Annotated in this window: 100 protein-coding genes and 1 pseudogene (2 of these 101 only partly in view); 34 read left to right on the top strand and 67 right to left on the bottom strand. The window is 62.3% G+C overall.

Annotated features, from left to right (window positions below; all coding sequences use genetic code 11):
• Window positions 1–3,470 carry the 5' portion of a protein kinase domain-containing protein gene (locus ACW2Q0_RS04720; RefSeq protein ID WP_457186519.1) on the bottom strand. The gene continues 1 nt to the left of window position 1, outside the view, so 3,470 of the gene's 3,471 nt are visible here — the first part of the coding sequence; its start codon is at window positions 3,468–3,470; only part of the stop codon is in view: it crosses the left edge, with 2 bases visible at window positions 1–2.
• Window positions 3,471–3,917: 447 nt separating this feature from the next.
• Between ACW2Q0_RS04720 and ACW2Q0_RS04715 the strand changes: the two genes are divergently transcribed.
• The 3 genes from ACW2Q0_RS04715 to ACW2Q0_RS04705 all read left to right on the top strand — a co-directional run bounded on the left by ACW2Q0_RS04715 (window position 3,918) and on the right by ACW2Q0_RS04705 (window position 7,363).
• Window positions 3,918–5,207, top strand: a complete 1,290-nt coding sequence (locus ACW2Q0_RS04715) for a transcriptional regulator (protein WP_457186517.1) — start codon at window positions 3,918–3,920, stop codon at window positions 5,205–5,207.
• 93 nt (window positions 5,208–5,300) lie between these two features.
• Complete coding sequence (adh, locus tag ACW2Q0_RS04710) at window positions 5,301–6,824, top strand: aldehyde dehydrogenase (protein ID WP_457186515.1); 1,524 nt, start codon at window positions 5,301–5,303, stop codon at window positions 6,822–6,824.
• Window positions 6,824–7,363: a DUF779 domain-containing protein gene (locus tag ACW2Q0_RS04705; RefSeq protein ID WP_457186513.1), complete on the top strand. Its 540-nt coding sequence runs from the start codon at window positions 6,824–6,826 to the stop codon at window positions 7,361–7,363. Before adh ends, ACW2Q0_RS04705 begins: the two co-directional genes overlap by 1 nt.
• A gap of 103 nt (window positions 7,364–7,466) precedes the next feature.
• On the opposite strand, the gene ACW2Q0_RS04700 is transcribed toward ACW2Q0_RS04705, so the two are convergent.
• Window positions 7,467–7,916 (bottom strand): VOC family protein, encoded by a 450-nt coding sequence (locus ACW2Q0_RS04700; RefSeq protein WP_457186511.1) that lies wholly within the window; start codon window positions 7,914–7,916, stop codon window positions 7,467–7,469.
• A 160-nt stretch (window positions 7,917–8,076) separates the two neighbouring features.
• Here ACW2Q0_RS04700 and ACW2Q0_RS04695 point away from each other — a divergent pair, with 160 nt between their 5' ends.
• Window positions 8,077–8,964: an aromatic prenyltransferase gene (locus tag ACW2Q0_RS04695; RefSeq protein WP_457186509.1), complete on the top strand. Its 888-nt coding sequence runs from the start codon at window positions 8,077–8,079 to the stop codon at window positions 8,962–8,964.
• A gap of 57 nt (window positions 8,965–9,021) precedes the next feature.
• Here ACW2Q0_RS04695 and ACW2Q0_RS04690 read toward each other — a convergent pair whose 3' ends face one another.
• Genes ACW2Q0_RS04690 through sfnG form a run of 4 tightly spaced genes read right to left on the bottom strand, consistent with a single transcriptional unit; the run spans window position 9,022 to window position 12,047 of the window.
• On the bottom strand, window positions 9,022–9,537 hold the full coding sequence (locus ACW2Q0_RS04690; RefSeq protein ID WP_457186507.1) for a flavin reductase family protein: 516 nt from the start codon (window positions 9,535–9,537) through the stop codon (window positions 9,022–9,024).
• A complete protein-coding gene (locus tag ACW2Q0_RS04685; RefSeq protein WP_457186505.1) occupies window positions 9,530–9,700 on the bottom strand; it encodes a hypothetical protein in 171 nt (56 codons plus the stop codon). Before ACW2Q0_RS04685 ends, ACW2Q0_RS04690 begins: the two co-directional genes overlap by 8 nt.
• Window positions 9,701–9,723: 23 nt before the next feature.
• Entirely contained in the window at window positions 9,724–10,932 is a 1,209-nt protein-coding gene (locus tag ACW2Q0_RS04680) for an SfnB family sulfur acquisition oxidoreductase (protein ID WP_457186503.1), read from the bottom strand.
• Window positions 10,932–12,047 carry a dimethylsulfone monooxygenase SfnG gene (gene sfnG / locus ACW2Q0_RS04675; protein WP_457186501.1) on the bottom strand — a complete coding sequence of 372 codons (1,116 nt, stop codon included), beginning with the start codon at window positions 12,045–12,047 and terminating at the stop codon, window positions 10,932–10,934. The genes ACW2Q0_RS04680 and sfnG overlap by 1 nt, the downstream gene beginning before the upstream one ends.
• A 459-nt stretch (window positions 12,048–12,506) precedes the next feature.
• Between sfnG and ACW2Q0_RS04670 the strand changes: the two genes are divergently transcribed.
• Complete coding sequence (locus ACW2Q0_RS04670; RefSeq protein WP_457186934.1) at window positions 12,507–13,649, top strand: LLM class flavin-dependent oxidoreductase; 1,143 nt, start codon at window positions 12,507–12,509, stop codon at window positions 13,647–13,649.
• Between the two features lie 174 nt (window positions 13,650–13,823).
• On the opposite strand, the gene ACW2Q0_RS04665 is transcribed toward ACW2Q0_RS04670, so the two are convergent.
• On the bottom strand, window positions 13,824–15,209 hold the full coding sequence (locus tag ACW2Q0_RS04665) for a lipase family protein (RefSeq protein WP_457186499.1): 1,386 nt from the start codon (window positions 15,207–15,209) through the stop codon (window positions 13,824–13,826).
• A 277-nt stretch (window positions 15,210–15,486) separates the two neighbouring features.
• On the opposite strand from ACW2Q0_RS04665, the gene ACW2Q0_RS04660 reads away from it, so the two are divergent.
• Window positions 15,487–15,963: an N-acetyltransferase family protein gene (locus ACW2Q0_RS04660; protein ID WP_457186497.1), complete on the top strand. Its 477-nt coding sequence runs from the start codon at window positions 15,487–15,489 to the stop codon at window positions 15,961–15,963.
• A gap of 286 nt (window positions 15,964–16,249) precedes the next feature.
• Here the strand turns inward: ACW2Q0_RS04660 and ACW2Q0_RS04655 are convergent, their stop codons facing one another.
• The 6 genes and pseudogenes from ACW2Q0_RS04655 to ACW2Q0_RS04630 form a co-directional block, all read right to left on the bottom strand.
• On the bottom strand, window positions 16,250–16,567 hold the full coding sequence (locus tag ACW2Q0_RS04655; protein WP_457186495.1) for a DUF3349 domain-containing protein: 318 nt from the start codon (window positions 16,565–16,567) through the stop codon (window positions 16,250–16,252).
• 8 nt (window positions 16,568–16,575) lie between these two features.
• Window positions 16,576–16,884 carry a DUF3349 domain-containing protein gene (locus ACW2Q0_RS04650; protein ID WP_457186493.1) on the bottom strand — a complete coding sequence of 103 codons (309 nt, stop codon included), beginning with the start codon at window positions 16,882–16,884 and terminating at the stop codon, window positions 16,576–16,578.
• Between the two features lie 4 nt (window positions 16,885–16,888).
• Window positions 16,889–17,179, bottom strand: a complete 291-nt coding sequence (locus tag ACW2Q0_RS04645) for a hypothetical protein (protein WP_457186491.1) — start codon at window positions 17,177–17,179, stop codon at window positions 16,889–16,891.
• A gap of 13 nt (window positions 17,180–17,192) precedes the next feature.
• Window positions 17,193–18,383: an anion permease gene (locus tag ACW2Q0_RS04640; protein WP_457186489.1), complete on the bottom strand. Its 1,191-nt coding sequence runs from the start codon at window positions 18,381–18,383 to the stop codon at window positions 17,193–17,195.
• A gap of 398 nt (window positions 18,384–18,781) precedes the next feature.
• Window positions 18,782–20,410, bottom strand: coding sequence for an FAD-dependent oxidoreductase (locus tag ACW2Q0_RS04635; RefSeq protein WP_457186487.1), 1,629 nt, complete (start codon window positions 20,408–20,410; stop codon window positions 18,782–18,784).
• A gap of 377 nt (window positions 20,411–20,787) precedes the next feature.
• A pseudogene (locus ACW2Q0_RS04630) lies at window positions 20,788–20,886 on the bottom strand (class I SAM-dependent methyltransferase); the annotation flags it as partial.
• A gap of 129 nt (window positions 20,887–21,015) precedes the next feature.
• On the opposite strand from ACW2Q0_RS04630, the gene ACW2Q0_RS04625 reads away from it, so the two are divergent.
• Window positions 21,016–22,296, top strand: coding sequence for an ATP-binding protein (locus ACW2Q0_RS04625; RefSeq protein ID WP_457186485.1), 1,281 nt, complete (start codon window positions 21,016–21,018; stop codon window positions 22,294–22,296).
• Window positions 22,297–22,326: 30 nt separating this feature from the next.
• On the opposite strand, the gene ACW2Q0_RS04620 is transcribed toward ACW2Q0_RS04625, so the two are convergent.
• On the bottom strand, window positions 22,327–23,118 hold the full coding sequence (locus ACW2Q0_RS04620) for an IclR family transcriptional regulator (protein WP_457186483.1): 792 nt from the start codon (window positions 23,116–23,118) through the stop codon (window positions 22,327–22,329).
• 175 nt (window positions 23,119–23,293) lie between these two features.
• Between ACW2Q0_RS04620 and ACW2Q0_RS04615 the strand changes: the two genes are divergently transcribed.
• The 3 genes from ACW2Q0_RS04615 (at window position 23,294) to ACW2Q0_RS04605 (ending at window position 27,110) form a co-directional block, all read left to right on the top strand.
• Complete coding sequence (locus ACW2Q0_RS04615; protein WP_457186481.1) at window positions 23,294–24,583, top strand: lyase family protein; 1,290 nt, start codon at window positions 23,294–23,296, stop codon at window positions 24,581–24,583.
• On the top strand, window positions 24,576–25,976 hold the full coding sequence (locus tag ACW2Q0_RS04610; protein WP_457186479.1) for an MFS transporter: 1,401 nt from the start codon (window positions 24,576–24,578) through the stop codon (window positions 25,974–25,976). The genes ACW2Q0_RS04615 and ACW2Q0_RS04610 overlap by 8 nt, the downstream gene beginning before the upstream one ends.
• Window positions 25,977–26,117: 141 nt before the next feature.
• The gene (locus ACW2Q0_RS04605; RefSeq protein ID WP_457186477.1) at window positions 26,118–27,110 is read left to right on the top strand and encodes an asparaginase; all 993 of its coding nucleotides are present in this window, start codon (window positions 26,118–26,120) and stop codon (window positions 27,108–27,110) included.
• A 366-nt stretch (window positions 27,111–27,476) separates the two neighbouring features.
• Here ACW2Q0_RS04605 and ACW2Q0_RS04600 read toward each other — a convergent pair whose 3' ends face one another.
• Complete coding sequence (locus ACW2Q0_RS04600; protein ID WP_457186475.1) at window positions 27,477–28,556, bottom strand: aminoglycoside phosphotransferase family protein; 1,080 nt, start codon at window positions 28,554–28,556, stop codon at window positions 27,477–27,479.
• Between the two features lie 6 nt (window positions 28,557–28,562).
• Window positions 28,563–29,624, bottom strand: coding sequence for a TIGR03857 family LLM class F420-dependent oxidoreductase (locus tag ACW2Q0_RS04595; protein WP_457186473.1), 1,062 nt, complete (start codon window positions 29,622–29,624; stop codon window positions 28,563–28,565).
• Window positions 29,625–29,923: 299 nt separating this feature from the next.
• On the opposite strand from ACW2Q0_RS04595, the gene ACW2Q0_RS04590 reads away from it, so the two are divergent.
• Window positions 29,924–30,790, top strand: coding sequence for a PaaX family transcriptional regulator (locus ACW2Q0_RS04590; protein WP_457186471.1), 867 nt, complete (start codon window positions 29,924–29,926; stop codon window positions 30,788–30,790).
• A gap of 12 nt (window positions 30,791–30,802) precedes the next feature.
• Here ACW2Q0_RS04590 and ACW2Q0_RS04585 read toward each other — a convergent pair whose 3' ends face one another.
• Window positions 30,803–34,240 (bottom strand): protein kinase domain-containing protein, encoded by a 3,438-nt coding sequence (locus ACW2Q0_RS04585; RefSeq protein ID WP_457186469.1) that lies wholly within the window; start codon window positions 34,238–34,240, stop codon window positions 30,803–30,805.
• Window positions 34,241–34,685: 445 nt separating this feature from the next.
• On the opposite strand from ACW2Q0_RS04585, the gene ACW2Q0_RS04580 reads away from it, so the two are divergent.
• Complete coding sequence (locus ACW2Q0_RS04580; RefSeq protein WP_457186467.1) at window positions 34,686–35,150, top strand: MarR family winged helix-turn-helix transcriptional regulator; 465 nt, start codon at window positions 34,686–34,688, stop codon at window positions 35,148–35,150.
• Window positions 35,151–35,290: 140 nt separating this feature from the next.
• Here the strand turns inward: ACW2Q0_RS04580 and ACW2Q0_RS04575 are convergent, their stop codons facing one another.
• From ACW2Q0_RS04575 to ACW2Q0_RS04515, 13 genes are all read right to left on the bottom strand, one after another.
• Complete coding sequence (locus ACW2Q0_RS04575; protein WP_457186465.1) at window positions 35,291–36,697, bottom strand: hypothetical protein; 1,407 nt, start codon at window positions 36,695–36,697, stop codon at window positions 35,291–35,293.
• Between the two features lie 197 nt (window positions 36,698–36,894).
• Entirely contained in the window at window positions 36,895–37,950 is a 1,056-nt protein-coding gene (locus ACW2Q0_RS04570; protein WP_457186463.1) for a hypothetical protein, read from the bottom strand.
• A gap of 155 nt (window positions 37,951–38,105) precedes the next feature.
• Window positions 38,106–38,978, bottom strand: a complete 873-nt coding sequence (purU, locus tag ACW2Q0_RS04565) for a formyltetrahydrofolate deformylase (protein WP_457186461.1) — start codon at window positions 38,976–38,978, stop codon at window positions 38,106–38,108.
• A gap of 36 nt (window positions 38,979–39,014) precedes the next feature.
• Entirely contained in the window at window positions 39,015–39,836 is an 822-nt protein-coding gene (locus ACW2Q0_RS04560) for a methylenetetrahydrofolate reductase (RefSeq protein WP_457186459.1), read from the bottom strand.
• Window positions 39,837–40,120: 284 nt separating this feature from the next.
• Window positions 40,121–40,498, bottom strand: a complete 378-nt coding sequence (locus ACW2Q0_RS04555) for a GYD domain-containing protein (RefSeq protein ID WP_457186457.1) — start codon at window positions 40,496–40,498, stop codon at window positions 40,121–40,123.
• Between the two features lie 189 nt (window positions 40,499–40,687).
• Window positions 40,688–41,437: an SDR family NAD(P)-dependent oxidoreductase gene (locus ACW2Q0_RS04550; protein ID WP_457186455.1), complete on the bottom strand. Its 750-nt coding sequence runs from the start codon at window positions 41,435–41,437 to the stop codon at window positions 40,688–40,690.
• Window positions 41,430–42,281, bottom strand: coding sequence for a fumarylacetoacetate hydrolase family protein (locus ACW2Q0_RS04545; protein ID WP_457186453.1), 852 nt, complete (start codon window positions 42,279–42,281; stop codon window positions 41,430–41,432). Before ACW2Q0_RS04545 ends, ACW2Q0_RS04550 begins: the two co-directional genes overlap by 8 nt.
• A gap of 29 nt (window positions 42,282–42,310) precedes the next feature.
• Entirely contained in the window at window positions 42,311–43,066 is a 756-nt protein-coding gene (locus tag ACW2Q0_RS04540) for an SDR family NAD(P)-dependent oxidoreductase (protein WP_457186451.1), read from the bottom strand.
• A gap of 72 nt (window positions 43,067–43,138) precedes the next feature.
• On the bottom strand, window positions 43,139–43,453 hold the full coding sequence (locus ACW2Q0_RS04535; RefSeq protein ID WP_457186449.1) for a hypothetical protein: 315 nt from the start codon (window positions 43,451–43,453) through the stop codon (window positions 43,139–43,141).
• 72 nt (window positions 43,454–43,525) lie between these two features.
• On the bottom strand, window positions 43,526–44,068 hold the full coding sequence (locus ACW2Q0_RS04530; protein WP_457186447.1) for a flavin reductase family protein: 543 nt from the start codon (window positions 44,066–44,068) through the stop codon (window positions 43,526–43,528).
• Window positions 44,069–44,170: 102 nt separating this feature from the next.
• The gene (locus ACW2Q0_RS04525; protein WP_457186445.1) at window positions 44,171–45,385 is read right to left on the bottom strand and encodes an LLM class flavin-dependent oxidoreductase; all 1,215 of its coding nucleotides are present in this window, start codon (window positions 45,383–45,385) and stop codon (window positions 44,171–44,173) included.
• A 52-nt stretch (window positions 45,386–45,437) separates the two neighbouring features.
• The gene (locus ACW2Q0_RS04520; protein ID WP_457186443.1) at window positions 45,438–47,834 is read right to left on the bottom strand and encodes an FAD-binding protein; all 2,397 of its coding nucleotides are present in this window, start codon (window positions 47,832–47,834) and stop codon (window positions 45,438–45,440) included.
• Window positions 47,835–48,044: 210 nt separating this feature from the next.
• Window positions 48,045–49,220 carry an FAD-dependent monooxygenase gene (locus tag ACW2Q0_RS04515; protein WP_457186441.1) on the bottom strand — a complete coding sequence of 392 codons (1,176 nt, stop codon included), beginning with the start codon at window positions 49,218–49,220 and terminating at the stop codon, window positions 48,045–48,047.
• Window positions 49,221–50,089: 869 nt separating this feature from the next.
• Here ACW2Q0_RS04515 and ACW2Q0_RS04510 point away from each other — a divergent pair.
• The 5 genes from ACW2Q0_RS04510 to ACW2Q0_RS04490 all read left to right on the top strand — a co-directional run bounded on the left by ACW2Q0_RS04510 (window position 50,090) and on the right by ACW2Q0_RS04490 (window position 55,919).
• Entirely contained in the window at window positions 50,090–50,512 is a 423-nt protein-coding gene (locus ACW2Q0_RS04510) for a cobalamin B12-binding domain-containing protein (RefSeq protein ID WP_457186439.1), read from the top strand.
• On the top strand, window positions 50,512–51,915 hold the full coding sequence (locus tag ACW2Q0_RS04505) for a phenylacetate--CoA ligase family protein (protein ID WP_457186437.1): 1,404 nt from the start codon (window positions 50,512–50,514) through the stop codon (window positions 51,913–51,915). Before ACW2Q0_RS04510 ends, ACW2Q0_RS04505 begins: the two co-directional genes overlap by 1 nt.
• Window positions 51,912–52,850 (top strand): methylmalonyl Co-A mutase-associated GTPase MeaB, encoded by a 939-nt coding sequence (gene meaB / locus ACW2Q0_RS04500; protein WP_457186435.1) that lies wholly within the window; start codon window positions 51,912–51,914, stop codon window positions 52,848–52,850. The genes ACW2Q0_RS04505 and meaB overlap by 4 nt, the downstream gene beginning before the upstream one ends.
• Window positions 52,851–52,871: 21 nt before the next feature.
• Window positions 52,872–54,572, top strand: coding sequence for a methylmalonyl-CoA mutase family protein (locus ACW2Q0_RS04495; RefSeq protein ID WP_457186433.1), 1,701 nt, complete (start codon window positions 52,872–52,874; stop codon window positions 54,570–54,572).
• Window positions 54,573–55,187: 615 nt separating this feature from the next.
• Window positions 55,188–55,919 (top strand): FadR/GntR family transcriptional regulator, encoded by a 732-nt coding sequence (locus tag ACW2Q0_RS04490; protein WP_457186431.1) that lies wholly within the window; start codon window positions 55,188–55,190, stop codon window positions 55,917–55,919.
• A 16-nt stretch (window positions 55,920–55,935) separates the two neighbouring features.
• Here ACW2Q0_RS04490 and ACW2Q0_RS04485 read toward each other — a convergent pair whose 3' ends face one another.
• Together ACW2Q0_RS04485 and ACW2Q0_RS04480 are read right to left on the bottom strand one after the other, a co-directional pair.
• Window positions 55,936–56,886, bottom strand: coding sequence for a LysR substrate-binding domain-containing protein (locus ACW2Q0_RS04485; protein ID WP_457186429.1), 951 nt, complete (start codon window positions 56,884–56,886; stop codon window positions 55,936–55,938).
• Between the two features lie 612 nt (window positions 56,887–57,498).
• The gene (locus tag ACW2Q0_RS04480) at window positions 57,499–58,968 is read right to left on the bottom strand and encodes an APC family permease (RefSeq protein ID WP_457186427.1); all 1,470 of its coding nucleotides are present in this window, start codon (window positions 58,966–58,968) and stop codon (window positions 57,499–57,501) included.
• A gap of 434 nt (window positions 58,969–59,402) precedes the next feature.
• Between ACW2Q0_RS04480 and ACW2Q0_RS04475 the strand changes: the two genes are divergently transcribed.
• Window positions 59,403–60,110, top strand: coding sequence for a hypothetical protein (locus ACW2Q0_RS04475; RefSeq protein WP_457186425.1), 708 nt, complete (start codon window positions 59,403–59,405; stop codon window positions 60,108–60,110).
• Window positions 60,111–60,175: 65 nt separating this feature from the next.
• Here the strand turns inward: ACW2Q0_RS04475 and ACW2Q0_RS04470 are convergent, their stop codons facing one another.
• The 9 genes from ACW2Q0_RS04470 to pcaF form a co-directional block, all read right to left on the bottom strand.
• On the bottom strand, window positions 60,176–61,537 hold the full coding sequence (locus ACW2Q0_RS04470) for an MFS transporter (RefSeq protein ID WP_457186423.1): 1,362 nt from the start codon (window positions 61,535–61,537) through the stop codon (window positions 60,176–60,178).
• On the bottom strand, window positions 61,449–62,336 hold the full coding sequence (gene purU, locus ACW2Q0_RS04465) for a formyltetrahydrofolate deformylase (RefSeq protein ID WP_457186421.1): 888 nt from the start codon (window positions 62,334–62,336) through the stop codon (window positions 61,449–61,451). Before purU (ACW2Q0_RS04465) ends, ACW2Q0_RS04470 begins: the two co-directional genes overlap by 89 nt.
• A 203-nt stretch (window positions 62,337–62,539) precedes the next feature.
• Window positions 62,540–63,265 carry a GntR family transcriptional regulator gene (locus ACW2Q0_RS04460; protein WP_457186419.1) on the bottom strand — a complete coding sequence of 242 codons (726 nt, stop codon included), beginning with the start codon at window positions 63,263–63,265 and terminating at the stop codon, window positions 62,540–62,542.
• Window positions 63,266–63,355: 90 nt separating this feature from the next.
• On the bottom strand, window positions 63,356–64,003 hold the full coding sequence (locus ACW2Q0_RS04455; RefSeq protein ID WP_457186417.1) for a 3,4-dihydroxy-2-butanone-4-phosphate synthase: 648 nt from the start codon (window positions 64,001–64,003) through the stop codon (window positions 63,356–63,358).
• A gap of 31 nt (window positions 64,004–64,034) precedes the next feature.
• A complete protein-coding gene (locus ACW2Q0_RS04450) occupies window positions 64,035–65,408 on the bottom strand; it encodes a hypothetical protein (protein ID WP_457186415.1) in 1,374 nt (457 codons plus the stop codon).
• Between the two features lie 641 nt (window positions 65,409–66,049).
• On the bottom strand, window positions 66,050–66,331 hold the full coding sequence (locus ACW2Q0_RS04445) for a hypothetical protein (RefSeq protein WP_457186413.1): 282 nt from the start codon (window positions 66,329–66,331) through the stop codon (window positions 66,050–66,052).
• A 266-nt stretch (window positions 66,332–66,597) separates the two neighbouring features.
• Entirely contained in the window at window positions 66,598–67,542 is a 945-nt protein-coding gene (locus ACW2Q0_RS04440; protein WP_457186411.1) for a 3-hydroxyacyl-CoA dehydrogenase family protein, read from the bottom strand.
• A gap of 7 nt (window positions 67,543–67,549) precedes the next feature.
• Window positions 67,550–68,332: an enoyl-CoA hydratase/isomerase family protein gene (locus ACW2Q0_RS04435; protein WP_457186409.1), complete on the bottom strand. Its 783-nt coding sequence runs from the start codon at window positions 68,330–68,332 to the stop codon at window positions 67,550–67,552.
• 7 nt (window positions 68,333–68,339) lie between these two features.
• The gene (pcaF, locus tag ACW2Q0_RS04430; protein WP_457186407.1) at window positions 68,340–69,527 is read right to left on the bottom strand and encodes a 3-oxoadipyl-CoA thiolase; all 1,188 of its coding nucleotides are present in this window, start codon (window positions 69,525–69,527) and stop codon (window positions 68,340–68,342) included.
• Window positions 69,528–69,599: 72 nt separating this feature from the next.
• Here pcaF and ACW2Q0_RS04425 point away from each other — a divergent pair, with 72 nt between their 5' ends.
• The 8 genes from ACW2Q0_RS04425 to ACW2Q0_RS04390 all read left to right on the top strand — a co-directional run bounded on the left by ACW2Q0_RS04425 (window position 69,600) and on the right by ACW2Q0_RS04390 (window position 78,582).
• Window positions 69,600–70,361, top strand: a complete 762-nt coding sequence (locus ACW2Q0_RS04425; protein WP_457186405.1) for an SDR family NAD(P)-dependent oxidoreductase — start codon at window positions 69,600–69,602, stop codon at window positions 70,359–70,361.
• Complete coding sequence (locus ACW2Q0_RS04420; RefSeq protein ID WP_457186403.1) at window positions 70,358–70,777, top strand: RidA family protein; 420 nt, start codon at window positions 70,358–70,360, stop codon at window positions 70,775–70,777. Before ACW2Q0_RS04425 ends, ACW2Q0_RS04420 begins: the two co-directional genes overlap by 4 nt.
• A gap of 127 nt (window positions 70,778–70,904) precedes the next feature.
• Complete coding sequence (locus tag ACW2Q0_RS04415; RefSeq protein WP_457186401.1) at window positions 70,905–72,533, top strand: AMP-binding protein; 1,629 nt, start codon at window positions 70,905–70,907, stop codon at window positions 72,531–72,533.
• Window positions 72,533–72,949 (top strand): acyl-CoA thioesterase, encoded by a 417-nt coding sequence (locus ACW2Q0_RS04410; RefSeq protein WP_457186399.1) that lies wholly within the window; start codon window positions 72,533–72,535, stop codon window positions 72,947–72,949. Before ACW2Q0_RS04415 ends, ACW2Q0_RS04410 begins: the two co-directional genes overlap by 1 nt.
• Window positions 72,950–73,086: 137 nt before the next feature.
• Window positions 73,087–75,453 (top strand): bifunctional salicylyl-CoA 5-hydroxylase/oxidoreductase, encoded by a 2,367-nt coding sequence (locus ACW2Q0_RS04405; RefSeq protein WP_457186397.1) that lies wholly within the window; start codon window positions 73,087–73,089, stop codon window positions 75,451–75,453.
• Window positions 75,450–76,601 (top strand): acyl-CoA dehydrogenase family protein, encoded by a 1,152-nt coding sequence (locus tag ACW2Q0_RS04400; protein ID WP_457186395.1) that lies wholly within the window; start codon window positions 75,450–75,452, stop codon window positions 76,599–76,601. Before ACW2Q0_RS04405 ends, ACW2Q0_RS04400 begins: the two co-directional genes overlap by 4 nt.
• Window positions 76,598–77,425 (top strand): enoyl-CoA hydratase family protein, encoded by an 828-nt coding sequence (locus ACW2Q0_RS04395; RefSeq protein ID WP_457186393.1) that lies wholly within the window; start codon window positions 76,598–76,600, stop codon window positions 77,423–77,425. Before ACW2Q0_RS04400 ends, ACW2Q0_RS04395 begins: the two co-directional genes overlap by 4 nt.
• Entirely contained in the window at window positions 77,425–78,582 is a 1,158-nt protein-coding gene (locus ACW2Q0_RS04390; protein ID WP_457186391.1) for an acyl-CoA dehydrogenase family protein, read from the top strand. Before ACW2Q0_RS04395 ends, ACW2Q0_RS04390 begins: the two co-directional genes overlap by 1 nt.
• A gap of 213 nt (window positions 78,583–78,795) precedes the next feature.
• Here ACW2Q0_RS04390 and ACW2Q0_RS04385 read toward each other — a convergent pair whose 3' ends face one another.
• From ACW2Q0_RS04385 to ACW2Q0_RS04365, 5 genes are read right to left on the bottom strand one after another with little or no spacing between them, the layout of a single operon-like run.
• Window positions 78,796–79,947 carry an acyl-CoA dehydrogenase family protein gene (locus ACW2Q0_RS04385; RefSeq protein WP_457186389.1) on the bottom strand — a complete coding sequence of 384 codons (1,152 nt, stop codon included), beginning with the start codon at window positions 79,945–79,947 and terminating at the stop codon, window positions 78,796–78,798.
• The gene (locus ACW2Q0_RS04380; RefSeq protein ID WP_457186387.1) at window positions 79,944–81,059 is read right to left on the bottom strand and encodes an acyl-CoA dehydrogenase family protein; all 1,116 of its coding nucleotides are present in this window, start codon (window positions 81,057–81,059) and stop codon (window positions 79,944–79,946) included. Before ACW2Q0_RS04380 ends, ACW2Q0_RS04385 begins: the two co-directional genes overlap by 4 nt.
• Before the next feature lie 19 nt (window positions 81,060–81,078).
• Complete coding sequence (locus ACW2Q0_RS04375) at window positions 81,079–81,834, bottom strand: alpha/beta hydrolase family protein (protein WP_457186385.1); 756 nt, start codon at window positions 81,832–81,834, stop codon at window positions 81,079–81,081.
• 5 nt (window positions 81,835–81,839) lie between these two features.
• Entirely contained in the window at window positions 81,840–82,862 is a 1,023-nt protein-coding gene (locus ACW2Q0_RS04370) for a zinc-dependent alcohol dehydrogenase (protein WP_457186383.1), read from the bottom strand.
• Window positions 82,863–82,864: 2 nt separating this feature from the next.
• On the bottom strand, window positions 82,865–84,361 hold the full coding sequence (locus ACW2Q0_RS04365; RefSeq protein WP_457186381.1) for an FAD-binding oxidoreductase: 1,497 nt from the start codon (window positions 84,359–84,361) through the stop codon (window positions 82,865–82,867).
• Between the two features lie 54 nt (window positions 84,362–84,415).
• On the opposite strand from ACW2Q0_RS04365, the gene ACW2Q0_RS04360 reads away from it, so the two are divergent.
• Window positions 84,416–85,102: a MarR family winged helix-turn-helix transcriptional regulator gene (locus tag ACW2Q0_RS04360; protein WP_457186379.1), complete on the top strand. Its 687-nt coding sequence runs from the start codon at window positions 84,416–84,418 to the stop codon at window positions 85,100–85,102.
• A 29-nt stretch (window positions 85,103–85,131) separates the two neighbouring features.
• On the opposite strand, the gene ACW2Q0_RS04355 is transcribed toward ACW2Q0_RS04360, so the two are convergent.
• The 10 genes from ACW2Q0_RS04355 to ACW2Q0_RS04310 all read right to left on the bottom strand — a co-directional run bounded on the left by ACW2Q0_RS04355 (window position 85,132) and on the right by ACW2Q0_RS04310 (window position 95,703).
• On the bottom strand, window positions 85,132–85,320 hold the full coding sequence (locus ACW2Q0_RS04355) for a hypothetical protein (protein WP_457186377.1): 189 nt from the start codon (window positions 85,318–85,320) through the stop codon (window positions 85,132–85,134).
• Between the two features lie 253 nt (window positions 85,321–85,573).
• Complete coding sequence (locus ACW2Q0_RS04350; protein WP_457186375.1) at window positions 85,574–86,455, bottom strand: alpha/beta hydrolase; 882 nt, start codon at window positions 86,453–86,455, stop codon at window positions 85,574–85,576.
• 16 nt (window positions 86,456–86,471) lie between these two features.
• Window positions 86,472–87,722, bottom strand: coding sequence for an MFS transporter (locus ACW2Q0_RS04345; RefSeq protein WP_457186373.1), 1,251 nt, complete (start codon window positions 87,720–87,722; stop codon window positions 86,472–86,474).
• A gap of 380 nt (window positions 87,723–88,102) precedes the next feature.
• The gene (locus ACW2Q0_RS04340; RefSeq protein ID WP_457186371.1) at window positions 88,103–89,095 is read right to left on the bottom strand and encodes an NAD(P)/FAD-dependent oxidoreductase; all 993 of its coding nucleotides are present in this window, start codon (window positions 89,093–89,095) and stop codon (window positions 88,103–88,105) included.
• A gap of 14 nt (window positions 89,096–89,109) precedes the next feature.
• On the bottom strand, window positions 89,110–90,216 hold the full coding sequence (locus tag ACW2Q0_RS04335; protein WP_457186369.1) for an NAD(P)-dependent alcohol dehydrogenase: 1,107 nt from the start codon (window positions 90,214–90,216) through the stop codon (window positions 89,110–89,112).
• Window positions 90,217–90,326: 110 nt separating this feature from the next.
• Window positions 90,327–91,823 (bottom strand): class I adenylate-forming enzyme family protein, encoded by a 1,497-nt coding sequence (locus tag ACW2Q0_RS04330; RefSeq protein WP_457186367.1) that lies wholly within the window; start codon window positions 91,821–91,823, stop codon window positions 90,327–90,329.
• A 118-nt stretch (window positions 91,824–91,941) separates the two neighbouring features.
• Window positions 91,942–92,844 (bottom strand): SDR family NAD(P)-dependent oxidoreductase, encoded by a 903-nt coding sequence (locus ACW2Q0_RS04325; protein ID WP_457186365.1) that lies wholly within the window; start codon window positions 92,842–92,844, stop codon window positions 91,942–91,944.
• 590 nt (window positions 92,845–93,434) lie between these two features.
• Complete coding sequence (locus tag ACW2Q0_RS04320) at window positions 93,435–94,076, bottom strand: TetR/AcrR family transcriptional regulator (RefSeq protein ID WP_457186363.1); 642 nt, start codon at window positions 94,074–94,076, stop codon at window positions 93,435–93,437.
• Window positions 94,077–94,159: 83 nt separating this feature from the next.
• Window positions 94,160–95,302, bottom strand: a complete 1,143-nt coding sequence (locus ACW2Q0_RS04315; RefSeq protein WP_457186361.1) for a thiolase C-terminal domain-containing protein — start codon at window positions 95,300–95,302, stop codon at window positions 94,160–94,162.
• Window positions 95,299–95,703 (bottom strand): Zn-ribbon domain-containing OB-fold protein, encoded by a 405-nt coding sequence (locus ACW2Q0_RS04310; protein WP_457186359.1) that lies wholly within the window; start codon window positions 95,701–95,703, stop codon window positions 95,299–95,301. Before ACW2Q0_RS04310 ends, ACW2Q0_RS04315 begins: the two co-directional genes overlap by 4 nt.
• A gap of 122 nt (window positions 95,704–95,825) precedes the next feature.
• On the opposite strand from ACW2Q0_RS04310, the gene ACW2Q0_RS04305 reads away from it, so the two are divergent.
• Complete coding sequence (locus ACW2Q0_RS04305) at window positions 95,826–96,692, top strand: MaoC/PaaZ C-terminal domain-containing protein (RefSeq protein WP_457186357.1); 867 nt, start codon at window positions 95,826–95,828, stop codon at window positions 96,690–96,692.
• 123 nt (window positions 96,693–96,815) lie between these two features.
• Here ACW2Q0_RS04305 and ACW2Q0_RS04300 read toward each other — a convergent pair whose 3' ends face one another.
• The 4 genes from ACW2Q0_RS04300 to ACW2Q0_RS04285 form a co-directional block, all read right to left on the bottom strand.
• Window positions 96,816–97,037, bottom strand: coding sequence for a ferredoxin (locus ACW2Q0_RS04300; RefSeq protein WP_457186355.1), 222 nt, complete (start codon window positions 97,035–97,037; stop codon window positions 96,816–96,818).
• Window positions 97,034–98,275, bottom strand: coding sequence for a cytochrome P450 (locus tag ACW2Q0_RS04295; RefSeq protein ID WP_457186353.1), 1,242 nt, complete (start codon window positions 98,273–98,275; stop codon window positions 97,034–97,036). The genes ACW2Q0_RS04300 and ACW2Q0_RS04295 overlap by 4 nt, the downstream gene beginning before the upstream one ends.
• Before the next feature lie 228 nt (window positions 98,276–98,503).
• A complete protein-coding gene (locus ACW2Q0_RS04290) occupies window positions 98,504–99,754 on the bottom strand; it encodes an NAD(P)/FAD-dependent oxidoreductase (protein ID WP_457186351.1) in 1,251 nt (416 codons plus the stop codon).
• Window positions 99,751–101,175 carry an aldehyde dehydrogenase family protein gene (locus tag ACW2Q0_RS04285; protein WP_457186349.1) on the bottom strand — a complete coding sequence of 475 codons (1,425 nt, stop codon included), beginning with the start codon at window positions 101,173–101,175 and terminating at the stop codon, window positions 99,751–99,753. Before ACW2Q0_RS04285 ends, ACW2Q0_RS04290 begins: the two co-directional genes overlap by 4 nt.
• A gap of 189 nt (window positions 101,176–101,364) precedes the next feature.
• On the opposite strand from ACW2Q0_RS04285, the gene fdxA reads away from it, so the two are divergent.
• Both fdxA and ACW2Q0_RS04275 read left to right on the top strand, forming a co-directional pair.
• Window positions 101,365–101,706: a ferredoxin gene (gene fdxA, locus ACW2Q0_RS04280; protein WP_457186347.1), complete on the top strand. Its 342-nt coding sequence runs from the start codon at window positions 101,365–101,367 to the stop codon at window positions 101,704–101,706.
• A gap of 170 nt (window positions 101,707–101,876) precedes the next feature.
• Window positions 101,877–102,209: a hypothetical protein gene (locus ACW2Q0_RS04275; protein ID WP_457186345.1), complete on the top strand. Its 333-nt coding sequence runs from the start codon at window positions 101,877–101,879 to the stop codon at window positions 102,207–102,209.
• 253 nt (window positions 102,210–102,462) lie between these two features.
• Here ACW2Q0_RS04275 and ACW2Q0_RS04270 read toward each other — a convergent pair whose 3' ends face one another.
• Complete coding sequence (locus ACW2Q0_RS04270; RefSeq protein WP_457186343.1) at window positions 102,463–103,044, bottom strand: TIGR03086 family metal-binding protein; 582 nt, start codon at window positions 103,042–103,044, stop codon at window positions 102,463–102,465.
• Window positions 103,045–103,158: 114 nt separating this feature from the next.
• Between ACW2Q0_RS04270 and ACW2Q0_RS04265 the strand changes: the two genes are divergently transcribed.
• From ACW2Q0_RS04265 to ACW2Q0_RS04255, 3 genes are all read left to right on the top strand, one after another.
• A complete protein-coding gene (locus ACW2Q0_RS04265; RefSeq protein ID WP_457186341.1) occupies window positions 103,159–104,121 on the top strand; it encodes a helix-turn-helix transcriptional regulator in 963 nt (320 codons plus the stop codon).
• Between the two features lie 585 nt (window positions 104,122–104,706).
• On the top strand, window positions 104,707–105,102 hold the full coding sequence (locus ACW2Q0_RS04260) for an antibiotic biosynthesis monooxygenase family protein (RefSeq protein ID WP_457186339.1): 396 nt from the start codon (window positions 104,707–104,709) through the stop codon (window positions 105,100–105,102).
• Between the two features lie 714 nt (window positions 105,103–105,816).
• A complete protein-coding gene (locus ACW2Q0_RS04255; RefSeq protein WP_457186337.1) occupies window positions 105,817–107,580 on the top strand; it encodes a sigma-54-dependent Fis family transcriptional regulator in 1,764 nt (587 codons plus the stop codon).
• 169 nt (window positions 107,581–107,749) lie between these two features.
• Here ACW2Q0_RS04255 and fahA read toward each other — a convergent pair whose 3' ends face one another.
• From fahA to ACW2Q0_RS04230, 5 genes are read right to left on the bottom strand one after another with little or no spacing between them, the layout of a single operon-like run.
• Window positions 107,750–108,952, bottom strand: coding sequence for a fumarylacetoacetase (gene fahA, locus ACW2Q0_RS04250; RefSeq protein ID WP_457186335.1), 1,203 nt, complete (start codon window positions 108,950–108,952; stop codon window positions 107,750–107,752).
• The gene (locus ACW2Q0_RS04245) at window positions 108,949–109,815 is read right to left on the bottom strand and encodes a hypothetical protein (protein ID WP_457186333.1); all 867 of its coding nucleotides are present in this window, start codon (window positions 109,813–109,815) and stop codon (window positions 108,949–108,951) included. Before ACW2Q0_RS04245 ends, fahA begins: the two co-directional genes overlap by 4 nt.
• Window positions 109,812–111,008, bottom strand: a complete 1,197-nt coding sequence (locus ACW2Q0_RS04240; protein WP_457186331.1) for a homogentisate 1,2-dioxygenase domain-containing protein — start codon at window positions 111,006–111,008, stop codon at window positions 109,812–109,814. The genes ACW2Q0_RS04245 and ACW2Q0_RS04240 overlap by 4 nt, the downstream gene beginning before the upstream one ends.
• A gap of 45 nt (window positions 111,009–111,053) precedes the next feature.
• Window positions 111,054–112,685, bottom strand: a complete 1,632-nt coding sequence (locus ACW2Q0_RS04235) for an FAD-dependent monooxygenase (RefSeq protein ID WP_457186330.1) — start codon at window positions 112,683–112,685, stop codon at window positions 111,054–111,056.
• A gap of 7 nt (window positions 112,686–112,692) precedes the next feature.
• Window positions 112,693–113,655: an MBL fold metallo-hydrolase gene (locus ACW2Q0_RS04230; RefSeq protein WP_457186328.1), complete on the bottom strand. Its 963-nt coding sequence runs from the start codon at window positions 113,653–113,655 to the stop codon at window positions 112,693–112,695.
• Window positions 113,656–113,811: 156 nt separating this feature from the next.
• On the opposite strand from ACW2Q0_RS04230, the gene ACW2Q0_RS04225 reads away from it, so the two are divergent.
• On the top strand, window positions 113,812–114,348 hold the full coding sequence (locus tag ACW2Q0_RS04225; RefSeq protein WP_457186326.1) for a MarR family winged helix-turn-helix transcriptional regulator: 537 nt from the start codon (window positions 113,812–113,814) through the stop codon (window positions 114,346–114,348).
• Between the two features lie 449 nt (window positions 114,349–114,797).
• Here the strand turns inward: ACW2Q0_RS04225 and ACW2Q0_RS04220 are convergent, their stop codons facing one another.
• Window positions 114,798–115,343, bottom strand: partial view of an MBL fold metallo-hydrolase gene (locus ACW2Q0_RS04220; protein ID WP_457186324.1) — the 3' portion only. 87 nt of this gene lie beyond the right edge of the window; 546 of the gene's 633 nt are visible here — the last part of the coding sequence; its start codon lies beyond the right edge, outside the window — the gene reads right to left on this strand; its stop codon occupies window positions 114,798–114,800.

Genomic DNA, 115,343 nt, shown 5'->3' with positions numbered 1-115,343 from the left:
CAGATTCGTTGCGCCGCATGGGCATTGACCAATGCGAGCAGGAATTCCGGTGGCACGTGCGGCCATTCGGTGCGCCAACGTCCGGTGCGCTGATCTTCGTGCACGGCCGCGAGGGTGGCGACGACGTATGGTCCCCCGTCCAGTAGATAGCGGACCGAGCCGAGTTCGGCGCATTGGGCGGTTACCGTTGCCAGCAAAGTCTTGGCCTCATCGGTGCGGCCCACGGCGGCGAGGCAGGCGATCAACAACCGGCGGGCCTTCAGCAATTCCCTCGGCCGCTTGACGGATTCGAGCAGATCCACCCATTCCTGCGCCCATATGCAGGCGAGTTCGGCCTTATCCGGTGTTTGCGCCGCGAGCAGCAGCCGGATCGCGGTGAATTCCTCGTACAGGACGGTGAATTCGTCGATCGCGTCGACCGGCTCGCGGCGATTCCCGTATTCGACGACGGGCAGCGGTCCGAACTCCGGATGCGGCGGCAATCCCAGTCGCAGCCGTTCGTTCTCCACCTCGGCACGCAGTCGCGGCAATGACATCGAACGCGCGACGCGCGCACCCTCGTTCAGTCTGCGAATCGCCGCCGCGCGGTCGCCGCGCAATGCCTTGATGCGGGCGCCGACGACATAGCGCGCCAATTTGAAATCGACGACACCCGCCTCGGGCCCCAGCTTGTAGCCCTCGTCGAGCAGCCGCTCGGCTTCGGCGACTTCCCCACGCTCATACAGCAATTCGCCGAGCAGGGATCCGGCCAACCGCGCGCCGTAAGAATGGCTGCCACCGGATTGCTTGGCCACTTTCATGGCCTTGCGGAAGTATTGCTCGGCCCTGGCGATATCGAGTTGCAAGCTCGCGGCCAGCCCGAGAAAGCACAAACCGTGAATGTTGTTGTAGAAGCCCTTGTTCTGGCGCGTATACGGTGCGGTCCACTCCTGGATGCGCAGCGCCTCGTCGAAGTCGTAGCGGTAGCCCGCGGTGAAGGTCGCGACATTCGCGCCCATAGCCACCACATACGGTGACAGTTCCTCGGCCCGGAAAAAGCACGGCGCCAGCAAATCGTCGATTCCGGCCAGCGCATCCGCGCGCACCGCGACCACCGCATGCACCACACCGGCCTCGGCCCGTAGTCGCGCGGCACTGTCGTGGTCGAGTGCGCCGAGGTCCACTGTGGATTCGGCAAGGCGCAGTGCGCGTTCGGCCGGTCCGGCCCGGTGCAGCAGGATATTCGCCCAGGCCAGATTCAGTTGCAGCCGCGGATGGGATTCGATGATAGTGGCGGGCAGCTTATTGACCAGACCGATGAGACTGGCGAACTGTCCGTATTCGAGCAATGACATCCCGTCCCGCTCGACGATCTCGATGGCCCGCTGCTCGTCCCCTGCCAGCAGGGCGTGATCGACCGCCTCGCTGACATGTCGATGCTCGGCCAGCCACCGCGAGGCCACCCGGTGCAATTCGGTGATCCGTTCCGGCACGTCGCGTTCCAGCCGCTGCTGCAGGAAGTCCTGGAACAGACGGTGATAGCGGAACCAATTGCCGTCATCGAGCTTGCGCAGGAACAGATCCTGGAGTTCGATCTGCTGCAGCATCGCCTGTCCCTCCGGTACGCCGGTGAGCGCCGAGGCGAGTTCACCGCAGATCCGCGGCGTGATCGAGGTCACCACCATGAAGTCGAGAATTCCGGGTTCGAGGGAGTCCAGGACGTTCTCGAGCAGGAACTCGCTGATGGCATGGTGGCGGCCGGTCAGATGGCTGATCAGCTCGCCGGGATCGTCGCTGCCGCGCAACGACAGTGCCGCCAATTGCAGTGCCGCGACCCAGCCTTCGGTGGATTCGGTGAGATCCTCGACATCGGCGCGATCCAGGTCCAGTCGGCCCAACTCGACCAGGAAGGTGGACGCCTCCTCGATATCGAAACGCAGTGCGGTAGGACCGATTTCGACCAGTTCGTCACGGGCTCGCATCGAACTCATCGGCAGTCCGGTCCGACTGCGGCTGGTGATCACCAGATGCAATGTGGGACTAGAGCCTTCGAGCAGGAAACGCAACGCCCGGGTGGTGGCGGGATCGGTGGCGCAGTGCCAGTCGTCGATGACGACCACGAGATCCTCACCACGCCGGTCGATATCGTTGATCAGCGAAGTAAGCACATAGCGTTCGGATTCGTCGCCGTGTTCCTCGAGCAGTTCGCCGAGTTCGCGGGCCAGCGAGGGCCGCGCGGCGCGAATGGCTTCGATGAGATGTGAGAGAAACCAGACGACATTGTTATCGTCGTGATCGACGGTCAGCCAGGCCACCGCGACGCCCTCGACGGTCAGCGCCTCGCACCATTGGGCGGCGAGGGTGGTTTTACCGAATCCGGTGGGGCCGTGGATGACCGCGAGTCTGCGGTGGCGACCGTCGCGCAGCAACGTGATCAGGCGCTGACGATCGACAAGTGGGCGGTTGGCCACCGGCGGGCGCAACCGAGTGGCGGGTACGGGTGGGGTGCTGGTCACTGATGTCGCCGAGGTGCGGCGGCGGCCGAAGGTAGGTGTCGGGGATGGCCGCTGTCCGACGGGTTCGGCGGCGGGCAGCGGGACCGGCATATCGTCGACCGGCAGTCCGTGCCGCTCCTGGATCTCGCGCAGTTGTGCACCGAATTCGGCTGCGCTGGGGGGCCGTTCGGTGCGCTCGCGCGACATCGCGCCTTCGATCGCGGCGGTCACGTCCGGGGGTAGACCCGCCTCGCCGAGATCCGGTATCGGCTGTTTGGTGATGCGCAGGAACTGGGCGACCAGCTGCTCGCCACTGCGTCGCTCGAAGACCGCGTGGCCGGTGCTGGCGCAGAACAGAGTCGAGGCCAAGCTGTAGATATCGGAGGTCACATCCGGGACATGGCCCTGCAGCACCTCGGGTGCGGTGAAGGCGGGTGAGCCGGTGATCGTACCCGCGGTCGTTTCGAAGCCACCCACCAACCGCGCGATACCGAAATCGGCAAGCTGCGGTTCACCGTATTCGGTGAGCAGGATATTGCCGGGTTTCACATCGCGGTGCAGCAGGCCGCGCCGATGCGCGGTCTCCAGTGCGCCCGCGATTTTCACCCCGATATGCAGTGCGTCCTGCCAGCCGATCGGTCCGTGTTCCTGGATGCGGGTATCCAGTGAGCCGTGCGAGTGGTACGGCATCACGATGTAGGGGCGTCCGGTCGCGGTGGAGCCCACCTCGAAGACGCTGACGATATTGGGATGACCCGACAGCTTGCCCATGGCGAGTTGTTCACGGACGAAGCGTTCGAGATTCTCCGATTCCAGATCGGCGGTGAGCACCTTGATCGCCACCATGCGTTCGAGCGCGGGTTGGGCACACCGATAGACAATGCCGAATCCGCCACGTCCGATCTCGGCGGCGTCGGTGAATCCGGCCGCGGCCAGCTCTGCCGCGAGCCCCGAGGTCAGGTCGCGTTGGGTGGAATGTGGATCGATTTGCGACACGACGACCCCGATTACAACTACCAGCCAGCTACTTCGAGCATATTCCCGTCGCGACGTTTCCGCGCGCGCTCGGTGAGTTGCCGCCGCAATTGCCTGCGGTGCAGGCGATCCTGGTCACCGAATATCCGGCCGCCGGAACTATTCGCGCCCCGCACAACGAATGGCTACCGGCCGGCGAACTGTGGCACGCCCGCCGGACAAGGGATTCGAGCATATCGGATACGGCTACCGGAAACCCCCGCTCACGCTGGAGGTTCCACCTCACCGAAGCGACTGACGCAGGGCCGATCTCGGTGCTGAACGAGGCATACCGAGCGGCAGGCTCCACCACGTTTCCCACCGAGCGGACCCCCACCCGTGCGATGACTGAGCGCGATGCCGCGCACCTTGCCCATCGGACATGTGACCGGCATTACAGTGGACGGGAGCCGACACGAAGGACACCGATTGAGCACAGCAGCGCACTGCAACCCCTGGGTGGCCGTTCGACCGGACGACGACCTCGCGCAATTGGCGCGACAGGTGTCCTGTGCGCATCGCTGCTTTGTCGAAGGCGAGCGGCTGCCGACCGATCCGGTGCGCCCGGTGGTGCTGGACTCCTGGCGGCGCAGCCGTGGCAGTGGCGTCGACCCGGACCGCTTCGGTGCCCGCATCGACCTCGATGGCTCTGAACTGCAACGGTATCGGGAAACACATCCGACCGCGCTGATCCGACCGGTTGTGCGCAAACTACTGGTCGAGGATGCCGCCGAGGCCGGACTGCTGGTCGCGATCAGCGATGCCGAGGGCCGATTGCTGTGGGTCGAGGGCGATTCGAAGGTCAAGGACCGGGCGCTGGCGATGAATTTCGTCGAGGGCGCCGACTGGAGTGAGGACCGGGTCGGCACCAATGCCCCCGGCACCGCACTCGCCCTCGATCATCATGTGCAGATCTTCGGGGCCGAACACTTCAGTCGCGTGGTGCACGAATGGAGTTGTTCCGCTGCACCGGTACATGATCCGCGCAGTGGCCGGATCATCGGCGCCATCGATATCACCGGAGGTCCCCGTGTCGCGGCGCCAGAGGTGTTGTCACTGATCCGCGCGACGGTATCGGCCGCGGAATCCGAACTACGACTGCTCATGCTCGACGCTGCGAGGCCGCTGGCCTCGACGACGGCACGCCTCGAGGTACTCGGCCCGGCGCGGCCGACGCTGATCCGTGATCGTGAGCGCATCCGACTGTCGCAGCGCCATGCCGAAATCCTGTTGCTGCTGGCCAATTACCCGGAGGGACTGAGCGGCGACCATCTCGCCATGCTGCTCGACGAAGCCGAACTGGATCCGGTGACGGTGCGCGCGGAGCTGTCGCGGGTGCGAAAGATGTTGGGCGCCAATGGTCTCGGCTCCCGTCCATATCGACTCCTGATGGATCTCGATACCGACGTCGACGAGGTTCGACGCGCACTCGCCCGCGGCGATACGTCGGCCGCGTTGCGCGCCTATCCCGGTCCGATCCTGCCCCGATCGCTCGCGCCGGGCATCGGTGAGTTGCGCGTCGAGTTGCGCGCACGCCTACGGGCCGCCCTATTGAGAGCCGGTGATCGCCGTCTGCTAGCACGCTGGACCGGTTCGGTGGACGGCCGCGAGGACGTTGCGGCGTGGACCGCCTACCTCTCGGTCCTAGATCGGCAATCCTCGCTGTACGCCCAGGTCAAGACGAAATTGCAACTACTCGATCAGAAACTGGGCATTTGACCAGTTTATTGCAACTGTCATGCAACATGGACAATCCTAGTGTTACGGATCACACCTGACGAAGAGGAAAGTCAGCAGATCGAGGAGCATTCGATGACAGTCTTCGCCCGCCCGGGCACGCCCGGCGCCGCCATGTCGTTCCAGACCCGATACGACAACTGGATCGGCGGCGAATGGGTCGCGCCCGTCAAGGGCCAGTACTTCGAAAATCCGACTCCCGTAACGGGTCAGCCGTTCTGCGAGGTCGCGCGCGGTACCGCGCAGGACATCGAACTCGCCCTCGATGCCGCGCACGCGGCAGCCCCCGCCTGGGGCAAGACCTCGGCCGCCGAACGCGCCATCATCCTCAACAAGATCGCCGACCGCATCGAGGAGAACCTGGATGCGATAGCCCTGGCGGAGGCCTGGGACAACGGCAAGCCGATCCGGGAAACCCTGGCCGCCGATATCCCGCTGGCCATCGACCACTTCCGCTATTTCGCCGGCGCCATTCGGGCACAAGAGGGTTCGCTGTCCCAGATCGACGCGGATACCGTCGCCTACCACTTCCACGAGCCGCTCGGTGTGGTCGGCCAGATCATTCCGTGGAACTTCCCGATTCTCATGGCCACCTGGAAACTCGCGCCCGCACTGGCCGCCGGCAATGCGGTCGTGCTCAAGCCCGCCGAGCAGACCCCGGCCTCGATCATGTTCTTGATCGGTCTGATCGGCGATCTGCTGCCGCCCGGTGTGGTCAATATTGTCAACGGTTTCGGCGTCGAGGCGGGTAAGCCGCTGGCCTCCAGCCCGCGAATCAAGAAGATCGCCTTCACCGGCGAGACCACCACCGGTCGCCTGATCATGCAGTACGCCTCACAGAATCTGATTCCGGTCACGCTCGAACTCGGTGGCAAGAGCCCGAATATCTTCTTCAGCGATGTCCTCGCCGCCAATGACGACTTCCAGGACAAGGCACTCGAAGGCTTCACCATGTTCGCGCTGAACCAGGGTGAGGTCTGCACCTGCCCGTCGCGCGCGCTCATCCAGGCCGATATCTACGACGAATTCCTGGCCGCGGCCGTGGTGCGCACCAAGGCGGTGCGGCAGGGCGATCCGCTCGATACCGACACCATGATCGGCGCGCAGGCCAGCAACGATCAACTCGAAAAGATCCTGTCCTACCTCGAAATCGGCAAGGGCGAGGGTGCGACGCTGCTCACCGGCGGCGAGCGCGCCGACCTCGGCGGCGACCTGTCCGGCGGCTACTACGTGCAGCCAACGGTTTTCGCGGGCAACAATTCGATGCGGATTTTCCAGGAGGAGATCTTCGGGCCCGTTGTCTCGGTGACCTCGTTCGCGGATTACGACGAAGCCATCAAGATCGCCAACGACACTCTGTACGGACTCGGCGCGGGCGTATGGTCACGCGACGGTTCGGTGGCCTACCGGGCCGGACGCGATATCCAGGCCGGTCGAGTGTGGACCAACACCTACCACCAGTACCCGGCGCATGCGGCATTCGGCGGCTACAAACAGTCCGGCATCGGCCGCGAGAACCACCACATGATGCTCGACCACTATCAGCAGACGAAGAACCTGCTGGTCGGCTATGCGTCGAAGGCACAAGGCTTCTTCTGATGACCGCAGTCCCCCGGCGCGTGCGCGCCACCGCGGCGGCGATGGATCTGCTCCGTCGCCTCCGCGGGCGACACGGGCCACTGATGCTGCACCAGTCCGGTGGTTGCTGCGACGGATCGGCACCGATGTGTTATCCCGCAGGCGAATTCATCATCGGCGATCACGATGTGCTGCTCGGGCTGCTCGATTTGCGGTTGCGTGTCGATGAGTTGCCGGTTACCGCGCCAGAGCCGGACGATAGCGCGCCGGTATGGATCTCGGGGCCGCAATTCACTGCCTGGCAGCACACTCAGCTCGTGCTCGATGTCGTACCGGGTCGCGGTTCGGGTTTCAGCCTGGAAGCGCCGGAAGGGTTTCGATTCCTCAGTCGCGGACGGGTTTTCGATGATGATGAGCTCGTCGCGCTGGCGGCGATCGCACCAGTGACGGGCGCGGGCTGGGAGCGTGGTGAACGTCCGGCGGCGTCGAGCGAAGCACAAGTTGTGGCCGAGGCAGCCGATGCCTGCCCGGTCCCTGGTCGCGGAGGGTCTTTGACGTGACGTGTCCCTTAACTATCCCGCGTATGTTCATACCCTTCCCGTTGCACCGGACCAGTGCCGTTGCCGATTCCACGTCAGCTACGACGAGGGAAACAGTTCTGCGCTACGCGGCACAGAATTCGTTACCTTCCGGATCGCGCATGATCCACCAGCGACCAGGTCCCTCGTCGATTTCGCGGACGCGGGTTGCTCCCAATGCTTCCAATCGCGCGACGAGTGCGTCCAGGGTTCCGGGCTCGCTGTGGACATCGATATGTAGGCGGTTCTTGCCGGTTTTGTCTTCGGGGACGTCCTGGAAGAGTATGCGCCTGCCTTGGCCGATGCCGCTGGTCGGGTCGAACGGGTCGTCGGGGTGGCGGATGGCGGCATAGCCGCGAAAGGTCTTGCGGCCGCGATGTTCGACGACCGCGTCGGCGGTGAGTTGAGCGGTGGACAGTAGATGCTCGACCAGGGCGCTGGGGTCCTCGACCTCGTATTCCAGGGCGGCGGCCCAGAAGTCGGCGAGAGCGGGGGCGTTCCTGGTGTCGATGACCAGTTTCCAGTGCAAAGCCACGGGCGGAACCTACCCCAAGCCGACCGGCCGCGATGAGACATCGTTGGGATCGCGAGGAAACGCGCGCGAGAAATGAATTATGCCGTCCACTCCATGACACCGGCGGCGAGATCATGCGAAGTGCTGCGATCGACCGGTCGTTTCCGGGACGATGAACGTCATGAGCGCAAGGACACTCGATCAACTCCGGAAGGATCTGCAAGAGTATGCGCGCCTGGCCGAGGTTCGCTACGACCCCGCGATCGCGGATCCGGTACTGGAAACACTCGCTGAGCTGTGGACCAACTCCGTCGTCGGCGTCCGCACCACCACCCATCCGGTGCGCGAGCGCGAGGTCAATGCCCGGGTGATGCACCCGGGCGCGCCGACCGAACTCATCGAGAAACTGCGTGGCGCCGGACTTCTCACCTACACCGGACATCCGATGGAGCAGTTGCTTACCGAGATCGCGGCCGAGGTACCTGTCGATTCGGGTGTCGATCTGGCACTCGCCGGTGGGGTGCAAAAGATCTGGCTGGTCTTTCCCGAGTTGCTCAGTGTCGAGCGAGTTCTCGGCTTCGCCGGAATCCCGGACTCGGCCCACGCGCACGCCGACCACTTATCCCGCTACGGCGGCCGGATCGGGATTCTGGCAGTGGATTTCGACGCTCACACGATGAACCTCTACTCGAACGTCTTCGAGCCCGGGCACCTCGCACCCGCGGATATCACCGGGATCCTCGCCGAACTCGACTTCACCACACCCAGCGATACCGAGTTGGCCCTACTCGCCCGCACCTTCAACCTGTACCGCACCTTCTCCTGGACCGCACCCCAGATGCAGCGGATCTGCTTCCCGGTCCGTTGCGAACCATCGAGTTTCCCAACCCATCTCGACCCGGTCCTGGCTCGTTTCGTCGCCGAAGCACCATTCGCCGACCCGGAAACCCGCGGTTTCGTCTTCTACGCCGCCTACGGCCCGACCAACCGCTACTACAAGGTCCAGGCCGAATACGCGGGCGTGCGCGTCGCCACCTTCCCCGGCGGCACCGCACCCCGCTCGACCTGACGGCGCTGTCGCGGCCGATAACCACCTGGACCGCACGCATGGACGGCGGTTACCGCGTCAGCTGGCGAGTTCGGTGATCTCACGGTGCAGGCTGCGGAACTTGCTGCCGTGGAAGATCAGGGGTTCGGCGCCGGCCCGGGCCGCGAGCCGGTTGATCCGCACGATGACCACCGTGTGGTCCCCTGCGGGGATGCGAGCTTCGATCGCGCCCTCGATCCATGCCGTCGCACCGTCGATGAAGATCGCATCGGCCGCGCCACGATGCACATCCACATTGTGGAAGCGGTTGCCGTCGCGGTTGCTCAGTGCCCGAGCCGCGTCCTCCTGATCGGTGCCGAGCAGGCTCAGACCGAGATGCGTGGCGCTGTCCAGCTTCGGCCAGGTCGCCGAGCTGTTCTGCACGCAGAACGACACCAAGGGCGGGTCCAGCGAAACGGGGACGAAGGTGCTCACCGCCAAACCGTGTGGCGTACCTTCGATTTCGGCGCACACCGCGACGACACCGCTGGGGAAGCCGGCGAAGACCCGGCGCAGGCCGGAGCCGTCGGACGGAAATTCGAAGAGCTCATGCATGATCGACCGCCTTCGAGGTCAGCGCCGCGGCGACCGGGCGCCAGCGTTCGGTGCAGCGCGCGATGGCGCCGTCTTCCTGACGTAACCCCGCGGCGACCAGCGTCGCCGCGGTCAGGGCTCGGGAGGCTGGCTTCGGATTCCCGACGACGACCGTAACTGTCACTTCCGTATCCTCTTCTCGCTCGATCAGATCACGCCATGCAACGGTGGCGCGGTATCGTGCAGCAGCGCCCGGCCGATGTGCTGATATTTCCAGCGGACCGGGTCGTGCAGGGTGTGTGTGCGGGCATTGCGCCAGAAGTGGTGCAGATTCAGATCCGCTGCGGCACTGCGTGTTCCGCCCACTTCGAACAAGGCGGCCGAGACCTCGTTGGCCGCGCGATCGGCGAGCACCTTGGCAGTGGCCACGGCAAGCGATGCGGCGGCGACGGATTCGGCGCCCCCGAAAGCGGCGTCTACAGCTACCCCGGCGGCAGTGAGCGTGGCCTCGGCCGCCGTCACCGCGACCGACAGCTCACCGAAACGCTGGATCAGCAGTGGATCATCGACGGCTCTTTCGGCACCCGACTCGAACCATGGCCGACTCGTGGTGCGCACGAATTCGGTTGCCGCGCTGAGCGCACCACGGGCGATGCCGGTATCGATCGCGGCGTGCAGCAATTGGGCATAGGCGCCGTACCCGGTGGGCGCGTGCACCGCTGCCGAACGGGCGATCAGCTGATCCGGCTCGACGAGGACCTCGGCGAACTCGATGGTCCCGCTGCCGGTGGTGCGCTGACCGATGCCGTTCCAATCGTCGATGATTCGCACGCCCGTGGTGTCGGCCGGGAGATAAGCGATGTACTCCCCCGGGGGCAGGCCACTACGGCCCTCGGGATCGTCGATCCGGGTGAGTACCGCGAGCAGATCCGCGAAAAGTGAACCCGTACAGTAGAACTTGACGCCATCGATACGGAAGCGATCGCCCACCGGTCGTACCGTCGTCGCGATATCGGCGACAGTCGCGCTGCCGCGCTCGGACTGCGCATTGGCGATCCGAGCACCCGCCAGCACCTGCCCGAAGTAGCGCGCCTGCTGACCCGCGGCACCCGCCAACCGCAACAGGTTCAGATATACGAAGTGGCTGTGTGGAATCTGGGCGATATTCGGATCGGCGGCGGCCAGTATCCGCACCACCTCGGCCACCGCGCTCGGGGGCAGATCCGCGCCGCCGAGCGCGGCGGGCACGGTGATCGCGAGCAATCCGCTCGCCGCGAGTCGATCCACTTCGGCGAAGGGCAACTCCCGACTGAGATCACGCGCCGCCGCGCCGACGGCGAAGTCCGAAGCAAGCTGTGCCGCAACCGAATACGCCTGTGCGGCGGATTCTATTCGGTCGGCGACGACGGCGGTCATCAGTGCCCCACAGCGGCGGGTGTGCGCGCCGCCTCCAGCTCCCGGACCAGCGGCAGTACCTTCGCGCCGAAGTATTCGACCTCCTCCTGGAAGTGCAGGAAGCCCGCCAGAATAAGGTCGACACCGAGTTCCTTGTAGGCGACGATGCGCTCGGCGACCTGTTCGGGAGTGCCGATAAGCTTGGTGCGGAATCCGTCGTTGTATTGCACGAGATCTTCGAACGTCGAATCGGCCCACATCCCCTTGCGGTCTTTCGTGGCGGCACCGGCTTGTTGCACCGCGTCCCGGAAGCCTTCCACCGCAGGCTTATTCGCCTTTTCGATGATTTCGCGCAGCGTGTCGTGCGCTTCCTTCTCGGTATCGCGGGCAATGATGAAGCCGTTCAGGCCGAACTTGACCTCGCGCTGGTTCGCCTGGGCGATGGTGCGCAGCTCATTCAACTGTTCGGTGACGCCGTCGAAATCCTTGCCATTGGAGAAATACCAGTCGGCGTAGCATCCACCATTGCGGCGCGCCGCGGTCGAATTACCACCCTGGAACAGCTCGGGATTCGGACGGCCGGGGGTGTTCAGCGGTTTGGGCTTCAGCGTGAAATCCCGAATGCGGTAGAAATCGCCACCGTAGTCGACATTGTCCTCGGTCCAGATCTTGCGGATCACCTCGAGGAATTCGGCACTGCGCCGGTACCGTTCGTCGTGTTCGAGCCACGGCTCGCCGAGGGCGGTGAATTCCCCCGCGAACCAACCGGATACGACGTTGATGGCGAAGCGGCCATTGGAAAGGTGATCGGCGGTGGCGCCGAATTTGGCCAACACGGCTGGATGCCAGAGTCCGGGATGGATCGCGGCGATCACCTTGAGCCGCTCGGTCGCACCGAGCAGCGCGAGACTGAACGAGGTCGACTCGTGCTGGTACTCCGCACCATAGGAAGCGGTGTAGCGGACCTGCGACAGCGCGTAATCGAATCCGTTGTTCTCGGCGGTCCGTGCCAACTTCTTGTTGTATTCGAAGTCCCAACTGGTGCGCTGTTCGATATCACTGGTGACCAGCCCCCCGCTGACATTCGGCACCCAGTACGCGAACCGGATCTGATCGGCGATGTGCTCTGTGGTCATACTTACTCCATAGGTATCGGGAACCGTCTATCGCCAGGAAACGCGCACCATGCGCGCCTCCACTCCAGCACCGCAAGCCGATCGGTAGGAGGGTTTGAATCTGTGCGATCGGATGGATGTGGCGATCAGGCGTTGGCAAGTCTGTAGCTGGACCGACTGAGGAAGGGCCTGGAAGCTGTCGCCCAGGCCTTCCTGAATTCGCTCGATTAGATGGCGGCGGTAGCGCCCGGTCGCGATTCGGCGTCGTGCAGGGCCGTCGACAATGGACCGCAGAGGCGATACCGGGCTCCGCGGTGTTCTCGCGGCAGCTCACCGGTTATCCGCACCGCGATCGAAAACACGCTGGCAGGGATAAGAACCATGCGGATTCCAACCGGTGACACGGCCTGGTCGCGCTGGCAGCATCGGCGATTATCCGTGCCTGCAAACGGCATCCGAACCGGCGAGGAGCAGTTGTCGATGTCACTGTCGTTCCATTGGTTTCTGCCCACCTATGGCGATTCGCGCGGCCTGATCGCCGGTGGTCACGGCACTTCGATGTCCGGTGACCGGCCCGCGTCGCTGCGCTACCTCAACCAAATCGGTGCGGCGGCCGAGGACAACGGTTTCGAGGCGGTGCTGACCCCGACCGGCGCCTGGTGTGAGGATGCCTGGCTGACCACCGCCATGCTGGTCGAAACCACCGAAACACTGAAGTTCCTGGTGGCGTTTCGCCCCGGGCTGGTCAGCCCGACGCTCGCCGCCCAGATGGCCGGGACCTATCAACGTCACTCTCGCGGCCGCCTGCTGCTGAATGTGGTGACCGGCGGCGAACCGCACGAACAACAGGCCTACGGCGATTTCCTCGATAAAGAACAGCGCTACGCGCGCACGGCAGAATTCCTGCACGTGGTGCGCGAGCTGTGGCGGTCACGGGAACCGATCAGCTTCGCGGGCAACCACATTCAGATCCGCGACGCCCTGCTCAACAATCATCCGGACCCGATTCCGCCGGTCTTCTTCGGGGGCTCCTCCGGACCGGCCGGACCGGTCGCGGCCCGCTATGCCGATACCTACCTCACCTGGGGTGAACCGCCCGCGGCGGTCGGCAGGAAACTCGATTGGATCCGCGGTCTCGCTACCGCCGAAGGCCGAGAGCTCAGTTACGGCTTACGCATTCACGTCATCAGTCGCGACACCTCCGAGGAGGCCTGGGCCGTCGCGGATCGACTGCTATCCGGCCTCGACCCCGCCGAAATCACCCGCGTGCAGGCCAGTCTCGCACACAGTGAATCCGAGGGGCAGCGCCGGATGCTGGAGCTGCACGGCGGCCGCACCGATCGTCTGGAAATCGCGCCGAATCTGTGGGCGGGCGTCGGTTTGGTGCGCGGCGGGGCGGGCACGGCGCTGGTCGGCTCGCACGCGGAGGTCGCCGACCGCCTGATCGAATACGCCGACCTCGGCATCACCCATTTCATTCTCTCCGGTTACCCGCATATCGAAGAGGCCTACTGGTTCGGCGAGGGCGTACTACCCATCCTGGAACACCATGGCCGGTGGAAGCACCCGCACCGCACCGAATCCGGTCCTGTGGCAACGCCTTTCGCAACTGCCACGCACTGAATAGCGCGGTCGTGCCCGAGTGCGAGCGTCCCACAGCGGGCGCGCTCGCACTCTCGGCGACCAAGACGACCATGCCGAGCCCGATATCTCGACCATCGACGACCGCGCGATCGCGAGACGGCCATCTCACCGAAGTCTCCGCGGCGTCTCACCACTATGGCTGCGGATCCGAACTCACCGAGGTGGCGTGGGGCATTCATTGGGAGCGGGCTCGCCACGCAAGCGCCCGTCGATCCAGCCGATCTCCCCGGGAAAGCCGGTGAACAGGGCGATGATGTGCTCGCCTGGTTCGGTGCGGTGCACTGCGGGGACGCCGCGCGCACATTGGTCGCGGTACAGATCGTCGCCGTTCTCGCGCGGAATCCAGATATCGTTGGCGGCGTGATAGATGTACAGCGGCATGCCCGCTGTACGGTTGGTCAGGTTGAGTTGCCCGAAGATCCGATCGGCGATCCCGCTGTTCAGCGGGTCGGCGATATTGGCAGCGACGTCGATCGGGACGCCGACCACACCCAGTGGGCCGTTGGTGTCACCGCAGCTGTCCTTGATGGGTGAGGTCGCCGCCCACTGCGCCAGATGATTCACATAGCCGAGGATCTCGGGATGCTCCCGGCCCATCGCCAACGCGACGATCAGCAGAATGCCAGATGCGGAGTTTCCGTTGAATCGGCTCGCGACCATTCGATAGTCGGTCACGAGTCCGCCCATGGCCGCCCCGACCACCAGACCGGACAGTTCCGGCGCGTACTCGTCGAGCAGCATCGCGGCCGCATACGACGCGATCGCACCACCGGAGTACCCAGTGATCGCGAAACGACTGCGCGTGAATTCCGTCGGCAGCACATGGCGCACCGCGCGGATGGAATCCAGCAATACATGGCCGGCGACCCTCGGTTCCGCATAGGCCATCCACGGACCCTCATGATCGGGAATCAGCACCGCGTAGCCGCGACTGAGCCCCCAAGCGGTGTTCGGCGGAAACAGATCACCCGCATTGAACTTGCTGTGCAACCCATGCGCCATGGCGTAGCTCGGTGTGCAGCTGAGCCCGAGCGAATTGATCGGCAACGCATTCACCAACACCGGTCGGTCCCCCGGACCCGTCCACGCGGCGGCGGGAATCACCATTGTGGCGGTACCGAAAGACGGCTTGCCCGAAGCGTCCGTCGTCCGGAACTTCAGCAGGATCGCACGCTGAATCGGCACGATCGCCAGCAGCGCGGAGGTCACTGTCACATCGCGCCACTCGACGATATCGCCGGGAGCGAGACCATCGAGCCCAGCCGGCCACTCGTCGAATATCGGATCCCCTGACGGCGCCGACCGCACTGCTTGCCACAAGGCCGCCAAGTCCGGGGGCAACTGACCGGACGGCGGGGATATCGCAGGTGGGAGCGAGGGCGCGGGAATGGTGGCGTCGATCCAGCGCTGCAGGTCGGATGGGCCGGGCGATACCGGCGTCGCTGGGTCGTTGGTCGGGTCGGCGGCTGCGGGCATCGATCCCATCAGCAGTGCACAACTCACCATGCTCGCGAGGACAACAGCTCGAAGACTCGACATCTGACACCTTCCGCTTCGACACCGCCCAACAAGGGTCGGACTATGTCGCAGCGGAATCACAGCTCAGAGCTGCTGTTCGGACTTCTCACGACGAAGCCCGCCCGACATGTCGGCCGACCATAAATTTCCGAAAAATACTGGTGCACAAGCAATTTCGGCGAACCATTCGCACTGGAGCAGCATCCGATCCGCTGACGTTCTCCCGGGCGGGGGCCAGCCGCGTATCGTTCTTGGTGCACTGGTCCGCGACGGCCTACGCCCCGGCACTAGGAAGCTCATGGACATCGTAAAAGCGCCGCAGCCGCGATACCGGCAGGCACGCTTCGCCGATATCGAAGATATCGCGGCCATCGAGGCCGAGGTGTTCGCCGAACCGTATCTGTATCTGATGCTGCGCCAGCTGTACGACCTGCACGGGTCCGACTGGCTGGTCGCGGAGCTGGACGGCACGGTGATCGGTTATGCGCTGACACTCCGCAAGGCCGGCCGGGCCCTGCTGTTCACATTCGCGGTGACCGAGCAGCATCAGGGCAAAGGCTACGGTCCCGCGCTGTTGCACCACGTGCTGCGGCAGTGCCGCACAGATGGGGCCGAGGTCGTCTATCTGACGGTACGACCCGACAACGAGCCTGCGGCGAACCTATTCAAGCGGGCCGGGTTCGAATTCGTCGAACACGTCGACGAGTATTTCGGGCCGGGTGAACCGCGAGGTGTGTTCGAGTATCGGCTGCGGAGCCGACACCCGGACTCGTGACCCGCTCGTGAATCAGCCATGACCCCAGCTGATCTGCTTGCCGCACGACCGTGCGGGGACGCGGTGTCGATGGCCGGGCATTTCGATATATACGCAGATCGTCGACCACCAGATGATCGACTCGGCGCAGATATGTCGATGGCCGGGCATTTCGATATATACGCAGATCGTCGACCACCAGATGATCGACTCGGCGCAGATGGGCAACTCTCGCCGAGCGCCATATCGAAAAGATCATCGCCATCGAGCTGGCATGACACCCGGCCTGCGGACCGCCCGCGGTTGGCTAGTCCGAATCTTCGGGATCCGACCAGGCGTCATCGATCGGCCAGCCCGCGGCCAGCAAATGCGCTCGGACGCGGGCGATATCGGATTCGAGTGGCATCTCGTTGGTCAGTTCGGTGATGAGCACACCGACATCGACCCGATCGGCCGGGATGGCACCCTGCTCGATCAGCGCGTCCGCCACGTGCCGCACATCCGCTTCGGGCAGCCGCCGCGCGAGCAGGGCGAACAACGGCACATAGTCCGGATCCGGTACGCCGTGCGGATAGCCGGCACGCAGCCACGCGACGATCCTGGTGAGTAGGTCGGACAGCGCCATGGGAGGTCTCAGGCGTCGGACGGGTGCGCCAGCGGCCACCCGACAGCGGCGAGCCGCGCCGCGACCCGATTCACATCATCCTCGCCCGGCTTTTCGTGCGCGAGTTTGCCGATTGCGTCCTGGACCTGACCGCGGTCGATCACGCCGTCGGTATCGTCGGCGATCAACTGCTCGACAACCTCACCGACCTCGTCCTCGGTCAGCTTGCGGTGCAACACGGCGAACAAGGCGACGTAGTCCTCGGCTGGGATCCCGTGCGGATAGCCGGCTCGCAGCCAGTTCAGAACCGATCCGAGAATGGATGCTTTGGATGTCATGGCTTCATTTCTTGGGAGGTTTGGCACCGAACAGCTGGATGTCGACGGTGTGGCTGATGAAATCCTTTGCGATATAAAGGATTCCGAGGATCACCGCGACAATGACAATCGCGAAGCAGAGATACGCCACGACCTGGGCGATTTGGTTGCGAGCACCGGCACCGTTGGCGGTGGCGGGCTCGAGCGACCACAGCCGGATCCCGGTCGCGAAGATCACCGGCAATCCGGTTCCCAGCAGGACTGCGATCAGTGTCACCTCGCCCAGCGACTTGGCGATTGCGTCGAACGTATGCATGAAACCGACCTCCTCAGACCGATGCGCCGGCCTCGACCTCGACGTTGGACGCGGGCGCGAGCCCACCCTTCCAGTCGTCATTGACATTGCTCGTGTCGACCGGATTCCGCCGCGACCGCAAGTACATGTAGGCCGACATCGCGATCAGAATCGCGAAGTCGATGAGCACGCCGCCGAGGCCGCCGACCAGATGGGCGAGCCACCAGCACACCGCACCGACCAGACCCGCGAGCGGCAGCGTGAACAGCCACGCGACAACCATCCGACCCATAACACCCCAGCGCACCTCGGCCCCCGGCTTACCGAGTCCGGTACCGAGGATCGAACCGGTCGCGGTCTGCGTGGTCGAGAGCGGAAGCCCGAACTGCGCCGAGGTGAGAATGATTGCGGCCGAGGATGATTCGGCAGCGAACCCCTGCGGCGGATCGAGCTCGACCAATCCCTTGCCGAGTGTGCGGATAATGCGCCAACCACCCAGGTACGTCCCCGCGGCGATCGCCGCCGCACAGCAAATCTTGACCCACAATGGAATTGCGTCGTCATTGGTGAATGTGCCGTGCGCGACGAGTGCCATGAAGATGACGCCCATCGTCTTCTGCGCGTCATTCGTACCATGCGCGAGCGAGACGAGCGCGGCGGATCCGATCTGCCCCCAACGGAATCCGTCGTTCACCTTCTTCTCGACCGATCGACGCGTGAGCCGATAGACCAGGAAGGTGCCGAGCCCGGCCACGAGCGCGGCAACGAACGGCGCCAGCAGCGCGGGCACCAGGATCTTGCTGATCAGGCCCGTCTTCTCGTTCCCGGTCCAGATCACTCCACTGGTACCGAGCGCGGCGACCGCCGCACCGATGAGGCCACCGAACAGCGCATGCGAGGAACTCGACGGAATACCGAACAGCCAGGTGAACAGATTCCACAGAATCCCACCGACCAGACCGGCGAATACGATGTGCAGCAACTCCATATGGTGCACACCGTTGATATTCAGTAGCCCACCCGACACTGTCTTGGCGACCTCGACCGATAGGAAGGCACCGATCAGGTTGAGCACCGCCGACATCGCGACCGCCACCCGCGGACTCAGCGCGCCGGTGGCAATCGAAGTGGCCATGGCATTGGCGGTATCGTGGAACCCATTGGTGAAATCGAATGCCAACGCGGTCACTATCACGATCAAAAGCACGATCATTTCAGCGCTCACCCAGTCATCTTGATGTGCGCACGGTCCCGGCTGCTACGGCCCAGCGATCTGTTCACCCACTATTTAGCCGACCACAATAAGCTGGACAACTGACCTCGGCGAGTCGGACCACCGGAGGGGTTGTGACGAGCTGTCTCAGCGGTTCGGGTCGGATGGTTCGGTACCGAGCATGAGCGCGAGTCCCGCAGTGCGGGAATATGTTCGGGCGTAGGCGATTTCGTGACGCACCGCGACTAGCGGCGAGAGCGCGCCTCGTCGACGCACGCACAGCGCTGCGCCTTCGGCACGTCACCGAGTACTTCTTCGACATGCTTGCCGCACCCGGAGTAACCGGGCTTGCCGCAGCTACGGCAGACGATTCTTTGGCACATTCTCCTGTTTCCTTTCTTCGACAGTGACTAGCTAGTCTGGTCCACGGTGGCGTCGCGCCAAGTTCGGTAGCCGCCATCGAGGTTGACCGCGTCCCGACCGAACTGGGTCAGCAATCGTGTGGCGCTGTTACCGCGCTGACCCACCTGACAGAAGACCAGGACCGGACCGGCGGGGATCTCGGCCGCACGATCACGGAGTTCGTCCAGCGGGATATTGTGCGCACCGGGAATGGAGCCCGCCGCGTACTCTTCCGGTGATCGCACGTCGACCAGCTGCCATCCCACCGCGATCACCTCATCGATTTCGTGCCACTGCAGCGTGCGAATCGCTCCGGTACGCAGATTATCGGCCATGTATCCGAGCATGTTCACCGGATCCTTGGCCGAACCGAACTGCGGCGCATACGCCAGTTCCAGGTCCATCAGACGGGAGGCCGGAATACCACCTGCCATCGCGGTGGTCAGTACGTCGATCCGTTTGTCGACACCCGCACCGCCGACGGCCTGCGCACCCAGGATCCGGTCGGTGTCCGGATCGACAAGCAATTTCACCGACATCGCGCGTGCATCGGGGTAGTAACCGGCGTGCGCGAGCGGGTGCGAGTGCAGAACTCGGAATGGGTGTCCCGCGGCGCGCAGTCGCTTCTCGCTCCATCCGGTCATGGCCGCGGTGAGGTCGAAGACGCCGAGGATCGCGGTGCCCCGCCCGGGCGGGTCGATGGCCGCCAGCCCGGCAATCACATCCGCGACTAATCGCCCCTGTCGATTCGCGGCATTGGCCAATGGGATCAGCGTCGACTCCCCGGTGACGGCGTCCCGCTTCTGCACCACATCGCCGACCGCATAGATATGCGGCACCGAGGTGCGCAGCCGATCATCGACGATGATGCCGGCACCGGAACCGATCTCGAGACCGGCCGCCCTCGCGAGTACGCTTTCCGGCCGCACACCTATCGCCATGATCACCAGATCGGCCGCAACCACGCGATGATCGGACAGAGTCACGGTGTCGGCATCGATGCGAGTCAATTCGGCACCCAACTCCAGCCGGACCCCGTGCGCGCGCATCTCGGCCGCGACAGGCCCGGCCATCTCGACATCGAGCGGCGCCAAAACCTGTAAGCCGCGCTCGACCACTGTCGTCGAAACACCCCGCCGCACAAGGTTTTCGGCCATCTCGACACCGATGAACCCGGCGCCGACCACTACTGCGGACCGCGCATCGCCGACAGCGTCGGCCAGGCGATCGACATCCGAGACATCACGCAGCACCAGGGCACGTTCGGCACCGGGCAACGGCGGCACGATAGCGGCAGCGCCCGTACTGAGCACGAGTTCGTCGAAGGACTCGAGATACTCACGACCCGAGTCCAATTCGCGTACCGTCAGCGTCCGGCCCGCCGGATCCAGGGCAACCACTTCGTGCCGCACCCGCACATCCAGCCGGAACCGCGCCCCGAGCGACACGGGAGTTTGCAGCAGCAGCGATTCCCGCTTGGGAATCACGCCGCCGACGTAGTACGGCAGACCGCAATTCGCGAACGACACATGCTCGCCCCGCTCGAGCACGACGATCTCCGCCGATTCCATTAATCTGCGCAGGCGCGTCGCGGCAGACATCCCGCCCGCGACCCCACCGACAATCACAACCTTCATCCCGAACCTCCCGCCAGGCCACACCAGCGCTGCGCTGGGGCCACTCTTGATCTCCATATACCCCTAGGGGTATCTTCGGCCTATTCGTAATATACCCCCTAGGGTATGAAGGAGAATTGTGATGCCCGACTCCCTGACAACTTCCCGACCGCACCACCCCTCGCCACCGGGCCGGTCCAGCAGCGTATTCGGTCGACTCGTTCCCGCCGAAGGAATTGGGCATCATCCTCGGCGTCGCCGCACTGCTGGACGCCTCGCGGTGCACATGGTCCTACCGCCGGTGTTGCCGCGACCGACCGGAAACACCGCCTGGTGATCGCCCGCCCGGCAACGCACGGCACTCCCCACGATCAGCGCGGTGTGCTGGTTTTGCAGGTGTCCATGACCCGCAGGATTGCCGATCCCCAACCACACCCGACATCGAGCAGGGTCATCCCGGGCCGCAGGCCGCATTTACCCAGTGCGAGGTCGATCTTGCAGGTTCGTGTCGCCGGTCCCGGCGATCTCATCGGCTCGGCCACAACCTCGTGGTCAACGGTCTCTGTGGGTGTTTACTGAAAGAGCGTCTCAGTTGGCCCACCCTCCAATGGCAGTTCGAGGTGCGTATGCCGGTATGGCGACTGCGTGAATTTCGTGACGATGATCTGGATCAGGCAATCCAGGTCTGGGAACAGAGCCGAATGGCGACCGGCGAGGAGCCGGTCTTCGCGTTGGCGGAGGTGCTGGCGTCCGCGCGAGCAGGACAGCCAGCGGTGGTCGCCGAGGTCGGTGAGGAAATCGTCGGCATGGCGGTCGCTCAGATCCAGGGCGAGCGTGCCTGGGTCCTGCTGGTGGCGCTGGGTGCGCAGTGGCGGCGGCGCGGTATCGGTAGTGCGCTGCTGACCGAACTCGAGCGGCGGCTGCGGTCGAATGGGGTACGGCGGATCTGCACGCTCCTCCCACAGGATGCCACCGGGTCGATCGCGTTCGAGAATTCCGGATATCTGCACAGAACAGGTTTGGTCTACTACGAACTGCTGGAACCGTTGGCACCGGCGCAGTCTTCTTTGTTGACCGAATTGGGTGGGCGACTGCTGCCCCACGGATTGTGGCAGTCGATGGCGGGGATGGATCGAGAGAAAGAAATCATCGAACGCCGGATCGTATTGCCGTTGGCGAATCCTGATGTCGCGGAGCGTTATCGGGTTCGACCACCCAAGAGCGTGATTTTGTTCGGTCCGCCGGGCACCGGAAAAACCAGTTTCGCGAAAGCCGTCGCCTCGAGACTGGGGTGGCCGTTCGTCGAGTTGTTTCCATCTCGGTTGGCCGCGACCGCAAGCGGCGGGCTCGCGGCATCGTTGCGTGAGGTGTTCGCGGACTTGGCCGAACTCGACGAACTTCTCTTGTTCATCGACGAGGTAGAGGAGATCGCGGGCGCACGCGAGGGAACGGCGACCAGCGCGGCTCATGGAGTAACCAACGAACTGCTCAAGCTGATTCCGGCATTCCGGGAGAATTACAGCCGCCTGCTGATCTGCGCCACCAACTCCGTTCGTTCGCTGGACTCGGCGTTCCTGCGGCCGGGCCGCTTCGACTACGTGATACCAGTGGGTCCACCCGATGAACCCGCCCGCGAGGCGATCTGGCGTCGCTACCTCGGTCCCGTTGCCGAGAACATCGACCTCGACCATCTGGTGCGCGCTACCGCGCACTTCACCCCCGCCGACATCGAGTACGCCGCCCGCGCCGGTGCACAATCGGCATTCGAACGTGCGATGCGCGAGAAAACGAACGAGCCCACCAATCTAGAGGACTACCTCACCGCCATTGCCAACACCCGCCTGACCTTGACACCGGACATCCTCACGGCGTTCGAACACGACCAAGCCAACTACACCAGACTCTGACAACCTGGATGGAAACCGCCGCAAGCACCATCAGCGCGATAGACCGGATTGGGGCGCGTGGGTGTCAGGAGAGGCGAGGCTGCGTCGGATAGCGGCGCTGGCTGTCTTCAGCAGCTTGGCAATGTCATCGACGTGGGTGATGAGTCGCGATGTGGGACCGGAGACGTTGATGGCGGCGCTGATCGCATTGTAGCGGTCGCGCACCGGTGTGCTTACCGAGGTCAGACCGATTTCGACCTCTTCGCTGGCGACGGCATACCCCTGCGCGCGCTCGGTTTCCAGGCGCCGCAGCAGTTCGTCGAGGTTCGCTGGGGCGGCGAGTGTGGAGATCGGCGTCAGCAGGTCTTCGGCGGTGAGAGCTTCGACGAGCTCGGCATCGGCGTCGAACAGCAGCGCTCGGCCAGAGGCCGTGCAATGCATAGGGGAGCTGCGTCCCACCCATCCGCCAGCCCGCAACGATTGATGGGATTCTTCCCTCAGGACGGTCAGTGACCGGTTTCCCAGCTGTACCGACAGCAATGCGACCTCGCCGACCCGCGATACGAGGGTTTGCAGTACAGGCCGGGTTGCTCGCAGTAGTGGTGTGTCTCCGGCGCCGGTGGCGAGGACCAAAAGCGGCCAGCCGAGTCGGTACCGTCTGCTGTCAGGGAGCTGTTCGACTAGACCTCCGCGCTCGAGTGCCTTGAGCATGCGCGAGACCTGACTGCGTTCGCGGCCCACGGCCCGCGCCAAGTCGCTGACCGAATGTTCACCGTTGGCGTCGCCACCGTGGCCGAATGCGCGCAGCAGCGCGGCCACTCGTTCCGCGCTCGACTCCGTCATTCGCTACCTCCTCGTGTTGCTGCTGGAACAACGTATTTTCGATAATTCTATGTAAATCCGCTGCACCAGAGAAATTCTGTTGTTGTCTCAGCACGATTGTTTGGATAGTCGCGGTATCGCCCATACAGTTTTCGACTATCAGGTGGTCCTCATCACAACGAAAGGTCCAAACCCAATGGACATCACACAGCTGACTGCCGAGGCAGTAACCCAGCTGTACGGTCAGCAGACAGCACTCTCCCTCGGAAACTTCCCCGGGCCCGGTCGCACGTTCGACGAGGTGCCAACATTTGTGCGGAATTACGCGCTGGTGAAACTGGCAGCCGCGCGCGCCAATCAGGCGATCGGTGTTCTGGACGAGGCACGCAAGGACGCGATCGTCACCGCGTGCGAAGAGATCGCGTCGGGTAAGCATGCCGGGCAGTTCCCGTCGGCTCTGCTGCTGGGAGGCGGCGGCACGACAACGAACATGAACGTCAACGAGGTCATCGCGGCGCGCGCGTCACAGCTGCTGGGCGAGGTCGTGCACCCGAACGACCATGTCAATGCCTCACAGTCGACCAACGACACCTACCCGACGGCGATGGCGTTGACGGTGCTGGACCTGGTCGAGCGGCCACTCGAGGCACTCGAGGCACTGGCGAGCGCGCTCGAGGCGAAGGGCGCCGAATTCGACCAGACCCCACACCTGGGCCGCACCTGTCTACGCGATGCTGTCACCCTCACCGCAGGCCAGACGCACCGCGCCCAAGCGGCGGCGATTCGTCGAACGGCCAGCGCTCTTCGCGATGTGACCTCGGGCATGCACACCGTCGCCCTCGGAGCCACCGCGGTCGGGACCGGGCTCGGCGCCACGGACGAATACCGTGTCCTCGCAGTGCGCGAACTGGCTTCGGTGACCGGCCGGAAGCTCGAATCCGCCCCCGACCTGTTCGACGCGCTCGCGAACCTCGATCCATACGCCGCAATCGCCGATGCCGGCGCGCGGGCGGCGCTCACAATGGCGAAGATCGCCGCTGACATCCGACTGCTCTCCTCCGGCCCCATCGGCGGCCTCGGTGACCTGAGCATTCCCGCTGTCCAGGCCGGTTCATCCATCATGCCGGCCAAGGTCAACCCGGCAATACCTGAATACGTAATGCAGCTCAGCTACCGCGTGCGAGGAGCCGCTTATACGGTCGAGTGCGCGGTGGCCGCCGGGGAGCTCGAGCTGAACATCATGGAACCGGTGATCGTCGACTCGATCGTCACAATCTTCGACGACATCGCCGCCGCCGCGACCTCGTTCACCGAGCGCTGCGTCGCAGGTATAACCTGGGACGGCCCGCGCCGGGAGAGCAATCTGCGCGGCGCCCTCGACTCCTGGGTCACTCTCGCCGCCACGTCCGGCTACGACGTCACAACCAGTCGCTACCGCGCCCAGACGCAGTCCGACTCTCGCCCGAATGGTGCTCACCATGACTGATCTCGCTGCCCGCCCGTTCACTCCCGTCGCCTACGAAGACGCGCCACTGACGAAATTCCAGATCAAGGTCACCATCGCCGGCACTGGCGGACAGTTCAGCGACGGCTTCATTCTCGGCATCATCGGCATCGTCATCACCGCGTCCACCGGTGCTCTCGGTCTGACACCGGTGTGGGTCGGGCTCCTGGGTGCCGCCAGCCTCGCCGGGCTGTTCGTCGGGGCGATCGCTACCGGCCCGATTGCCGACCGGATCGGACGCCGAGGAATCTTCGCCTGGGACATGCTCGTCTTCGCGGTGCTGTCAGCGATCCAGTTCTTCGTCCAATCACCCTGGCAGCTGCTGATTTTGCGGCTGTTGATCGGAGTAATCCTCGGCGCCGATTACGTCGTCAGTAAATCGCTCGTCACCGAACACGCCCCCCGCAGTTTTCGCGGGCGCCTGATGAGCATGCTCGCCGTCGCATGGTCCACCGGCTACGTCGCGGCGTACCTGGTCGGCTACCTACTCACCAAGGTCGACGGCGAATCCTGGCGGTACATGCTCGCCGCCAGTGCCGTACCCGCGATCCTGACCTTCGGCTTCCGCTTCGGTATCCCGGAGTCGCCACTGTGGCTGACCCAACACGGCCGGACCGATGAAGCCGCCACCGTTGTGCGCACCCACCTCGGCCCCGGCGTGCTTGCGCCCCCGGCAGAGGCCACGGCCACGAAGCGCCGCGGCCTCCGGGTGCTGTTCGCTCCGAAGTTCCGCAAGCGCACTGCGGTCGGCGCCCTGTTCTACGTGTGCCAAGTCATCCCGTTCTTTGCTCTCGGTACCTTCTCCCCGCAGATCATGGAGTCCCTCGGGGTAGGCAGCAAGCTCGGGGCCGGCGCCACGTACAACGTGTTTCTGCTCGTCGGAGCAATCCTGGGCCTGCTCATCATCGACCGGCTCTCCCGTCGTGCCTTCCTGGTCGGCACTTTCTTCCTCGGCGCCGCGCTCCTCGCGGCTCTGGTCGGTTTCGCCGACACGACCCCGATCGTCGCTGTTGCGCTGTTCGCGTCGTTCGCCCTTGTACTCGCGGCCGCTGTCAACCTCGAATACGTCTTCACCCCGGAACTGTTCCCTACCGATCTGCGCGCATCCGGAGTCGGGATCGCAGTCGCTGCCAGCCGGGTCGGCTCCGCCGCCAGTACCTTTCTGCTCCCGATCGTCGTGGATCGATACAACGTCAGTGTGGCACTGATCGCATGTGTCGTCGTCTTGATCATCGGTGGCCTGATCTGCTGGGCCTGGGCACCGGAAACGGGGAACAAAGCACTGAGTGAGCTCGCCGACTCGGAACAGAGCGAAGGCCGTGTCGCAACGAACACACGAGTTCTGGACCTCGAACAAAGTGTCGCGAAACGCTAGTCGACATCGACACCACCACACCGCGCTTGCCCGTCGACACACCGATTGTCGCCAGGATCGAGTCCGCCTCCGGGCTGGACCGACGCCATGCGATCGCAATCACCCCGACATCACAGATCAGCCGAGCAGGAAGCTACCCGTATGTACCCCGCCCACCGCGTCGCCTTATGCGCGCTCGGAGGAACGATAGCCGCGTTCCCACATGACAACGAGACCGGGGTCGTCCCTGGCGAACATTCACCCGCCCTCGGGCCCGACATCGAAAAGGCGATGCCAGGCATCAATATCATCGAACATCGGTTCCCGCAGAAAGCCTCGGCCGCCATCGATTTCGACCTGCTGCGGGCGGCAGTAGCCCGCGCGCGAGCCGAGATCGCGACCGGGGCGACCGGGGTTGTCGTCACCACGGGCACCGATACGCTCGAGGAGGTGGCGTTCGCCCTAGACCTCATGTGGACCGAATCCGCCCCATTGGTCATCACCGGAGCCATGCGCCCCCCGGGGGCACCTGGAGCAGATGGGCCGGCCAACCTGATGAACGCAGTCCGACTGGCTAGCGATCTCACCGCTGCCGACCTCGGTGTCACGGTGCTGATGAACGACCGCATCCACGCGCCATGGCAAGTTCAAAAACGCCATACCACCAACGTCGACACCTTCACCTCCCCGTTGTCCGGGCCCCTCGGCGAGATCGGCGAAGGCGACATCTATCGCTACGCCAGACCCATTCCGCGCCTTACCGTCGCCGTCCCCGACGATGCCCCCTTCCCGCCGGTCGCATTGATACGCTCCGCTCTCGGTGACGACGGCCGACTCCTCGAGCACATCGTCGACATCGGCTATCGAGGTGTCGTCGTCGAAGCCGTCGGCGGGGGCTCTGTACCACCGTCGTGGGCGGATCCGCTCGAGGAGATCGCGTTGGCCATACCTGTCCTCTATGCCGGCCGTCCCGGCTCCGGGCCCACGCTCCGATCAACCTATGGAGGAACCGGCGCCGAAATCGATCTACAACGTCGCGGACTCATCCCCGCCGGTATCCTCGACGGTCTGAAAGCACGTGTACTACTCACCATCCTGCTGGCAAGCGGCACCGAAAACACCGGCATTCGCCGAGCACTTGCCCACTACACCTAGCCTGTTCGGAACAGCACGACTCGATCTGACCCGATCATGCGGCGAATACCCCTTCGAACACTCGATAGCACAGCGCAATGGCCCGATTGCTGCGCCTGAGCGGGTCAGACGTGGTCTATAACTGGAACTTCCCGCCTGTGACTGCACAGGTCCGAAGGCCTCGGCCAGGTCGGCGCACATCTCCGAGCGACGGCACGAAACATGGTGAGCTCGGCGGTAAGACGAGCAACGACGCCAGACGACCTCGCTGCGTACGCGGAGGAGCGGCGCTCCCGAGGACGCACCCAGAATTCACCCTTTCTGGTATTCACTCGCCCTTCCAGCGGTGACGACCTGCGTAATCCTCGGGTGCGATGGCATATCTGATCAAATCAGCTGTAAGGCGGCGTAACTCTCGTTAGCTGAAACCTGTTCTGCCCCGCGACCGGCCATGGCCGCAAACATAGCGTCGCCTCGCACAGTTTTTTCGACGTTCATCGACACCGGGACTGCCACCATGAGCGCATACAGAGAGTGCACACGGTATTCCAGCCAGCAACGATCAAAAGTGTAGCCATCGATGCCGTATGTTCGGAGTTTCGAGAAGTATTCGGCAACGAGATCGCGCTCGTGCCGCAAACGATTTTCCGCAGACAGCGAGGTCCCCAGGAAAAATGAAACATCGATTATGCCCGGCCCCGCGGACAAGGCCTGCCAGTCGACTACAGCAATCGGGGAAACAGAGTCCGGGCCGCCGAACAGCAGATTGTCCAAGCGAAAGTCGCCATGCCACAATGTCCGGTAGTCACCGATCGTCTGCAACCAACGGGGAACTGCCTTTCCTAACTTTGCGATTACGGATACTTGATCTTCGGTCAAATAAGAACCGAACCGATCCAGCCATTGGCCGATTATCTCCGGAATCGAACCTGCGAGCGGATTCCAGATCTTCTCGATGGGCAGCCATTTTTCTGTGCGCAAACTGGGATGACCCCACAACGGCCCGTGCAACGCAGCGGCCTGGCTCAGCGCCAAGGCCGCATTGTCGGCCGTGCATCCACTGAGCTGATCTATCGGTGCGACAGACCCGAAGTCCTCGAGCAGCAGAATGAAGCCGACCAGATCATCGGAGATCTCGGAATAGAAGCAGGCCGCCGTCCGCACCTGGGTGAAAGCGGCCAGCCGCTGATAGAAGAGTACTTCACGTTGATACGCGCCGGATGCCACAGCAAACCGTCGACTTGCCTCATTTCTCGACGATATCTTGGCGATAAGGGTCGGTGGCGCTCCGCAGGCAGCGCCTTCGTAGGTCAGATGCAAGCGGTACGATTCCGCCATGTGGCCGGCCCCCACGGAATGCGACGCTACGGACTGCACCCTGACGGCTTGCCACTGGGGCTGGGTGCGCAACATCGCGGTCACGTTCTCCGCTGTCAGCTCTTCTACGGTGTATTCAGTTAGACACATCGTTCTCTAATCCTTCTCGGCACGCACAGCTCGGTACGCCGCGACGATCGGCTCCAGTTCAGTCGGGGAAGACCCATGCAGAATCACACCGTCGGCACCGATATCCAGCTGATTCTTGATTGTCGCGACACACTGTTCCGGGGTACCTGTTGCCGCGGCGGCCAGCCATTCATCGGGAATCAGCTTCGCGATATGTTGTAAGTCTTGAATGGATGTCGAAGGGCTGTCGATGACCCTCATCGCACCGTTGGCGGGCCGAAAGCTCTGCACTACCGAATCGTCCAGGAACCGCTCGAGCACCCGTCGATCCCAGTTGTTCGCTGTGGCGTGGACCCCGCCGTCGTCCTGCATGTAAGTGGCCAACCGTCCAACCAGCCTTCGCAGCCGCACCTCCTCCGGCAGATGACCACCAATCGTCGCCAAACACGACCACACCTCGACGTCGTCGGGATCACGACCGGCCGCTTCGGCGGACTGTTTGACCGTGCGCACACAACGGTCGAGAGTCTTATCGGTAAAGAAGGTGTGCAGTACGACTTTGTCGAACGCCCGACCCGCAAGTTTCAATGAGTTCGGGCCGGATGCAACGAGGCCGAGCTTGACATCCTCATCGAAATTTGGATCCAGGCGTAGGGTGGGACAGTAGCCGGTGGGGCCGTCATAGCCTTCCACCGTTTCGCCCCGGAACAGCCTTCGCATTACTGTCGCGAATTCTTCCATCTGCGCAGTCGTAACGGGCGACATGCCGAACGACCGCTGATAGTTGGGAATCCCTCGACCTATTCCCAGGGTGAATCTTCCGCCGGTAAGTCGGTGCATCGTTGTCGCGAAAGCGGCGGTGACGATCGGGTGCCTCGTATTGTGGTTCGTCGCGGCCGTCGTGATACCGATCGAATCACTGACTGCGGCGACCGCTCCACACTGGGTCGTGGCTTCTTTGGTGGAGAACCGTTCAGAGATGAAACACTCGCCGAACCCCAAAGCCTCCGCATCGCGCACTTCATTTATCAGCTCACGCGGGTTTTCAGCCTGTCCAGGCAGGGTATAGAAGCCGATCTCCGGCATCATGATACTCACGACAGAATCCTTCGCGCCCTCGTCGTCCGGTTCTTCCTCTCGGGGAGGTCTCATCTCCGTCCAAGAAAGGGCTTTCGCTCGAAGAGTTAATTCATCGGTCCAGGGATCCGCAAATTTTGCATGCCAGCGCGAGCATCTGCAGACAATTCGGATGATGCAACGGATCAGCCTGTGTGATCATCCTAGAATAGAGTTCTAATTGTGACAAGCCCCATATCGCCGCCCGTGCCGCCCAAGCGGTATCGTCGGCATCTGCTGGCTCCGGCCCCCGCGTAACGTATGGTGCACTCATGACGGCAGACCTCGAGACGCAACCCAGCGCTGCAAACGGCCGAGACACTCGCCTCGCTCAGTTGATCATCACCATCTTCGGCATGTGTGCACGCCCCGAAGGAAACTGGCTGTCCGTCGCTTCCGTAGTGAAGCTGATGACTGACCTCGGGGTGGAGAGCCAGGCTGTACGGTCGTCGGTATCGCGGCTCAAGCGACGCGGGGTCCTCACCAGTGAACGTCGCGGGGGTGCCGCCGGATACTCCCTGGCCGCCCACACTTTGGAGGCTATCGCGGAAGGCGACGCGCGGATTTTTCACCGGTCTCGTGCCACCGTGGAGGACGGTTGGGTCGTGGTCGTGTTCTCGGTCCCGGAATCCGAGCGCGACAAGCGGCACGCGCTGCGTTCGACACTGACTCGTCTGGGCTTCGGAACCGCAGCCCCCGGCGTGTGGGTCGCTCCGGGAACCCTCGCCCAGGAAGTGCGTCAGACGCTCGACCGTAACGAACTGTCGACATACGTGGACATCTTCACCGGCAAGCACTTCGCGTTCGGTGATCTGCGTGGCAAGGTACGAACATGGTGGGATCTGGATGAACTGACCTCGTTGTACGCAGACTTCCTGACCATCTATCGACCGGTGCTGTACCAAGCGACAGCCCAGCAGTTGACGCCCAAAGACGCCTTCCTTATCTACGTTCCGATGCTTACTCAATGGCGCCGGCTCCCCTATCTCGATCCCGGGGTCCCGCTGTCACTGCTGCCACCGGCCTGGAACGGCGAAGCGGCCGGCGTCCTCTTCGACGAACTGAATCAGCTGCTGAATCCATTGGCTCACAAACACACTCTGGCCGTGATCCACGGTAAGCGCCCGTCCGATACCTGACCTACGTCCGTCTCATCTCGCGTCGTCGCCAACTTCCTGACTCCGCGCCAATGACGGTTGCTCGAATTCGGCGAGTACTTGCCGCAGAAACGGCCGGATCGGGCCGGATGAGGGTGTTGTTGCACCGTACAGTGTTTCGACTATCGGCAGAAGTTGTTGACCACTGTCCACGACGACTCTCACGAGTCCCTGCTCGGCGCAACGGGCTAATACGGGGCCCAGCATCGATACGGCTTGCGTAGTCCTACCTGCGGTCATGAGGCAGCATCCGTACAGCAACTCCGCGTGCAGGAGCGCACGCGGTCGTTGCTGCTTCGCAATTCGGCGAACCAGTCGCTCGGCTCGCCGACGTGCTTGGTCAGCTGATTCCGGCGAGCCATCGGAAAGGAGTAGGCGTATCGCCGAGTCCTGCGCCAGTTCCGCAGCGAGTGCCAGCCCGCGGGTCGGCTGTTCGACAAACGGGCCGAGATGCTCGAGGGTGTTCTTATCGGTCGCGGAGATCGGCAGACCAAGACGTATGCGCTCGTTGACGATCCGTGCGGCCAATCGCGACAGGCCAAAGTTCTCGGCCATTTCGGCACCCTCCGCCAAACGCTGCTGGGCCACTGCCAGGTCACCTCGTACGGCGGCCAAACGAACCCCGGTGCCATAGGCGGCCAGCGGATAGTCGACCATGCCGCCCTCCAGATTCAGCCCGATCTCGATGAGTTCCTCGGCCTCGATGAACTGCCCTTTCTCATACAGCAATTCGCCGAGCAGGGCACTGGCAAGGCGAGTCGCGTGCGACTGGCTACCTGTTTTCAGCGCGAGTTGCAGCGCATTGCGGTAGAAGCCCTCCGCTGCCTCGATATCGAGTCGCTCAGCGGCCGCCATGCCGGCGATGCAATCGACGTGCATCAGAGCGAATGGCCCCTGCGCGACTGACCGATAGGGCTGCAGCCACCGGTGCCAACGATCTGTCTCCTCGAAATCGAAGCGATATAAGGCTGCCATCATGGTCGTCATAGCCAGCGTCTGTGCCAGGAAGGGCCGTGGATCTCGATCCGCAAGCGCCAACAGCTGCTCCGGAATCACTGCGGGATGGTCTGTGATGATCGCGATCGCGATGCGGGCAAGCATCACTTCGAGAACAGCCTCGTCGTGTACCGGCGACGCGGTAAATAGTGCCTCCGCACGGTCCAGAGCGGCTGTCGCGGCGTCCGGGCGCTGCACTGTGATGTTCGCCCAGGCGATTTCCACCTGCAACCTGGGAGCCAGCGCGGTTAGTGATTCGGGCAGCTTCCCCACCAATCCGAACAACGTCGCGTTGCGGGACAGCAGTAACAGTTCTTCGGCATGGTCTTGCACCAGCGAGATCGCGCGGTCCGCAGCGTCGGCGGCCAGCGCGTGATCGACGGCCTCTGTCAGGAAGCCGTGCACCTCGAACCACTCCGACGCGACGAGATGAAGCTCTTCGATGAGGCCCGGGTGGCGACGAACCAGGGTTCTCCGAAGGAAATCAGCGAACATCCCGTGATACCGAAACCACTGCAGATCGTCATCGATGCCGCGCAAGAACAGATCACGTTGTCTGACTTCCTCCAGCATCGTCTGCCCAGAGGCGACCCCGGTCAGCAACTCGGCCAGTTCGCCACAGATCCGCTCGGGAACCGCGGTCCGCGTGAGGAACTCGATCATCTCCGGTTCGAGCTGGTTGATAACGTTTTCCATCAAGTACTCGCCGATGGCGAAGTGGCGGCCCGATACGCGGCTGATGTAGGCCCCCGGATCCTCGCGCCCCCGCAACGATAGGGATGCCAGTTGCAGGGCCGCCGCCCACCCCTCGGTCGACTCTCGAAGCTTCTTGACCTCGCCCGGTGTCAATGACAGACCATCGACGTCAGCGAGAAAAGCCGCGGTCTCCTCGTCGTCGAATCGCAGCGCAAGCTCATCTATTTCGACGAGCTCATCGCGCACGCGCATCCGGCCCAGCGGCAACCCCTTCCGGCTTCGGCTGGTGATTACCATCCGCAGGTGATGACACCCGCGGTCGAGTAAGAACTCCATCGCCGCGATCGTCGTAGGACTCGTCACCCGATGCCAGTCATCGATCACGACAGCTACAGCCTGATCATTTCGGTGGATCTCGTCGATTATCGCCGTCATGACCTGCTGCACCGCGTCACTGGACCGTTCCTCGAGCATCGCCGTCAACCCGGTCGCCACGTCCGGGTACGCGCGACGAATCGCCTCGATGAGGTGTGACAAGAACCAGATGACGTTGTTGTCATCGGAATCCACGGAAAGCCAACCGACTCGGACTCCCTGGGAAGCAAGGACTTCGACCCACTCCGAAGCCAAGGTGCTCTTGCCGAAACCTGCGGGGCCGTGAATCAATACGAGTCGGCGCGACCGGCCCTCGCGCAGAGTGCTCAGCAGGCTGCGCCGCTGCACCGGCGGACGTGATGCGGAAGGCGGCCTGTAGCGCGTCGACGGCGTCGGCACTTGGGTGCGCGCAAGTCCCTGTCCGGCTGTCGGGGTGTGCGGTTCACCCGGTCCAACGGGATGCGCCTGCGTTTCGGTCGGCAGCATCATCGAATCGACCGCAATACCAGTGGAGTACTGCACATTTCGCAGCATCTCGCCGAATTCCTGTGCGCTGCCCGGTCTTTCGGCGGGATCGGTTGCCATCGCGGATTCGATCGCCGCGCACAACGATGCCGGAACACCCTCGCCCCGCAGATCCGGGACTGGTTGAGACGTGATGCGCACGAACTGCGCCACCAACGACTCTCTGTGCTGTCGTTCGAAGGCCGCGTGGCCGGTCAGCAAGCAGAACAGGGTAGCGCCGAGACTGTAGATATCGCCGGACGGGGCGGGCTCGGCTCCCCGAAGAACCTCCGGAGCGATAAACGCCGGTGTGCCCGCGACGAAGCCAGCGACTGATTCGAACCCACCGCCGACCCGCGCGATCCCGAAATCGCTCAACTGCGGCTCACCGTAATCGGTGAGCAGGATATTGGCGGGATTCACGTCTCGATGCACAATGCCCAGACTGTGTGCGGTAGCCAGCGCACCAGCGATTTTCACGCCGACGCCGAGAACCTCCCGCCATGACAGCACGCCACTATCGGATACCCGTTGTTCTAGCGAACCCCTGGCGTGAAAGGGCATGACGAGATAGGGGCAGCCGGTCGCAGTGACGTCGGTGTGCAATACCTGCACGATGTGCGGGTGGGCGGAACACCGCCCGAGGGCCCGTTGCTCTCGCAGAAACCGCGATCGTTCGTCCTCGGAAACCGAGGAATCGAGCACTTTGACGGCGACAGCACGCTCGAGCGAATGCTCGAAACATCGGTATACGACGCCGAAGCCGCCGCGACCGATCTCCTCCGCATCGTCGAAACCCGCCGCGGCCAATTCAGCCTCGATCCCGATGTTCCGGTCTCGTTGTGTAGCCTCGCCTCGCATCGCCCGCTTATCCAGCCGGAATGCGACGAACGTCAGCGGTCGGAGCGGAAGCAGTCCACGCGGGCTCGACCCGTGGACCAAAGGAAGCAGCGGCCAATTGTCGGGCCTCTCCGCGCCGGGTCAGCGGTTCGCCAAGCCCGCAGACCTCAACGCCGTCACATCCGGCTATATCCTGCACTTGATATCACACCGCATACGCACGCGGAGCAGATTCACCAAGTCTACGACGGCCGAATCGTCTTGTTTGGTGTCGTACCGGTGCTCACCTGCCCGTCTCCGAGTGAGCGCGAATCCTTCGCGCCTGACCGTTCGGGCTAATCATATGAGATATCATATGATTAGACTATCCATCCTGGTCGATCTAACCTAGAGCATCGGGGTAACTATGACTAGCAAATCGGCACCTCCCACTTCGGATACGAACAGTGGGACACCTGCGCCTCGGATGCGTGACACTTCCGCACCCTCGCTGCGCGACACGGCCTTCGTGACAGATGATTTTCTGCCCTACTTGCTGAACCGGACAATGAACCTATGGGACCGCAGCTGGAAGCGAGCCCTCAAGCGCGCGCCGGTGAACACCAGGCAGTGGCGCGTGCTGTCGATGCTGGCCCGCACTCCAGGGCTGTCATTGACCGAACTTGTCGAAAAGACCGCGATCGATCAACCGACTCTCAGCCGCATGATCGATCAACTGAACGGCCTCGGCTTGGTGAGACGCGATGTTGCCGAGCAGGACGCGCGTTTCCTGCGCCTTTCCCTCACCGAAAAAGGTCAGGGCCTCCTCGAGGATGTCTGGCCGATAGCATGGTCGATCTATCGGGCTGGAGTGGATGATCTGACGCCAGAAGAGGAAGCTGTACTCGTCAAATTGCTGAAGCGCGTCCTGGACAGCCTGCAGGTTGACTGACGGCGTCGGCGGACCGCCTCGTCGCCAGCCCTGTGCTCGTTATCGGTCACTCATCTCGAAAGGACTCGGCCCGCGTTGTTGCTGCCGCAGAAACACGGGCTGCGACAACGCGGGCATCCAAGCAGCCCGTCTTGCGACAGTCAGGACTCCCTGGCGTCCCGCACGATCCGCTGCGCCTCCTGATCGTAGGGGGCCGGAGCGATACGAGCCCGGATCGTCGTCTGCTCATGACGCTCAACCTGGCTCTTCCGCGAGCCACCGTTGGGTTCACCCCAGGTGATCGTCACCTCGGAGCCGATCGTCGCTTGGCCCTGGTCGAGGACCGCTAGCGACATCACGTCGCCCAAGGGGTTCTGATACGCCGCGTGTCGAGAAACACCGATCAAATCGCCCTGCGGGGAGCGAACCTCGTCGTGGTGGCTCCACGCATAGTTGACGATGGGAAAATCGATCGACTTGTATCGGGGACCCGATCCGAACTGCGACATCAACACTCGTTGAACGTCGCTACGATCCCAGACCAGGGTCACCTTGGTTCGCTTGGCTTCATCGGGAACGCTCTGGAGCGCTTCTCGACCGTGGAAATCGTGATCGAACTTGATCACATTGCCGTAGCCGTAGTCGAACGGCGTGGCGTAGTAATCGCGGATATCGGCCGTCACGAAGCTACCGCCGAGCTCGAAGTTCGTCTCGTAGGTCGTCGCCGGCAAATACTTCCGGTAGTCCGCGAGCGCCGGGTCGGTGAAGATGCCCGGTACCGGATACGCCATCCAACCACTCATGTAATTGGTGTAGTAGGCGGTCATTCCGAACGGCTTCAGACCGAAGTCCTTGCCAGCTTCCAGAATGAAGGACCGCACTGCTTCCTCTTCGGCAAAGGGGCCGGAGATTTCGACCGAGAACGAACCCGTCATGCCGTGCCTTAGCGCCAGCACATCATGGCCACCGATCCGGACAGTCCGAGTGCGGAAGAAGGGGATCTCCGGAGTGGTTCCCTCTACGACACGGTCGAAGATCGCCTTGGCATTGGGGCCGGCCAGCTCGAACCGATACTTGAGGCGGGTGCCGGTATTGAGGTTCGAGGACTCGTCGCGGACGAGCTCGACGTCGTAACCGCCTTGCTGCGCCTGGTACTCGACCCAGTTGTGCACCGGAGCGCCACTCACCAGCTCGAAACTGTCTTCACCATTGCGGTACAAAATGCAGTCGCCGATCAGATGACCGCTGGGAGTACAGGCGATGAGCTGCTTTGCCCGGTCGAGCGAATAGTTCTCGAAAGTATTGATCGCGATCGACTTCAGCAGGTCGAAGGCGCCGGGGCCTTTAACGTACAGCTCGGGCATATTGTGCGACTGGTGCAGGAGAACAGCTGTCTCCGCGGCTGCCGTCTGTTCGTCGCGCCAGTTCGTGAACGCGGGCGGGACATCAGCCGCCTTGGGCCCGGTCGCACGCGAGGAGTGCCGCGGCTTGACTTCGTTGTAGAGGTATTCCACCAGGTTCGGTGTACGGTCGATAAATTCCTGCAGGCTTTCGCTGTTGCTCGCCATGTCGCACCTCTTCTCTATGGCGGCTATGCGTGCCGCCGGAGACGGCCCCACGCCGGGACCGTTCGACCGTGGACCGGACTACGGCCCATTCGATCTCTTCGTTGTCTTATCGTTGGAGATTTCGTCGCGTACCGGTCGGGCGAACGGCCGGGCCGACAATCATGCCCGTGCCCGGCCACTCGTCACCAGTTCTCACATCAGATTGTTGGCTCGACGACCAGGCGCTCGTCGGTGAACCGGCCTTCCTCCAAGACGGCCTTGCCGTCCAACAGCACGGTGCAGTCGGACATGGGGATGTCGATGTGCCCCTTGGTCGCCCGGGTGCCACCGTGCTCGGTGTTGGGGCCGGTGGAGAACAAGAAGTTACCGGCGTACACACGCGCGGCGGCGGTGAGCCGGTTCAACTGCGCATTGACGTGGAAGATGTAGTCTCGGTGGGCATTCGGGTGCAGGCCGAAACCGAGGTGGGAAATGGCATAGGGGTCCATGTCGTCCTCGGACACCTTGTTGCGATCGAGCCAGTGCCTGAACTCGCGCGCGTCCGCGCTGCCCTCGACATTCCGAATGAAGCCGTCGCGAACTTCCAGGCGGATCTCCGACTCCACGACGCGCGCGAACGGCAGAATCCACATATCGCCGGGTTGAATGACAACTGTCCCGTTGGCGCTGCCCTCGTCGGGGCAGTTCGTGATGTGGCCGGCACCCCACATGTCCATTCGGCCCGCCTCCTCGGCAAACCCGTACTGCGACTTGACCTTCAGCTCACCGCGGGTCCAGGTCAGCTCCGTGCCCGCCTGGTTGAGCAGCGTGATCTCACGAGCACCCGACCACAGTTCCGCGGCGTGCAGCACCGCGGGCTTCAGGCCCGGAGGAGACAGCAGTCGCTCCAGTTCCACCGGGCCGTCGATGATGGTCTGGATGCGGACACCGGCATCTCGAAGCGTGCGAGACCAGCTCGCGAAGTTCGGCGCGTGGAATGTGACCACAAGCTGGCACTGTTTGAGCGCACCCAACACACCTTCAGCGCCGGTGATGCCGTCGGCAGCCACGCGACTCGGGTCCGGCAGCGAGCTGAAGCCGAGCTCGAAGGCGAACGCACCGAGCTCTTTGAGGGCATGGGATGCCGCCGCCACATAGTCGCGCGGGGTGTTCAGGTTGGTCAGCAGGGCGACTGTCTCCCCCGGTTTGACCTCGCACTGCTCGAGGTTCTTCTGGAACAGACTTGCCAGCTGGACCTGCTGCATCAGGGACATCTAAATCACGCTTTCTCTTGGTAGAAGGCAGTTTTCACACCGTCACGCCGGGGCGCGACGCATCTGCGGACCCACGGCCGACATCATTTAAATGATGTCTCATATGATTATTCATATATTAGCGTAGCGTTGACGATGAGGTCGCACAAGGGCGATTACCTCAGAACAACGGTCTTGTTGCCATTGAGGAACACACGGTTCTCGACGTGCGCTCGGACGGCCCGCGCGAGCGCGCGGCACTCGGCTTCCCGGCCGCGTGCGACGAGATCCTCAGCGGACATCGAATGATCGACCTGCATCAAATCTTGCTCGATGATCGGCCCTTCATCGAGGTCACCGGTCACGTAGTGTGCGGTCGCGCCGACAAGCTTGACACCTCGGGCGTGGGCCTGGTGGTAGGGACGTGCGCCTTTGAAGCTGGGGAGCATCGAGTGGTGGATGTTGATCGCCCGGCCTTCCAGCTCCTTGCACAAGGTTCCGGACAGGATCTGCATGTAGCGGGCCAACACAACGAGTTCGATCCGTTCGCGCTCTACGAACTCGAGCAGTTCGTCCTCAGCCTGCCGTTTGGTGTCCGGTGTGACCGGAATGTGGGTGAACGGGACGCCGTAATGGTCGGCAAAGGGGCGCAGATCGGGATGGTTGGAGATCACCGCCACCGGCTCGATGTTCAGGTCGTTCACGAAGTTGCGGAACAGCAAATCATTGAGGCAGTGGCCGAACTTACTGACCATGATGGCGACACGTTGCCGCGCCGCAGCGTCCACGAGCCGCCACTGCATCCGCGAGGACACCGCGAGTGGCGTGAACCGCTCCTGTAGTTCGGCGATATCCAACCACCCCCCGGGATCGGCGTGGGCGAACTCCACTCGCATAAAAAAGGTGCCGCTGTCAGGGTCTCCGAACTGCTTGCTCTCGACGATCGTGCAGTTGCGATCGACGAGAAATCCGGAGACGCCGTGCACGATGCCTGGTGCGTCGGGGCAGGACAGGGCGAGAACGCCGCGCTGGGCGTGTTGGTCGGTCATCGGGGCGAATCCTTCGACGTGAGCTGATCCGAACGGTCAGGCGAGAGCCGCGAGCCACTCGCGACGCCAAGCCTCGGTTTTCTCGAGTTCGTTGAATGTGAACACGTGAAAACCCTGCAAGTTGTTGTCGGCCAGGCCGAGATGCGCCGTGAGCCCTTGGATCAAGGGGTTGGGCTTGTACCCACCGGGGAGGAAGAAACGCCAGAACATGCCCTGCTGCTTCTGCAAGAAGCGGGCCGACTGCCCCAGACCCAAACCGGCGGAGATCCGAACCAGTTTCTGACGGTTCACCGCACCCGGAATGCCAACTCGCACAGGCAGTTCCACACCTGACTGCTTCAACGATCGCGCCCATCCGGCAGTTGTCGGCGCCGAGAAGCACAGCTGAGTGATGACCTGGGTCGCGTGCGGCGCCTTACGAGCCAAGGCATCTCCGATGATCTCATCGGCGATATGTCCGTGACCTTCGGGATATCCGCCGATCCCGATCTGATCGAAGGAGTGTCCACGTGTGCGCAATTCCTCGAGCAGAGACAGGGCGTCCGTGAAACGACCTGCGGGTTCGCGCGCATCGCCGCCGACAACGAAGATGCCGCGCACCCCAGCCCCGCTCAGCCGAGCGGCGATATCGTCCAGGTGTTCGCCGTCGCGGACCAGGCGCGCGGCGATATGCGGCGCTACCTCATATCCCTGTTCCGACAGCCGCACCGCGAGGTCCAGCGTTGGACCGAGCCCCTTGGCCTCGGTGGTCGTCACGGTCAGCGACACTCCACGCGGCACGTGGGCGAGGATCTGCTCCTCCGTGCCCTTGAACGGAAGCACCTCGTAACTGATCGTCGCGAGCGCCCGCCCAAGCATGTCACGCGCGGCTTGATCAATCGGGCGTCCTCGCCAGGAAGTCGTTTGGATGTTCAACACAGAGGTCTTCCCTTCCTCGGCTCGGTAGCGACCGGACGCCGACACCTGCCGAAGACAATATTCGTCTTCATATGACTTTACATGTATTAAGGAAGTCTGACCAGGCTTGAAAATGCCGCCCGGCCCGAGCACGTCACTGCCGACTTCGCGCCAAGACACGGTGCGGCACCTCGATGCCGCCCATTCACTCCACCCCGAGGGCCCTCACGCCTGCAGAGAAACGCTCAGGCAATGTCAGCTACGGAGAGCTCCCGCACCCTCTTGGTGGTCTCACCGTCGAGCACAACCAGCAGTTCGGAGTCGGCAAAACCCTGGCGGCGGTACCAGTGGCTGAATGCCGTGGCCGCCGCGATATCCGGAACTTCCAACAGGGAGCAGAAGTCGTATCGGCCGACCGTCATGCATCGTTCGAGGACTTGGATTCCGAGTTCGGCCGCCTTCGCCATCGCAAGCTCGGCCCGCCGGTCCGGTTGATCGAGGCCGGCATGCTGATGCTTTCCAATCATGAAACAGCGCATAAAGTTTCCCTTCCATTGACGAACGACTGCCACCCGCACCGGCACCCCGGGGCTCGATGTTCCGCCGAGCACCTGAAGGTCCACCGTCGATTCCGGGAAGAAGCACGCAGATCGGACTCGGAGTGAGCTGCCCACTCCACCAGTCGGGCGCCAGATCCGGCGCCCCATGAATATGCCTCATGGGATCTCCCACAAGATGCGCACATGCCACGTCACTGACGACGGTTATGTAAACGGCATATCTGGCGTTGCGCGTGCCTCCGCGGCAGCCCCTCACAAACGAAGTCGAGACATGCCTCCGTCCACTGCGAACGTTTCACCGGTCGTCGATCCGGATTGCGGACCGCTGAGGTAGGCCACCGCGGCTGCTACCTCGTCGGGGGTGACGAGTCGCCCATGGGGCTGTCGTGCGCGAAGAGAGTCGAATGTCGCTCGGGGGTCCTCCGATACATCGAGCAACCGCCGCACCCAGGGAGTGTCCACCGTTCCCGGCGCCACCGCATTGACTCGGATTCCATCGGCGAGTAGATCGGCAGCCATCGCACGGGTGAGTGCGTCGACAGCGCCCTTGCTCGCACTGTAGAGAGCCCGTTGCCTGAGTCCGATCGTCGCAGCGACGGAGGTGATATTGACGATGGCGGGAGCCTTCGACCGACGCAGGTGTGGAATGCACGCGCGAGAGGTGCGCACTACCCCGAGTAGGTTTACGTCGAGGATTCGATGCCACTCTTCGAGCGAGTTGTCGAGCACCGTTCCCTGTGCACCGATACCGGCGCAGTTGACCAAGATGTCTACCCGGCCAGCGACCGCGACGAACTGCTCCACTGCACCGATGACGTCATCATCGGATGTGACGTCCGCGGCGATACCGACGATCCCGTCCGATGGCGATGCTTCGACGCGGTCCAGAGCGGCTACTCGGGCACCGCGACGGCACAACATGAGTGCGATCGCCTGCCCGATTCCAGATGCTCCGCCAGTGACAATAGCGGCCTGTCCGGCGAATTCTCGCGGCTCATCCATGGTCGACGAACTTCTGCCGCTGACGACCGAGACCGTCGATCTCCATCTCGACGATGTCTCCGTCACGCAGATACGGAAAGCGGCCGGACAGCGCAACACCCTCCGGTGTCCCCGTCAAGATAAGGTCACCCGGATCGAGCTGCATGTACTGGCTCAGATGCCACACGATGTACTCGGCGCTGAAGAGCATGTCCGCTGTTGTCGAGTCCTGCCGCGCATCATCGTTGACCCAACTTCGCAGTCGTAACGGTGAGCTGGCGATCTCATCAGGGGTTACGAGCCACGGTCCGGTCGGCGTGAAGCCCGGCGAGGCTTTGCCTTTACTCCATTGACCGCCCGACTCTTCGAGCTGGAACCGACGCTCTGAAACGTCATTGACAAGCACGAAACCGGCTATATGACCTCGACTGTCGGAGGCCGACTCCAGGTACAAGGCCTGCGCTCCGATGACGATGCCCAACTCGACTTCCCAGTCGGTTTTCACGCTGCCCTTTGGAATGGTCACATCATCGTGGGGGCCGATAACGGTGTTCGAAGGCTTAAGAAAGATCACCGGAGTCTTGGGCGGCGCGGAGTCCGACTCAGCGGCATGTGCCGCGTAGTTCATGCCGATGCAGATAACAGAACCCGGTCGAGCAATGGGCGAGCCGATTCGTAATTCCGGAGAAAGGTAGATTTCGGGCAAGAGGCGCGATTCCAATGCTTCCCGCGCCTGCTCTATACCACCGCTGCGGAGAAATGCCGTGTCGATGTCCGATGCGATCGGTTCGAGTGAGTATGTCCGATCAGCGACCTTGACATACGGTTCCTCGTGCCCGGCAGCGCCTGCCCTGAAGAACTTCATCGTGGTTGTTGAGCCTTCCTCGATCTATACTAATAAGTTGTGCGTCCGCCGGAGAGGTCGAAAACAGCACCGGTCGTGAAAGAGTTTTCCGGTCTGACCATCCAAAGAATCATGTCGGCTGCCTCTTCGACACGGAGAAATCGTCGCCGCGGGATCCGCTCGAGCATATAGGTAACTTGAGAAGCATCGAACTGCTCGAGAATTCTGGTTTGCGCGGTCGCTGGTGTGACTGCATTGACCGCAATATCGAGTGTCGCAACCTCTTTCGCCAGCGATTTCGTCAGTGCAATTACGCCGGCCTTCGCGGCAGAGTACGCGGCCGCGTTCGGATTGCCCTCTTTCCCGGCCACCGAGGATACGTTCACAACCCGCCCATATCCACGCCCGATCATTTGCGGCACAACGGCTTTCAAGCAGTGGAAAACACCGTCCAGGTCGATGGCCATGATCTCGCGCCAATCGTTCAGTGGGTAGTCGACCAATGGCATGGTCGGTCCGGCGATGCCTGCGTTGTTGACAAGAATCTGGGCATCTCCGTGCTGACGCCGAGCAAGCTCCTGGGCAGCCATTACCTGGTCGAACTCGCGCTGATCGACAACCATCCCGGTCACTCCACGCGCCCCATCAAGTTTCTCGAGCGCCGACACCGCGCCTGGCAGCAGGTCAGCGTCACGATCCCAGATAGTTACTCGCACTCCCGCTCTCGCCAGCCGCTCCGCTACAGCGAAGCCAATTCCCTGAGCAGCACCGGTGACAATCGCGTGCTGGTCCTCGAATTCGGTCACTTTCACGGTTCTCCTGAAATCTATGCTCACTCGACCCGGTCGCGAGCGCCATAGCGCACGCGCGAGTCGGCATCAGCACGAGATATTGACGACATGTGCAGCAACGTGCGTCTCCGACTCATTGAGCCAACCCTTCGAAGCAGCGTAAGCGAGCATCTCTTCGAGTTTCCTACGGCGCATGTCATCGTGCGACGTCCCGAGTTCGTCATGCAGGAAATCAAGGTGTACCCAGGCGTGATCGGATCTTTCATGGACAGTTACCTCTCCACTCCGTCCGAGCAACTCCACAAATCGAGAATGCGAAAGACCACCGGCATCGATATGGAAGCTGGTGAAGTCGTCTGCGTCGGCAATACTGAAACCATCAGGTTGGATGACAACGATCACGGTTGAAACCTCGGGTGTACGAACAACTGGTGTAGAGCGGGTCCGGCAGGGGCAGGCCAACGACATGGCGAGCTACGGCGCCAGATTGCGAAACCGCGAGCGGTGGAAGACGAGCGAGGAGGTCGTGGCAGAAGTTGTCAGCGCCTCGATTCTCATCAGCACAATCCCGTGGTCACCTGCTGCGAGGACCGAGTCGACCGAGCACAGCATCCAGGCGGCCGCACCTTCCACGAAGACGGCGCCGTCACTGACATGAAGCTCCAGTCCTTTGAACCGGTCCCCATCCTTCGATGCCATCTGCTGCGCCAGCGAATCCTGAGCCTCTGCGAGGACCGACACGCCCAGCCGGGGTACTTTTGCGAGTCGCGGCCAAGTTGTGCTCGACCATTGCACACAGAACGCAACGAGCGGAGGCTCGATCGAGACGGCTACGAAACTCGAAGCCACCATCCCCGCGGCCTCGGGCCCGTTATCCCCCTCGACCATAGCGCAAATACTTACCACGCCGGACGGATAGCAGCCGAACGCCTCTCGGAGTACACCTGATGAGAGGTGCCTGCCAGCATGCTGCCACTGATGTGCGGCTTTGAAAGTCGCAGGACCGGAACCCGTCATGTCGGGACTCCTTCTATCTCTTTCTTCAGATCGTCGAGACATGTTGCCCCGCACTAGAATCGGAAACAACTTCCGGGTCGTCATCGACCCGGTCTCGCCAGGTCAGCGTCCGTTGACATCCTTCTCATGTTGAGTTCGAGCACTGGCAACTGCGTTGGCATACTGCGCGGCGTAGTCGCCCATCTGATCGCGCACGCTGTCCCAACGCTCGATGCGGCGGGACAGCTGCCGCTGGAAATGGGGCATGACATAGTGGGCAAACAACTCATACGAGCGCTTCGTGGCCATGCTATTGGCCATCTCGCTCGCCAGGATAAGGAACGTGCCGAACCCGCCGGACCGCTCTTGGAGACGCTCGATGAGTTCGATTGCGTCATCAGGGGTTCCGATCACCCCCACTCCGGAGTCTCGAACGATGTCGGCCAGCGTAGTGTCCTCGTTGATGGTGAGATTCTTTGTCATCGAATCGAATGCCGCCTTGTCACGGAAGAAGTACTCACCCCACTTGTCGATACCGTATTGAACGTCGCGGTCGGCCTGCTCTCGAGTCTCGGCCAGATGCATGGGTGCTACCATGCGCCACGCAGAGCGCGGGGCGGGAGTAACGTCGAATTCACGAGCGCGGTCCTGCAGGATCTCCCAGTGCTCGGCAAGAACCGCCAGCGAACCCGGAGTACTCGCCGCGATCGACAGCAGCGGGAAGCCATGTCTGCCTGCGAGGCGTGGTCCGGACGGTGAAACCATTGCGGCAACTACGATTTCGGGACGAGGGCGCTGGAATGGGCGAAGGTTCAGCCGCGCATCCACCATCTTGAACCACCCCGTGTCGATGGTGAGAGGCTCGTCGGAGGTCAGCAGATGCAGAATTGCTTCCGTGGCCTCCTCGAGGCGCGCGCGGATGCAGCCGTAATCGATACCGAACAGCGCGGTGTCGGACGGCAGTGAGCCGGGGCCGAGGCCGAGGATCACACGCCCCTGTGTGATGTGGTCCAGGAGGACGATCCGCTCAGCGGTATTGAACGGATGGTGGTACACCGCCGAGACGACACCGGTGCCGAGTTTGATTCGCTTCGTGCGTTCGGCTGCGGCGGCGATCATGATTTCAGGCGACCCGATCGTCTCGTAGCCACCGGAATGGTGCTCACCGAAGTAAGCCTCATCGAAGCCGAGTTCATCGAGATGGACAACCAGCTCGAGGTCCCTGCGTAGATCCAGGGTCGGGTTTCCGTGCACGGGGTGAAAAGGTGCGAGGAACATTCCGAACTTCATGCTCGACGAGAGAGTTTCAACTGTCTCGGTTTTTTTCAGAGTCGACATTTATTATCTCCAGTTTTATTGAGCCGTCGGGTGCCGATCGAATAAGGAGCGATCACGGAAACAGCATCCGACTCATCGCAGAATAAAGTGGTGAAGTCCTGTCTCCGACAGCCTGCACCGTGCCGAGGTGGTCGGTATCCGGAAGCACCACAACCTCAGGGCGAGCACCTATTTCACTCAGAGCGCGAACAAGAGCGTCGGCCTGGTTCTTGAAAAAGACCGGACTCTGGCCCACCCGCTGGACCTCCGGGAGGCCATGCGCGACGACAACCCGCCCGGGAACAGTTCGAATATCACGTACAACGCTCGCCTCGGCCGGCCGCTCGGTTTGGTCGGGGTACGCTGGGTCGACTACAGAGAAATCGTATCCACCACTGATGAGCCCGGCCCCTTTGATCAGACCGGATGGCAACCCCTGGGCTTCGAGCCAGCTGGGATTGAAGCTCAGCAGCGCTGAAATATTGGCCCCGGCCGAGTGCCCGGCGACGTATATCTTGTCTGGGCTTCCACCGTAATCAGCTACATTGTTGTAGACCCATTTCAAAGCCAAGGCGCCGTCTTCGACATTGTCCGGATATCCGTGATCCGGCTCGAATCGGTAACCAACGCTCACAAAGACTGCTCCGCGGTCCAGTAGCGGCTCGCCAAGATATCCATAATGAGACGGATGACCTTCTCGGAACCCTCCGCCATGGAAGAAGACAAGGACAGGAGCGTCCGAGCGGCCGGGGGCGGAAAAGATGTCGAGATTCTGAAAAGGGTCCTCGCCGTACATGACACCCATGGCAGATTCGACACGGGAGCTGAGATCGAGCGTCTGCTTATGCGAATTGATATAAAATGAACGCCAATCAGGCTCGTACCGTTCCGGAAATCGGAAAGTCGTATAGACGCTGGGATCACATTTTCTCGGTATTGCATTGCCTCGTGACGCCCCACCGAGCGCTCGCGCTCCGTCGATTCCGTATTTTCCGGGGGCGATGACACCATTGGGATCGATCGCCCGCTTGATCGCCGAAGTCAAACGACCGAACTCCGGCAACCGCGCACCCGCCCGCTCCTGCCAATCCGTCGGAGTACGCCCGATCGGAACCCCGATCTCGTCATACGCCGCCACCAACGCCGCATAACACTCCGCCATCCGCCGACACTCATCGGCATCACCCCGATCGAACATGATGATATGCAACCCCCGCGCCGCACGCGGACCACACACGAACTCCACCATGTAATCGAACCCATACTCCGCCAACACCCGCCGCGACACCCGCTGCTGCCGCTCAGCCAACTCCCCCACCATCGCCGTCGCCGGCAAAAACCACGTCGCACCCCCACCACGCCAATCCAACAAACCCAACTCCGACTCCGTCGGCTCACCACTGAACGTATCCAGATGAATCCGCAACAGAGCCGACTTCTCGATCTCCTCATGCGCGATATAACGCGCCTTCCCCGACCCCTCGAAATGCGCCCGAATCCGCTCGATCACCGGATCCAACGCCTCGAAACTCGGACCATACAACGCACCCGACACCGTCCACGCCCCCACCCCATGAGCGACCTGCAACTCCCGACGCACCTCATCCGGCAACGGAATCACCCCACCAGTCCGCTCATACGGATACGACTCCTGCGTACCGATCCCATACAGATCACTGGTCACCTTCATCAACGTCGGCACCGTACCCGCCAACTTCAACGGCCGCACCAACTCGATGATCTCCGCCAAATCCCCATCATCAGGAAACGTGAACGCAAACGACCGAATCACCGGAGGCCGCGGCATCAACCAAATCGCCGCCTGCGTCACAATCCCAAAATTCGACTGCGAAAACAAACCATCCAACAACGGCCCGAACCCCGACTTGTTCAAAAACCGCATCCCCGACCCACTCAACGACCCATCACCCGGATAAAAAACCTCCCCATCCGGCAACACCACCTCCATACCACACAACATCCCAAAATGATCAAAATACGGCGTATACCCCGCACCCCGATCCAACGCATTCCCCAACACACCACCATCCGGCGGACCAGACGTCGCACTCACCATCAACCCATCCCCCCGAGCCGCCAACTCCGCCCGCAACTGCCGAAACGTCACCCCCGGCTCCACCACCGCATACCCCAACCGCTCATCCACCTCCAACACCCGATTCATCCGCCTCCCCAAATCCACCACCACCTGACCACCACGAACCGGCGAATACTCCCCCATCCCCAAATTATGCCCCGTACTCGTCGGCCACAACGACACACCATGAACATTCGCCAACCCCACCAACACCCGAACATCAGCAGTCGAACCCGGAAAAACAACACCCGAAGGCAAACAATCCCCACCCGGCAAACGATTGAACCCATACCCCGCCAACACCCCCGACGACGTATCCACCACACCATCACCCAAAGCCGCCCGAACAGCAGCAAAAAATGAATCGGACATCGGCTCGAATGTTCCTTTCTAAATCTGCTAATTTCGCCTTTTTTGGGCAGGCGAGACCCAGGGGCCGGTCTTGATTGCCCTATGACCACCGGAACCGGACGCTTCTTTTTCACCGAATGCGCCGAACGAAATATCAAAACGATGCATGAAAATACGCCTTGGTGACATTGCTTCGGCCTGCGTCGATGACATCGCGCGCATTCGATGAAATCAGATCATTGCCTCGATAATTTCGGGAGGCTGCCACTGGGAGGCATTCGTCGACAGTTGATAGATACGCTCCGAAGGAATGAAGGGCATCGAGAGATTGCGCATGAGAATGCCAAATCGACCCGACTGCTGGCTTGCCTGCCGGATTCCTTCCGCGATTTGCGCCAACTCGCTGACGCGCGGTTGGCGTTGCTCGTCGTAGCGCGCAAGCGCTCCAGTCACGTCCTCGGGGGTTTTCCCGAGTTCGGCCGCGAGCACCGCGGCATCCTCGAGCGCTGTACACCCCCCTTGCCCCAGGTGGGGTGTCATCCCGTGCCCCGCATCGCCCACGAGAACAACGCGATCATGCACCAGACTCGATGGAACGGTCGGCAACGCAAATATGTCGTGATGCAACACAATGTCGCTGGACTCGATCAACTCGGGTATCGGGCGGTGCCAGTTCTCGTATCTGGCGAGCACGGTAGCCCGTTCGTCGGCATACCGGACGCCAGGAGGCGTCGCGGCCGAGGCATACCAGTAGATGTTCCCATTCGTCAGCGGAACGTAGCCGAACTCCGCTCCCGCACCGAATGTCTGAACGATCCTGTGGCCTTCCCCCTTCAGCATGGGCGAGATCCCGCGCCAGGCCGTAGAACCGGTGTAGGCAGCTCTCGGCAGATCCGGCCAATACTGCGCGCGAAGGCCGCTGTCGATCCCATCTCCCGCGATAACAACGTCCGCGTCGTCGGCCTCCACAGCATCCCGACTACGGACGATCCAATGCCCATCCGGCCCCTTCTCCGCCGAGACGACCGAAACTCCGAGACGGATCGAATCCTCTGGAAGCGCAGACCTCAGTAGCTCATGCAAGTCTGCGCGATGAAACCCGACAACCGCGCCGCCCCAGAGCCTTCTGACGGTCGGCGCGTCAACTCTGCTCAGCCATCGGCCGCCAGGGGTGCGAATCCCGTGGCCCAGGTCCAGCTCCGGAAGGGCGCGGACCTGCTTCTCGAGGCCCAGCGCGCCGATTGCGCGCATGGCGTTCGGGTACATGCTGATACCAGCGCCCCCGGGGGTGATCTCGGGTGATCGTTCGAGCACGGTCACTCGCCAACCTGCGCGGCGCAATCCCACCGCAGATCCCAGGCCTCCGATACCAGCACCAACGATGACCGCATGCGGGTGAGCACTCAAGGCTATCTCCTGCGTGACGAAAAAAATGATCCACGAGATACTTGGATCTGTATCCAGTATCCCGACGGTATGTGACTTACCTTAAGTCGTCAAGAGCACGCGTTGACTATTCCGCGGCTAACGACTACCAACCCCCAGGGCCCGATGCCGAGAAGCCGCCGGGTCGGGTAGCCGACCGATCCGCAGGTCGAAGGCGGCCCCGGATTCGCCCCCACTTCCGCCGCGTCACGGGAGGCTATCCGGCAGCATCTAGGCCGACCCATACCCTGCAGCCATCGCGGCCGCACACCGAATCCCATAGCCCCACTTGACTTCTCAGTCTTCATCCACCGCTTTTCATCGTATCTGGACATCCGGCGACGAAGGGGCACATCGGTTTCGAAGCGCACGCCGACTGTCGAGGGAAGCCGTGTTCCAATGGCACGGCAAGGCTTTGAATAAGGACCGACGACGTAGTCCATCGAACTCCCGTTCGACATACATCGAAATAGCGTAGGTATTACGGTAGTTACTATTCGAACATATGACGGCAGGTGACAGGGCTACTTCTGGCCGTTATCCACCAGTGCGAGGTAGGTGCGCACGGTGTGTGTTCGGCGCGTCCTCATGGTTGGTATCGGAGAGACGGGACCCCCAGATTGCGGCCGGCACCGAAAGCGCGGTACGGGCTGGGCAGACATTCATCCACGTCACGTCGGCGACACGGCACAATTTCCAGCGTTTCCGCTCATCCATCAAAGACCGCCACGGCCGTCCACATCCACCCCGCTAGGCGAGAAACAAACCTCGAACAGACACCTTGCACTGCACACACCGGCGACTCTATGGTCATACCACACCGATGTCGTACCGCAGCTTGGAGTTGAGCAATGGACACACGCGAGGAACCGATTCGAGTGATGTTGGCGAAGATCGGCCTGGACGGGCACGACCGTGGGGTGAAGGTGGTGGCCCGAACACTGCGTGATGCCGGTATGGAAGTGATCTACACCGGATTACACCGCAGCCCGGAGCAAGTTCTCGAGGCCGCCATCCAGGAGGATGTGGACGTACTCGGGGTCAGCCTCTTGTCGGGTGCGCACATGCCGATTTTCACGCGGATCTTTCACCTGATCGACGAATTACCGGACCGACCGCGATTCGCCATCGTCGCGGGAGGCGTTATGCCGGATGAGGATGTGGACGAACTCAAGAAGATGGGCGTCGCAGAGGTTCTGGGTCAGGACACCACGCCGGAGACGATCGTGTCGCGAATCCTGGAGCTCGCCACATCGGTTAGCGAGGAAGCGTGATGGAGCAGTGGAGCTGGCCGCCGCAGTACGACGAGTCGTACCGGCCGGAACCAGGGCAGCAATACTGGTTCCCGAGACGGGAGACGATGCCCGCGGCCCAGCGAGATGCCGCGATCCTGGCACGGATTCAGGAAGTCATGGCATATGCGTGGGAAAACGCACCCTTCTATCGCCGTAAGTGGGATGAAGCCGGGATCCATCCCTCGTCGATACGGAGCCTGTCGGATTTCGAAAAGGTTCCGGTAGTTCACAAGGATGAATTGCGCACAGATCAGGCTGTGAACCAACCGTTCGGCAGCTATTTGGCGGTGCCGGTCTCCGAGGTCAAGCACATCAACGGCACCTCCGGCACCACAGGGCGGCCGACGGTGTTCGGAATCAACGAACGTGATTGGCGCAGCGTCGCCAACGCGCACGCGCGGGTCATGTGGGGTATGGGAATACGCCCGGACGATACGGTCCTGATCGCCTCACCACTGAGCCTCTATTGGGGTTCGTGGGGTGCGTATGTCGGTGCAGAGCGGCTCGGCGCACGAGTGTTCCCGTTCGGCGCCGGGACACCCGGGCAGACCGCACGCACTGTCAGCTGGATGCAGCAGATGGGCGCCACCGTCTTCTATGGAACGCCTTCTTACGCACTGCATCTGGCCGAGGTGGCTGCGGACGAAGGAGTGGATCCAGCATCGCTCGGATTGCGCAAGTTGGTCTTCTCTGGCGAACCCGGGGCGAGTGTGGCATCAATTCGTTCGCGAATCACGGCGGCATTCGGCGCAGAGGTCTACGACTCGGGAAGTATGGCCGAGGTCAGTCCGTGGATGCATCTCGGCGCCGCGAGCAACGAGCCGGGCGTCCTTTGCTGGCAGGACTTGGTTTATACCGAGGTATGCGATCCCGTCGGTTACCACCGGGTCGAGTATGGACAGGAGGGGACCCCGGTTTACACCACTCTGGAACGGACGAGCCAGCCCATGATCAGGCTCCTCTCGGGTGATCTGACCCGCTGGGAGGCACCATCGGCCGGCCCCGGACGCACCTATCCGTTCCTCCCGCGCGGCATCTACGGGCGGATCGATGACATGTTCACCGTTCGCGGAGAAAACGTCTACCCGGGTGCGATCGATGACATCGTGATGGCGGCACCGGGCTACGGCGGCGAGCACCGGATTGTGATCAGTCGGCAGACCACGATGGATGTTCTCGCCGTGCAGGTCGAGTACAAGGATGTGCCGGAATCGGCCTTGGATGCCTGGGCAGGAGAGATCGGCCGACGTCTGCGCAAGGTCCTCGGAGTAGGCGCGACGGTCGTCCCCGTCCCGCTGTTGACCTTTGATCGAACGGAATTCAAGGCCCGTCGTGTCATCGATGACAGGGACCTGTTCCGAGAGCTCGGAGCCCTGCCATGAGCGGACCGGCAGCAAGCATCGACGCGGTGTTGGCAGGCGAGCACGCGGCCATCGCACGAATGCTGACCTTTGTCGAACGCCGAGCTGACGGCGTAGACGAAGCACTGGCGAAAATGCATCAACATACCGGCCGTGCCCACGTGCTCGGCCTGACCGGCCCTCCGGGCAGCGGCAAGAGCACACTCGTCACGGCACTGGCCCGCCACTACCGCGGTAAGGGACTCAGCGTGGGCGTGCTGGCCGTGGACCCATCCAGTGTATTCACTGGTGGGGCGATTCTCGGTGACCGGATCCGGATGAGCGAATTGGCCGGCGACCCCGGCGTTTTCATCCGCTCGATCGCCACACGGGGTGCGCTGGGAGGTCTGTCACGTGCTTGTTTGGACGCGGTTGCGGTGCTGGATGCGGCTGGTAAGGACATCGTCATCCTCGAGACCGTCGGCGTCGGGCAAGCGGAAGTAGATGTCATCAGTGCAGTCCAGACCGTGGCGGTCGTCAGTGTGCCGGGACTCGGTGACGATGTGCAGGCTATCAAGGCGGGCTTGCTGGAGATCGCCGACGTGCATGTGGTCAACAAGGCGGATCGCGAGGGTTCGAACCGCACTATCGCAGAGCTGCGCGACATGCTTCGAATGTCGCATCCTGGTCCGGGTCGATGGAATGTGCCGGTAGGCCGGACTGTCGCCACGACCGGAGACGGAGTCGCCGAACTGGCGGGACTGTTCACCGACCATCTGACATGGATCACGAACAACGGCGAACGCGAGCGCCGGGCACGCAACAACACCGCAACGCGTATCCGGTGGGTCGCCGAACAGCTTGTAGTCGACAGGTTGAGACCCGGCTCCACCGAATTCGAGCACGCGATCGACGCGGTTACTGCCCGCCATGAGGATCCGCTGTCGGCTGCCAAAGCACTGATCGCCCGGTTGTGAGCGATACCCAGGAGGATTTCTATGACCAGCGAGAATTTCCAGCTTTCGACTGATGCTCTGGTCGGGTCAGTCACCGACGACCTCCAGAACTGGGAAAGCGTGGAACTGGCAGCGTTCCTGGAGCGCCAGCCAGAATCGAGGGAACACTATCGTTCCGGCAGCGGTCTGCCGATCGAGCGTATCTACACACCAGCCGACCTTCCTGCCGACTGGCGCGACATCGGACTGCCGGGTCGATACCCGTTTACTCGTGGCCCGTATCCCACCATGTACCGCGGGCGCACCTGGACGATGCGTCAGATTGCCGGCTTCGGCCAGGCGGAGGAGACCAACCAGCGTTTCCGCTACCTGATCGCACAGGGCCAGACCGGTTTATCGATCGATTTCGACATGCCCACCTTGATGGGCTTGGACAGTGACGACCCGATGAGCCTCGGAGAGGTAGGCCGTGAGGGCGTTGCGATCGACACCCTGCGCGATATGGAAGCTCTTTTCGATGGGATAGACCTGGAGCAGATCAGTGTTTCGATGACGATCAACCCGTCGGCGTGGATCCTGCTCGCGATGTATGTCGCCGTGGCCGAACAACGTGGATATGACCTCAACAAGCTCTCCGGCACGATTCAGAACGACATTCTGAAGGAGTACATCGCGCAGAAGGAGTGGATCTTCCCAGTCGCCCCGAGTATGCGCATCGTACGGGACACGATCAGCTATTGCGCCGAGCATATGGCCCGATACAACCCGATCAATATCAGCGGCTATCACATCAGTGAAGCAGGTGCGAACGCACAGCAGGAAATCGCTTTCACCATGGCAATCACCGAAGCTTACGTCGAAGATGTCGTTGCCACCGGCCTGGACGTCGATGCTTTCGCACCCCGCCTGTCGTTCTTCTTCGTCAGCCAGGCGGACCTGTTCGAGGAGGTCGCCAAGTTCCGAGCGGTGCGACGGTTCTACGCGCGCATGATGAAGGAGAAGTTCGGCGCGACGAAGCCCGAGTCGATGCGGTTGCGATTCCATGCGCAGACCGCGGCGGCCACCCTCACCAAACCACAACCGATGAACAACATCATCCGCACGGCGCTGCAAGCGCTGGCCGCCGTGCTGGGGGGAGCTCAATCCCTGCACACCAACGGTCTGGACGAGGCGTACACCATTCCCAGTGAGCAGGCCATGAAGATCGCACTGCGCACGCAGCAGATCATCGCTGACGAAACCGGTGTACCGAACGTGATAGATCCCCTTGGTGGCTCCTACTATGTCGAGCACCTCACCAACGAGCTCGAGCGCGGCATCTCCGACTACCTCGACAAGATCAAAGAGCTCGGCGGCGTGGTCGCCGCGATCGAGCAGGGCTTCTTCCAACGCGAAATCTCAGACAGCGCCTATGACTACGCGCGCCGCAAGGCGAGTGGCGACCGGCCGGTCATCGGTATCAATAAGCAGGTCGACGAGGGGTCGGGCGAACGAATCGAAACCCACAAACTCGATCCGGAGTCGGAAACCCGCCAGATCACCCGCCTGCATCAGATTCGCCGAGATCGTGATCCACAGCAAGCCGAAACAGCAATGCAGCAGCTGCTGGATGTGGCCGCCGATCCCACCGCCAACCTGATGCCCGCGACGATCGCAGCCGTCCGAGCCCACCTGTCGATGGGCGAGATCACCGGTGCACTCCGTGGCGTCTTCGGCACATACACCGAAACCCCCGTCTTCTGAAATGCCGCATCCAGCTACCACTGCTCGACGGTTCCGACCTGCACAACGATGGTGAGCCTCATGAAAAAGACCGAATGCCGTCACGCGTCGATGAAACAACGCCGCGATCGGCGCGGCGATCTCCAGCCGCTCGTTGCCCGACGAGATCGAATTCATCCTCAACGATCTCCAGGACGGTGTCGCTCGACCTCGCCGAGGCAGTCGGGCCGGATCGGCGATTGCATCGGATCCTCCGAGACCATCCCTGCCCGCCACTCGCGCCCGGATTCGCCGTACTCGGCGGTCCCAGCGAAAGCGCGGGACTGCTCGAGTTGGCGAGAGCAATCGCAATCCGAGCGGTCAATTCAGCTCGAGCAGACACCGCCACCTACCTAGAGCTGCTGGTCGAGGTCCTTCTTACCCTGGCATTTCACGCTGAAGAGCACGAACGCACCCAGATGCCCATGGGTATGCGCTCGGGCGTCGATGTGGTACGACCAGATAAGAGGTCAGCTTGACATCGCCCTTCGGACCCTGATTACCTGAACCGGCCGCGCTGGAGTTGCCGAGCCACGGCGCTGCGCGGCTGGACGCAACCCAACAGGAGCAGGAAATGTCGATCACCGAAGCTGTCCAGTGAGCACGCCTGCCGGATGGGAGCCGGTACGACGGGTACGCACCCATGAGCAAGTGCTCGACCAGATTCAGCAAAAGATCTTCGACGGCACACTGCGCGCCGGTGAGAAGCTGCCCAGCGAGCGAGAACTCGTCATGATGCTCGGTGTTAGCAGGACCAGCGTGCGCGAAGCGCTGCGCGCTCTGGAGGTCATGGGCATCATCGAGTCCCGGACCGGGTCTGGCCAGAGTGCGGGCTCGATCGTGACCGACAAGTCGACCCCCGCGCTGACCAACCTGCTCCGCCTGCACCTCGCACTCGCCAACATCAAGCTCGCAGACTTGGTCGAAACGCGAGTGCAACTCGAGCGCAGTGCCGCGAGCGCCGCCGCAGCGGTGCGGACCGAAGAAGATATCGACAGACTGAGCCGTCTCGTGGAGTCGATGCGCACCGCCAACTCCGGTTACCCCGAGTTCAATGAACTCGACACCGAGTTCCATGTGACGATCGCGCGGGTTTCCGGCAATGCTCTGGCCGCCGATCTCATGCAAGTCCTGCGTGGAGCCGTCGAACGCGAGATGGCCGAGGCCTTCGCGAAATTCGACGACTGGCGCGCGGTTGCGAATGCGCTCGTCGACGAACACGAAGCGATTCTTCGCGCTATCAAGAGAGGCGATAGCGAAGCAGCCGCCGACTTGGTAGCCGCCCATATCATCGGCTTCTACCAAGACAGAATCGCCAACCCGTCCTAGAACGTGGCCGCCCGTGCTAGCCCGAAATGGTCAGCATCTCGGGCGGCGCCACGAGTTTGCCGCGGATCTCGTCGGCAGTCGACAGCAGCAAGTCGACCAAGACTCGAACGCTACGGCTGGGATTGCGGTTTTCCGGAAGCGTCAGCCCCACGGTGCTGGTGAAATTCGGTAACTCGACCGGCAGGATCTGTATCGCCGAATCGCTGTCCGCCGTGAGGAACGGCAGGGCTGCAACCGCATCTGAAGATGCCAATAGATTACGCAGGGTCAGGATCGACGTGCACTCGATACGGTTCGCCGGCAATGGGAATCCGCGAGAGACGAAGAGAAGCTCCAGCTCGCTACGCAACATCGTCTGATCAAGGGGAATGATCCAGGGATAGTCGTAGAGGTTCTCGAAGACCAGATCGTCGAGCTCGAACAGAGGATGACCTTTACGAGCGACTGCCCGAACCGGCTCGGGGTACAACCCCAACTGCCGCAACCCGTCCGGGGCCAAATCTGCCGTGATACGACCGACAGCGAGATCGACTTCGCCTGACAGGAGTGCCGATCGCATATGGTCGGGCGTCATTTCCTGAACGACGACCGTGATGCCCGGATGCTTCTCCTTCAATGCGTGAATCGCGTTCGGCAGCAACACATTCGCACCTGCCAAGTGAGTTCCCACCGTCACGCGTCCGGTCGTCGCGTCAGCCAATTCATGCAGATGCTGATCGGCCTGCCGCACATGCGAAAGTATGGCTCGCCCGTGCTCGAGGAATAGTTCGCCGAATACTGTCGGAGACATCCCGCGCGGTCCACGGTGGAATAGTTCGACACCGAGGACCCCTTCGAGGTCACGCAGCCCGCGGGTGACCACAGGCTGAGTGACGTGCAGCGCCTCCGCGGCGCGGATGACGCTCCCATGATCGGCAATCGTTACTGCTAGAACAATTTGCCGAAGCTTCAGCCGTTCGATCAACATAGCCCTACCTGTATACCTGTGAGATCACGCAGTAGACCCGCCCCGCTCGTTACGAACCGGCTTGAAATTTGCGTCAACCTAAAAGAAATCGCCGGCGAATTGTGTGCCCAGCCGCTGTGAGCCCGAGGAACCGCTCTTGCAAGGAATGAGCGTCCGCGACGGCCTGTCACCAAATACGACAAGAAATTAGCCCCTACGCCGACGATCGTCGACAATAAGCTATTCTGGCAACGGCCGTGAGAGGGCACGCTGACAGCCGTACTTACGACCAGGTCATCCAGCCCGCGAACACCACCGGAGCTGTGCCGGGCAGAAATCGACTCCAAGTACAGACAATTCGATATGAGACTCCTGTTCCGCTCCCTGTAGTACCCGCCGAAGCAAGGCTCGGCCGCGACGCAGTCGGGTTCCGCACTGCACTTCGCAGCACGACCCAGCGCGTCAGATTGACGGTCGACAGTGAAGCACTAGAAGTCAGGATACAGGATACAATCGATTTAGGAGGGTAGATCGGAACAGACTCGAAGTTGGTCGGTTTGCGTCGCAGCGCACAGCACTGATGGCAGAGGCCGCCCCAGCCACGGGCCGGCCTCTGCCATCAGTCCAGATGCGTCACTGGCGACCGATGTGCCTATACACTCCAGGACGGCGTCGCCTGAGCCAAAGCGCTGCGACAATTCCAACCAGGACGGTTCCATAAAGCGCAACGTACGTCGCGTATTCCGCGACGCTGCCAGCACTCATCAGTACGTCGAAATTTGCCGTGGCGAGGTAGACCGCACCAAGAAAGCCGAGTATTGCCAGCATCGGTGCGATGGAGCGATGCCAGATGGTCGTGTCCTCTGGACGCGTTCTCGCCATGAAAAGCAGAATCGCAACGCCGGTCAGCAACAAGAGGAGGAGCAACGCATACCCGGCAACTGCCGATGCTTTCGGGTACAGAGTCATCGGGTCACCGCCGAATACCGTCAGGAGGGTATAACCGATCAAGATCGCGAGGCTGGTGACCGCGGACGCCTGCGCGGGCGAACCGTGCTTCGGGTGAACTCGCCCCAGACGAGCCGGCAGAATCTTGTCGACACCGAGATTGAACACGTATCGCGCCAGGACATTGTGCACAGCCAGAATTGAAGCGATCAAACTCGTGCACAACAACACTGATGCGATGTCGACCGCGACAGTGCCAAGGAACTGCCGCACGGTGGTGAAGAAAGAACCAGCCGGATCGGCGGCGGTCGCGGCGACAGCGTTGTCCTCGCCCAGGGCCGAGACGATCATCCAAGTCGTGCCAGCGTAGATGAGGGCAACGACACCGACGAACAGGTAGGTCGCGCGAGGTATGACCTTGTCGGGATTGCGAACCTCATCCCGAAAGATGACGGTTGCCTCGAAGCCGCCCATACACATCACCGCGAAAAGCAGCGCGATGCCGGGCGAGCCCGATACGATGCTGGCCGGGAGGAACGAGTCAGCGTGGATTCCGGCGGATCCACCCTTGAACATGACGACCGAGTCATAGACCACGATCATGACGACCTCGGCAGCCAGAAGCGTCGACAAGACCTTGGCCGACAAATCGAGATTAAAGTGTCCGAGCACACCGATAGCGGCTTGGATAACTATCGCCCAGACCCACCCCGGAACAACAGGTCCTCCTAATACGTTCGCAACCAGGTTTCCGACCGCGGGTCCGACAAAAATGTAGGTCGCGACAATCGCCGTGTAGTAACAGATGAGAGCAAGAAGCGATGCACCGAGACCGATCGGCCGACCGAGGCCGAGGGTGACGAACGAATAGAAACCACCAGGATTCTGAACGTGGCGCGCCATTTTGACGAATCCGGCCGCGAAGACAGCGACGACGACACCGGCGGCTAGATACGCAACCGGTGCCCCGACCCCATTTCCATAGCCGATTACCAGAGGGGCGAAGCCGACCACGAGTGCTAGCGGGCCATTGAACGCGAGAACAGTAAAAAGGAGCTGTACCGCACCCAGCCTGCCTCGCAACTTCGGTTCAACGGGTGATTCGGTCGCGCCGCCGCGCGTGTTGGACGTTATCGATACGTCGTCTGTCGTCATTGGGAATACTCCAGATTTGGGTCGCACCGGCCCGTACAAACCGCGCCGAGGGGCCTGTGCCATCTGATATGACGCACAGCCGGGATGGCGTCTTTACGGACCGGGAGCGAACATGAGGACGCTGCCAGTGTGACCGAGGCCATGCGTTCCCGTCCAATACCAATTTGCGCTGACTCGACATAGCTCCGAGCATTGCGGACACCCTCTGCGATATGCCTGTTGGGACATAGGTCAGATCAATAGTTGTATTAGACGGCTCTTTTCAGCAAGCCTAATATTTGCGACAGTGATCGGTGCCACATCAATTCGAGTCTCACGCCGCCCCTCACCGGCAATTCTGCCTGGATTTCGTAGATCAGCCCGTTCACACATGTCGACAGGTCGACCCCATGGGATCGACCTGCGGAGGCCGCGATGGCCGGACGAAGAAAGTAGTGGAAATGAAGATATCTAAAATTGCGTTCACAGCGACGCTCGCCGCCGCGGCACTCGCCACCTCCACAGGAACGGTGTATGCGGATACGACACCTGAGCCCACACCAGGCGTCGCCGCCGATAGCTACGCTGCCGATGCAATCCACTGGGAGGCGCGAGTCGCCGACAAATCGGTTGTCATCAAAACTGACCTGGGATCGTTGGCGACACGGAATGGTCAATTCCTGGTGCTCGATCCGAACGGGATGGTGATGGCCGGCCTGCCTTTGTCGTACTTCATGGACGGCAAACAGTTTCCCATCGCCGTTCAGATCGACAACAATATTGCGACGCTGACGCCGAGCACCGATCTCGCAACCGCCACGCCGGCGGAAATGCCCATCAAACAGATCGATGCTCAAACAGACGCCGCGGTCGATGCCGCGTTGGCGAACGCGGGCGGCAAGTTCGCACTGGCCGCAGGCGTCGGCACGATGATCGGTTCGATAATCGGCTTGGTCGGCGGTTGTCTCCTCGGCGCGGCCACTGTCGGCGCAATTACATTTCCGATCTTCTTCGCCGGCGCGCTGGGTGGCTGCATCGCAGGCGGAGGCGCGGGCGCGGCGCTCGGCGCCGTGATCGGCAGTATTGCGCTCGGGGTGCCGGTCGGTATCGCCGCAGCCATTCAGTTCTTCCAGACTATCAACACTCCGGCCCCGGCCAACTGATCGACCAGAGCAATCGGAAAGGGCCGGATCGTTCTCGAACGATTCGGCCCTTTCCCCTTGCCTGGCTAAGTTCCCGAGCGGATCTTTTCCGATATCTCCGAATCCACGAAATCAGTACGTATGAAACGCTTCAGGCGGCCGTTTACAATCGCGAAACACGCGACACACACCAGCGTCACCACCGCAAGCGATCCTGGGTAGGAGATCAAGGGCAGCAGCGCCGCCAGCACCGTTGGCAGCAGAAACCCGGTATAGGCGAGCGCATAGTAGAGACCTGTGAGATACGCGAGGTTGTGCTCCGCGGCGATGGACTGGACGTGCATCAGACCGGCGAGCACACAGATTCCATATGCCGCACCCAGCACTACTGAAACGAAAAGTCCGAAAGCGGGGTGGTGAAGCCAAGTCGCGGCCACGGCCAAAATCAAGCCTGCGCACATTCCCCCCAGACCGACACTCAGCGACCGGCCGCTCGTCGACCGATCGAGCCAAGGAACAGCCCGCTGTACCACGGCTCCGGTCCCAAGGGTAAGCACGGTGAGGACCGTCGCATATGCCGTCGCCCAGCCACCGAGCTGTTTCTCCACGGTGGCCGGGACAATGGCATAAGAAACACCGGCGGCCGCGAATACCCACGGCGCCGCCGGCACCACGATTTCGATGAATCGACGCCTACTATCGTGGCTCATGTGCCGGCCATCAGAGCCACCGTAAAATATCCGCTGCTTTGCTATCCGAGTTTCAGGCATACCGACGGCAGAAATGACTGCGGCCAAGGACAGGGTTCCATGAACGATATAGGGCAGTAGAGCAGGAGCCGGTCCCCATTGCGCGAGCGCACCTGTTACCGCGGCACCGAGCCCGAATCCGAGCGTGAGGGTCAGCGTCGACCGCCGTGCTCCTGCCGCCAAGTCGCTAACGGGATCGAACGGAGCCGTAGAGAGCTCCTTGATCCATGTCGTCCCGACCGACATGGCAACTCCCACGCCGACTCCGGCCAGCACCCTTCCAACACAGAGCAGCACGAATATGTGCAAACCGGTCGCGAGAAACACGCTTCCGAGAACAGAGAGCAGGGCGCCTACCAGCACTGGTGGTTTACGCCCGAAACGGTCCGACAGCCCACTGGCTGCGAGCAGACCTGGCACCAGCCCGAATACGTACATCCCGAGCAGCAAACTCGCCTGCCAGCCCGCGTAATCTCCGAGTTTCTCATACATACTCAATAGCGGCGTGAAGTGATTACCACCCCAAGCGAGCAGGAAAACGATTGGCGCAACACCCAACCACAATCCACCGTCGTTCGAATCTGCCAATGATCTTCTGAGGGCAGCCACGTCAGAAGGTGATCGTTTGATTTCCATGGCACATAACCCGGTCTTGGGCGTGCCAGAGTACCGCGCGGGAAAGAACAGCGCGTTCGACATCCGCACCCCGTTGCTGCAGATCGGCGACGGAGTCCGCATGTGTCACTCGGACGACATCTTGCTCGATGATCGGACCTTCGTCGAGATCTTGTGTGACGTAATGCGCCGTAGCACCGATCAATTTGACACCACGTTCCTTCGCTTTACGGTAAGGACCAGCACCGATGAAGGCGGGCAAGAACGAATGGTGTATGTTTATGACCGGCACAGCAAGCCTTTCAAGGAATTCGGCCGACAGGATTTGCATATACCGCGCGAGGACCACAAGGTCGACATTGCCCAGCAGGAGCTTCAACAGATTCTCTTCCGCTTGCGATTTGTTCGAACCGCGGGACGGAACATGAAAGAAGGGCACACCGAATGAACGGACATCCTCGGCGGTGATTGTATGGTTCGAGATCACCATTTGAATCGCAATCGGCAGTTCACCACGCCGGTGCCGCCAAAGCAGATCGAGCAGGCAATGGTCGCTCGTCGACGCAAGGATAGCCGTTCTTTTGAGAATCGACTGATCGATCAATGCGAACTTCATGCCGAGTGGTTCGAAGGTAACTCGTAGGTCTTCCTCGATCTCTTCCTTTGCTGCGGCAAAATCAGGACGATGAAAGACGATGCGCTGAAATAATTCACCGCCATTAGACTTGGTCGAATAGTGATCCAACGATATTACGTTCGCTTTATGGCGAACAATCAAACCAGCGACTTCCGCCACGATTCCCGGCCGATCCCGGCCCTGAACGATGACGCAGGCGTGATCTACCAAAGCAGGGTTGATCACCCTCGATTCAACTGTACTCATACCCACACCTGGTCTCAGCGTTCGCTGTTCACGACGGTAATAGATTTTCAGCATCCTGTATCCAGGATACTGTCTTCCTACATGCCACACTCATCGAAAAGTCCTCAGCGCCGTCTATTCGTTCTATTTAGGCCGGCAGCGATTTCCGTGCACACCAATGGTGTCGAACCCGTTGGACCCAGCACCGCAGCAACAGTTGTCTGCTATGCGGCTGCGAGTGCACCGATCAAGGTGTCGGCCGCCTTGCTGAGGTGTTCGCGCGTAAGGGCCTCGGCCAGATCCACATCCCCATCCCTTATCGCTTTCGCGATAGCCTCGTGCTCGCACCAGGCGACCTCGCTGTAATCCGGAATCGAGTGTACAGCGAACATTATCCGGCTGATCTGCGACCAGACCGGGGCCAAGGCTGCGAGTAGAAACCGGTTCTTCGTCGCGGCATAGATTGCCCAATGGAAGTCTCGATCGAGATCCCACAGTTCTTCGGTGCGAGGTCCTTGCGCGCTGGTCCGAGATGCCAGCTGCCTGCGTTCGAAGACATCGTCCATGGCACTGAGGTCCAAGCCCGGCGCAGCGGCCACCCACTTCACCGCCTCTACCTCCAGTGGAGCGCGGACGGCATACACAGCTCGCATGTCCGCAACAGAAAGCGTCGATACGGTGGCTCCACCGCCGGGCAGGGCCTCCACCAGACCTTCGCTGACCAGGTCGTTGATCGCATCACGAACCGGCATCCGACTTACCGCCAGTTGCTCGGCCAGCGACGTTTGGATCAGACGGGTCCCCGGAGGGATTTCGTTGACGATGATCGCCGTGCGAAGTCGCTTCAACACCTCTGTCCGGATAGTGGACGCATCATGCACAGGGAGCGGATTCAATGCTGATGATTTCCGTCCCTCCGCCGTCATTTCACTCAGGCGCGTCCCCTGCATACTCTGCCTATCCCCTTTCCGTGTAACCAATACCTCAGCCATGTGTCCCCGACGGCGAAATCCTGAGCGTCCGAGTGATCGAAGAATCGCTCAGGTCGCCGTCAGTCTTGCCGGCAGCGAGGCGCCACGGATCGAGCAGTACGCGACGACATCGTCTACCGATATGAATGATAGTCCGTGCTTCCGCGCGAACTCTGCACCTTCCACTGGTCCCGCCATCGTGGTCGGCACCAATTCGGAGACCAGCTCCGCCATGGCTCCGACCGGTCGCATACCAGCACAGCGCAGCAACTCGACCACCGCCTCGACGGAACCGGGCTTCTCCACGACACCGCCGCGGTGTGCGCGTATCGGCGCCACATGACCCGGACGACTGAAATCGCTTGCGCACGAACAAGGATCGGCAATCGCACGGATGGTGCTTGCACGATCCGCGGCGGAAATCCCGGTAGTGATGCCAGCGACCGCATCGACGGTGACCGTGTACCCGTCGACTGTGCCCGATTCGTTCAACGCCCACATGGGCGGAAACTGCAGCCGCAGACATTCCGTATCACACATTGCGACTCCAACGAATCCAGACGTGTGTCTGACCATGAACGCAATCGACGCAGTGCTCGCGAATTGTCCCGCGAGGACCAGATCGGTTTGCCCTCGCTTCGAATCGGATAGCATCACGATGCGTCCCCAAGCGAGTTCGCGGATTGCTCTCTCGACGCGACTTCTACCCGAAGCCATAAATTCTCACCTTAATTCCGCTAACGCACGCTCATTGCTTGCCAGCCTTTATCACTTTGTCGAAGTAGGGCGACGGCGCAACTGTCACCCTTATCTCTCGAACCTCGTGAGCATCCACTGGAAGGCGTGTGGAATTCGGCTCCCCCCAGAGCAAGGTAAGCTCGGTTCCGGGCGTTGCGTACTCGTTCGATACCAAAGCCGTGGAGATTACGTGACGAGCATTAGCGGTATACGACGCCCACTGTGAAATCCCGATATGCTCCCCATTCAAAAGCACAGAATCGGCGGTATAAAAGGAATTCAACGGAGTAGGAAGACCGATAAAACGGGCCCCGGGACCTTCACCGAACAGAGTCGACGCAAGCGCACTCGTGACGTCGTCGTCATTCCATTCCAAGGTCACCTTCCGGCGATATTGGTTGTCAGCTTTCACTTTCAACGCATCTCGACCGACGAAATCGCGATCCCAGTCGACGAGCCAGCCGTATCCGGCCTCGATCGGGTCTACGAAGTAGTCCTCGACACGGTCGGATACGAAGCTGCCACCGAGGGATCCGATCGCCGCATAGGACGTCGAATCCAGCGTCTCACGGAACGCCTTGAACTCGTTACTGGCGTAGATTGCCGGCAGCGGCTCTGCCAACCAGCCGGACTCCTGCGAGGTCGACCGGTAAGCCGCGTCACCGGCCTTGCGCAACCCGTACCCTTCTCCGGCGGCTTCCAACGCCTCCCGCACCGCGTACTGATGCTCCCACGGACCGTAGATCTCGAAACCGGCCGTACCAGCCATTCCATGCCGGAGCGCGCGCACGGGTTTCCCAGCGATCTGCAACTCGGCGATTCCGAAGAAGGACACCTCCGGAAGAGTCCCGCCGGCGACTTCCGTCACCAGCGGCAACGCGTTCGGCCCCTGCAGCTGAATACGAAAGACATCCCGAGGATGCGATAGATCTTTCCGCTCGATGGTGAAATCCAGCGAACTACCGGCCGCATTATAGAGCACCCAGTCGTCGATAGCCGGAGACAGTCCTACAATTCGGTAGAATTCGTCCGATTCATGGAAGATGATCCCGTCCGAGAGCATGTTGCCGTCATGCCCGGCCAATACGAGCTGCTTGGCACGAAGAACGTCGAACGGATCGAGCTTGTTTATCGCGAGCTCTTTGAGGAACGCAATGACCTCAGGTCCGCGCAGATGCAGTTCTGTCATGAAGTACGACAGCTCTAAAAGCGCTACGGTGTCCTTCCACGCTCGCTGCTCGTCTCGCCAGTTCGTGAACTCCAGCGGGGTGAGCGCGTATCCCTGGGCGGGCAGGCCCGATTTGTTACCACGCAACAGTTTCGCCGCACCCCCGGCGCTGTCGATTAGCTGCTGCAGGTTCTGCCGACCAGACTTGTCAGCCATGCTCTTCCTTTCCAGCTGTGGCAGCAACAGGCTGCTGTATCCAGTATCCGAGGCTAGTGCGCAAGGATCCTGGAGTCAATGTCGATTCGCAGCCGAACCGTCTGCCATTGAGTCGGTATGCCGCGAGTTTCGACAGCTCAATACGGCAATTCGAGCCGCGGCGCTACCGCCTGTACGTCGCCTGCACGGGTAATGGGGTTCTGACGCAGACAGCGTGATGTCGCCGACCTTGGTGTTGCCGTTCGGCCGCTGTCGCTGATATCGCCGGCGGGCATGTGTAGGTGATCTCGTTCCAAAGCTGTTGCCGCACTTCAACTGGACCTGTTAGGCAAGCGTCTGCTGCTCGATCACGCTACCGCCGATCGGCACGTCCCGCTGAAGTGATCACGCTTCTTGCGCCGGAACCCTTCCCCTAGCAGCCGTCGCTTGTACCGTTCCCGCCGCGGCCGATAAGTGACAATGAGCACATATCAATCCGAATCGGCATGATCCACGGCCCGTTGGGGCTCACGCCGAACAAGCCGTTGCGCGATCGACAAACACCACCGCGATCACGGGTGGCGCGGCGACGGCCGAATCAAGGTCTCGAGCCGCATCGAGGCGGCGATGCATCTGCTACGCGGAATCGAGCCCGGAGTGATTTACGAAATATCAGCCGTCGAAAGCTCGCCGGCCTTTTTGGCTTCGCCGCTGTCGAGAATGAAGAGCAGCTCCGCGTCCCCGAAATCCCTACGGCGGAACCAGTGGCTGAACGCTGCCGCCGCTGCGACATCCGGAACCTCGAGCAAAGAGCAGAAATCGTATCGCCCCACGGTCATGCAACGTTCCAGGACGACGATTCCCAGCTCCGCTGCCTTCGCCATCGTGAGCTCGCCCCGCCGATCGGGTTGCGCAAGGCCCGTGCGCAGGTGCTTTCCGAACATGAAACAACGCATACAATTCTCCTTCGAGTCGGGATTCAGCTCGGTTTGACCTCACTGCGAAACTGATCGCTGACCGACTTCAGCCGCCCACGGGACAGATGCACGAACGCTTCTCGGTCGTCGCATCCATCGAATCCCCCACCGACACTTGCCGTCTCACCCGACGGCTCGCTGCTTCGGCTTGGATATTCGCAGCTCGGATCGAGCCGATCTCCGGTTTCGGCCCGCTACGATACACGGCCGATTCGCCTCTCTGCCATCTACTCTCAAACGTCCTTGTCGTCCACAGCCGGCCCCGATGCCGCATCAGCCTGCACGCTCACCAGTTCTGCGGGCCGGACTTTCTGGCCCTGCTCGTCGTAGATGTACCAGCCGCGCCCGGTTTTGCGTCCGAGTTGACCGAGCTCGACCAGCTCGGTCACGGTTTTCGATGGCGCGTCACGTGGGTCGCCGGTCTCCGAGTACCGCGCCATCTTGGTGAAGTAGCCGATGTCGATACCGGTCAGATCCATGAGTTCGAATGGGCCCATCGGGTATCCGAGGGCGGTGCGGCACGCCGTGTCGATTGCGTCTACGGTGGCGATTCCGTTCTCGTACAGGTGGATCGCTTCGTCACGCACCGCATTCAGAATTCGGTTCGCGATAAAGCCAGGAATCTCCTTGGATAGCACGACCGGGGTCTTGCCGATCCGGCGAACCAGATCGACTGCGGCAGCTACGGTTTCGGGGGCGGTCTGTGGACCGGCGACCACCTCGACGCACTTCATCACCAGCGCCGGATTGAAGAAATGAACGTTGCAGACGCGGTCAGGGCGTCCCGTCGCATCGGCCAGCTTGGATGGAACGAAGCCGGACGAGTTCGTAGCCAAGATCGCATGCGCCGGAGCCAGCCGGTCGAGCTCAGCGAATAGCGAGCGCTTGATGTCGAGTTTCTCCACCGCGGCCTCGATAACGAAATCGACGTCAGTCATGAGCGTCGCCAGGTCGGTGCCGAAGGTCAGACGCTCCCAAGCCGCCTCTTCCTCGGCCTGATCACGACGACCTTTGGCCACGTCTCGGGCACTGCGTTCCCGCAGATCTTGGTGTGCAGTCTCGACGCGAGCAGAATCGATGTCATAGCAGGCCACAGTCAAGCCGGCGCGGGCACATACCAAGGCGATTTGCGAACCCATCGCCCCCGCGCCCACCACGAGTACACGCTGAATGTCCATGAGAGACCTACTTCTCTGTAAAGGTTGGGGATCGCTTGCCCAGGAATGCATCGACGCCTTCTCGCTTGTCAGCGCTCTCGTAGAGCAGTGCTTGCGCCAGGCGTTCGAGCACAAGTCCGCTACGCAGATCCACATCGGCACCGCGGCGTACAACGAGTTTGGCCAGGCGAACCGCCAGAGGCCCTTTCGCCATGATCGCGGTCGCTACGTCATACGCGCTCGCGAGCAGATCCGCATCGGAGACGACACGCGACACCAATCCCATGCCGAGCGCCTCGGACGCAGAAACAAGGCGACCGGTCAAGACCATGTCGATAGCCTGTCCGAGCCCAACAAGTCGCGTCAGCCGCTGGGTTCCACCCGCCCCAGGCAGGATCGCCAAGTTCGTTTCGGGCAAGCCGAATCGCGCGCTCTCGGCCGCGATTCTGATATCGCACGCCATCGCCAGCTCACAGCCACCGCCGAGGGCGAAGCCGTTTACCGCAGCGATAGTGGGCTTGTCGAATGCCTCGATGTCGTCGAAAAGCCGCTGCATTCTCGATTGCAGCGCAGTCTCCCTGGTGTAGTCGCGCAGTCGATGGATATCCGCACCTGCTACGAAGGCACGGTCGCCCGCGCCGGTGAAGATCACCGCCCGCACCCGGTCGTCCTCACTCAACTCCGCGAGCGCGGAGCGAAGGTCGGACTGCACTTCCTGACTGATCGCATTGCGTACGTCGGGACGATTGATCGTCACAAGCGCGACGCCACTTTTGTCTTCGACCGTCAGGGTTTCGTATGTAATTCCCATCGATACCTCACACAGCCTCGAGGAGCACCGAAATGCCCTGGCCTACACCGATACACATGGTCGCTACGGCTCGACGTAGCTGACGATCCGAGAGCTCCATTGCGGCGGTCAGCGCAAGCCTCGCACCGCTTGCCCCGAGCGGGTGTCCGAGCGCGATCGCACCGCCATTGGGATTGACATGCTCTGCGTCGTCGGGCAGCCCCAGAGCGCGTGTCACCGCCAGTGCCTGCGCCGCGAAAGCCTCGTTGAGTTCGATGATGTCGACCGCGCCGATATCCAGTTTCACACGGTCGAGAAGTTTGCGTGTCGCAGGCACCGGACCGGTACCCATCACACGCGGAGCAACACCAGCATGTGCGACCGAGACCACCCGCGCCAACGGCGTCAAACCATAAGCGGCGACAGCGCGTTCGGAAGCAATGAGCACGGCAACCGCACCATCGTTCACGCCTGACGAGTTTCCAGCGGTAATGCTTCCCCCCGGTGCGATCGCGCGCAACTTCGCGAGAGCCTCCATCGAAGTGTTGCGGGGGTGCTCGTCGGCGGCGACGATACCGCCATTAGCGACCTCGATCAGAGCGATCTCACGTGCGAGGCGCCCCGATGCGATTGCCCGCGCCGCACGCTGCTGGGACCGCAACGCAAAGGCGTCCTGATCATTGCGCGCGATCGCGTACGTGTCGGCGACGATCTGCGCAGTCTCGGGCATTGATTCGGTACCATATCGCTGCTCGATGCGCGGGTTGACGAACCGCCAGCCGATCGTCGTGTCGTATATCGAAGATGTACGTGCCCAAGCATTTTCGGATTTCGGAAGAACGAAAGGCGCGCGGGTCATACTCTCCACGCCACCAGCGATCACGATGTCGGCGTCACCGGAGCGGATGCTGGCCGCCGCGTGGGCAACAGCGTCGAGACCCGAGCCACACAGCCGGTTCAAGGTCACCCCAGGAACGTCGACGGACAGATCAGCGAGCAAGACCGCCATTCTGGCGACATTGCGGTTGTCCTCACCCGCCTGGTTGGCACAACCGAGGACCACGTCATCGAGAGCATTCCAGTCCACCGCGGGGTGGAGCCGGACCAGCTCGGCGATCACGTGAGCGGCCAAGTCGTCGGGTCTGACGGAGGCCAGTGCTCCGCCGTAGCGACCGAAAGGCGTGCGAACACCGTTCACCAGAAACGCTTCACTCATGGTCTCCCTGACTACGTCCGATCGTATATCGTAATCTTGACGATCGTAATCATTACATGGCAAGGTCTAGAAATGTCCAACTCGAATTCTGTGGCCCTCGTTACCGGCGCTGGTCGGGGCATCGGCCGCGCGGTGGCGATCAGGCTCAGCCGGGAGGGTTATCGCGTCGCGCTCACCTCGCGCAGCGAGAACGAGCTACGCGAAACGGCCGGATTGTGCGCAGGTCAGACCCTGGTAATCCCTGCGGACATCACGTCCACCGAGGCTATCGACCAACTCTTCACCACAGTCGAGAACACATGGGGTGAGGTGAGTGTCCTCGTAGCCAACGCAGGCGCGGGCACGTCCGCACCGCTGGCAAAGACCTCCGATGAGCAATGGGCGCACATGCTCGACCTGAACATGACCGCACCGTTCCGATGCATCCGCCGGGCCGTTCCGACGATGGTCGAGAACAAGCACGGACGCATAGTCGTGATCGCGTCGGTCGCGGCCAAGCAAGGCGAGCCATATATCAGTGCGTATACGGCCAGCAAACACGGCATTCTCGGCGTGGTCCGCTCCGCAGCAGCCGAGCTGGTAACCAAGGGCATCACAGTAAACGCCGTCTGCCCCGGTTACGTCAACACACCGATGACCGAGCAGACCGTCAACGCCATCATTGCGAAGACCGGCCTCGGCCCCGAAGAAGCGAGGGCCGCGCTAGAGGCCAAACAACCCAACAAACGTCTGGTCGAGACCGCCGAGGTGGCCGAGGTTGTGCTGCTGTGCATCACGAACTCGGCTATCAACGGACAAGGCCTGAACATCGACGGCGGAGGAGTCCAGTCATGACCGCGCAATCAGATCACTCACCCCTCGAATTCGTGAACCCGCCCGAACTGGGCGTACCGAAAGGCTTCTCGCACGCCGCGGTGGGCACAGGCAGGACGGTATTCCTCGCCGGCCAGACCGCACTCGACCCGGCAGGCGCCATAGTCGGCGAAACCATTGCCGAGCAGTTCGAACGGGCCCTGAGCAACTTGCTCACGGCGCTCGCCGCCGCGGGCGGCAAGCCGTCGAACCTGGCCAGCCTGACCATTTACATCGTCGACATGGACGCCTATCGGTCCAGCTCGCGCGCGATCGGCGCGATATGGAAGCGGCTCGTGGGCGACTGGTACCCGGCTATGGCCGGCATCGGAGTCTCCCGGCTCTGGGACGCCGAGGCACTGGTCGAGGTCCAAGGCTTCGCCGTCCTTCCCAGCTGATCATCCGCACTTTCGAACCGTAGTCTGCGACAACAAACCGGTTTGTATGTCGTACTATTGATCACCGTCACAACTAATGCATAAACTGCGGACACGCTAGTATCAGGGCCCAGTCAGGAGCGACACCATGCCGCCTTCACCCTCCGCTCACGTCGATACCTTCTGCGGAGACAATCTCCCGCCCGCAGAAGAGTGGCCTGAGCTGCTCTTCGATCTCCCCGAATTGAGTTATCCCGCGAGGCTCAATTGTGCGGTCGAGCTTCTGGACAAGGTCGCAGACCGATTGGGAGCCGACCGGCCCTGCCTACTCGCACCTGATTCCACACGGTGGTCTTACGGCGACCTACGCCGCATCTCGAATCAAATCGCCGCCGTTCTGACCGAAGATCACGGGATCGTGCCCGGCAACCGCGTCCTGCTCCGCGGTCCCAACAACCCGTGGCTGGTCGCATGCTGGTTCGGGGTGATCAAGGCTGGTGCTGTCGCGGTCACCACGATGCCCTTGCTCCGGAAAAACGAATTGGCCGCAATTGCCGAGATCGCGTCCGTCGACTTCGCGCTCTGCGATGTCCGCTTCACCGATGAGCTCATCTCCTCCGGCATTCCGGACCTGCGCGTGATCGAGTACGGCGGAGAAGGGGGTTTGACCGCGGCGATCGCAGACAAGCCTGAACAGTTCTCACCGATCGACACGGCGGCCGAGGACGTGGCTCTGATCGCCTGCACTTCCGGAACCACCGGCCGTCCCAAGGCCACGATGCATTTCCACCGCGATGTCCTGGCCATCGCTGACACCTTCTCGGCGCACGTACTGCGGCCTGAAGCCGACGATGTCTTCACGGGCACCCCACCTCTCGCCTTCACGTTCGGCCTCGGCGGCCTCGTGATCTTCCCGCTGCGAGTCGGCGCTTCTGCGTTGCTGCTGGAGAAGGCGACACCCGACGAGCTCGCTCAGTTGATTGCCGAGCACCAGGTATCGGTCTGTTTCACCGCGCCCACCGCTTACCGTGCCATGCTCGCCTCCGGCAAGGCCGAGTCGCTTTCCAAGCTCCGTCGCGCAGTCTCGGCGGGCGAGCACCTTCCCGCGGCCACCTGGCAGGCGGTTTACGAGCAGACCGGTATCAAACTCATCAACGGCATCGGGTCGACCGAGATGCTGCACGTCTTCATCAGCGCCGCCGACGACGATATTCGACCGGGCTCCACCGGTCGTGCCGTACCTGGCTTCATCGCCACGGTGCTCGACGAGAAGGGCGACCCGGTACCGCCCGGCACGCCAGGACGCCTGGCGGTCAAGGGACCAACCGGTTGCCGTTACTTGGCCGACCCCCGCCAACGCGTGTATGTCCAGGCCGGCTGGAATATCACCGGGGACACCTTCATTCAGGACGCCGAGGGCTACTTCTGGTACCAAGCCCGTAACGACGACATGATCATTTCCTCTGGCTACAACATCGCCGGCCCCGAAGTCGAGGAGGCGATGCTCGATCACCCCGACGTGCGAGAGTGTGGTGTCGTCGGACTACCCGATTCCGCGCGCGGCCAGATCGTCACCGCGTTCGTCGTTCTACGCGACGGCGTCGACGGGAACGATGAGGTGGTCTCGCAGCTCCAAGATCACGTCAAACAGCGGATCGCACCGTACAAGTACCCACGCCGCGTGGTATTCGTCGACGCCCTGCCGAAGACGGCATCCGGCAAGCTGCAGCGATTCCGGCTCCATGATCTGGTGCCACAGAGCGCCGGGGAACCCTGATGAGCGAAAGGCCTGGGCCGACGGTAACGATCGAGCGCATTGTCGAATGGCCCGACACCGATGCCGCCGGCCACTACCACCATTCGACCGTGATTCGATGGGTTGAAGCGGCTGAAGCGGCGTTGCACGAGCAGTTGGGGCTACCGAACGTGTTCGGTGTCATCCCCCGCGTCCGCTACGAGGTCGACTATCGGGCCCGGCTGTGGTTCCGCGACCGGGTCACGATCACCATCCAGATCGAGGCACTGGGGCGCACCTCGATTCGATACGCCTTCACCGTCCGGCGCGGCAATGAAATCGCGGCCAGCGGCGTGATGTCTGCCGTCTACATCGACCCCGTCGAGGGACGTCCGACTCCGTGGCCCGATAACATCCGCGCCCTTTGTGAGATCGCCGATTCGACAGGTCGTCCCTGATCCCGAGTTCAGCTCGAGGACCAGGTGTCAACGGGTCGCCTGCGGGCGCCCGACCGAGTCGATATGCATCAAAATTGACGGCCGTACGTTTTACGGCATATCATCGAATCGTTGACCGATTCAGCCAGGAGGCAAACGTGCGTATTGCAGTCATCGGCGGAGGCCCCGGTGGCCTGTACTTCTCGGCGCTGGCAAAACAGCTGGGGCCCGAACATGAGATCACCGTCTGGGAGCGCAATGCTGCGGACGACACGTTCGGGTTCGGAGTGGTCTTCTCCGATGAGACGCTAGGCGGGATCGAGCACGCCGACTCGGCTATTTACGACTCGATGCAGCGCGAGTTCGCTCGCTGGGACGACATCGACGTCCATTTCCGGGATCAGATGCTCACCAGTGGAGGCCATGGTTTCGCGGCCATGAGCCGCAAACGTCTACTGGAGATTCTCCAACAGCGTTGCGCCGATCTCGGGGTCGTCGTGCATTTCCAGACCATGGCCCCCGACGTCGAAACTCTGGCGGCCACACACGACCTTGTGGTTGCCTGCGACGGCCTCAACTCGATTGTCCGGACCAAGTTCTCCGAATCGTTCGGACCAAGCCTCGACCGCCGCGACTGCAAATACATGTGGCTGGGCACCGACAAGGTTTTCGAGGCATTCAAGTTCTACATCCGCGAGACCCCGCACGGCGTAATGCAGGTACACGGGTATCCGTTCGACGCACACGGCAGCACCTTCATCGTCGAGATGAACGAAGAGGTCTGGCGGGCAGCAGGTTTCGATGTCTTCGCGGACCAGGACTTCAAGCCGGGCGATTCCGACGAGAAGTCCATCGAGCGGATCAAAGAACTGTTCGCCGACGTTCTGGACGGCCACGAGGTGATGGCCAATAACTCGCGGTGGATCAACTTCACAACAGTGCGCAACCAGCACTGGTGCCACAACAATATCGTGCTGCTCGGCGACTCCGCCCACACCGCGCACTTCTCCATCGGTTCCGGCACCAAGCTGGCGATGGAAGATGCACTCGCGCTGGCCGCATGCCTGCAGGAGCACGACAGCGTCAGCGCGGCGCTCGAAGAGTACGAGACCGAGCGCAAGGCGGTCGTGCTCTCCACCCAGCGAGCGGCGCAGGCCAGCCTGGAGTGGTTCGAGAACCTGGGTCAGTACGTCGACCAGGACCCCATGCAGTTTGCTTTCAACATCATGACTCGCAGTCGACGGGTCACCTACGAGAACCTTCAGCTCCGTGATCCGGAGTTCGTCGAACAGGTCAACACCTGGTTTGCCGCACAGCACCCCGACCATCGACCGGATACACCTCCGATGTTCCAGCCGTTCCGGCTCGGACAGCTCGAACTCGCCAACCGAATCATCGTGTCCCCCATGGACATGTACCGTTCGACCAACGGCCTGCCGAATGATTTCCACCTCGTCCATCTCGGCGGAAAAGCGCTCGGCGGCGCCGGCCTGGTCATGACCGAAATGGTGTGTGTCAGCGAGATCGGCCGGATTACCCCCGGCTGCGCCGGCATCTGGACCGACGAGCAGAGCAAGGCATGGAGTCGGCTGACCGAATTCGCTCACCGGGAGACACCGGCAAAGGTAGGCATCCAACTCGGTCACTCCGGCCGCAAGGGGTCCACCAAGCTCATGTGGGACGGCATCGATCAGCCCCTGGACGAGGGCAATTGGGAGATTGTCGCGCCCTCTCCGCTCCCGTACAAGGCGGGAGTCAACCAGGTGCCCCGGGAACTGACCGAAGCCGACCTCGCCGAAATCAAACAGCAGTTCGTGGACGCGGCCCGGCGAGCCGATGAAGCAGGGTTCGACCTCATCGAATTGCATTGCGCGCACGGCTATTTGCTCTCCTCGTTCATCTCGCCCGTCACGAATCAGCGCTCCGACCAGTACGGTGGTGACCTGCAGGCCCGACTGCGTTATCCGCTCGAGGTGTTCCGCGCCATGCGCGCGGTCCTGCCGGACGACAAGCCGATGACGGTGCGTATCTCGGCCACGGACTGGGTAGAGGGCGGCATTACCGCTGACGACGCGGTCGCCATCGCCGCGGCATTCAAGGAAGCGGGCGCAGCCGCCATCGACGTATCGACCGGTCAGGTGACCCCCGACGAGAAGCCGGCATTCGGGCGCTCGTACCAGACTCCTTTCTCGGACAAGATCCGTAACGAACTCGGCATCCCCACTATCGCCGTTGGCGTCATCTCCTCCTTCGACGACGCCAACTCCATCTTGCTTGCCGGCCGAGCCGATCTCTGCGCTCTCGGCCGCGTCCACCTCTACGACCCGAGCTGGACGTTGCACGCAGCCGCCGAGCAGGAGTACGCCGGGCCCGGCGCCCAGTGGCCTGCCCCGTGGAAGGCGGGCCGGCGCAAACCGCAGACCGGCCGCACCGACGGCCCCAAGCCGAGACTCCAGCTCATTCGTGAGGGCCATACCGAAACCCGGCACGCACGGTGGGGCGTAAAGGAATTGGAGACTCGATGACAATCCTTACCACCGACGAACAGGCGTACGCGCAAGACGTTCGCCACCTGGCCGTGACCCATCTGCTTCCCCACGTCGAGAAGGGGATCGAGGGGCGGGTGAATCGCCCATTGCTCGCAGCCATGGGCGAGCACGGCCTGCTCCGCGGCCTCTTCGGCGGGTCACCTGAGGAAGCGCCGCGCGATGCTGCGGCGATGCAACTCTGTCTGCTCCGCGAAACCATCGCAGGCGTGTCGACCGAAGCCGAGACCACGCTGGCTCTCCAGGGCCTGGGAAGCTACCCGATCCTGCAGTCCGGCACGCGGCAGACCGTGGAGCGCTGGATTCCCGGCGTGGTCCGCGGCGAAACCGTAGCCGCGTTCGCGCTGACCGAGCCGGACGCAGGATCCGACGCCGCGGCCCTCGCTCTGCGCGCCGACCGCGACGGCGACGGTTGGCGACTGCACGGTGAGAAGGTCTGGATATCCAACGCACCAGAGGCCGACGTCTACACCGTCTTCGCCCGCACTACCGAAGGTGCCGGTGCACGCGGCGTCACCGCTTTCGCTGTGGCCGGCGATGCCGAGGGCCTGTCCGGTGAACACCTGGACCTCCTGTCGCCGCACCCCATCGGGCGTCTGCGCTTCGATGGCGTGCGAGTCGATCCGACCGATGTACTCGGCGAGGTCGATGCCGGTTTCAAGGTCGCAATGCGCACCCTGGACCTGTTCCGTCCCAGCGTCGGCGCCTTCGCCGTCGGGATGGCCCAGTCCGCGATCGACATCACCCTCGATCATGTCTCCACACGCCAGGCATATGGGGGCCCGCTTTCTGCGCAGCAGTCGGTGGCCCACAAACTGGCCGACCTGGCCACCCAGCTGCAGGCCGCGCGGCTGCTCGTCCACACCGCAGCGCGAACATACGACTCCGGGGCACCACGCAGCGAAATTACCCGATCTGCTGCAATGGCCAAGTTGTTCGCTACCGAGGCCGCCCAGACAATCGTCGATCAGTGTCTGCAGTTCCACGGTGCCCGCGCTTTGGAACGCGGCCACCCGCTGGAACACTTGTACCGCGACGTCCGCGCACCGCGCATCTACGAGGGCGCCTCTGAAGTCCAGCGCTCGATCATCGCCCGCGAGTTGTTCAAGGCAAGGAGCATCCTGTGACACGATTCAGAGCATCGGTTCCGCTCACGACGACCTGGGAGCATTTCGACTTCAAGGTCGATGGTTCCGTCGCCACGGTGACGCTCAACCGCCCGGACAAACTCAATCCGCTCACCTTCGAGTCCTACGCCGACCTCCGTGACCTGCTCGCCGAACTGCCGCATCACAACGGCGTCAAGGTGCTGGTGATTCAGGGAGAAGGCCGCGGATTCTGCGGTGGCGGAGACGTCAACGAGATCATCGGCGAACTGATCAAGATGCAGGCCGGTGAACTCATGCAGTTCACCAAGATGACCGGCGACGTCATTCGCGCAATGCGTGAGTGCCCGATTCCGATCATTGTGAAGGTTCAGGGCATTGCAGCCGGTGCCGGCGCGGTTATCGCTCTCGCCGCTGATTTCCGCATTGTCGGACGATCGGGCCGCTTCGCATTCCTCTTCACGAAGGTAGGCCTGTCCGGCGGCGACATGGGTGCCGCGTACCTGCTCCCCCGGGTAGTCGGTCTCAGTCGCGCCACGTCCCTGTTGATGCTCGGCAACACGATCGACGCCGAGACCGCGGACCGCTACGGCCTGGCCTCGCAGCTGGTCGACGATGAGCAACTCGACGACGCGGTCGCGACCCTGGCCGATCGGCTCGCGAACGGGCCGACCCTGGCGCTGGCGCAAACCAAGTCGCTGCTGACGCGCGAGCTGGATATGTCGCTGTCGTCGTCGATGGAGCTCGACGCGATGACCCAGGCCCTACTGATGACCACCGATGACCATGCCGAATTCCACACAGCATTCAACGCCGGGCGCCCGCCCGCATGGAAGGGAAAGTGATGACGTCCAGCGATTTCCTCGATATCGACAGCCTACTGTCCGAAGATGAACGCGCCATCTGTGAGACTGTGCGCGGATACGTCCGTTCGGAATTGGCGCCGCATGTAGCCGAATGGTATGAGCGCGGCACTATCCCCCTCGAGATCGCGCCCGGACTCGGCAAGCTCGGTCTGCTCGGCATGCACCTCGAGGGATATGGCTGCGCCGGGACTACAGCCACCGCTTACGGCGTCGCATGCCGCGAACTCGAGGCTGTGGACTCCGGCCTACGCAGCTTGGTTTCGGTGCAGGGCTCACTGGCCATGTTCGCGATCCACCGCTGGGGAACCGAAGAGCACCGCCAGGAGTGGCTACCCCGGATGGCCGCCGGTGAGGCGATCGGCTGCTTCGGATTGACCGAGCCGGAGGCCGGTAGCGACCCCGCGTCGATGCGCACCTCAGCCAAGCGTGATGGCGACGACTGGATCCTCAACGGCTCGAAAATGTGGATCACCAACGGCACCATCGCCGAAGTCGCCGTCATCTGGGCCCAGACCGACGAAGGTATCCGCGGATTCGTGGTACCGACGAACACGCCAGGCTTCGAAGCTTACGAGATCAAGCGCAAGCTGTCGCTGCGTGCGTCCGTGACGGCCGAGCTCTCCCTGGAGAACGTCCGCCTGCCCGCGACAGCGGCTTTCCCGGAAGTTCGCGGACTGAAGGGCCCACTCTCCTGCCTCAACGAAGCCCGATACGGCATCCTTTGGGGTGCGGTCGGCGCGGCCCGCGCCTGCTTCGAAGAGGCTCTGGAGTACACCCTGACGCGCACCCAGTTCGGTAAGCCGCTGGCCGCCTTCCAGCTCACCCAGCGCAAGCTCGCCGATATGTCCATCGCGCTGACCAGTGCGGGACTCACCGCCGCACAGCTCGGCCGGCTGAAGGACGCCCACCGCATCACGCCGGAGCAGGTCAGCCACGGCAAACTCGCCAATGTTCGTACCGCACTCGAGATCGCGCGCACCGCGCGCGGGATGTTGGGCGCGGCCGGTATCACTCTCGATCACACGGTGATGCGGCACATGAACAATCTCGAGACTGTGGCGACCTACGAGGGCACCGAAGAGATGCATGCGCTGAGCATCGGACGCGCGCTGACCGGAATCCCCGCGTTCCGGTGATCTGACGATCCGAACCGAACTCATCGCGGAAGCGGCGGCCCTTCTTGATTCCGGTTGGGTCGCCGCTTCCGTTCAGCGTTGGCGTCGATCGAGATGATCGCTCTGCTGCCAGCCCACCGCTGATCGCGGTCGGCTTCCTCATCTGCATTGAGGACCACGTCGAATAGTTGACGGACCCCCGAGTTGCGGCTTCCCCGAAACAGGAAGAACCCGTCAGCCGGGTTCCTTCGGCAAGCCCAGGATTCGCTCGCCGAGTGCGTTCAGTTGAATCTCCTCGGTGCCCCCGCCTAGGCCGTATGCGGGACTCTGCAGGAGGGCATCGGCGATGCGGCTGCTCGTCTTGTCTGTCTCGGCCCAAGCAGAGGATCCTGCGATCTCATAGGCGAACTCCGCGGCATCCCGCAGTGCCAGCCCTTCCGAGACTTTCGCCGCGGACCCCAGCACGATCGAGGCCGTGCCCGCAGCAACCTCCTGGTTGATTCGCATATTCAGCAGTTGTGCCGCGCGCATGCGGACGCGCAATTCGACGAGTCTGTCGCGCACCACAGGGTCGCCAGCCTGGCCGGAGTTCCGGACCACCGCCTTCAGCTCGTTCCAGCCGATCATGAACGGATCCCGCAGATTCATACCGACCGAGGTTCGTTCATGGCCCATCATCCAGGTCATGACTCGCCAGCCGTCGGCACGTTCTGCGAGTATTGCGCCAGCAGGGAGCCGCACGTGGTTCAGGGTGACCTCGTTGAACTCGGCCCGGCCGGTCATCTGGGTAAGCGGGCGGACCTCGACCCCGGGCGTCGTCATGTCGACGATGAACATGCTCAGGCCACGATGCTTGGGAACCTCGGTTTCGGTTCGCGCAAGCAAAAGCCCGTAGTCCGCGTAGTGTGCCCCCGTCGTCCATACCTTCCGGCCGGTAACGATCCAATCACCATCCGCTGTCCGGACGGCGGAGGTCCGCAGTGCCGCCAAGTCGGAACCCGCTTCGGGCTCCGACCACAGTTGACACCACACGATATCGCCACGGAGGGTGGCACGACCGTACTCGGTGCGCTGCGCATGGCTTCCGAAATGGAGCACGGCCGGTCCGCACACGCTGAGGCCGAGCGTCAGTTCGGCAACCGGCGGCACGAACATGTCCATTTCGATCGCATACAGCGCTTGTTGTTGTGCGGACAGGTCTAGCCCACCGTAGTCGCGCGGCCAGGTGGGCCCCGCCAGGCCGGCCTCATAGAGTGCGCGCTGGAACTGCCTCGCCTCGGCGATCGAGGCAGCAGCGCCACCCCCATCCAGCCAGTCACTTCGCTGCGGGGCGTGCTCGGTGAGAAATGCGTTGAGCCGTGCCAGCATAGGTACCGCGGCGCTCATCCCAAGACCTCCTCGGCGATGAGACGTCGGCGTTCGAGCGGTGCCCCGAAAAGTACTGCGTCAGCACGTGCGCGACGGAAGTACAAGTGAGCCACATGCTCCCATGTAAACCCAAGAGCCCCAAGTATTTTGATGAGATCACCGGTCAGCCGACCGGCGACATCGACCGCAGAGCACGTCGCCTCCCGCACCGGCAGCGCATTGTCGACCCCGGGTCGGCCGAAACACCATGCCGCGTACCGGACCAAGGACCGGGCTTCTTCGAGAGCAATGAGCATGCGGGCGCACCTGTGCTTTACCGCTTGGAAGGACCCGACAGCCCGACCGAACTGGATCCGTGTCTTCGCATGTTCCACTGCCAACTCGAGAGCGCGGACGCTCACTCCCACAAGCTCCGATGCCAGCATCAGATCCCGCAAATTCACAGAGCGGTCGTCCCGATCGACGCGACCGACAACCCGAGCAAACGCGTCGGTCATAGTTATCGAGGCGTGTCCACGGCTCGGATCGAGACCTTCGAGCACGACAGTCCGGACCGGCGGTTGCTGCAACTCGACCGCCAGCAAGGTTTGCTCACCATCGAGATCCAGTGACAGCAACAGCTCATCGGCGGCGTCGGCGTCAAGCACCGATTCGAGCTGGCCGGAAATCCTGAGATGGCCGTCATGCGCGCCGCGAGCGCGCAGGGGCGCCCGCGCTTGCGCGAAGGTGATCACTGCCCCTTCGCGCGCTCGCGATATCAGGTCGTCTGCTACCGCTGAGGACGGCACCGACGCGAGGCACGGCAACGCGATACCGAGAACCGTGAGTAGCGGAACCGGGCAGAGGAATCGTCCGAATTCCTCTGCGACCAGTGTGAGTTCGACTGCGGTGGCTCCGAGGCCGCCCATCTCCGTCGCCATCCCGAGATCAACCAGGTCGACGTCGGCGCACAGCTGTCGCCACAGTTCGGCGCGTTGCTCGCCGGTCAGTGGTGGTTGGTCCAGCAGGACCCGCAGATCCCAGCGCTTGCTCAGGCAGCGCCGAACGGAATCTACCAGGGCACGTTGCTCGGGCGAAGCAACCAGTGCCGGCAACGCCGAAAGGCTCGCGCCCGGTCCGAGAAAACTCACGACTACACTCCGATTCCGCTCAACCCAGCCCGCGACCGGTCCCCCAGACTTCGAGACGGTCCTCGAGCCACTGTGTGACGCTCAGCCAACTCGGCTCACCGGGGTCGATTACTTGGAAGTGGTCGACCCCGCGCAGTTCGAGTAGCGAGATCTGATCCCCAGCCGATTCTGCTGCCGACACATACGCGCGGCTGTGCTCGATCGGGACTCGATTATCCGCATCGCCGTGGACGATCAGTTGTGGCACGCCGATCGGCACCTGATGCACGGGAGACGCGGCTCGATATTCGACCGCCTCCTGCAGTGGACCGGCGCCCATGAATGCACCAACGGCTCGTTCACCAAGCCCCTGCTCGTAACAGAGTTCCAGGTCGGTAATAGGCGCGAGACCGACTACCCCATGTACGAGGTTCTGCAGTGCCGCCAAAATAGCCAGATGCCCACCCGCCGAGTGTCCGATGGCGACCAGGGGCGCGTCCGCAAGACCAGTCGAAGTATGGCTGAGGGCCCGGATCGCATCGGCCACATCGATCAGCGTTTGAGGCCATCCGCCGCCGTCACCATCAATACGGCGGTACTCGATATTCCAGGCGATGAATCCGCGGTTCACCAGATCGGCGCAGAGCGGATCCATCAGGTGCAGATCGTGGCGAGCGCGCCACCACCCACCGTGGATGAGGATCGCAACTGCGCGGACCGTCTCATTCGGCGGCAACCAGCACTCGGCATATTGACTCGAATGTTTGCCGTAGCGAACGACTTCTGGCGATGACATCGTTGTCACCAGTCCCCATGCAGGACGCTGCGCACAACCGCGTCTGGACATTCCGAAGTCAGACGGAACGCGTGCGCGGCTTCGTTCCAGTTGAAGTCATGGGTGATGACACGCTCGGGATCGAGCGCACCCTCCGCTACCAGCGAAACAGCTTCCGCGTAGCAATCCGGCCCACCCTTGATACCGAACACCGTCAGTTCCTTCAACAAGACACTGGGCGGTGCGATCGAGATCGGGGCACGGCCTACGACCGCGATGATCGACCCCGGGGTGGCCAATTGATCGGCGAGTTCGACACCTGCCGCGGCCGCCGAAGTCTCGACCACCAAGCGCGGACCGGAACCGATGTCTTGCGCCACTGGCTCGTGTGCGTTCAGGCCGAGTTCAGCGGCGAGTTCCCGTCGGCTCGGCTGTGGCTCGAACACATGACATTCGTATCCGCGATAGTTCAGGACCTGGGCCAGCAGGATTCCCAGCGGCCCGCCGCCGACAACAGCGCATGGAATGGGCTCGGCCAGCACAGGAGCGGTCCTGCGCAGCGTGTGCACGGCAACGGCAACCGGCTCGAGGACCGTGGCGGCCAGGTCCGACACTTCGTCGGGTAAGGCCACGAGCTGAGATGCGGGTAAACGGACGTACTCGGCCAGCAGGCCCGGTCCAATCATCCCGAGGTAGCCACCGTGCGGGCACAGCTGAGCTGCTCCGCGCCTGCATGCGGCGCATGCGCCACACCGGGTGACAGGGTCGATGGTCACTCGCTGTCCGACGGTGATGTCGTGTACGCCGTCGCCGAGAGCGTGCACGACGGCTGCGCCGTCATGACCGACGACATGCGGATATGTGTCACCGCGACCGCCGTACATGTGGAGATCGGTGCCGCACAGCCCCAGAGCACGCATTGCGATGACAGCTTCGCCGGGACCAGGCTCCGGAATGGGAGTGCCGCGCTGTTCGAACTGCTCCGGGGCGACGAGCTGGATGACTGTGCCGCCAGGAGTAATGGTGGGTGTAACGAGAGCGTTCATCATCCCTACAGGATTCCGTATTTTCCGGGGGCGATGACACCATTGGGATCGATCGCCCGCTTGATCGCCGAAGTCAAACGACCGAACTCCGGCAACCGCGCACCCGCCCGCTCCTGCCAATCCGTCGGAGTACGCCCGATCGGAACCCCGATCTCGTCATACGCCGCCACCAACGCCGCATAACACTCCGCCATCCGCCGACACTCATCGGCATCACCCCGATCGAACATGATGATATGCAACCCCCGCGCCGCACGCGGACCACACACGAACTCCACCATGTAATCGAACCCATACTCCGCCAACACCCGCCGCGACACCCGCTGCTGCCGCTCAGCCAACTCCCCCACCATCGCCGTCGCCGGCAAAAACCACGTCGCACCCCCACCACGCCAATCCAACAAACCCAACTCCGACTCCGTCGGCTCACCACTGAACGTATCCAGATGAATCCGCAACAGAGCCGACTTCTCGATCTCCTCATGCGCGATATAACGCGCCTTCCCCGACCCCTCGAAATGCGCCCGAATCCGCTCGATCACCGGATCCAACGCCTCGAAACTCGGACCATACAACGCACCCGACACCGTCCACGCCCCCACCCCATGAGCGACCTGCAACTCCCGACGCACCTCATCCGGCAACGGAATCACCCCACCAGTCCGCTCATACGGATACGACTCCTGCGTACCGATCCCATACAGATCACTGGTCACCTTCATCAACGTCGGCACCGTACCCGCCAACTTCAACGGCCGCACCAACTCGATGATCTCCGCCAAATCCCCATCATCAGGAAACGTGAACGCAAACGACCGAATCACCGGAGGCCGCGGCATCAACCAAATCGCCGCCTGCGTCACAATCCCAAAATTCGACTGCGAAAACAAACCATCCAACAACGGCCCGAACCCCGACTTGTTCAAAAACCGCATCCCCGACCCACTCAACGACCCATCACCCGGATAAAAAACCTCCCCATCCGGCAACACCACCTCCATACCACACAACATCCCAAAATGATCAAAATACGGCGTATACCCCGCACCCCGATCCAACGCATTCCCCAACACACCACCATCCGGCGGACCAGACGTCGCACTCACCATCAACCCATCCCCCCGAGCCGCCAACTCCGCCCGCAACTGCCGAAACGTCACCCCCGGCTCCACCACCGCATACCCCAACCGCTCATCCACCTCCAACACCCGATTCATCCGCCTCCCCAAATCCACCACCACCTGACCACCACGAACCGGCGAATACTCCCCCATCCCCAAATTATGCCCCGTACTCGTCGGCCACAACGACACACCATGAACATTCGCCAACCCCACCAACACCCGAACATCAGCAGTCGAACCCGGAAAAACAACACCCGAAGGCAAACAATCCCCACCCGGCAAACGATTGAACCCATACCCCGCCAACACCCCCGACGACGTATCCACCACACCATCACCCAAAGCCGCCCGAACAGCAGCAAAAAATGAATCGGACATATTATCGTCCTTTCCGCACAATGGCTCGTCTGATCTTGCACTCCAAAGCCACACGTGAAACTGCGGCCTTGCCGAATGCGGTTATGTTACATTCATAACGGCCGCAATGCAAACGCTATAAATGTCTTCGATCAGGCAGCCGGCAGCCTGCGCGACGACGAAAGCCGATCCTCTACGATTGATAAGTCCACCCTTACTCGGACCGCAAAAATCACGCCGATCGGAACATTGATGAAGAGCAGAAGAGGCAACGAGGACTCGAGCTCGCCTCCGCCGAACGACAACGGAACAGACGTACCGGTATTGCGTGACTCGGCCTTCGTCACGGAGGAGTTCCTGCCGTACCTTCTGAATCAGACGACGAATGTTTGGAACCGAAATTTCAACAATGCCATCAGACGCTCGCCAGTAAAAGCGCGACAATGGCGAGTACTGGCAATGCTGCTTCGCACACCTGGTATGTCGCTGACCGAGCTTGTCGAAAATACTGCGGTCGATCAGCCGACGCTGAGCCGCATGATCGATCAGCTGAACATACGCGGCTTGGTGAAGCGAGAGGTCGCCGAGAACGACGCTCGTTACCTGCGCCTGTCCGTCACCGAAGAGGGTGAAGCTCTCGTCGAGGAACTCTGGCCGATCGCCTGGCGGCAGTATCACAAAGGAATCGCCAAGCTGACGCCGGAAGAGCAGGCAGTACTGGTCAAGCTCTTGAACCGCGTCCTCGACAGCCTGCAGCCCTGAATGCCGATCGACGTTCCGACAACTCGCTGTCATCCTGCTCGCCTCCGCAGATCAACGCCGAGCCAATCGTCGATCCGGCGCCTGAACTGCTCCCGGCCATTCCGGACCTCATCGATCAGGATTTCCGCCGGCGCATGATCCGGAATGGGGACCTCCCATTTCGTCCACCACGTGTCCAGGTTGGGGGCGGGAGCTCGCACGGCGGCCACGATCGTCATCAGACATTCCTGGCCGTCCACCTGTGAATCGAATCCGACTACAACGTCCGATTCAGCAAATTCGAGCATGATCCGATCGTCTCTGAACGACACACGATCGGGACCGAGGTCCGCGCTCGACAAGACGGCACGCACCGCCAGACGCGCGCAAACCGTGCAGGTACGAGCGTCGGATCTCATGTTGTCACTCAATGGAACTCCTCGATCGGTCGCGCTCTTCCTCGACCCCGATCCCGCTTGGTTCGGAAGCTGCTTATTTCAACGCTGCCGCTACATCTGCCCACCAGAAATGTTCTGGGTCGGCGAGTACCAGATGTGCGTCGTAATGGTCATGTCCGGCAAGGACCACCCGACTCGTTTCGGTTCCCACTGCCTGCAATTTTTCGTACATTTCCTGAGTGGACTGTTGAATTCGTTCGATGTCGCCTTCTGCCAGCAGCATGTGAATGGGGACCGACCCTGGATGAACATGATGCACAGGACTGGCATGCACGTCATCTTCAGGGCGCTCGAGGAAATGCTTGTAGATCCTTTCCGCGACACTGCCCTCGGGACGCTCTTCCGCGCACACCGTCATGGAACCCGAGATGGAGTACGCCACACGAAAGGGCTTGGCAGGCAATCCATAATCCTGGTACAAGTCCTCACGCAAAGCCGTGAGCGCAGCCAGATGGCCACCAGCGGAATGCCCCGCCAGGACGATCCGCTCGCGGTCGATACCCAGCGCATCGGCATTTGCGTGAATCCATCCGAGCATTTCGAGCACGTCCTCCAGATGGCTGGGATACTTGCGCCTCGGCGCGAGACCGTAGCTAGAGGACAGGAAGACCGCACCGATAGCGTGGGCCGCCGGCGCCATGAAGCCGCACCAGTAGGAATAGCCGACGGTCCACCCACCACCGTGCATGAATATGACCGCAGGCCGGCCGTGACCGCCAGGCTCTGCGTCGTAGATGTCGATCACCTGTTGCGGATCCGCACCGTACTTCGCTCTATGCGGAGCCGGCACCCGTCCGAGCGTCTCACGGGTCGCCGCAACGGCCAGGTTTACATATTCGTTGACTCGGGGATTACCCAGAACAATCTGTTCCGGAAACGCACCCGGATCCAGGAAGGCATCGATATCGAAGGACAATTGGGTCTCCTTGTTCTCAGTTCGACCTGGACAGTTCGACTGTCGGGTGCGAATCGGCGGTCCGCGGCAGGCGTGACATCAGCACCGCGCCGAGCAGGCCGGGCAGCGCGAGAGCCCAGGCCGCCATGGCGACATTTCCGCCGCCGAGAGCCACGAAAACGCCGCCGTATGGTGGTCCGAGAATCGCGCCGAATCGTCCGAAGCCCGAGGCCCAGCCGATCCCGGTAGCCCTGATCCGAACGGGGTAATGGGCGGCGATGTGGTCGTAGATGATGCCGTATGCACCGCCTGCGCCGATTCCGGCAATTCCGATGCCGACCGTGAGCCAGAGTTCGCTCCCCAACGCCATGAAGACGTATCCGAGAACACCGGCCACCAATCCGACCACCACGACGAATTTCGGTCCGACCGCGTCAGCCACAACCGCGCCGAGAACTGTGCCGACAACCGTTGTGCCGCTGAAGAATACGAAGAATGCCAGCGCCGCATCCAGGCTGAACCCCGCCTGAACCATCAATTGCGGCAGCCACGTAGTCACGCCGTATACCAGCATCATGATAAGGAACATCATGAACCAGAGTCCCGGCGTCACCCAGCGATCGCGCCCCTCGAATAGTTGACCGGCCGGGAATTTGCGCTCCGGCGTGCTCGGCACGGCTCCCGCTTCCACAGCCACCGCAGTCTCTACGCCGAACTCGGCGGCAACTGCGTCAGCGTCCGCGATGCGACCGCGCACCCTCAGGAAGACCGGTGATTCGGGCAGCCACAGCACCGCTGCAGGCACGAGGGTGAGCAGCGGAAGAGCTCCCAGGGCGTAAATGGGCCGGAACCCCGCGTAGTCGAGGAGCCATAACGCGCAGAAGGAGGCGGCGAGCCCGCCGACGGCAGGGGCCGTCATCACAAACCCAACGACTCGTGACCTGTACCCAGGCTTCGCGAATTCAGCGGCGATCGCGACCACGGTTGGGGCGATACCGCCTATTCCCAGCCCCGCCAGGAACCGCCACGCCCCGAATACGCCGAAATTGGGTGCGAGCGCACAACCGAGCGCCGCCGCCGAAAACAACGTCAAAGAAAGCAGGTAAAGCTTGCGTCGCCCCAGGATATCCGTCAATGTTCCGGCGACGAATGCACCGACCAGGACTCCGACCAGAGAAACACTGCCGACCAGCGCGGCCGAACCGGTCGTTACCCCCCACGACTCCTTGCCGAGAATATCCGGCAGAGTGGCACCATAGATAAATACCTCATAGCCGTCGACAAACATTGCGAGCCAGCACAACAGGGGAACGAACCACCGCGATCGTTGCCGCCTCGAGGACGAAACAGAGTTCACGTCTACCTCCACGGGAGCGGTCATCTGTTGGGAGTTGGAAGAGGATTTGTACCGAGCTTCCGAACGGAACTCCATGGATGACGCTACCCTAATACATACAATCTCATATGATTTTGTATGTGATGTAGGGTACTCCGCTCACACTCAAGCCGCAAGGCTCAGATGAATCGGAAACCGAAGGGAAGCAGCCAATGAAACTGCCTCCTTTCCAGCGTCACGCGAGGTCTGCGACCACGTCGACAATTCCACGGTCGAGATTCGGTCGCGGGCAACGCCTTTGGCGTCCGCGACGCTCCATGAATCATCCCTTACTACCGCTCCGCGGGAGCCGAGTCGGTCGAGTGGCCGGGGAACAGTGATTCCTCAGGGTTGATGCGGACTGCCGCATTGTTGACGGCCGTCGCCGCCTCGCCGAAGCCGACGGCGATCAATCGGACCTTGCCCCGGTAGTCCGAGACGTCCCCGGCGGCGTATACACCAGGAATATTCGTCTCCATCGCACTGTCGACAGCGATGTACCGGTTGTCTGCGATCTCGATCCCCCAGTTGCGGATCGGGCCGAGATTCGCCGTGAATCCCAGCGCCGCGATCACGGCATCGGCTGGCCGTGCGACACTCGTGCCGTCGGTCTTCGCAATCTCCACCTGTTCGACGCGGCTGGTTCCGAGCACGGCCGCCACCTCCGCGTCGGTGATCACGTCCACGGTGGAGCTCTTCAGCTGACCTACCGTATGCGCGTGAGCACGAAAGGCCTTGCGGCGGTGGACAAGTGTGACAGAACGAGCCAATGGTTCCAGCGACAGCGCCCAATCACATGCGCTGTCGCCACCGCCTACGACAACCACGTCCTGATCCCGATGAGCCTCGAGTTCCGGGACGAAATACGAGACTCCGCGCCCGAGCCAATCGATTCCCGCCGTTAGCGGACGCGGGGCGAAGGTGCCAATGCCCGCGCTGATCACCACTGCCTTGGCGGTAACCTCCACCCCGTCCTCGGTCGTGACGGCAAGTGACCCGCTGTCCAGCACTTCGAGCGTTTTGGCATTCCGTTCGAGGAGATACTCGGGATCGAACCGTGCCGCCTGTTCGACCAGTCCGGCCACTAGATCTCGCCCCCTGACCGACGGGAAGCCGGCCACATCGAAGATAGGCTTCTCCGGGTACATGGCACTGATCTGACCGCCCGGCTCAGGTAGTGAGTCGATCACCACCGTACGCAGACCCCGGAACCCCGCGTAATACGAGGCGAACAGCCCTACCGGACCAGCTCCGATAATCAGCAGGTCACAATTGAGGTTGGCCATGTCGACGCGCCTGCTCACGGGATCAGCACCGGTTTCACCGACCGCCCGCTTTCGGAAGCTTCGGCAGCCTTGTGGATCTCGGACAGCGGGAACCGTTCGATCAGCTTGTCGAACGGGAACAGGCCCTGCCGCCACCAATTGATCATCGTGGGCAAGAACACATGCGGTGAAGCATTGCCGACGAGGGCATCGGTGACGGTGCGCCCGAAAACAACCGCCGGCGAGTCGATACGCAATTCCTCGCTGAGTGCGACCAGAGCACAGGTACCTCCCGGAGCGAGCGCGCTCACGGCGGTCGAGATAACGCTCGGAACACCGCTTGTGTCGAAGGAGTAGTCAGCGCCGCCAGTGATGGCTTGCAACTGCTCGGCGAGATCCGCGGCGCGGCCGTCGATCGTATGTGTCGCTCCCAATTCCTCGGCGAGCTTGCGGCGACTTTCGACAATATCCACCGCGACGATGGTCCCAGCGTTGCAAATCTTCGCAGCCATGACGCCGGCCAGACCTACCGCGCCCGCCCCGAAGATAACGATAGATTCTCCTGGACGGACGCCAAGAACGTTCACGACCGCACCCGCACCGGTCTGGAATCCACAGCCCAGCGGGCCGAGAATCTCCAAAGGCAAGTCGGCGTCAACCTTCACGGCGTTGGTCTCGCTCGCCACGGCGTACGTGCCGAAAGAGGACTGCCCGAACCACGTGCTGTAGACAGGGGCCCCGTCGGCATCGAGGACAGGAGAATGAACGCGCCCCAGAGCCGGACCAGCGTTGAGGTCCTGCCATCCGTCGCAATAATACGGCTTCCCGGTATGACAGCGTTTGCAGTGCCCGCAGCTGTCGTAGCTCAGAACTACATGGTCACCGGGTGACAGGCCGACCACGCTGCTACCGACCGCCTCGATAACTCCTGCTCCTTCATGACCGAAGATTGCGGGGTGTATGGCCGATCCGGCGGGACCGGCGACCGCCAGGTCGGTATGACACATCCCGACTCCGGCGATCTTCACCAGCACCTCATAGGGGCCGAGTTCGCTCAGCCGCACCTGCTCGAGCTGAAAGCCTTTTGTGGTGTCGCGTACGACTGCGGCTGTGAATTCACGGACTTGCTGCGTCTTGGGCATTCGATCTTCTCCTTGTATCGCCGCTGACACATTATTGTCATGATAGAATTTCGGTTTATTCGGGAAATTCGATAAAAGTCTTCCAGCTGCCAAAATCGGGCAGCGGCCGGTCAGGCCAAATCTTCCCTGAGCACGTTTTTCCGCACCTTGCCCGAGCCCGTACGCGGCATTGCGCCTACCACTTTCAATAGGCGAGGCAGTTTATAGTGCGCCAACTGTGCCGAACAGAATTCACGCAACCCCTCGAGCTCGACCTCGCGACCAGCCTTGGGCACGACTACCGCAGTTACAGTTTCGCCGTATGTCTCGTGCGGAAGACCGATCACCGCAACCTCGAGCACATCCGGATGCCCGGACAGGACGGATTCGATTTCTGCCGGATAGACATTCACGCCGCCGCAAATGATCACGTCTTTGAGTCGGCCGACGATCCACAGAAATCCATCTTTGTCCATGGTTCCGAGGTCACCGGTCCTTATCCAACCGCCGGGGACGAGCAACGCTTCCGTTGCGGCATGGTCCCCCCAGTAACCCTGCGTGACGGTCGGCCCGCGCTGGATGATCTCACCCGTCTCGCCTGGATCCGCCAGAGATCCGTCCGCGCGGACAACAGCAACTTCTGTATACATGGTCTGGCTACCCACCGACCCGGTACGCCCCTGCGCGTACTGCGGAAGCAAGTATGTCGACACTCCCCCGGCTTCGGTGAGACCGTATCCCTGATATACGTCGATCCCGTAGGTCCGGTACGCCTCGATCAGCGGGAGCTGAACCGGAGCTGTACCCGCCGCGACGAGCCTCACGCTCGCGAGCTTCTCGGGGGTGAAGGATTCGTCTTTTATCAGTAGGTTCAGGACTGCCGGTACCAACATCGCGACCGTGACCTGCTGCCGCGAGATCAGATCCAGCGTTTCTCTCGGCGACCGGTAGCTGGTCAGTACGATGGTTCCGCCACTGAGGAAGACCGGCTGAGAAAGCGTCACGATGCCGCCCGTGAAGTAGAGGGGCGCGGTGAGGATGTGGATGTCCTGTTGGGTGAAGTCGAAGCTTCGACTGATCGTCTCCGCGGCGAAGTAAATATTCGCGTGAGTGAACATCGCCCCCTTGGGCTGTCCAGTGGTCCCGGACGTATACAAGATGGCAGCCAGATCGTCGAATCCGACTCGAGGAAAGCCGGTGGCCTCCGTCTTCATCCCGACGTCATCGCGGAGCTGCGCCGCGACGTCATCGACCGCCAGATATCTCAGGCCTGCAGCATCGTCGAGATTCGGCTTGGTCGAGGAGTCATAAATCAGCGTTCGAGCGCCCGAGTTCTCGATCAGAAAAGCTATTTCCGCGTCGGTGAGCTGAATATTGACCGGAACGAAAACGGCACCCAGCTTTACAGTTGCGAAGAATGCGAAATAGAACTCCGGGCGATTGCTCATCATACACGCGACACGATCACCGTACGAAACACCTTGACCGCTCAGCATATACGCCCAGCGATTGATAGCTTCGTCGAGCGATTGCCAGCTGATCGATTCTCCTTCGAATACGATCGCGGGACACTCCGGCTTGACTTCAGCCCAATACTCGATCCATCGTGCAATCGACGCTGTAATCATTTCGTACCTCCTCGGACCACGAAAAGACCGGCGTGAGCACGCCCGTCGGTATTTCGAGCGAGTGCCGACCGGCCGATTCGGGTACGCACATCCAGAACTGCGCCGGTCTGCGGAGCCATCAGGCTTCCTCGTCAGCGAAAGCCGGAGGGATCAGCGGCAGCTTCGCGGGTGCTCGGAAATTCACCTCGACCAGTTCCGACAATTGGTCCATATCCCAGGAGCCGTGTGTGCTGACAACCCGAATCGGCTCCGGAATGTTGTACAGCTCCACGAGGGGGCCGCGCGCTCCGACGACCCGCCCGTTGAGCCAGCTCGAACGTTCGCTGGCGAGGTAGGTAGCGATCGGCGCGATGTGCTCGGGTCCGGGCGGTCCCGCGTGCATGTGCGCATCCGGAACGGTATCGATCAGACGCGAGGCCGCCCCCGGCGAGATTGCATTCGTCGTGACGCCATACCTGCGCAGTGCGTTTGCGCAAGAGTAGGTAAGACCGACGATACCCATCTTCGCCGCGGCATAGTTCGGCTGTCCCGCCGATCCGTGCAGACCGGAGATCGAAGTGAAGTTGATAATCCTGTTCTGCGCGTTCGCATCCCGCTGACTGCGCCAGTACTGAGCCGCCGGCTTGATGGTGTTGTAGTGCCCCTTGAGGTGGACCGCGATCACCGCGTCCCAATCCTGCTCATCCAGGTTGAAGATCATCTTGTCGCGCAGGATGCCGGCGACGTTGACCAAGATATCGAGTCGACCATACTGCTCGATGGCCGAGCGGATCATGGCCTCGGACTCCGCGTGATCGGCGACGTTGGTGTAGTCCACCATCGCGGTGCCACCCGCGTCTTGAATCTCCTTGACCACACCCGCAGCGGGCGTAGTGTCGCTACCGGTCCCATCACCGGCGACACCGAGGTCGTTGACCACGACGGCAGCGCCTTCGCGTGCGTACATCTTCGCTATCTCCGCGCCGATACCCCGACCCGCACCCGTCACGACCGCCACGCGGTCCTTCAGCCACTCACCCATTCGTTACCAATCCTCTACTGATTCGCATGAACTCCTGCGGCCCGGTGACCACCGTCTTCAAGGCGAGGCGCACAACAAACTCCGGGAGTCATACTAGAATATCGTTCTAACCAAGGTGTGGCAAGGCCCACAGCGATAACCGTCCTATCGCCGCGGCTCGCACACGGCGCCGAGCTCGATAACCAGGACCCTGACGACGATGAGGCCGATCCCTTACTCCCGCGACCACGCAACTGCGTCACCGACGATGAGTGAGGCCAAGACGGGGTCAACGCGACGACCGAGGCAGCCCAGATTCCGAAGGCCGCCCCAGTTGCGGTACCCGCACAATATGGGGACCGACAGCACCGGCGCACTCTGCGATAGCAATTACACATATCAGGTCGCCCGGTACGGCTCCCGGAACAAGTTCCCGGCAGCTTAGAACAGAGCCGCTGCCAGCAGTGGCAGCCAATTCTTCGTGAGCGTGCCGGCGCTCATCAAAAACCGCGATCAGTTCGCTTCAGTTTCCGCGGGGCTGGAGGACGCGGCGCGCGGGTGAATACAGCCACCGCGGAAGTCGGCGCTGTGCACACGAACCGAGAGTGCCTTTACTCGTCCTCGATTACCAGCCGCAGGATGAGACCGGTGAAGTAGTCGGCAACCTTCTCAGCGGTCCGCGCATCCTCCACTTCGACAATCTGCGATGCCGCGGCGTTGACAAGGCTGGTGACGGCGTAGGCACTCAAGTCCGGCAACGGAGGCTCGCCGATCGTGAGCCCCCGTGCTCCATGTATGAACCGCAGGACCGCCTCGCGCCTGACTTCCGAGAACCCTGGCGGCACGTCGTCACCGAGCAGGACGCGCGAGATTTCCCGCAGTCGCCAAGTGTCGATCAAATGAGCCCGAGCGCCCGCAACATAGAGAGCGCCTGGACGAGTCTCACCCGCAGCCCGCGCTTGGTCCGTCGCTCTCGCGGACGCGGCGGCGTTGCTGCTGAGCGCCTCGTGGGCAAGAGCCATGAATACCTCGGCCTTGCCTCCGAATTGGTGGTAGATGCTTCCTACACTCACTCCAGAGGCCTTGACCAAGTCATTGATGCTGGTTGCCTCATACCCCTGGATGACGAAGAGCACCCTGGCCGCATCGAGCACCGCCTGCTTGGTAGCACCCGACTTGGGCCAACGCCCGGACTTCGCGCGCACCGCCGCAGCCGCGGCCGGGAACGGAAGGTCCAAATCCGGCTCTACCATCTCCACTCCGTTCGTTTTACGAGCACATGAGATACCCGTGCATTCCAGAATGTAATTCTAGAGGCTAACGATCGCCGGACTGCCTAGGGGCGTCGATTGGCAAAGATAATCGAACCGGCATTCTGAAACATCCCACCGACGCCCTGGGCGAAACTGGTCTCGATGCCCGGCACCTGCGCGGCCGCCTCGCCACGCACCTGCCGAATCGACTCCTGCAGGGCGAACATTCCATACATACCAGTATGGGTGTAGGACAGCCCGCCACCATTGGTGTTCATCGGCAGACTCCCGCCAGGTGATGTGTGCCCCTCAGCGACGAACGGTCCCGATTCCCCCTCCTTCACAAAGCCCAAGTCCTCCAGGCCGTAGAGGGGAACGTGCGCAAACGCGTCATAGACCATCAGGTGATCGATGTCGTTCGGCGTCAGCCCCGCCTCGGCAAACGCCATCGAACTCGAATCCCGGAAAGCTCTCGAACTGGTGAAATCGGCCATCTGCGAAACGATCGTGTGCTCAGAACTCTCCCCCGATCCCAAGATGTACGCCGGTTTCACGTCCAGGTCGGCCGCACGCTCAGCCGAGGTGACCACGATGGCACCACCCCCGTCGGTCACCACGCAGCACTCGAGAACATGGAACGGGTAGACGATCATCTTCGAGTCGAGAACGTCCTCGACGGTGATCAGATCCCGTTTGAGTGCGCGCGGGTTCTGCGCTGCCCACTTCCGCTGCGCGACCGCCACCGAGGCCAACTGCTCGTGGGTGATGCCCTTTTCCTTCATGAAGCGCAGTGCCGGGACGGTGAACATGGACGCGAACCCGGATACGCCGTAGGGCATCTCGAACTGGCCGAGCGACCCGTTAGCGGGGAATTCGAACGGCTCCATCCCGACGCGCGACCGTCCGGATTCGCCGTGTGATATCAGAACCGCCGTAGCCATCCCGGAAACGATGGCCGCAGCCGCGTGCCGAAGATGCAGGAAGTATGAGCAGCCTCCCACGCTCGTGGTATCCACCCATTTCGTGCGAATACCCAGATTGTGAGCGATCTCGGTGGCGAAGTTCCCAGTGCTGGCGACACCGTCGATATCCGCGACCGTCAGCCCTGCATCGGCGATGGCACGCAGCGACGCATCGAGGTTGAGTTGAAGTACGGACATATCCGGCACGACGCCGATTCGCTCGGATTCCGAGGCACCGACGACCGCAACATCTCCCGGCTTCATGCGCTCACCGGCTCGAAAACGGGCAGCGCCATGCCGTCGCGCTGCTCAAACATGACACGCAACGGCATATCGAGAACGAGCTTGTCCGGCGTGTTCTCGATTCCGACAATGTTCGTCATCATTCTCGGCCCCTCCTCCAATTCGACCACTGCCAGCGCGTACGGAGCGCGGTCTTCGAAGCCCGGCGCGGGTCGCTGCACGATGTTGTACGAGTAGAGCGTTGCGTTTCCCGATGCCTTCACCCACTCGACGGCACCACCGGTAACGAACGGCGAGTACACGCGGGGGTAAAAGAAGTACCGACCGGTAGTCACGCAACGCTGGATCCAGAGTTCGCCAGCAGCGGCACCGTCCCAATACCGCTGCGTCTCCGGTGTCGGCTCAGGCAATGGCGGCCTCATCAATCTCCTCTTCGGTCTTCGTTCTGCCAGGTTCTAGAGTGCTATTCTAGTACTTGATACTAGCGGTGTCGCCGGTGTTTGACCATGAGTGACACCGACAATGCGCTAAAGGGGACGCCTGGATGAAAATCACGTCAGAGCTCGTCGGCACCAAGCTGGAGCCCGTTACCTCGAGCTGGAACAGCCGTGACTGCGCCCTCTATGCGCTAGGCATCGGGGCAGGTCAGAAAGACCCGCTACGCGAACTGGAGTTCACGACGGATACCACGCCGCACCGGCAGCAGGTGGTATATCCAACATTCGGCGTCATCGTCGGCGCCCAGGTCGGCGTCGGCAAGTTGTTGGATTTCCTCGGCGACGCAGTCGACACGCGCCAGATGCTGCACGGTGAGCAGAAGTGCGAACAACTCAGTCCACTGCCAACACAAGCGACGGTTGTCACTACCGCACAGATCTCCGCGGTGTGGGACAAAGGCAGCGCTGCCATCGTCGAGACCGTCTCGGAAGTCGCGGATGCCGAGAGCGGCACACTGTACTCGCGGTCAACGCAGTCCATGTTCTTCCGCGGCGCCGGCGGCTGGGGCGGTCAGCGCGGCCCGGCAAGTGGCGCTGCACCGGTCCCCGAGCGGAAGCCGGATCGCACGCTAAGCGCACAGACCAGGCACGATCAAGCTCTCCTGTACCGACTCACGGGTGACGACAACCCGCTTCATCTGGACCCGGCCGTTGCACAAAAGGCCGGATTCCCACGGCCGATCCTGCACGGGCTGTGCACGTACGGCGTGGTCGGACGTACGCTCCTCGCGGAATACGCCGACTCGGATCCCAGCCGCTTCATCTCCCTGGCCGTACGGCTGAGTTCCCCGACGATGCCCGGCGATACGTTGACGATCGACACATGGCAACACGGCAGCGAGGTCAGCTTCGCGGTCAAGCGTGATAACGGTGATGTGCTTTTGTCCAACGGCGTATTCATCGTCAAGCAGTAGCTTCTTGCGCGATCAGGAATCGAGGCACCGCCGTAGAACAAGCCGCCCGCCCCATCGTCCCGATGGGGCGGGCGGCTTGTCCGGACGGCACGCGTCAGCTGAGCGCCTCAACCGTGACCTGCTCTAATCCTCCCTGACCGTGATCGCCGCGGACGGGCAGACGCGCACCGCACGACGAACGGACTCGAGCGACTCCGACGGCGGTCGCGAGTCGAGAACGACGACAATGCCATCCTCGTCGTGGCCGAATACGTCTGGAGCCACAGCTGAGCACTGCATCGAGCAGACACACCGGTCATCGTCGGCCGTGACATGTAGGGACACCGCTGACACTCCTTGCTTCATCGCGGCTCGAGGATCATCGGCATAGTTTTGATGCCGTGGAAGAGGTTGCTTGTGGTGAATGGGGTATCACCGGTGATTGCGTAGTTGGGGTAGCGGCGTAACAACTCCTCGAAGATGATACGCAACTCCAGGCGTGCGAGTGGTGCACCGAGACAGAAGTGCGGCCCGCCGCCGCCGAAAGCCATATGCTCGTTCGGGAAGCGCCGCATATTGAAGACGTCAGGATTCTCGAAAACCTCTGGATCGCGGTTGGCGGCGGTGTAGAACATGACCACCCAGTCGCCCTTCTTGATTTGCTTTCCGCCGATTTCCGTATCCTGTGTTGCCGTGCGACGGAAGTGGGTCACCACACTTCCCCAACGCAGCATCTCCTCGATCGCGGACCGCATGAGCGAGTAGTCCGCGGCAAGGTCGGCACGCTGATCAGGATTATCGAACAAAGCCCGCGCGCCCGCGCTGGTTGTGTTGCGCGTGGTGTCGTTGCCCGCACCTACCAGGACGAAGAAAACCTCCCGCTGCTGGCGCCAGGTGAGCTTTTCACCGTTTATCTCCGCGCCCATGAGCCGGGATACGAGATCGTCTTTGGGGTTTTCCTGCCGATCCCGCTGCATACGTTCGAGGTAGTCGAACATTTCGGTAACCGCGGCCGCACCTTTCGCCGAGAAGGCCGTGCATGCTTGCAGGTCTATTTCCATATCGTCGAGATCGGTGACGGCATCGGTCCACTCGGAGAGCAGATGCTGATCTTCCCGTGGAAATCCGAGCAAGTCTCCGATGACCTGGCCCGGAACTGCGGCGGAAACCTCGTGTACGAAGTCGATTTCGTCGTGCTTTCGTGGAGCGAGGGCGTCGAGCAGAGTAGCGACCTGTTCGCGGATAACCGGCTCGGCTTGCATGACCATCTTGGCTGTGAACGCGCTGCTGACAATCCCACGCATCCACGCATGGACGGGGTCGTCGACTCCGAGCATTGCGAAGGTGTCGTAGTCCGTGAAGCCGGTTCCAAGCGTCAATGTCATGTGACCATCTGCAGAGGAGAAGATCTCTGGATGGCGCGAAACATGTGCGATGTCTTTATGTTTCGTCAACGCCCAGAACGGATGCGTGTGGGTGATGTTGCCAGGAGCGGGCGTGTGCCAATGGACGGGATCGGTCTCCTGAAGCCGTCGCAAGACGGTATAGGGGTCACTCATCCACAGCGCGATGTCGGTCAAGTCGATCGATTCGGTGCTGCTCATATTCGTGGTCCTTGCGTGAGTTGTTACTCGATGCCAACCGGCGGTGTGATTCCGCCATGTTAGAGCATCATTCTAGAATTTTATACTGATTGCTGACTATTTTTGCCCGGCGCAGATTCACGTGATTTGGACATCGCTGATCCGGCGGTTGGTTCGGCTCTTGCAAGCCCTCGTCCACCGTTGCCGGACTCGCATATTGCAACGCCCGGCAGCGGCCGCTCAGCAGGTTCAGACGGAGAGGCCCTCGACGAATTCGGTCGCCTCGGACCATGACGCGCCGGCTGCAATCATGTTTCGCAGCCTCATAATTCTTCGTGATTCGTTGATCGTCAGTACCCCGACGAGACGGGATTCGCGGCGGTAGAGCGCCACCAATCGCGCATCATCGATGCTGCCGGCACAAATCCGAACCTCGTCGGCGTCCGGCACACCCGCGAACTGAATTCGATGGTCATACCAGACGCTCCAGTAGTACGGCACCGTGTGGTAGGCGGTCGCCTTCAGCCCGAGCGCGTTGCGTGCCGCGTGGGCACCCTGGTCACCAGCACTCGTCCAGTTCTCGAGTCGCATCACTCGATCAAACGTTTGGTTATGCCAGTGGGCTACGTCACCGGCTGCCCACACGTCAGGCACATTCGACGCGAGGTACATATCGCATACGACGCCTCGATCAGCAGCGTGCAACTGCACACCCGATCCCTCGAGCCACGCAGTCGCCGGTACCGCACCGATACCCACGACCAATAGGTCGGCTGCCAGTATCGCCCCGTCGGACAACTTCACGGCTTCCACGGTCTGGCGCCCTTGGACTTCCTGCACCGCGACTCCGGTCAGCGTCCGAATCCCCTGTCTGTCGTGCAGCGTCGCCAACATGGCACCCATATCCGCACCAACAGCCCGTACGAGCGGAACGGTGGCCGCCTCGACGATCGTCACCTCAGCTCCGAGTTTGTGGCACACAGATGCGACTTCGGAACCGATGAATCCTCCGCCGATCACCACAACCCGAGCCCCGGGTTTGATCGCCTCACGGATCGAAACCGCGTCGTCCCTGGTCCTGAGGACATGTATGCCGCTCAGGTCCGGCACTCCGGCAATAGTGCGTGGCACCGAACCGGTAGCGATGATCAGCCTGTCGTAGCCGACCGTGCCGGAGCTCGTGTCCAGCTTTTTGCGCGCGACATCCAGGCCGGTCGCCGCCGTGCCGAGCCGCAGATCTACACCGAGCTGATCGGTGAGATCTTCGACGTCGCGCAAGGTCGTATCGTCGGTCTGCCGCTCCAAGAACGCTTTGGACAGCGGCGGCCGGTCATAGGGCACGTGCGGTTCATCACCGACCAACACGATCCTGCCGCCGAAGCCCTCCTTCCGCGCGCTCTCTACAGCGCGCAGACCAGCGAGAGATGCACCCACCACGACTAGCGTGGCGTCCTTGTCCAGCATGTTGCCGGATTTCAGTTGGCCATCACTCGATATCACGGCCAGCTGCTGTCGGTCGAGCGGGTCTGGTTGATGACGTGAACGTCGGTGAATTCATGCAACCCCCACACTCCGTTTTCGACACCGACCCCGCTCCACTTGACGCCGCCGAAGGGAAGAGTAGGCGGAAGCACAATGTGGTTATTGATCCACGTCGTACCTGCCTCGATCTGCTGGGCCAGTTCGATAGCGCGCTCGGGATCAGCGGTCCAGATCGAGGATCCGAGACCGAAGTGCGATGCGTTGGCGCGGGCGATTACCTCGGGGACACTGTCGTAAGGCAAAACAGGCAAAGCAGGGCCGAACTGCTCCTCGGCGACGATCGCCATCTCATCATTCACGTCGGTAAGGATGGTCGGTGCGTAGAAGTAGCCCGGCCCTTCCAGAATGGGCCCGCCTGCGGCAACGGTGGCGCCCGCGCCGACCGCATCGGCAACCAGCCCGGCCACGCGGTCCAGCTGCGGCTTGTTTTGCAACGGCCCGTAATCCACACCTTCCTCGAGCCCGTTACCAACCTTGGCCGCTTTGGCCTGATCTACCAGTGCCGCGACCACGTCGCCATACAGCTTCCGCGGCACGTAGGTTCGCTTGATAGCCACACAACTCTGACCGGTGTTGGTCATGGCGTTGGCGAAGATACCTGCGGCCACCGTCAGCGGGTCGGCGTCTTCGAGGACAATCGCGGGATCGTTTCCGCCGAGTTCCAGCGTGACCCGCTTGAGGTCGTCGGCCGCAGCAACGGCGACCTTTTTTCCGGTAGCCGTCGAGCCGGTGAAACTGATCTTGCGAATCGCAGGATGCGTGCTGAGCTTGGCGCCGAGCGGATCGAGACCGGAGACAACATTCAGCACACCCGGCGGCAGAACACTCGCGAGCACCTCGCCGACTTTGAGAGTCGTCAGCGGGGTATAAGGGGAGGGTTTGAGGACGACAGTATTACCCGCACGCAGAGCTGGTGCGATCTTCCAGAACGCAAGCGCGACAGGGATATTCCAGGGTGTAATCGCAGCCACCGGCCCGAGAGGCTGACGCCGCAACTCCACATAGGCCTTCTCATCGTCCTGGAGAACTTCGGCCGGGGTGTCGAGAGTGGCGTAGTACCGCAACCAGTAGGCGGAGACAGTGAACTCCAAGGGCGACTGCGACAGCGGCCTTCCCTGCTCTTGGGTCAGGATGAGACCTAAATCTTCAGCTACCTCCTCGAGCCGGTCGGCAGCGCGTAGCATCGCGTCGCGGCGAGCCCCTTCGTCGGCACGCCAGCTGACGTACGCCTTCTCTGCCGCCGCAACGGCCAGGTCGAGCTGGGCCGCCGTGCAATCGGGAGCTTCTGCGAACGGTTGACCGGTCGCGGGATTGATCACCGCGAATGTCGCTTGACCAGCAACCTGTTCGCCATCAATCGTCATTGAAAAGTTGGGCATGTCTGCTCCCAGAGGTTTAGCTATGGAGGTCGATCACGAACGGGCTCGCGGTTCGTCCGTCGACCCGTGTGACGGACTTCATTCTAGAGCATCATTCTAGTATGATCCACGTTACAGATGAAGTTCCGCAAATTTGTTTAGGGCTGCTCGGTGGACCAGGCCCGGCGGAATGAGTAGGAGGATCGACCCATGGCGTACGTGATCGGTGCCGCTTGCATCGACGTCACCGACAAGTCCTGCATGGATGAATGTCCGATGGACTGCATCTACGAGGGTGCCCGGAAGATGTACATCAACCCCAAGGAGTGCATCGACTGCGGCGCATGCATGCCGGCCTGCCCGGTGGAAGCGATCACCCTGGATCGCAAGACACCCGAAGAGCTCGAGGAGTTCGTCGCCGACAACCTGCGGTTCTTTACCGAACCCCTCCCAGGCCGCGACACATCCTTAGGCGCAACACCGGGCGGCGCCAGCGCGCTCGGCCGCGTGGGTATCGACACCGAACTCGTCGCGCGTCACCAGCGTCCGTAAAGGTCGACCGCGTGATCGACGTAGTGAGGATCGCGGACTTACCAGCGGGTGGTGCCGGTGGAGGTGGCGTTGTCATTGATGCGCCAGAGCTGTCCATCGGAGGCCGATGACTCCAGATATCAGCCGGGAGCGCTGAAGAACTACCTACCTTGCCTTGCCTGAGGAGGCGAATGGGCGTGACCGCCGAAGGAATCCCACTCGAAGGTGATGTGCACCTGCGGATCTGGCTGTCCAACGTGGTCTTCGACTACACGGCCACCGCAGCGGCCGCGCACAACTTGATCCACGACTGGAGACGAGGACATTGGTACACAATTGAATTGATCCACGAGACCACAGACCATCGCCGACTGCTGCCGCGCCTGCCATACGAACGATTGTTTCTCGGGCCGTTCCGGGCAACGCCCCGATGCCAACAGGCCAGGCCGATCAGCGAGTTGCCATCATGCTCGGACAACGACACAGTCAACTTCGAGTCGGTCGACCATCATGCCGGGCGATAGTGATCGAGCAAGCTCGAGCTGTATCCGACTGTCCGGTGTCGGTCAGCGAGCGACCCGTACGGCTCGACACCATGCGAGCCATCCCGAATGCCGACGACGCCGCGGCCGTGATCACGTTGCGCTGAGGTGGATTTCGGACAGTGCCGCAGTCGGCCGACCGAAGCGGGCGACCGCCCCGCGCCCTGTCGCGACGAAAGCACCGTCCGGCCGGATACGTTCCGCCGGACGGTGCTCTCTGTTTCAATCGAAGCGATCAGGCTCGAATAAGGCGCTCCCGCCCGAGCCAGGCGGCCAACTTCTCGTAGGGGCCGGCACTTTCAGGTACGGCATGTGCCGAACCGAACATGCCACCGGTACGCTGCTCATCGGGCAGCATCTGGTGGGCGACGGTCAGCGCGCACGCTGCCAGGTCTGGGTCTAGTTCGCCGGGATGGCCCAGTGCCTCCGAGAGATCCCAGGTGTGAGCCACTGTTTCCATGACAAAGGCCATTAGCACAGCATGTCCGGGCATTTCGCCGAATGGCATCCGCATTACCGCTTCCAGGCTGCCGTCCTGAGCCCATGCCTGGATTGCTCGCGCCCTAGCTGTGTCGTACGCGGCCGCCCAGCCGTCGTCCGGTACGTCGTCCACGAATGGCTGTACGGCGTTCGCGTCTGCGCCTTCGGCCGCGACCGCCAGACGGATAGTGACACCGACAATGTGGCTGAGCAAGGTACGCACGTCGAACTCGGTGCAGGGCGTGGGGCCCTCGAGTTCGTCCACGCGCACGAGTTCGAACAGCGCGGCGGCCTGGTCGGCAGCACGGACGAACAGCAGTCGAGGGTTGGGGTTCATTGTCTTCCTTCCTGTGGGATCGCAGGAAGGGTCGCCTGATAATATGACATATAGCGTCAACATTTTCTTCCGATTTCCTGCCGAGAGATTGCTGCCCTGAAGTCCGAGCGCCTGTTGTCAATTCTGCTGCTCCTTCGTACCCGCGGCCGCGTACCCGCACGGGAGCTTGCCGACCGGCTCGAAGTTTCGTTGCGGACCATTTACCGTGACGTCGAGGCTCTCTCGGCCGCTGGCGTCCCGGTGTACGCCGAACGGGGACGACACGGCGGAATCGAACTGCTCGCGGGGTTCCGTACGGATGTCACCGGGTTGACAGCCAACGAGTCCCGCGCATTGTTCATCCTCGCCACCGAAGGTGCGCACGCCGCGCTCGGTTTGGACGCGGCATTCAGCTCCGCACTGCGCAAGGTGATGGCCGCACTGCCTATACCGCACCAGTCGGCCGCCGAGGCCACCGCCCGCCGCATCCTCGTCGACGCAACTCGCTGGCGGCGCGGCCCACAGAGCGCCGTAGACCTGAACACCCTGCAGGACGCGATCTTTGCCGACAAGCGGTTACGCCTGGAGTACCGGCACAGCGGCACCACGGACACGCGGTTATATATCGTAGATCCGTACGGCCTGGTGTTTAAGGCAGGTATTTGGTACCTGGTCGCGGACCTGGCAGGGCGGCCACGCCTATTCCGAGCCGACCGCGTGCGCTCGGCGTGTGTCCTCGACGATCCGGTGCAGCGCCGACCCGGCGTCGAACTCGCTCATGCCTGGGATGCGCTGCGGCGCCAGGTCGAGGAGCGGCCCGGCAAGGTCGATGTCGCCGTACTGGTCCAACGAGAGATACTCGACCTCTTTCAGCGCCTGCTCGCCTCGTGGCTGACTACACTGCCGGACGACGACGGCACGAATGATCGGATAACCGTGCACCTGACCTTCGGCAACCTCGGAGAGTCCCGCCAGTTGCTCATGTTCGGCAACGAGGTGGAGGTTATTTCGCCACCTGAGGTGCGCGAAGAACTGACTTCGAGCGCGGCCGCCGTGACGGAGTTGTACGGGTCTCCCGGATCGACGACCCAGACATGACCTCGACCTGTCTTACGGCGGCATTCTCATTCGCAGAACTGGCATACCGCACACCGGGGCACGGTGGAGTCTTTGGCCATAACGAGAAGTACGCCAATCGGTCCTGATAACGATCGGCATCCCATCCCGCGGCCACGCCGACCGCAAACGCCCGGGCATAGAAAACTGCATACCGCCTTGATAAGCCGTTACGATTTATTCGTATTATTTGACGGTCGTTTGGATTGATCCATGCCGTCGCGGCGCGGGTAGGTGTGCAGCCTGGAGGCAGTACGCGAATTGCACTCAACGGCGATGATCCCGGCGGTCTGCACTTCTCGATGCCGCCCAAACATCTGGAGCCCGATCGGCGGATCACAGCGCAGGACACGATGCCACACTCGGGTTGGGCGTGGCATTCTCCGTACGGCCCAGCAACCGCGACCCGGTCATGACCGAACCCCCGGCTGGAGAAGGGCTCGGTGCCCACCGGTTGGTCACCAGCACCAATATTGCGCCCTTGTGACGTACAACATACTTGCTATATGCTCCGAACTCGTTACAGCACCTCCGGCTTGGGGGCGCATATGTTCGACGACGGCGTCAGTGACGGAGGAATACATGTACGTCGCACTGTTCTGGGGCAAGGTCCGTCCAGAGTGGCAAAACACCGAATACGCCGCGATCGGCGCTCGGATGTTCGAGCGAGCCTCATCGATGCCGGGCTTCGCCGGACTGCACAAATTCGACGTGCCCGATGGCCGGGAGCTCGCGATAGCGTATTTCGAAACCGAGGCACAGATGGCCGACTGGTACAACGACCCCGAGCATCGCGCCGTCGAAACGCTGGGGCGCCGCGACATTCTCGACGACTACACTATCGAGATTCTCGAAATGACACGGTCGTACACCAAGGAATCCTCTACATTCCGCGCAACACCGGAGGATGAGCTCGCTGCTGACGAGCTGGCCGCCAGCGTTCAGAACGCCGTCGGCCAGTAACCGAGCCGAGCGATACCAGTTGTCGCGGCTGCGGAATACCTTACCCGGCATGAAGGTTGGTTCCTGCCCGGAAAGATCCGCAGCACCGCGGCCACGCCCAAACCCGATTTGCCGGCGCGGGAAGCTGATGATGACTGCAGTCGCCTGCTCAGTCGGCGTCGTCGCCATCGAGAACGAGCGGTGCTCGCCGGTGCCCGGAATCAGCGCGTCCGAATACCGACTGGGCTCGAATTCATACACCGCGGGCTCGACCAGCTCGAGCTCCAGCGAAACGATGTCGCCGATCAGCGCGGCGATGCAAGTGCGAAGTTGTTGCAGTGGAACGGCATTCGTAGCTCGTGTTCGTCGAATGTGATCAGCTCGATCTCACAGTCGCTATAGGCATGCGACTTGCACAGCAACACATACCCTTTCCTCGCTCTCGTAATCGGCCAGCGCGAACGTCGAGTAACGATGTCCCGGTTGGTGATCGGGTCGATGCGCCAGTGGTTGCCCCGCGTACAGTGGCACAGAACTGCGCGAGCTCGTGCGCGTACCCTTGTTCGCGAAGGCTCTGCCTGCTCAACGTCTTCCTCCTGACGCGGCCGGACCAAGCGCAATTACTGTGATTATGGCGCAGCAAATGCGCTAGGCTGAACGTCTCGAATTGAGACGCGTCGCAAATTGAGACGCGCTAGCGTGGGTTCCAGCAAGTCAGTACCAAGGTGATAGCCGATGACGGATCGCGCCGAAGCCGCCGTGAACCTGCGAGAAGCCCGCGAGCGGTTCCTCAACGCCCGGTCATTCGACACCCTGCCTGTCCGCAATGCTGTGCTCGACTCCTGGCGCCGGTCCCAGGCCCTGCACATTCACCCGGATCGGGTGGAACTGCCCTTCGTGCGCGAACCCGATCTGGATTCACCCCTGACCAACGCCGCCGCGCCCGTCCTGCAGCGACTCGCCGACAACCTTGCCACCCAGACCATCAGCGTCATCCTGACCTCCTCCGACGGTGTGGTGCTCGAACGCTTCGCCGCCGATGCGGCGATCATGCGGGCATTGGACAGCGTGCAACTCGCGCCCGGATATAGCTACGCCGAAGATTTCGTCGGCACCAACGGCATCGGCACCACCTTGGAGACCGCCAGCCCGACCTTCATTCGCGGCGGTGAGCACTATCTCGGCACGCTCGGGCGGCTGGCCTGCGCGGGCTCACCCATCCGCCATCCGTTGACCAGGAACGTACTCGGCGTCATCGACCTCACCTGCTGGGCCAGCCACTCCGACCCACTGTTGTTCGCCCTCGCCAAGACCGCGAGCAGCCAGATCGAGGATCGGCTCAGTGCCCTGGCCAATGAAAGCGAGACCGCGCTACTGGAAACCTATCTGCGCCAATGCCGCCGATATCCGCTCGGGGTCCTGGCCATCGGCGGTGATGTGGTGCTCATGAACCACTACCTGCGTCGGAACCTCGACGCGCACGACCAAGTGGCGCTGCTCGAGCATTCGACCGACCTGGCCGGTCCGGGTACGATCGACACCCTGGTGGCTACGTTGCCGAGCGGGCATTCGGCGAAGGTCACTGCCGTCGAACGGATTTCGGGACGCGGCGGTGGGCGCAACATCGTACTGCACGTCCAACTCACCACCGAGCGCGCGCAGCGGAGTCCCATACCGCACACCACGTTCGCGCTACCTGGTGTGGCGGGACGTAGCAGCTCGTGGCGGCGCAGCTGTCAACAGATGGAACGCTGCTGCCGGGATCGCGAATGGGTGCTGTTGGACGGTGAAAAGGGCTCCGGGCGAACGAAACTCGCCCGGGCGGTCGCGGCGCACGTGAGTGCGAGCAAGATGATCCGAGTGCTCCGCACCGCCGCTTTCGCCGACGCAGAGAGCATGCTGGCCGCGGTGAGCGCGGCAACGGCCGACAATGACTTCAATCTGGTACTCACCGAACTGCATCGGCTACCCACCGACGTGATCGAACCGATCGCGGAGATTTTGCAGGGCTGCGCCGGACACGGATGGATTGCGGCAACGATGAATTCGGCCGCACTCACACCAGCCGTCGATTCGCTACTACTGCCCTTGTTCACCCACACGGTTGGCGTGCCCGCACTCCGCCACCGCATCGAAGATCTCGAGGACCTGGTCCCATTCCTGTTGCGCGAGTTGACCAAAGGCGCGAACGTCCGCCTCGCCCCAGATGCGATGCACCAGCTCGGAAAACTGCCATGGCCCGGCAATATCGCCCAACTACGTCAGGTCCTCGCCGAAACGATCGCCGTCCAACGCTGCGGCACCATCCACGTCGACAAACTGCCGCCCCAATGCCGCTCACTCACCCGCCGCAGACTGTCACAGATCGAAGCGCTGGAACGCGACGCGATCGTCCGTAGCCTGCAGGACAACCACGGCAACAAGGCCGAAGCCGCGGCCGCCCTCGGCATGTCCCGCGCAACGATCTACCGCAAGATCAAAGACTTCGGCATAGCCTGAACCAGCTCGCTCATCGAGCCCAGCTAGCCGCCGCTGCGGACTTGGTCAGCTGAGCAGGCGGCGCTGCCACCGCATGCGGGGCGCAACCGGTCCCAGGCTCCGACAGTCTCCGTAGACAGAGCTCGATCTCGACGCACCAGCAGCACTGGCGGGCGAATTCCCCGTCCGGTCAACTCTGCTGCTGCGCGGGCACGATCCGGCCGGTGACTTCGCCGAGGCTGATCGCAGTCCCGTCGGCGCCGGGCGCGGTGGCACTGATGGTGACGATGTCACCGTCTTCGAGGAAGGTGCGGGTAACGCCGGCGTCGAGGGCCAAGGGTTCTGTCCCGTTCCAGGTGAGTTCGATCAATGACCCGCGTTGCTCCTTCGAATCCCCCGACACCGTGCCTGAGGCGTACAAGTCGCCGGTACGCAGGCTCGCACCGTTGACTGTCATGTGCGCCAGCATCTGGGCCGGCGACCAATACATTTGGCGGTACGGGGGCCGGGATACGGTGTGCCCGTTCAGTTCAACCGCGAGGGCGAGGTCCAGACCCCAGGGCTCGGACTCCTGTAGGTACGGCAGAGGTCGCGGGTCCTGCGCGGGGCCTTGGACCCGCGCGGCGGTGAGGGCGTCAAGGGGCACGATCCACGGCGAAATCGATGTAGCGAAGGACTTTCCGAGGTGTGGGCCGAGCGGCACATACTCCCAGGCTTGGATGTCGCGGGCCGACCAGTCGTTGACCAGGCACACACCGAAGACATGGTCGGCGAAATCCCTTGTGCTGACCCGGGTTCCGAGAGCACTGGGTGTGCCGACCACGAACCCGACTTCGACTTCGATGTCGAGTCTGGTCGAGGGCCCGAACACCGGTGCGGCGTCGGTGGGTGTCTTGCGTTGCCCGCAGGGGCGGATGATGTCGGTGCCCGATGCCACGATCGTGCCGGCGCGGCCGTGGTAGCCGACCGGTAGGTGTTTCCAATTCGGAAGCAGCGCAGCCGAATCAGGCCGGAACATCTTGCCCAGATTGGTGGCATGGTGCTCGCTGGCATAGTAGTCGACGTAGTCGGCGACCTCGATCGGCAGGTGCAGCCGCACCTCCTCGATTCGGTGCAGGGCGGGCTCGACTGCCGGGCGTTGGGACTCGTCGGTGAGTTTGTCGATGATGCCGGCGCGAGTCGTCTTCCAGAACTCGCGACCTGCAGCCATGAATTCGTTGAGCGAGCCGCGCGCGAAGACATCGAGGCCGGTGACGGCGGCGAGATCGAGCACATGGTTCCCGATACGAACGCCGACGCGCGGCCCCACGCCTGCGCGCGAAAACACGCCATAGGGCAGATTGTCGATCCCGAAGCCGGAGTCCTTCGCTCCCGCTACCCAGGTGTCGGTCATGGCGTCGCTGTCTCCTCGGAATTGCCGGCGAGCCCGAACTCGCGGGCCTCGGTCAGTGGTGTGCTCGTGCTGCACGAGCCGTAGCTGGTGAACAACCCGCGCGCGGCGGTCACCTGCGATGCCGTCATGTCGAGCACCGCCCCGACCAGCGCGGCGCGATCGGTGGTGAGCAGGTCGGCGGTGACCGCGAGCGTATCAGCTCCCGTGGCCGCCGCGGCCGCGGCGACAAGAAGGTTCAGGTACCCGTGGTGGCTGAACCCGGTCGCGGAGTCGGTGTAGCGGACACCGTGATGCAGGCCGGCCGTGGCCTTCACGACCACCTTGTGACGTGCCGCGGCGACCAGGGCGCCAGCGAGATCCTTTGCTGCGGGAAAGGATTCGGCCCGTACCCCACCGCACCGCAGTTTGAGCCCCACCGGTCGGTCGGTATCGAGCCGAGCGATCTGCGAAGCGATGGCATCTGTGTCAGCCAGCGTCGCAGGCTCCAAGAAAACCGGCACACCTGCCGATAGTGTGGCCACGATATCGGCGATCGGCCGATCGGCTGACGCGAGCGGGAATTCGATGACGCCGAGTTCCAGCGCAGGGTCGGCTTCGATCTGGTCGGCGGCTACCGCGACCCCGTTCAGTCCGGTGTCGACGATGAGTCCAACCCTCAATCGATCGTCTGAGGTCAACTCGCCACGCAATTCACCGATACGCGAAGCGGGACACAGGAACCGGTGGGTCAAGATCGGGCTCGCGGCGGCCAGATCGAGACGGTGGCGGGCTACCGCTTCTCGCATGGTCAATGCCGTGGGCGGAAAGAGGCCGGCGTCGTCGATGAGGTCCGCGACGAGCGGTGACACGGTCTGCGCCGTCATGCGCCTGCTCCGGACAACCAGCTCCGCGCGTACTTGCCGTCGTCGGCCGCGCGGCCGCCTTCACCGAGCTGAAGTGGGCGGAACGTATCGACCATAACCGCGAGTTCGTCGAAGAACTCCCGGCCCAGGCTCCGTTCGACCGCGCCGGGTTGCGGTCCGTGGGTATGTCCACCGGGATGCAGCGAGACCGAGCCCTGGCCGATTCCGGTGCCTTTGCGGGCCTCGTAGTCGCCGCCGCAATAGAACATCACCTCGTCGGAGTCGACGTTGGAGTGGTAGTACGGGACTGGTACCGACAACGGGTGGTAGTCGACCTTGCGCGGCACGAAGTTGCAGACCACGAAGTTGTTGCCCTCGAACACCTGATGCACCGGCGGCGGCTGGTGCACACGCCCGGTGATGGGTTCGAAATCGGAGATGTGGAAGGTGTAGGGGTACAGGCATCCATCCCAGCCGACCACATCGAACGGATGATGCGGTAGGAGGTAACGGGTTCCGGCGATCCCGGCGGCCCCACGGTGCTTGACCAGCACCTCGACATCGGTCTCGTCCGATAGCAGCGGCTCGGCCGCGCCGTGCAGGTCACGCTCACAGTAGGGCGCATGCTCGAGCAGCTGTCCGTAGCGCGACAGGTAGCGCTTCGGCGCAGCGATATGGCTGTTGGCCTCGATCACATAGGCACGCACTGGGGTGTCGGGATCGGGAACCCACCGGTGCGTCGTGGCTCGCGGCAGAATCACATAGTGGCCCTCGCGGAACGGCAGCGCGCCGAACACCGTTTCGACCGTGCCGGAACCGGACTCGATGTACACGCATTCATCGCCGATCGCATTGCGATACAACGGCGACGTCGCCCCCGCGACCACGTAGGAGATGCGCACGTCGTCGTTGCCCAGGACGAGCCGACGACCGGCGATCACGTCGGCTGATTTCCATTCCTCGCCGGGAAACAGCTCGTGCAACGCAAGATGGCGAGGTACGAGCGGGGAATTGGGAGTCAGCGCGAGATCGCCGGGCTGCCAGGGCTCGGCATCGGCGATCGCCGACGGGATGTGGCGGTGATACAGCAGCGTCGAGTCGCTGGAGAAGCCGTCCTCCCCCATCAACTCTTCGTAGTAGAGCCGCCCCGCGTCATCCCGGAACTGCGTGTGACGTTTCGGCGGGATCGTGCCAACCTGGCGGTAGTACACCATGTCTGCGCCTCCTTGTGGTCGCGTGTGAAGTCTTCTGTTGTCGCTCTAAATCGCAAGGGATGCAGTGGGATAAACCTCAGGGTGGACAACCGCGCGCCGCAGCGCCGCGGTCAGCTCCGCCGCTGCGGGCCGGTCCAGGACAGCGGCGACATGCGCGTCCGGCCGTATCACCCACACCTCACCCTGCCGCAGGTCCAGCGCCTCGGTGAGCACACCGGCGGAATCGACCTCGGTGGTTTCCAGCACACGCACCGGCGCGGTCACGGCGGCCATCGCGGCAGCACGCAAAGCCACGACATCGACTCCCGGCGCCACCAGCATCAGAAACCCGTCCCGGGACAACTCACGCAACCGCGCGTGCGATGAATCCGCCACCGCCACAGGCACATCCGGAACGAGCACCCCCGGCCCGGCGGGCGGAACCTGCCCGCGCGGCGGGCGGCCGCTGAAGGGGCGGCGCGGGTCCGGCGTGGTCAGGGGCGAATCGACGTACCAGAACGGTTCAGCGAGCCGACCGGAATCGACGCGACCGCTGGCCGCGGGATCTACCGCCGCCGCGTCGAGGACCTCCGTTCTGCGGCGCCACAGCTCGTTATCGCGTGGCACCAGGAAATTCATCGTATCCGTGGTGACCTCGAGGTTTTCCAGTGCCGCCGCGTGCCGTTCGTCGTGGTAGGTGTCCAGCAGGGCGGCCGTCGCCCAGCCGTTCAGCACGAACGCCAGCTTCCAGGCCGCGTTCTCGGCGTCAGCGACACCGGAATTCAGTCCGCGGGCACCGAAGGGCGACACCAGATGGGCGCAGTCTCCGGCCAGCAGGATCCGGTCGACTCGCATGCGGTCCACGACGCGAGAGTGGAAGCGGTACACCGACTTCCACACGATCTCGTACGGCCGATCGCCAATGATCATCCGGATACGAGCATCGAGCGCGCCGCTGGCCTCCTCGGCGTCGAGGTCGTAGTCACCAGGAACCTGCCAGTCGATGCGGAACGTGGAATCCGGGCACGGGTGAATCAGGATCTGCCGCTCGGGATTCCAGACCGGATCGAAGTAGAAGCGCCGCTCGTTCGACCAGCCCGCCAGATCTGCCCGAATATCGCAGATCAGGAACCGGTCATCGAACGACTCCCCACCGAAGTTCACGCCCAACGCAGAGCGGATCTCGTCACCGCGCGCTCCCGCGCATGCGATCGCGTAATCCACAGCGATGGTGGTCTCGCCGTCAACGGTGGTGCATGTCAGGGATACTCCACTGTCATCCTGGGTGATCGCGGTGACCTCATGTCCCCACTTCACCTCGATCAGGCCTTCGGCGGCAATGCAGTCGTCGAGAATCTGTTCGGTCCGGGTCTGCGAGACGTTGACGAATGCCGGAAAAGATGAGCGGCCGGGATCGGTGAGGTTGTAGGAGAACAACTCTCGGTCGCGATAGAAGGTCCGAGCGGTGGTCCAGGTCAGCCCCTCAGCAGCGATACGATGTCCGGCTCCGCCTGCGGCCTCCCAGATGTCGAGGACGTCGCGTTGCTGGCAGATCGCCTTCGAACCGACCGGATCACGGTGTGGACGGCGGTCGAGCACGACCGTCGGCACGCCCCATCGGGCGAGCAACAGCGCAGCCGTCTGCCCCACCGGACCGTTGCCGATGATCCCGACGCAAGGTGTAGATCTGTTTTTCATCGAATCCTCAGCCCTGCAACTGATCCCAGACTTCACGGTCCCGCTCCGCGGTCCAGATGACCGGACGCTCGATACCCGACAGCTCGTCCCACACTCGGGAGACATCGAAGGGCAAGCAGTGCTCGAAGATCGGCCAGCGGCCATATTGCTCGAACAACGCCGAGTGCGTGGCCTCGAAGGCCTCCTTCAGCGTTCCACCACGCTGGTGCACGGCACCGACCTCACGCAGCATCACCGCCAGAAAATTGCGCGTCTGCTCGACCGCCGCATCGCAGGCTGCGCGTCCCCTGGCGACACCGCCACGCCCTCCGACCAACTGCTCCGCTCCCAGTGCCCGAACCCGATCCAGCGTGCTGGTGGACCACTCGCGATGGAAGGCATCACCGGTGTAGAGCGCAGCTTCAGCCTCGACCAGATCGCCCGCGAACAGGATCTTCTGCTTCGGAAGCCAGGCGACGATGTCGCCCTCGGTGTGCCCGCGGCCCAGGAACTTCAGCTCCAGATCACCGCGGTCACCACCCAGATCTATGGTGACGGTGTCCGAGAAAGTTTGTGTCGGCCAGGTAAGGCCCGGGATGGAGTCGGGGTCCTTGAAGAGCCGGGGCATGCGTCCGAATTCCGAAAGCCAATCCTGCTGCCCCCGTTCCGCGACCAGCCGACGTGTGGTGTCGTGCGCGATGACGACTTCGGCTTCGTACGCGCTGGCCCCGAGTACGCGCACGGCGTGGTAGTGCGACAGCACCAGGTACTTCACCGGCTTGTCGGTGCGCTCGCGCAACTTGGCCAGCCAACTGCGAGCGGCGGTCGGGGTGGCGAGCGCCTCGAAGCAGACGAGGAAGTCTTCACCTTCGATGGCGCCGATGTTCGGATCGCCCTCCGCCGTGAGCGCGTAGACACCGTCTGCCAGCACCTCGAGGGTCTGTTCCTTCTCGCCGAGATCGGCTGAGGACGCGAACGATTTCGTGGTCATGGGCACACTCCCATTTGATCAAGGCTTTTATTAATTTCCGAGTGTAACCTACCCCACAGGGTAGGGGAAGAGCCGACACCACCGACCTCCACAACCACCGCCGCGCAGAACACCCGCACAACTCACGAACCGGCACCGTGCGGCTAGCCTGGGCTTATGACCCCACCGCCGAAAACCACTGGTGAGCTCGACTACCTGTCCTTCGTCGACTACGCCATCGACAAGGCGTATCGCGAACTGCCCCAAGTGGATCCGACGGCCATGCGATTAGTGCTGACACTGCACCGCGTGACAAGCGCGCTCGTCTACGACCTCGAGTCCACCGTGCACCGGCCGAACGGTTGGAGTTGGCCGGGCTTCCGCATCCTATTTGTCCTATGGCTAGCCGGACCGATGGAGGCAAAGCGCATCGCCGAGCTGTCGGGAAATAGCCGCGCTGCGGTATCAGCGCTGGTCAACACCCTAGAGCGCGACGGCCTCGTCACTCGGGAACGCGCAGCGCACGACGGGCGCGCCGTTCAGATCGCGCTCACCGGCGAAGGACACGAAGCGATAACCGGCGCCTTCGGGCAGCACAACAAACGAGAGCAAGTGTGGGCGAACACCCTTTCGAAGCCTGAACAGCAAGTGCTGACAGGTCTGCTGGAGAAGCTCATGCACGGCATGGAGGACATCGCAGAAAAGCGGCATTGATAGTAAAATCAGTAAAAGTCTTTACAATTTTCCGCGAGATTGAACCATCGCAGTGGACATCGAGCACTGACCCGCCAACCCGTCTGGCCTACCATCGACCCGGACCGGCGCGCCTATACCGCGTTCAACACCATCGGCGTACTGGTTGGGGACGCTTACTCTCGTCCGGGGCTCATATGCCCGGCATTCGCCCGCCTGGCAGCGGATCCTTTGAGCGACGGGGCTCCGCAGACGGATCGGACCCGAACCTCGTGCGGCGAAATCGAGCTGACCACCGCCGCCGAACCGCGACTCGACCGAAGCCGTGGCAGCAGAGCATTACTTCGAGTATGTCACTGCCATCCGAGCACCAGAATGCTCTACACCCCCACAGCGATTCGAGCCCGGAAACGTGCGACGCCCGCACCCCGTCGATCCGGAGGCGCGGGCGTCACGGGCCGCAGCGATCGTCAGTTTCCGCGGGCGATCCATTCGGCCAGATGCGGGGCTTCGGTACCGATTGTGGTGCCGTCGCCGTGCCCGGTGTAGACCCGAGTGTCCTCCGGGAGCGCGAAAAGCCGGTCCCGGATCGAACCGATAATCGTCGGAAAATCCGAATAGGAGCGGCCTGTCGCGCCCGGCCCACCAGAAAAAAGAGTGTCGCCGGAGAACAGCGCACGTGCTTCGGGCAGGTGCAGGCAGATCGAGCCGGGCGAATGACCGGGCGTATGGATGATCTCGAGCTCGGTTCCAGCGATAGCGATACGCTGTTTGTCGGTGGCGGACCAGAACGACTGCCCGGCATGGGTCATATCCCAGAGCATCTTGTCACCGGGGTGCAGAAGAACTGGGGCGTAGAGCTTTTCGCCGATGTGGGGTGCGACGGTGATGTGGTCGTTGTGCCCATGTGTACACACCACCGCGACCACCTTGCGGCCGTCGACGGCGTCGATGATCGGGCCGGCCTCGTGGGCGGCGTCCACGACGACGACCTCGGCGTCATCTCCGATCACCCA

The sequence above is a fragment of the Nocardia citri genome (assembly GCF_054065835.1).
This window is presented reverse-complemented; position numbering and strand designations above follow the sequence as displayed.

Excerpts from the sequence above, each read along its gene's own strand:
- ACW2Q0_RS04505 (WP_457186437.1), top strand. The coding sequence starts at position 50,512 with ATGGAGCAGTGGAGCTGGCCGCCGCAGTACGACGAGTCGTACCGGCCG.
- ACW2Q0_RS04610 (WP_457186479.1), top strand. The coding sequence starts at position 24,576 with ATGACTGATCTCGCTGCCCGCCCGTTCACTCCCGTCGCCTACGAAGAC.
- ACW2Q0_RS04650 (WP_457186493.1), bottom strand. The coding sequence starts at position 16,884 with ATGACATCCAAAGCATCCATTCTCGGATCGGTTCTGAACTGGCTGCGA.
- ACW2Q0_RS04415 (WP_457186401.1), top strand. The coding sequence starts at position 70,905 with ATGCCGCCTTCACCCTCCGCTCACGTCGATACCTTCTGCGGAGACAAT.
- ACW2Q0_RS04620 (WP_457186483.1), bottom strand. The coding sequence starts at position 23,118 with ATGACGGAGTCGAGCGCGGAACGAGTGGCCGCGCTGCTGCGCGCATTC.
- ACW2Q0_RS04255 (WP_457186337.1), top strand. The coding sequence starts at position 105,817 with ATGACGGATCGCGCCGAAGCCGCCGTGAACCTGCGAGAAGCCCGCGAG.
- ACW2Q0_RS04275 (WP_457186345.1), top strand. The coding sequence starts at position 101,877 with ATGGGCGTGACCGCCGAAGGAATCCCACTCGAAGGTGATGTGCACCTG.
- ACW2Q0_RS04320 (WP_457186363.1), bottom strand. The coding sequence starts at position 94,076 with ATGGTAGAGCCGGATTTGGACCTTCCGTTCCCGGCCGCGGCTGCGGCG.
- ACW2Q0_RS04315 (WP_457186361.1), bottom strand. The coding sequence starts at position 95,302 with ATGAAGCCGGGAGATGTTGCGGTCGTCGGTGCCTCGGAATCCGAGCGA.
- ACW2Q0_RS04615 (WP_457186481.1), top strand. The coding sequence starts at position 23,294 with ATGGACATCACACAGCTGACTGCCGAGGCAGTAACCCAGCTGTACGGT.
- ACW2Q0_RS04410 (WP_457186399.1), top strand. The coding sequence starts at position 72,533 with ATGAGCGAAAGGCCTGGGCCGACGGTAACGATCGAGCGCATTGTCGAA.
- ACW2Q0_RS04340 (WP_457186371.1), bottom strand. The coding sequence starts at position 89,095 with ATGGCCAACCTCAATTGTGACCTGCTGATTATCGGAGCTGGTCCGGTA.
- purU (WP_457186421.1), bottom strand. The coding sequence starts at position 62,336 with ATGAGTACAGTTGAATCGAGGGTGATCAACCCTGCTTTGGTAGATCAC.
- fahA (WP_457186335.1), bottom strand. The coding sequence starts at position 108,952 with ATGACCGACACCTGGGTAGCGGGAGCGAAGGACTCCGGCTTCGGGATC.
- ACW2Q0_RS04695 (WP_457186509.1), top strand. The coding sequence starts at position 8,077 with ATGAGCGCAAGGACACTCGATCAACTCCGGAAGGATCTGCAAGAGTAT.
- ACW2Q0_RS04440 (WP_457186411.1), bottom strand. The coding sequence starts at position 67,542 with ATGGACATTCAGCGTGTACTCGTGGTGGGCGCGGGGGCGATGGGTTCG.
- ACW2Q0_RS04470 (WP_457186423.1), bottom strand. The coding sequence starts at position 61,537 with ATGTCGAACGCGCTGTTCTTTCCCGCGCGGTACTCTGGCACGCCCAAG.
- sfnG (WP_457186501.1), bottom strand. The coding sequence starts at position 12,047 with ATGACCACAGAGCACATCGCCGATCAGATCCGGTTCGCGTACTGGGTG.
- ACW2Q0_RS04310 (WP_457186359.1), bottom strand. The coding sequence starts at position 95,703 with ATGAGGCCGCCATTGCCTGAGCCGACACCGGAGACGCAGCGGTATTGG.
- ACW2Q0_RS04625 (WP_457186485.1), top strand. The coding sequence starts at position 21,016 with ATGCCGGTATGGCGACTGCGTGAATTTCGTGACGATGATCTGGATCAG.
- ACW2Q0_RS04365 (WP_457186381.1), bottom strand. The coding sequence starts at position 84,361 with ATGTCCGATTCATTTTTTGCTGCTGTTCGGGCGGCTTTGGGTGATGGT.
- ACW2Q0_RS04510 (WP_457186439.1), top strand. The coding sequence starts at position 50,090 with ATGGACACACGCGAGGAACCGATTCGAGTGATGTTGGCGAAGATCGGC.
- ACW2Q0_RS04480 (WP_457186427.1), bottom strand. The coding sequence starts at position 58,968 with ATGACGACAGACGACGTATCGATAACGTCCAACACGCGCGGCGGCGCG.
- ACW2Q0_RS04425 (WP_457186405.1), top strand. The coding sequence starts at position 69,600 with ATGTCCAACTCGAATTCTGTGGCCCTCGTTACCGGCGCTGGTCGGGGC.
- ACW2Q0_RS04595 (WP_457186473.1), bottom strand. The coding sequence starts at position 29,624 with ATGATGCCGGAGATCGGCTTCTATACCCTGCCTGGACAGGCTGAAAAC.
- pcaF (WP_457186407.1), bottom strand. The coding sequence starts at position 69,527 with ATGAGTGAAGCGTTTCTGGTGAACGGTGTTCGCACGCCTTTCGGTCGC.
- ACW2Q0_RS04375 (WP_457186385.1), bottom strand. The coding sequence starts at position 81,834 with ATGTCATCGCCAGAAGTCGTTCGCTACGGCAAACATTCGAGTCAATAT.
- ACW2Q0_RS04390 (WP_457186391.1), top strand. The coding sequence starts at position 77,425 with ATGACGTCCAGCGATTTCCTCGATATCGACAGCCTACTGTCCGAAGAT.
- ACW2Q0_RS04560 (WP_457186459.1), bottom strand. The coding sequence starts at position 39,836 with ATGCTTGGGCGGGCGCTCGCGACGATCAGTTACGAGGTGCTTCCGTTC.
- ACW2Q0_RS04385 (WP_457186389.1), bottom strand. The coding sequence starts at position 79,947 with ATGAGCGCCGCGGTACCTATGCTGGCACGGCTCAACGCATTTCTCACC.
- ACW2Q0_RS04605 (WP_457186477.1), top strand. The coding sequence starts at position 26,118 with ATGTACCCCGCCCACCGCGTCGCCTTATGCGCGCTCGGAGGAACGATA.
- ACW2Q0_RS04305 (WP_457186357.1), top strand. The coding sequence starts at position 95,826 with ATGAAAATCACGTCAGAGCTCGTCGGCACCAAGCTGGAGCCCGTTACC.
- ACW2Q0_RS04325 (WP_457186365.1), bottom strand. The coding sequence starts at position 92,844 with ATGGGTGAGTGGCTGAAGGACCGCGTGGCGGTCGTGACGGGTGCGGGT.
- ACW2Q0_RS04400 (WP_457186395.1), top strand. The coding sequence starts at position 75,450 with ATGACAATCCTTACCACCGACGAACAGGCGTACGCGCAAGACGTTCGC.
- ACW2Q0_RS04645 (WP_457186491.1), bottom strand. The coding sequence starts at position 17,179 with ATGCATACGTTCGACGCAATCGCCAAGTCGCTGGGCGAGGTGACACTG.
- ACW2Q0_RS04355 (WP_457186377.1), bottom strand. The coding sequence starts at position 85,320 with ATGACGATCGTGGCCGCCGTGCGAGCTCCCGCCCCCAACCTGGACACG.
- ACW2Q0_RS04335 (WP_457186369.1), bottom strand. The coding sequence starts at position 90,216 with ATGCCCAAGACGCAGCAAGTCCGTGAATTCACAGCCGCAGTCGTACGC.
- ACW2Q0_RS04520 (WP_457186443.1), bottom strand. The coding sequence starts at position 47,834 with ATGTCCGATTCATTTTTTGCTGCTGTTCGGGCGGCTTTGGGTGATGGT.
- ACW2Q0_RS04530 (WP_457186447.1), bottom strand. The coding sequence starts at position 44,068 with ATGACGGGTTCCGGTCCTGCGACTTTCAAAGCCGCACATCAGTGGCAG.
- ACW2Q0_RS04705 (WP_457186513.1), top strand. The coding sequence starts at position 6,824 with ATGACCGCAGTCCCCCGGCGCGTGCGCGCCACCGCGGCGGCGATGGAT.
- ACW2Q0_RS04635 (WP_457186487.1), bottom strand. The coding sequence starts at position 20,410 with ATGAAGGTTGTGATTGTCGGTGGGGTCGCGGGCGGGATGTCTGCCGCG.
- purU (WP_457186461.1), bottom strand. The coding sequence starts at position 38,978 with ATGACCGACCAACACGCCCAGCGCGGCGTTCTCGCCCTGTCCTGCCCC.
- ACW2Q0_RS04420 (WP_457186403.1), top strand. The coding sequence starts at position 70,358 with ATGACCGCGCAATCAGATCACTCACCCCTCGAATTCGTGAACCCGCCC.
- ACW2Q0_RS04455 (WP_457186417.1), bottom strand. The coding sequence starts at position 64,003 with ATGGCTTCGGGTAGAAGTCGCGTCGAGAGAGCAATCCGCGAACTCGCT.
- meaB (WP_457186435.1), top strand. The coding sequence starts at position 51,912 with ATGAGCGGACCGGCAGCAAGCATCGACGCGGTGTTGGCAGGCGAGCAC.
- ACW2Q0_RS04585 (WP_457186469.1), bottom strand. The coding sequence starts at position 34,240 with ATGCGAGGCGAGGCTACACAACGAGACCGGAACATCGGGATCGAGGCT.
- ACW2Q0_RS04285 (WP_457186349.1), bottom strand. The coding sequence starts at position 101,175 with ATGCCCAACTTTTCAATGACGATTGATGGCGAACAGGTTGCTGGTCAA.
- ACW2Q0_RS04240 (WP_457186331.1), bottom strand. The coding sequence starts at position 111,008 with ATGGTGTACTACCGCCAGGTTGGCACGATCCCGCCGAAACGTCACACG.
- ACW2Q0_RS04545 (WP_457186453.1), bottom strand. The coding sequence starts at position 42,281 with ATGAAGTTCTTCAGGGCAGGCGCTGCCGGGCACGAGGAACCGTATGTC.
- ACW2Q0_RS04525 (WP_457186445.1), bottom strand. The coding sequence starts at position 45,385 with ATGTCGACTCTGAAAAAAACCGAGACAGTTGAAACTCTCTCGTCGAGC.
- ACW2Q0_RS04300 (WP_457186355.1), bottom strand. The coding sequence starts at position 97,037 with ATGAAGCAAGGAGTGTCAGCGGTGTCCCTACATGTCACGGCCGACGAT.
- ACW2Q0_RS04245 (WP_457186333.1), bottom strand. The coding sequence starts at position 109,815 with ATGACGGCGCAGACCGTGTCACCGCTCGTCGCGGACCTCATCGACGAC.
- ACW2Q0_RS04600 (WP_457186475.1), bottom strand. The coding sequence starts at position 28,556 with ATGTGTCTAACTGAATACACCGTAGAAGAGCTGACAGCGGAGAACGTG.
- ACW2Q0_RS04670 (WP_457186934.1), top strand. The coding sequence starts at position 12,507 with ATGTCACTGTCGTTCCATTGGTTTCTGCCCACCTATGGCGATTCGCGC.
- ACW2Q0_RS04655 (WP_457186495.1), bottom strand. The coding sequence starts at position 16,567 with ATGGCGCTGTCCGACCTACTCACCAGGATCGTCGCGTGGCTGCGTGCC.
- ACW2Q0_RS04450 (WP_457186415.1), bottom strand. The coding sequence starts at position 65,408 with ATGGCTGACAAGTCTGGTCGGCAGAACCTGCAGCAGCTAATCGACAGC.
- ACW2Q0_RS04270 (WP_457186343.1), bottom strand. The coding sequence starts at position 103,044 with ATGAACCCCAACCCTCGACTGCTGTTCGTCCGTGCTGCCGACCAGGCC.
- fdxA (WP_457186347.1), top strand. The coding sequence starts at position 101,365 with ATGGCGTACGTGATCGGTGCCGCTTGCATCGACGTCACCGACAAGTCC.
- ACW2Q0_RS04495 (WP_457186433.1), top strand. The coding sequence starts at position 52,872 with ATGACCAGCGAGAATTTCCAGCTTTCGACTGATGCTCTGGTCGGGTCA.
- ACW2Q0_RS04445 (WP_457186413.1), bottom strand. The coding sequence starts at position 66,331 with ATGTTCGGAAAGCACCTGCGCACGGGCCTTGCGCAACCCGATCGGCGG.
- ACW2Q0_RS04370 (WP_457186383.1), bottom strand. The coding sequence starts at position 82,862 with ATGATGAACGCTCTCGTTACACCCACCATTACTCCTGGCGGCACAGTC.
- ACW2Q0_RS04460 (WP_457186419.1), bottom strand. The coding sequence starts at position 63,265 with ATGCAGGGGACGCGCCTGAGTGAAATGACGGCGGAGGGACGGAAATCA.
- ACW2Q0_RS04435 (WP_457186409.1), bottom strand. The coding sequence starts at position 68,332 with ATGGGAATTACATACGAAACCCTGACGGTCGAAGACAAAAGTGGCGTC.
- ACW2Q0_RS04330 (WP_457186367.1), bottom strand. The coding sequence starts at position 91,823 with ATGATTACAGCGTCGATTGCACGATGGATCGAGTATTGGGCTGAAGTC.
- ACW2Q0_RS04665 (WP_457186499.1), bottom strand. The coding sequence starts at position 15,209 with ATGTCGAGTCTTCGAGCTGTTGTCCTCGCGAGCATGGTGAGTTGTGCA.
- ACW2Q0_RS04570 (WP_457186463.1), bottom strand. The coding sequence starts at position 37,950 with ATGTCCCTGATGCAGCAGGTCCAGCTGGCAAGTCTGTTCCAGAAGAAC.
- ACW2Q0_RS04345 (WP_457186373.1), bottom strand. The coding sequence starts at position 87,722 with ATGTTTGTCGACGGCTATGAGGTATTTATCTATGGTGCCACTCTGCCG.
- ACW2Q0_RS04235 (WP_457186330.1), bottom strand. The coding sequence starts at position 112,685 with ATGAAAAACAGATCTACACCTTGCGTCGGGATCATCGGCAACGGTCCG.
- ACW2Q0_RS04690 (WP_457186507.1), bottom strand. The coding sequence starts at position 9,537 with ATGCATGAGCTCTTCGAATTTCCGTCCGACGGCTCCGGCCTGCGCCGG.
- ACW2Q0_RS04680 (WP_457186503.1), bottom strand. The coding sequence starts at position 10,932 with ATGACCGCCGTCGTCGCCGACCGAATAGAATCCGCCGCACAGGCGTAT.
- ACW2Q0_RS04485 (WP_457186429.1), bottom strand. The coding sequence starts at position 56,886 with ATGTTGATCGAACGGCTGAAGCTTCGGCAAATTGTTCTAGCAGTAACG.
- ACW2Q0_RS04590 (WP_457186471.1), top strand. The coding sequence starts at position 29,924 with ATGACGGCAGACCTCGAGACGCAACCCAGCGCTGCAAACGGCCGAGAC.
- ACW2Q0_RS04550 (WP_457186455.1), bottom strand. The coding sequence starts at position 41,437 with ATGGATGAGCCGCGAGAATTCGCCGGACAGGCCGCTATTGTCACTGGC.
- adh (WP_457186515.1), top strand. The coding sequence starts at position 5,301 with ATGACAGTCTTCGCCCGCCCGGGCACGCCCGGCGCCGCCATGTCGTTC.
- ACW2Q0_RS04580 (WP_457186467.1), top strand. The coding sequence starts at position 34,686 with ATGCGTGACACTTCCGCACCCTCGCTGCGCGACACGGCCTTCGTGACA.
- ACW2Q0_RS04575 (WP_457186465.1), bottom strand. The coding sequence starts at position 36,697 with ATGGCGAGCAACAGCGAAAGCCTGCAGGAATTTATCGACCGTACACCG.
- ACW2Q0_RS04295 (WP_457186353.1), bottom strand. The coding sequence starts at position 98,275 with ATGAGCAGCACCGAATCGATCGACTTGACCGACATCGCGCTGTGGATG.
- ACW2Q0_RS04225 (WP_457186326.1), top strand. The coding sequence starts at position 113,812 with ATGACCCCACCGCCGAAAACCACTGGTGAGCTCGACTACCTGTCCTTC.
- ACW2Q0_RS04230 (WP_457186328.1), bottom strand. The coding sequence starts at position 113,655 with ATGACCACGAAATCGTTCGCGTCCTCAGCCGATCTCGGCGAGAAGGAA.
- ACW2Q0_RS04660 (WP_457186497.1), top strand. The coding sequence starts at position 15,487 with ATGGACATCGTAAAAGCGCCGCAGCCGCGATACCGGCAGGCACGCTTC.